We start from the raw sequence: 113385 nt of genomic DNA, 5'->3' as shown, positions 1-113385 counted from the left end.
CGACGACGTTCCAGTGGGCCTGCTTGCCCTGGACGTGCAGCTCGATCAGGTCGACGAGGACGATCTGGAGGCTGTCGAGCAGCTCCTTCGAGGCCTTGAAGCCCTTCTCGGCGTTCTGGCGGCGGCTGGTCTTGGCACCGGAGCCCGCGGGGGCTTCGACGTGGCGTTCGAGTGTGGTGGTCATGGACCGTTCCTTTCTCTTGCAGTGCCGGGGTGCGGATACCCGCTCCCAGTCTGGCTTCTTCGGCTGGGCACGCCCCGGATGCGCGAGGAGCGCACCCCGGGCGGCGCCCTGGTTCGGGGTCAGATCGTGGCGACCGATCCGGAGTCGACGCGGTAGTTGGAGCCGTTCACGAACGAGGCTCGGTCGGAGCAGAGGAACGCGATGACCGCCGCGACCTCCTCCGGCTCGCCGCGGCGCTTGAGCTCGAGGTACGGACGCTCCTCGTCGAGGAACGAGGAGATCGCCTCGTCGACCGAGCCGCCCCGCTGGTCGGCACGCTTGTGCATCATCGCGTCGGTCATCGGAGTGTGGATGAAGGCCGGCGAGACGGTGTTCACCAGGAGGCCCTCCTGCGCGTAGGAGCGCGAGAGGCCCTTGGCGAAGGAGAGGACGCCCGCCTTCGCGGCGCAGTAGGGCAGCTCATCGTCGTACGGCTGCACCGCGTCCTCCGAGGCGAGGAGCACGAGGCGGCCCCAGCCTCCCGAGCGGAGGTCGGGGAGGAACTCCCGCACCAGGCGCACAGGCCCGAGGAGATCGACCTCGAGCGTGCTGGTCCAGCCCTCGTCGTCGATCTCGTGGAACATCCCCTGAGCGCCGGTGACGCCGGAGCTCTGCACGAGGATGTCGATCTCGCCGACCGCCTCGGCGACCCGCGCGTGCAGGGCGGCGAGCTGCTCGACGCTGGTGACATCGGCGGCGAAGGCGTGCAGACGGCCCTGAGGGGCCTCCAGCCTTGCCGCGGCCTCGTCGAGCGACTGCTGCTCGCGGTCGGAGACGACGACCGTGACGCCCTCGGCGAGGAGAAGTTTCGCGGTGTTCCAGCCGATGCCCGAGTCTGCCCCGGTGACAAGGGCGGTGCGTCCGGCGAGTCCTAAATCCATGCGGTGGGATGTCCTAGCGGTGGGGCGTCCGGGTCGGGCGCGAGCGGGAGGGGTGGTTCTGGTCTACGCTCCCGCGCCCGGACCCTCAACGGGTTGCGCCGAACGGGCCGACGGGGTTACACCCGCTCGCCGGGGTCACCGCCGGCCGCCAGCCTTCTCGGGCGCCAGCTCCTCGATCGTGATCGCCGCAGTGATCAGAGCGAGGTGACTCAGCCCCTGGGGCAGATTGCCCCAGAACGCCAGGTCGTCGACCGCGATCATTTCGGACATGATGCCGACGTCGTTCGGCACGGTCGCGACGAGCTCGTCCATCAGCTCGACGGACTCGTCGTGCCGGCCGACGCAGGCGAGCGCGGCTGCGAGCCAGAACGAGCAGGCGACGAATGGATGCTCTTCGCCCTCCATCCCGGAGTAGCGGAACAGCAGTGGGCCGCGGCCGAGTTCACCGACAAGGGCGTCGATCGTCGAGATCATCCGCTCGCCCCGCTCGTACCCGCTCGGCGCGTGCAGGAGCACTGAGGCGTCCAGCTCCTCGCTGCCCGGGTACATCACGTACGAGCCGAGCTCCTCCGACCAGCAGTGCTCCTCGATCCACTCGCGGATGCGGTCGCGCTCGAAGCGCCAGCGGTCGGGGCTGCCGGCCACTTGGCCGAGCTCGGCGAGGTGCACCGCAGCGTCGAGCGCCTGCCAGCAGCCCATCTTCGAGGACGTGTAGTGCTGCTCCTCCTCCAGCTCCCACATGCCCGCGTCGCGGTTGCGCCAGAGATCGCAGGTGGTGTCGGCCACGTGGGCGAGGAGGCGGCCGGTCTCGATGTCGAGGACGTTGCCCTCGTCGACATAGATGCGACAGATGTCGAAGAGATCGCCGAAGACCCCCAGCTGCACCTGGCTCTGCGCGCCGTTGCCTGAGACGACCGGGCCGATCCCCGCGTAGCCGGGCACGTCGTACTCGACGAGCTCGGTCGGCATCGACCCGTCGAGCCCGTAGAAGATGTGGAGGTCGGGGCCGTGCTCCTTGATCGTGCGAAGGAGCCAGGACAGGGCCGCGTGGGTCTCCTCGCGGAGGCCGAAGCGCACCAGCGCGTGCACCGTGTAGGCGGCGTCGCGGACCCAGGCGAAGCGGTAGTCCCAGTTCTTGCCGCCGTTGGGCGACTCCGGGAGCGACGTGGTCGCGGCCGCCGCGATCGCGCCCGTGGGCGAGTAGATCAGCAGCTTCAGGGCGAGGGCGCTGCGCTGCACCGCCTCGGACCACGGGCCGTCGTAGGAGAACTCCTCCGACCAGTCCTGCCAGCTCCGGACGGTGCGGTCGATGCCGCGATCGACGTTCGCGGCGACGGGGAAGTGCAGAGGTTCGTCGTGGGTGGCCGAGACGACCAGGAGGTGGCGGACGGCATCGGCGCCCGACGTCACCAGGAAGGATCCGGTGAGCTCGTCCCCCGCACCCGAGGGGGCGTCGTCGCAGTCCGGGCCGTGCTCCTGGCCGGTCACGCCGATGGTGACGTCGCCGGCGCGGATGAGCGAGCGGCCGTCCGCGTTCTGGATCCACGGCGAGAAGCGGCCGAGGCCGGTACCGGGGCGCACCGCCCACCGCATCCGCACCTCTCCGTCGACGCCGTCGACGCGGCGGGCGAGCTCGGCCCACGGGAGGCGGCCGGCGATGCCGGTGACGAGCGCGTCGGTCACCCGCACTGTCCCGGACTCGGTCGTGAAGGTCGTCTCCAGCACGTTCGTGTCGCGGACGTAGGCGCGCGAGACCTCGGCGGGCTCGGCGGGGGCGAGCTCGACGCAGCCGCCGGACTCGGCGTCGAGCAGCGCGGCGAACGCGGGCGTCGACCCGAGGTCGGGCACCGGCATCCAGTCGACGCTGCCGTCCCTGGCGATCAGGGCGACGGTGCGGCCGTCTCCGATCGCGGCGTAGTCGCGCAGGGGCCTGGTCGATCGGGGTTCCGCCATGCGTTCACGGTAAACGGCCTGGGGAGGGTCGGCTCGGGCTTGCGGGCGGGGGCGCTTGCTTGTACCGGGCTGCCTCCGCCAGAGGGATCAGGTCGTGACGACGCCGCCGTACTCCTCCATGCGCTCGGTGAACTCGCCGCGGTCGCCCTCCTCCAGGAGGCCGTTCGCGTACCCCGCGAGGAACGCGCCCTGCGGCTCCGGCGAGAGCCCGACGCCCTCGAGCATCTCGGCCACCCGACCGCTCGTGTCGGCGTCGAGATCGACGAGTCCGAGCTCGACCGAGGGAACCTCGCGGGCCGACGAGCGCGCCGTGACGATCCAGAGCGCCGCCGAAGCCTCGTCGTCCGCGAGCTCGCCGTCGAGGACGTACCCGACCTCGGACCACTCCTCGGGGGTGTCCGCCACGTCGACCTCGTCGAACCCCAGAGGAGTCAGCGCCGCGGTGAAGCGGTCGACCGCCGCCTGCTTGTCGCCCTCGCTCGAGACGTCCGCCGCGGCGTACTCGGTCGACGAGATGTAGTCGTGGAGCAGCGATGGGCCGCCGTACGCGTTCTGCGCCCGCTCGTAGTACTCGTCGTCGGCCGATGTCCAGCCGTCGAGGACCGATGCCTCCACCGCGGCGACGGCCGTTTCGGTGCCGCGTCGCGCGTCCTCCGACGACGGCTGGCCGAGGATCTGAGCGGCGTCCCCGTCCTGGTACCCGGGGTAGTCGTAGAGCGGATCCAGCGGGTCTCCGCTGCCGAACGGGTCGTCCGTCGCATCGCCGAACGGCTCCCCGGGCGCGCTGGTCGGGGCCGTGTCCGAGGCGACGTCGAACGCCGTGCCCACGCCGAGCGCGAGGAAGGTGCCGAGCACGCCCGTGTAGGCCAGACCGACGGCGACGCTCGTGCCGACGGCGATCCAGCCGCCCGCTCCGAGCGGTCGGCGGGAGGGGACAGAGCCCTGCGTCGGTCCCGGGGCGGGCGGCGGCGTGGGGCTCATCGGGACCTGGCTCATCGCACTCCTCCGGTTTCCAATGGCAGCGCCAGTCTGACACCTCCGCGGCACAGCAGAGGCGGGATGCCGCCGCCCAGCGCCGCAGAGTGCGCGACCCGATCCGCTCGAGCACCGGGGCGCAGGGGACAATGGCCGGATGGACGATGTCGTACCCGCCTCCCCGCTTCCCTCCCTCGGCGAGATCGACGCGGGTCTGCGCGTGGTCGCCCTGCCGCTCCGCACCCGCTTCCGGGGCGTCGATCACCGCGAGATCGCGCTGGTGCGCGGTTCGGAGGGGTGGACCGAGTTCTCGCCCTTCCTCGAGTACGGCGCCGAGGAGTCGGCCGTGTGGCTGCGCGCCGCCCTCGACTACGGCTGGACCGAGCAGCCCGCTGCTCTGCGCGACCGGATCCCGGTCAACGCGACGGTGCCCGCCGTCTCCCCCGGCGAGGTCGCCGCGGTGCTTGCACACTACGACGGCTGCCGCACTGCCAAAGTGAAGGTCGCCGAACGCGGCCAGACACTCGCCGACGATGTTGCGCGGGTCGCCGAGGTGCGCCGCGTGCTCGGGCCGGAGGGCAGGATCCGCGTGGACGCGAACGGCGGCTGGAACCTCGACGAGGCCGAGCACGCCGTGCACGCCCTGGCCGACGTCGACCTCGAATACCTCGAGCAACCGTGCGCGAGCATCGACGAACTCACCGAGCTGCGGTACCGCGTGAGGTACATGGGCATCCCGATCGCGGCTGACGAGAGCGTCCGCAGAGCGGCGGATCCGCTCGCCGTCGCCCGAGCCGGAGCCGCCGATCTCCTCGTCGTGAAGGCGCAGCCCCTCGGCGGGGTCAGGCGCGCACTCGCTCTGGTCGCCGAGGCGGGCCTGCCGGCCGTCGTCTCGAGCGCCCTCGACAGCTCCGTCGGACTCGCGATGGGCGCCGCTCTCGCCGCCGCCCTCCCCGACCTGCCCTACGACTGCGGGCTGGGTACCGCCTCCCTCCTCGCCGTCGACGTGACGGAGCAGCCGCTGCGGCCGGTCGACGGCGCGATCCCTGTCACCCGCATCGAGGTGTCAGAAACCCTGCTCGACCGCCACGCGGTCTCGGCGGAGCGGCTCGCCTGGTGGCGGGGCCGCCTCCGCGAGACGTACGCGCTGCTCTGAGGCTCGGGCAGTCGATCACGGATCGACCGCCGCCGCTCTCGTCCGCCGCTCCCGGCGACGACGGGCAGAATGGAGCGTCGGCCGCCGGTGCCCGACGCGTCCCTCTCCCTCGAGCATCGGAGTCCCGTGACCGCATCGACCGTCCCCGTCTTCCTCGACTGCGACACCGGGATCGACGACTCGCTCGCCCTCGCGTACCTGCTCCGGTCGCCTCGTGCTCGGCTCGTCGGCGTCAGCACGGTGAGCGGCAACACCGATGCGCGCCAGGCCGCCGTCAACAGCCTCGGCCTGCTCGCTCTCGCCGGGCGCGAGGACGTGCCCGTCGCGGTGGGCGCGCACCACTTCCTCGAGGAGGACTACGCGGGCGGGTCGCCGCAGGTGCACGGCGACAACGGCATCGGAGGCGTGTCGCTGCCCGCCGGCGCCGAGCCGGTCGATGAGGACCCGGCCGATCTGCTCCTCCGCCTCGCCCGCGAGCACGGTGGCGAGCTGCGCCTGGTCGCGATCGGGCCGCTCACCAACCTGGCTCTCGCGCTGCGCCGGTACCCCGAGCTGCCGTCTCTGCTGCACTCGGTCACCGTGATGGGCGGAGCCGCACTCGTCCCCGGCAACATCACCGCCGTCGCGGAGGCGAACATCCGGCACGACCCGGCCGCGGCCGCCGAGGTCGTGGCGGCCGATTGGGATCTCACGCTGGTGCCCCTGGACGTGACGATGCGCCACCTGATGTCGGAGGAGCACCGCTCGGTGCTGCTCGCCTCGGCGGATCCCCTGGCTCGGACCGTCGGCGAGGTGCTCGATCACTATTTCGACTTCTCCATCGGCCACTTCGGCGAGCGCACTGCCGCGATGCACGATCCGATGGCCGCCGCGATCGCCGTCGGCGCCGTCGACCTCGTCTCGGCCCCGCGCGTGCACGTCGAGGTCGACACCACCGCCGGCCCCGGCCGCGGCCAGACCGTCGCCGACCTCCGCGGCATCTACCGCGACGTCCACCCGGACGGCGCCCGCACCCGCCTCGTCCTCTCCCTCGCCGCCCCCTTCGCCCCCCCACCTCATCGACGTCATCACCACCCCCTGACCCCGCCCGCCCCTGCGAGCAGCCCGACCCGCGGTCCCCGGCCCCCTCAACCGCAAAGCCCCCGCCCCCGTTTCCGCGACCGCGAAGCGGAGACCACCCCTGTCTCGGTCTCCGCAACCGCGAAGCGGAGCCCACCCCCTGTCTCGGTCTCCGCGACCGCGAAGCGGAGCCCACCCCCTCCGGCTTCCGTCGGGCTCGGCGGGGCCTGGTGGGGTCGATCGCAAGGCGGAGGCGTCGGTCGTAGCGACGCTACGTCCGTCGCCGACAACGCCGCGAGCGGCCCCACCAGGCCCCGCCGATCACATGCCGGTGTCTAGGCCGGAGTAGGCGTGGAGCCCCTTGAAGAACACATTGACCACGCCGAAGTTGAACATCACGGCCGCGAAGCCGACGATGGCGAGCCAGGCGGAGGGGGTACCGCGCCAGCCGCGGGTGGCGCGGGCGTGGATGTAGCCGGCGTAGATGGTCCAGATGATGAAGGTCCAGACCTCCTTCGTGTCCCAGCCCCAGTAGCGGCCCCAGGCCTTCTCGGCCCAGACCGCGCCTGCGATGAGGGTGAAGGTCCAGAGGATGAATCCGATGATGGTGACGCGGTAGGCGAGGTTCTCGAGGGTCAGCGAGCTCGGGAGTGTACGCAGGAATCGCAGGACGGAGCGGGGGCTGTCGCCGGCCGTCTCCCTCCGTGACTGGAGGAGCTGGGTGACGGAGAGCGCGAATCCGAGGGCGAAGAAGGCGGTGCCGAGGATCGCGACGAGCACGTGGATCACGAGCCAGTACGACTGGAGTGCCGGCGGGAGGGGGACGACGGCGACGTAGTAGTTGACAGTCGCGACGCCGAGCAGCACGAGGACGAGTCCGGTGATGAACGCGCCGAGGAAGCGGAGGTCCCAGCGCAGTTGGACGGCGAGGAACACGCCGATGATGATGAGCGTCCCGGTGATCGAGAACTCGTACATGTTGGCCCAGGGGACGCGGCCTGCGGCGACGCCGCGGAGGACGGTCGCGGCGAGGTGGAGCACGAAGCCGAGCAGGGTGAGCGAGAACCCGATGCGCATCGCCGTGGACCGGGCGGGGGCGCGGTAGACCTCGTCCTCGACGCGGGTGCCCAGGCGGGAGAGGGTGGCGGTGCGTCCCGATCCGGCGGAGGAGACGGTGGCCTTACCGCTGGCGGCGCGGTCGGCGGCGGCCGCGGAGGCGACGCGCTCCGCCTCCTGCACGACCTCGATCGACTCGCCGTCGGCCAGGGAGGCGCGGCGGGCGAGGTCGACCGCGAAGAAAATGAAGGCCAGCGCGTAGATGCCCATGGCGGAGGAGAGGCACAGCACCGAGTACTGCGAGAGGGTCGCGATCACCCCCTCAGGGTAATCGACCCTCGGCCCCGGCGCCCCTGCACGGATGCACAGACTCGGGCGCTGCCCAGCGGCCGCCTCAGGGGTCGAGCGGCGCGTGCCGGTCGGCGATCGCGCGGACGGCGCGCACCAGTTGCGGGTCCTCACCGCGGGCGAGGCCTGCGTACTCGAGCAGCAGACCGCCGTCGTCCCGGGTCGTCGCCTTCATCCAGACGCGGCGGCGCGGGACGAACAGCGAGGTGAGCAGGCCTGCCAGCACGAGGATCGCGAACAGCAGCACCCAGCTCTGGGTGGCGTCGTGGTGGATGTCGAACGAGGCGAAGCGCTTGACGCTGTCTGTTCCGACGCGGGTCTGGTCGGCTCCGACGTTGTCGAAGGTCACACTGCCGAGCCCGTTGGGCAGTTCGGCCGTGTCACCCGGCTTGAGGGTGAGCGGCGCGACTCCGGTGTCGCCGCCGGTGAGCCGGGTGAGCGAGTCGGTGTTGAGCACGTAGACGGAGGTGGGCACGCCACCGTCGAGTCCGAGGTCGCCCGCGAAGACGTTCAGCGAGAGCACGGGGTACTGAAGGTCGGGGAAGATCGAGGTCGAGGCCCCGGAGGGCAGCTGGTCCTGGGTCGGGTAGAAGAAGCCGGTGAGACCGAGCTGCTCCGAAAGTCCGTCCGGGATCTTGACGACGCCGACGGAGGTGAGGTTGGCGTCCTGGGGCAGGAACGGGATCGAGTCGGTGAAGATCTCGGTTCCGGAGGGATCGCGCACGGTGATCGTGGGGGCGTAGCCGTTGCCGAGCAGGTAGACGTTGGTGCCGCCGATCGAGAGCGGGTCGTTGACCTTGATGGTGCGGTCCTCGGAGGAGCCGCCGCGCTCGGTCGTGCTCACGTGCGCCGTGAAGTCGACGGGCTGGCCCAGCGCCGCCTGGTTCTCCTCCTCGTAGGTCACCTCGAGGTCGTCCAGCGTCAGCTGGTAGGGGTCGAGCTGGCTGCTGTCGAAGAAGCGGCCCGGGTTGAACGAGTCGTAGGCGGCGAGGTTGTTCGCGAAGCCCTGCGTGCCCTCGACGAGGACGCGCTGGCCGCTGTAGCCGAAGCCTCCGCCGACTCCGACCGCGACGAGGATGCCCACGAGCGCCGAGTGGAACACCAGGTTGCCCGTCTCGCGGAGGTAGCCGCGCTCGGCCGACACGCTCGACCAGCGTCCGCGGGGGTCGTCGTAGCGCTCGACGCGGTAGCCCGCGCGGCGCAGCACGGCGTGCGCGGAAGCGACGGCCTCCTCCTCCGAGGCGCCGTCGACCTCGCGGACCGTGTAGCCGGCGAGACGCTGGAGTCGCGCGGGGGTGCGCGGCGGGCGCGAGCGCATCGCCTGGAAGTGGTGCCGCGTGCGCGGGATGATGCAGCCGATCAGCGAGATGAACAGCAGCAGGTAGATGCTCGAGAACCAGGCAGAGGTGTACGTGTCGAACGCCTGGACCTTGTCGAGCAGCGGCGCCAGGTCAGGATTGTCGACGAAGTACTGCGTGACGCCGTTGGGGTCGGAGGAGCGCTGCGGCACCAGCGAGCCCGGCACCGCCGCGATGGCCAGCAGCAGCAGCAGGAACAGCGCCGTGCGCATGCTCGTGAGCTGGCGCCACATCCAGCGCAGCCAGCCGGCCACCCCGAGCGAGGGCTGGGTGACGGTGCCGTCCGAGTCGTAGTGGTCGGCCGGGCGGAAGGACGCGTCGGCCTTCTCCTGCGTCGCCTCATCGGGGCGGCGCGTGCTCTCGTCCGACTCAGATCGCCGGTTGGAAGCCATCGATCACCGCCGAGAGGGATCCGTAGACGAGGGTGTTCCAGACGCCGGTGACCATCAGGACTCCGATCAGGACGAGGGCGGCTCCGCCGGCGATGTTGACGATGCGGATGTGCCGCTTGACGAAGGCGAGCGTGCTGGTGACCCAGCTGAAGCCGAAGGCGACGAGCAGGAACGGCAGGCCGAGTCCGAGGCAGTAGACCAGGGCGAGCAGCGCGCCGCGCCAGGGCGACCCGACACCGTAGCTCAGCGCGAGGATCGAGCTGAGCGTGGGGCCGAGGCAGGGGGTCCAGCCGACTCCGAAGACGATGCCGAGCAGCGGGGCGCCGATCAGGCCAGTCGCGGGACGGACCCCCGGACGCAGGGTCCGCTGGAGGAACGAGAACTGACCGATGAAGACGAGCCCCATCGCGATGACCACGACGCCGAGCACCCGCGTGATGATGTCGGTGTACTGCCGCAACCAGAATCCGACGGTGCCGGCGGCCGCTCCGTAGAGCACGAACACGAGCGAGAAGCCGAGCACGAACAGCAGCACCCCGAGCACGACCCGGCGGCGGCTCCGGGCAGCGCGCTCGTCGGCATCGGTGAATCCGCCGACGTAGGCGAGGTAGCCGGGCACCAGCGGCAGCACGCAGGGAGACGCGAACGACACCAGCCCGGCCAGGAGCGCGATCGGGACGGCGAGGAGGAGCTGACCGCTGACGACGATGTCGCCCACGCCGCTACTCCGGCTCCGCGAGCGTGTCGCCGACGAGCGTCGACAGGATCGACGCCTCCTGCAACTGGCCGAGGATGCGCGAGGCGACGCGACCCTGCTTGTCGAGCACGAGCGTGGTGGGCACGGCGTTCGGCGGAACCGTGCCGGTGAAGGCGAGCTGCACCGAGGAGTCCGTGTCGACGATCGAGGGGTAGCCGATCCCGAAGGTCTCGGCGAAGGCCGCCGCGGTGGGCGCCTGGTCGCGCACATTGACGCCGACGAAGGAGACGCCCTGGTCCGCGTACTCGGTGTTGACCTTCTCGAGGTCGGCCGCCTCGGCGCGGCAGGGCGCGCAGCTCGCGTACCAGAAGTTGACGACGACGACCTGTCCGGCGAGGTCGGCGGAGTCGATGGCTGCGCCGGTCTCGTCGGTGCCGGAGAAGACGATCGGATCGTCGCGGTCGGCGCTCGCGATCTCGGTCACGGTCCCGTCGCCCGAGATGTAGCCCTTGTTGCTGCCGCTGCGGTACTGGTCGGCGAGCGGATCCTGCGTGCAGCCCGCGAGGGCGAGTGCGGCGACCAGGAGGAGCGCGCCCGCGGCGCGGAACCGGCGCATCAGACGGCTCCCACGTCGGTGGCGAGGCCCTGCAAGCCGGCGGCGGGGTCGGAGTAACCGACCTCGGCGAAGCCGTCGCCCCGGCGCTCGAGCGTGGTGATGCTCGAGAGGGCGCAGCGGCGCTTGCGCGGATCGTGGAACAGCCGCTCGCCGGCGAGGGCGCGGTGCACCGTCCAGATGGGGAGCTGGTGGCTGACGATCGCGACGTCACCCTCGACGGTGCTCTGCCAGGCCGACTCGATGGCCGCGTACATCCGGGCCGAGATGGAGAGGTAGGGCTCGCCCCAGCTGGGCTCGAAGGGGTTGCGGAGGGACGGCCAGTACTTGGGGTTCCGCAGGGCGGAGCTGCGGGCGGCGAGCGACTTTCCCTCGAAGCGGTTGCTGGGCTCGATCACCCGTTCGTCGCTGCGGATCTCGAGCTCGAACGCCTGCGAGATCGGCTGCGCCGACTCCTGAGCCCGCTGGAGCGGCGACGCGACCAGCGCGGTGACGTGCCGCGTGCGCTCGAGCAGGTCGTCGGCGGCGGAGCGAGCCATGCGGTGACCCAGGTCTGAGAGCCGGAAGTTCGGGAGTCGCCCGTAGAGGACCCGGTCGGGGTTGAACACCTCGCCGTGCCGCACGAGATGGATCTGATCGGCAACCACGAGCGTCAAGTGTACGGACCGCGGCGTGGGGGAACGCCGGGAAAGGGTCGCCTGAGCCGCACCTGAGCGGAGCCTCAGCGCCGGGCGGACACCGCCGCCGAGAGCCGACGCACCAGCGGGCCGGGCAGGTGGCGCACCACGGCCATCGGCACGCCGAACCGCCACGACGGCACCGAGACGACGGAGCCGCGCGCGACGTCGCGGAGGAACTCCTCCACCACCGCGTCCGCGTCGAGCCAGAGGAAGGAGGGGATGGAGGAGGTGTCCATCGCCGCCCGCTCGTGGAACTCGGTGCGCACCCAGCCGGCGCAGAGCGCGGCCGAGCGGACGCCGGTCCCCCGCAGCTCGACGGCCAGCGACTGCGCGAACGCGGTCTCCCACGCCTTCACGGCGGAGTAGGGGCCCAGGTGCACGAAGCCGGCGACGCTCGAGACGGTGAGGATCGCGCCGCGTCCCCGGGCGATCATCGCCTCCGCCGCCGCTCCCGAGAGCACGGCCACCGAGCGCACCATCACCTCGAGCGCCTCGTCCTGCGCTGCGATGTCGAGCTCGGAGAAGCTGCCGTCGATGCCGAATCCGGCGTTGTTGACGAGGACCCGGACGGGGCGGGCGGGGTCGGCGACCCTGTCGCGCACCCTGGCGACCTGCTCGCGATCGCTGAGGTCTGCCGCGAGCACCTCGACGTACGGGGCGCCGAGCGTGCGGAAGGTGCGCGCCGCCTCCTCGAGTCGCCCTTCGTCGCGCGCGACCAGCACGAGGCTCCAGCCCCGTCGGGCGAACGCGCCGGCGAACGCGGCGCCGATGCCCGACGACGCCCCGGTGATCAGTGCGGTGCTCACGGTGCTCCTCTGCGATGAACTCTCGAGCGCGCCCTTCGAGGGCGTCGCCGACAATTGTGCGCGACGGAGCTGGGGCGTCGACGGCGACGCGCTCCCGATCGAATTCTCCGCGCACGCGTCGAGGTGGTCCGTGCTCGGAAGGCGCTGCTCACGCCAGAGAGTTGCCGACGCAACTTCCGCGCAGGTCGAGCTGAAACGCGACCACGCGAGAATTGTCTCTCGCCGGTCTTCGGGGACGACTCAGCGAGTAGTGCCGTCAGGCGCGCGAGGTGAGCCGCGGTCAGAAGCTGCTGAACATCGTCAGGAACTGCGAGTAGGAGCCGCTCGCGACCGCGTCGCGGATCGGCTTCGCGTTCTCGACGACGAGCTCCTGCACCTCGGGGTGCTCGCGCAGCAGGGCAACCAGCTCGGTGAGGAAGTCGTTCACGGGCATCGCCATCGGGTTGTCCTGGTTGCTCAGGAGCGTTGTCGCGACGGCAGGCGGGACGATCTCGACGACCTGGACACCGGAGTTGGCGAGCTGCACGCGCAGGCCCTCGAGGAACGAGTGCACGGCGGCCTTGCTCGCGCTGTAGGTGGGGGTCGCCGGGAACGGGATGAACGCGAGCGCCGAGCTCGTGCTGAGGATCGCGGCGTTCTCCTGGGCCACCAGCTGGGGGAGGAACGCGTAGATCGTCCGGATCGTGCCGAGCAGGTTCGTAGTCACCTGCTCCTCGGCGATGCGGACGTCGTCGGGGTCGCGGACGTTCTCGAGCAGCTGGATGCCGGCGTTGGCGACGAGGAGGTTGAGGTCCGGGTGGCTGATCGCGAGGCGCTCCCGAGCCCGCGCTTCCGAGATCGTGCCGTCGAGCGGAGCGACCGGTGAGGCGAGCGCCGCACATCCTCGATCCGCTATGCCCTGCGGGCGGCAGCAGGCGACAGGCGACCGCACGGTACGGCCTCGATCCGGGCGCCGTCACGGTGCGGTGAGCTGCGACGCCGCGGGGTCAGAACCGGCGCGCAGCGACGTCCGCTCGGTGAGAGGCGGCGATGAGCTCTCGGAGGCGGTCAGCGGACACCGGCGCGCCCGGGTCGGCGAGATAGTCCTTCGTGAAGCCTTCGAGGTCGGCGGCGTAGATCGGCGTGTACGCACCGGATTCGGGCTCGGTGCGCCACGACTCCGCCAGCGTCCCCGCGACGACAGGCTCGAAGCCGAGGTCGTCGATGAGCGCTGAGACGGCGGTCGTGGCTTGCTCGTCGTCGCCGGACACGGCGAGGGCGGTGCGCGGGGTCGTGCCTGCGAGGGCGGGGATGTGGTGCCAGAGGATGTTGTTGAAGGCCTTCACGATGACGGCGCCGGGCAGCAGCTCCTGCTCGAGCTCGGCCGTCGTCAGCTCGAGGCTGTCGAGTCGGGCGATGCGCCCGTCGCGGTGGGGGTAGTAGTTGCCCGTCGAGAGCACGGTCTTGCCGGCGAAGGCACCCTCCGGCAACGCCTTGTACGCGCCGAGCGGCACGGCGAGGACCGGGATGTCGCCGAACTGCGCGGCCTCGAGCGCGTCGCCCGCGCGGGCCTGCGGGCCGAGTTCGGCGATGAGGTCGCGAAGGGATTCGGGCCCGCGAGAGTTCGCCATGAGCACCTCGTAGCCGGCGGTGATCGCCAGGCGCGCGATCCCGCTGCCGATGTCTCCGCTGCCGAGGATTCCGATGCGCTTCATGCCTGTCTCCTTGTGTCGTGGTCTTGCTTGGTCGTGCTGCTCGCCGGAGAGCAGAGGGGGTCAGCGGGGCTCGTCGCCGGCAGGTGCGGGTGCGGCCGCCGGGGCCTCCCAGCCGGTCCGGGTCAGCGCGGCGAGAGCCGCACCGGACGTGTCATCGGCGAGGGCGGCGCCGCGGACCCAGCTCGTCGCCAGCGCGGCGAGGAAGAGGTCTCGAGCTCGCACCTCGCCGCGCGCTCGGCCGTCGCGCTGCGCATCATCGAGGAATTCAGCTGTGGTGGTGATGAATCCCTGACAGGTGGTCGTCAGGGGCGACGAGGTCGTCGCCGTTGCGGCTCGAAGCGGCTCGGGCAGTCCCTCGAAAGCACTCGCCCAGTCGGCGATCGCTCGGAGCCAGCCGTCCAGCGCTTCCGCCGTATCGGCTGAGCCGGCACGGAGGGCGTCGCGCCGAGCGACGAGCTCGTCGTCGCGATCTGAGAGCAGTGCCGCCAGGAGTGCTTCGCGGTTCGGGAAGTGCCGGTAGAGCGTGCCGGCGCCGATGCCGGCGCGCTTCGCGATCGCGTCGAGCGAGCCGCGGACGCCGTGCTCGGAGAAGTGCTGCGCCGCGGTATCGAGGATCAGATCCCGGTTGCGCTGTGCGTCGGCGCGAGGCACGCGGCCGGTCGTGATCCTGCTGTCCTCCACGAGCGGCTCCTCTTCCTCTGCGGCGGAGAGTCTCTCCGTATCGGCTAAGAGGATACTCTCTCCGCTTGTCGAGGTGTCCAGTGCTCGCCGGCGCGACTGCTCCGCCGTTTCCCTGATGCTCCTCCGCGAAGGCGGGCTCAGCGGCCTCTCCGATCGCCGATCCTCGGACAACCCGTCTCTGCCTGGCGAGCGGGCCCCCCTCTACCGTCGCTCCTGCTGTCCGACACGGGACGGCTACGACGAAGGAGCTCGAACAGATGAATCTCACCGGCAACACGATCCTCATCACCGGTGGCACCTCCGGCATCGGCCTGGGCCTCGCCCTGCGCCTGCACGAAGCGGGCAACACGGTGATCATCGCGGGACGCCGAAGGGCGCTGCTGGACGCGATCACGACGGAGCATCCCGGCATCGAGTCGATCGAGCTCGACGTCGCCGACGCCGACTCGGTCACGCGGGCCCGCGAGCGCCTCGAGACCAGCCACCCCGGCCTGAACGTCCTCGTGAACAACGCGGGGATCATGCTCAAGGAGGATCTCCTCGATCCGTCCGACGTCCGGATCGCCGAGCAGCACGTCCAGACCAACCTCCTCGGACCGATCCGGACGGCCTACGCCTTCACGCCTCTCCTCGTCGGCAAGGAGGGAGCGACCATCGTGAACGTCTCCTCCTCGCTCGCGTTCGTGCCCTACCCGGCGACGCCGACGTACAGCGCGACGAAGGCGGCACTGCACGCCTTCACCGAGAGCCAGCGCATCCGCCTCGCCGAGTCCGCCATCCAGGTCGTCGAGATCGTGCCGCCGGGCGTTCGCACCGAGCTGCTCGGTCAGCAGGACGACGAGGACGCGATGCCTCTGGACGAGTTCCTCGACGAGGTCCTCGCCCTGCTGCGTGCGGACCCGGACGCCCACGAGATCGTCGTGGAGAGGGCTCGAGGGATCCGCGACGCACCCGCCAGCGGCTCCTACGGGGAGCTGCTGGCCCTGTTCGGCAGCCTCTGAGTCGCTCCGCCTCCCCATTGTGACGGCCACCTCCGGCTCGGCGACGGGTCGCCGAGGTGGTCGTCTCGCGAGCGGGGGATCACCGGTCCCTGGCTCCGGTCCGGCTCCTGGCTCATCATGGGCGGATGGACAGACGACTGCTCGCCGAATTCCTCCGCTCGCGCCGTGAGCTGCTGCGCCCGCGCGACGTCGGCCTGTCGGAGGGGCCGCGCAGGCGCGCCCCGGGGCTGCGCCGCGAGGAGGTCGCCCAGCTGGCTGGCATGTCCACCGACTACTACGCGCGCCTCGAGCAGCAGCGCGCTCCGACGCCGTCGACCCAGATCGCTGCCTCCCTCGCCCGGGCGCTCCGCCTGACCCTCGACGAGCGCGACCACCTGTTCGCCCTCATCGGGCACAACGCCCCGGGCAGGTCGGTCCACTCCGACCACGTGAGCCCGGCGCTGATGAGCGTGCTCGACGGGCTGGCTGACGTGCCGTGCCTCGTGCAGAACGACCTCCACGAGACCCTCGCGATGAACGCCCTCGCCATGGCGCTGATCGGCGACGAGACGAGGTTCACCGGTGCGGCCCGCAGCGGATTCCACCGCTGGTTCACCGATCCCGACGAGCGCCGCCTCTACCCCGACGACGCGCAGGAGGAGCACGGGCGGTTCCTCGTCGCCCGCCTGCGGATGGCCACCACCTCGGGCAGCGACACGGCCTGGGCCGCGCGGATCGCGGCCGAGCTCTCGCAGCGCAGCGCCGAGTTCGCCCGCCTCTGGCAGCTCCACGAGGTCGCGCGGCGGTACGACGACTGCAGGATCCTCGTCCACCCCGAGCTCGGGCCGATCGAGATCGACGCGCAGATGCTCTTCACCGAGGACCGCTCGCAGACCCTCCTCCTGCTCAACCCGGGAGGCAGCGGCGAGAGCCGCAGCAAGCTCGACCTGCTCAAGGTCATCGGCCGCCAGAGCCTCGGTCCCCGCGTCGCGGCGGACTGACCACCGGATCCACCAACGACACGACAAGGACGAGTCCATGCACATCCCCGCCAGCAGTGCCAGGGAGATCACCACCCCCGAGGGCACGATCCGCAAGTACCGCGTCCTCCCCGACGCGGGCGTCGCCCACCAGGTCATCACGACGAGCAGCCCGGCCACCGGGAGCCACCTGAACAAGGAGGTCCAGGAGATCTACTTCATCATCGAAGGGACCGCCGTGATCACCGTGGGCGAGGACAGCTTCGAAGTGGGCGAGAAGGACATCGTCGTGGTCGAGCCGATGGTCCCCCACTCCATCCGGACCGAGGGACTCACCTACCTCACCGTGACCCGTCCGGACTGGTTCTTCGAGCAGTACGAGCACGTGCAGGGCGACTGAGCACAGCGGGTCCCCGCCGCGAGGTCGCGTTCTCGAGTCTCCGCCGAGAGCGGGAGCTAGCCGGCGGGCGCTGACGGAGCCTCCGCGGCAGCGTCGAGGGCCGTGATGTACCTAGTGATGGCATCGCGGTTCTGGGAGAGGAAGTCGATCTTCTGCGACATCCGGTCCCGCTCCAGTGCCAGCAGGTCGCGAAGGCCAGGCTCGACGTTGCGGACGACGATGTCGTGCTCCTGATCCAGGCAGGGGAGGATGTCGGCGATGATGCGGGACGGGATGCCGAAGTCCACGAGGCCTCGGATTTTGCCGACCCGTTCGGCGAGATAGTCCGGGTAGTCGCGGTAACCGTTCTCGAGTCGTCGCGGGCTGATCAACCCTTGCTCTTCTTAGTAGCGGAGCATGCGCGGTGCCACGCCTGTTCTCTTGGAAAGTTCGCCGATTCGCAGGGTGCCTCCATCTGAGGTCGGGCCCTCACCTCGAGGCAAGAGATGGAGCCTGAAGGACTATTTCTCGAGTTTCGACTCCTACCGGGGAGCGCTCCGGTTCACCATGCCTGAGGGACGAAAGGAGCGGTTGCCCTCGCCCCGGATCGCACGCCAACCCTCGCGAGTAGACTCCCCTACCGTGACCGACGCGACCCGCCTCCCCCGAACCACCGTCAAGAAGCTCGCCGCCCTCGAAGACGGGCCGGTGCGCGTCTCCGGCTGGGTCGAGACCGTGCGCGATCAGAAGAAGGTGCAGTTCGTCGTCCTCCGCGACGAGTCGGGCGCCGTCCAGCTGGTGAACCCCGCCGTCCGCGAGGCCGTCGAGGGCGACGACGCATCGGAGGCGAAGCTCGCGATCACCGAGGCGATCTCCGGCCTCGCGCAGGGCTCCTTCATCACGGTCACCGGCGCGCTCAAGCACGACGAGCGCGTGAAGCTCGGCGGCATCGAGGTCAAACTCGAGACGCTCGAGATCGTGTCCGAGTCGATCCCCGAGGCGCCCATCGCGCCCGACTCCGGCATCGACAAGCGCATGGACTGGCGCTTCCTCGACCTGCGCCGCCCCGAGCAGAACCTGATCGCGCGCGTACAGACCACGTTCGAGCACGCCCTGCGCACCTACTGGGTCGAGAACGACTTCATCGAGATCCACACCCCGAAGCTGATGGCGAGCGCCTCGGAGTCGCGGGCCGAGCTCTTCGAAGTCGAGTACTTCGAGACCAAGGCCTACCTCGCGCAGAGCCCCCAGTTCTTCAAGCAGATGGCTCAGCCCGCCGGCTTCGGCAAGGTCTTCGAGGTCGGACCGGCGTTCCGCGCGGACCCGAGCTTCACCTCGCGGCACGCGACCGAGTTCACCAGCGTCGACGCCGAGGTGTCGTGGATCGACTCGCACGAGAACGTCATGGAGCTGCACGAGCAGCTCATCGTCGCGGGCCTCACCGCGGTCGTCGCGAAGCACGGCGCCGAGGTCAAGGCGCTCTTCGACATCGACCTCACCGTGCCGACCACGCCGTTCCCGCGCATCCCGCTGGCCGAGGCCAAGCGCATCGTCGCCGAGCGCGGCTACGAGGTGCCCCGCGCCGACGACGACATGGATCCCGAGGGCGAGCGCCGCATCGCGGCGTACGTCAAGGAGGAGTTCGGCCACGACTTCGTGTTCCTCACCGACTACGCCGCCAGCATCCGACCCTTCTACCACATGCGCCGCGAGGGCGACGGGACGATCACCAACAGCTACGACCTCATCTACAACGGTGTCGAGATCTCGACCGGAGCCCAGCGCGAGCACCGCGTCGACGTGCTCGTCGAGCAGGCCCGCGAGAAGGGCCTCGACCCCGAGGAGCTCGAGTTCTACCTCGACTTCTTCCGCTACGGAGTCCCGCCGCACGGCGGCTTCGGTATGGGCCTCTCGCGCGTGATCATGCTGATGCTGAACCAGGCGAACCTCCGCGAAGTGACCTACCTCTTCCGCGGTCCGACACGCCTCCTGCCCTAGGCGCGGCACACCGCCGCCGAGGGAACCCCGGACCGTCGAGACCGCCAGGAACACCTGGTTCCCTCGACGGGCTGGGGTTCCCGCGCGTCAGTGGCGGAGTCGCTCATACGGCACTCGACGACTGAGCCAGGCGAGCAGGCCGGCGGCGAGCGCCGCGAGCGCCGCCAGGACTGCGAGGAGCCAGACACCCGAACTCGCGGCGACGACCAGGAACGCGATCGCCGCGAGGCCCGACCCGATGGCGAAGTTCCAGCGGACGTCGGTCGACACTCCGCTCTCGGGTCTCGCCCACATCACGACGAGCGCGGTCGCGAGCGGGCCGAGGAAGAGCCCGAGCACGAACCAGCGCCAGCGCGAGCGGCCCTTCTGCTCGGCGAGGCCCGCGGTGACGATCGCGAGTGCGAACCAGATCCAGCTGGAATCCTGCAGAGGGGAAGTCATGCGCCGAGCCTAAGGCGCGGGCAGGATCACCAGGTCGAGGTAGTCCGCCAGGCATGCCACCATGTCCACCGCGTCGCGCTCGAGGAGCCACTGCAACTGGATCCCGTCCCAGAGCGCGATGATCGACGCTGCCACTCGATCCGGGTCGCAGCCCTCCCGCAGCAGCCCCGCCGCCGCCAGCTCTCGCAGCTCCGCCGCGTACTCGCTCCGGAGGCGCCGGAAGCGCGCGGCGAAGAAGTCGCGCCCCGGATGCTCCTGCGTCGTCGATTCGCCGCAGAGTACCGCGTAGAGCTCGATGACCCCGGGAGCCGTCTCGTTGTATCGGGTCTGTCGGAGGATGCCGGCGACCAGCCCCTCCTCCGGGTCGGGCGGCGAGGAGCCGTCTCCGGTGATCAGGTCGCGGTGCTCGAGCACAGCGAAGAGCAGATCGGTCTTCGACGGGAAGTAGTGGAGCAGGCTGGTCTGGCTGAGCCCGACGCGGTCGGCCACCTCCTGGAGCGAACCGCGGGCGTAGCCGCGGGCGGCGAAGACCTGGTGCGCGGCCTCGATGATCGCCCGTCGGCGCTCGGCCGACTTCGCGTAGGGGCCGCGCCGTCTCGTCGCCTCGGCCATCGACTCCTCCTCGTCCGAGAGCCCGCGCAGCGTCGCGCCGTGACCCTCGAACGGCCAGCGTAGCGGCGTCTACGGAGCAGTGCGGCCAATTTCGAGCAGCTACTCGAATTTGTGGTAGCGTCCCGGTCATTGCCGGGTGGAAGTCCCGGTCGTCCACCACGACGAAGTGAGGGAAGATGCATCCGTTCACCCGCAGACAGCTCATCGCCGCCGGTCTCGGCACCGCGGCACTCGGAGGGCTGACGGCCTGCGCCACGCCCGGCACGGTCTCGGTCAACACCGCGCCGACCATCCCGGCGGCCGACGGTCCGGTCCGCCTGCAGTACTGGGGGTGGCTTAAGGACCTCCAGAAGGTGTGCGACGTCTGGAACGCGTCGCACCCCGAGGTGCAGGTCGAGGCCGTCTGGATCCCCGGCGGCAACGTCGGCGGTTACCAGAAGCTGTACTCCGCCCTCGCGGCCGGCGGCGGCCCCGACATCGGCCAGGTCGAGATCCGCTCGCTCCCCGAGTTCATGCTCGTGAACGGGATCGTCGACCTCACCCGCTACGGCGTCGAGCAGTACCAGGACCTCTACGACCCCACCCTCTGGGGTCAGGTCAGCTACACCGGCGGCGTGTACGGGATCCCGCAGGACAGCGGCCCGATGGCGCTCTTCTACCAGCCGGAGGTGTTCGGCGCGGTCGGTGCGGAGCCTCCGACGACCTGGGACGACTGGGCCGCCGTCGCGGCCGAGCTGCGCGGGGCAGACTCGTACATCGACTGCTTCCCGCTCGCCGACGCCTCCGTCTTCGCCGCGTTCGCGACGCAGGCGGGCGCCCAGTGGCTGCGTCCGGAGGAGGACGGCTGGGTCATCGACATGACCGACGACGCCACCACGCAGGTCGCCGCCTTCTTCGACACGGCGATCGACAAGGACCTCGTGCAGACCGGCTACGGCGCCTACTCCCCCGCCTGGTTCGCGGCGGCGGCGAAGGGCGGCATCGCGTCCTGCGCGACCGGCAGCTGGGGTGACGCGCTGATCGAGGGCGTCAGCGGCGGCGCCGGCAAGTGGCGCGCCGCTCCGATGCCCGTCTGGGGCGACTCCGGCTTCGGCTCGAGCTTCCTCGGCGGGTCGACCGCGGCGATCTTCGCCAGCAGCAAGCACCCGAAGGAGGCGATGGAGTTCGCGGTCTGGATGACCACGACCCAGGAGGGCATCGACGCGATGATCGCGAACAGCGGCATCGGCTGGTCGCCCGCCGTTGACGAGATCGGCACCGCCCGCAAGGGACCGAGCGAGTTCTTCAGCGGCCAGAACTACAACGAGGACATCCTCGTTCCTGCCGCGAAGGAGCAGAACCCGGACTGGTCCTGGTGGCCCGTCACGCAGCAGTCCTTCAACATCCTGAGCGACGGCTTCCGCAAGAAGGCGTCGGGACTCTCGCTCGTCGACGCGGTCGCCGAGGCGGAGCAGCAGATCATCACGGTCTTCCAGAACAAGGGCCTCAGCATCAGGAAGGCCTCCGCATGACCACCACGACTTCTCCCGCCGCCGCCGCCGTCGCGGCCACCACCCGCACGCCCGGCTCCCCCCGCCGCAGCCGCGCGGTCGCCCGCGCCCCGTGGATCCTCCTCGGGCCCTTCCTCGCCCTGTTCGTGCTGACCTTCATCGTCCCGATCGTGGTCGCCGTCGGTTCCAGCTTCACGAGGGTGACCCGTTCGGGTCTCTTCGGCGAGGCAGGAGTGACGAGCGGGTTCGCGGGCTTCGACAACTACGCGCAGGCCCTCGCCGACGGCAACTTCATCGCCTCCATCGGACGGATGTTCCTCTTCGGCATCGTGCAGGTGCCGGTGATGATCGCGCTCTGCACGGTGCTCGCGCTGATGCTCGAATCGGCCTCGGCGAAGTTCCCCGGCTTCTTCCGTGCGGCCTACTTCCTCCCCTACGGAGTGCCGGGAGTGATCGCGACGATCCTGTGGTCGTTTCTGTACGTCCCCGGGCTCAGCCCGATCATCGACGCGGCGAACGTGGTGGGGCTCGAGCCCGACTTCCTCGGCGCGAACTCGGTGCTGTGGTCGATCGCGAACATTTCGCTCTGGAGCTACACCGGCTACAACATGCTGATCATCGTCGCCCAGCTGAAGGCGATCCCGGTCGAGCTCTACGAGGCCGCCAAGGTCGACGGCGCCACCACCTGGCGCGTCGCGCGCAGCATCCAGCTGCCGCTGATCCGTCCGGCGCTGGTGCTGACCACGATCTTCTCGATCATCGGCACGCTACAGCTCTTCGCCGAGGCCCAGGTGCTCAAGACCGTCGCTCCGGCCATCGACAGCCAGTACACGCCGAACCTCAGCGCCTACACCACCGCCTTCGCCTACAACGACTACAACGTCGCCGCCGCGCAGGCCGTCCTGATCGCGCTGGTCGCGTTCCTGCTCTCCTTCACGTTCCTCTCGATCTCGAACAGGAGGTCGTCATGAGCCGCACCGAGACCCAGCCGACCACGACCACCGGAGTCGTCACCGCCGACCGTCCTGCGAAGGCCGGCCGGGGGCCCGACCGCTCGGCCGGACGCAGCCGCGCCTCGACGATCATCGTCACCGCGGTCCTCGTGCTCGTCGCCGTCTACTTCCTCGTCCCCGTCTACTGGGTCGTCGTCGCGGCGACCAAGAGCACCGAGGACCTCTTCGCCACCAACGGCTTCTGGTTCGCCCCGACCTTCGCGCTCTGGGACAACCTGAACCAGGTGCTCACGTACGGCGACGGCATCTTCGTCCGCTGGTTCCTCAATTCCGTCCTCTACGCGGGAGTCGGCGCACTGCTCGCCACTTACCTCGCGGCGGCCGGAGGCTACGCGCTCGCGAAGTACGAGTTCCGCGGCAGCCGTCTGGTCTTCGGCACCATCCTCGCCGGAGTCCTCGTGCCCGGCACCGCGACCGCTCTCCCGCTGTTCCTGCTCTTCAGTCAGATGGGTATCGCGAACACCTACTGGAGCGTGCTGATCCCCTCGCTCGTCTCGCCGTTCGGACTGTTCCTCTGCCGCATCTACGCGCAGGCCACCGTCGACACGGCGATCATCGAGGCGGCGCGGATCGACGGCGCCGGCGAGCTGCGGATCTTCCACACCCTCGGGCTGCGCATCCTCACACCCGCGCTGGTGACTGTGTTCCTCTTCCAGCTGGTCGGGATCTGGAACAACTACTTCCTGCCGCTGGTCATGCTCTCGGACACGAACCTGTTCCCGATCACCCTCGGTCTCAACAACTGGCTCGGTCAGGTCGATCGCCTGCCCGAGTTCTACGAGCTGACGACCGGCGGCGTGCTGCTGTCGATCATCCCGCTCGCCATCGCCATGATCGTGCTGCAGCGCTTCTGGCGAGGTGGCCTGACGGAAGGTTCCGTGAAGTGACGACCACCCCGACGAGCGCCCACTACCTCACCGACACCGGTCCGGGCTCGGGCCGCCGACGCGCGGCCCGTTCCTGGCTGCACACCGACGCGCCGGCGCTCTCGCTCGACGGGGAGTGGCGCTTCCGCCTCCTGCCCGCTGCACCGGGAACGCCCGGTGGCGCCGACGCGCTGCCGGACGGCGAGGAGGTGGACGCCGTCGGGGCGGAGTCGTTCGACGACTCCGACTGGGATCTGCTGCGGGTGCCCTCGCACTGGGTGCTCGAGGGTGACGGCCGCTACGGCCGACCCGCGTACACGAACGTCCAGTACCCGTTCGCGACCGAGCCTCCGTTCGTGCCCGACGAGAATCCGACCGGCGACTACCGACGCACCATCGAGGTGCCGGAGTCGTGGGACCGGGCCGAGGCGGTGGTGCTGCGCTTCGACGGAGTGGAGTCGCGGTACCGCCTCTGGGTGAACGGCGTCGAGGTCGGCATCGGCTCCGGCAGCCGGCTCGCTCAGGAGTTCGACGTCACTGGCGTGGTCCGACCTGGCCGGAACCTCGTCGTCGTGCGGGTCCACCAGTGGTCGGCCGCGAGCTACGTCGAGGACCAGGACCAGTGGTGGCTGCCGGGGATCTTCCGATCGGTGCACCTGCTCGCGCGCCCCGTCGGCGGGATCGAGGACGTCTGGCTGCGCACCTCCTTCGCCGACGGCGCCGGCCGCATCGAGACCGAGGTGACGGCGGCAGCGGCCGCCTATCCGCTGACCCTCCGCGTGCCCGAGCTGGGCGTCGAGACGGTCTGGAGCTCGGCCGAGGAGGTCGCGCCGATCGAGCTGCCGGCCGTCGAGCCGTGGTCGGCGGAGGCGCCGCGTCTCTACGACGCGCAGCTCTCGTCCGCGAGCGAGACCGTCTCGCTCCGGCTCGGCTTCCGCACGATCGAGATCCGGGGCGACCGCTTCCTCGTGAACGGCGAGCGCGTCGTGTTCCACGGCGTGAACCGCCATGAGACGCATCCCGACCGCGGGCGGGCGTTCGACGAGGACTTCGCCCGCGAGGACCTCGCGATGATGAAGCGGTTCAACGTCACTGCGATCCGTACCAGCCACTACCCGCCGCATCCCCGCCTGCTCGACCTCGCCGACGAGCTCGGGTTCTGGGTGATCCTCGAGTGCGACCTCGAGACGCACGGCTTCGAGCGCTACGGCTGGGCGGGGAATCCGAGCGACGACCCTGCCTGGCGCGAGGCCTACCTCGACCGGATCGAACGGACCGTCGAGCGCGACAAGAACCACCCGAGCATCGTGCTCTGGTCGCTCGGCAACGAGTCCGGCACCGGCGCGAACCTCGCCGCGATGTCGGCGTGGGTGCACGGCCGCGACCCGGAGCGCCCGGTGCACTACGAGGGCGACTACTCCGGTGCCTACACGGACGTCTACTCGCGGATGTACTCCTCCGTCCCCGAGACGGAGCAGATCGGCCGCGACGACTCGCGGACCCCGCTGCTCGGCTGCTCCCCCGGCGAGTCCGCACGTCAGCGCGCCAAGCCGTTCCTGCTCTGCGAGTACGTGCACGCGATGGGCAACGGCCCCGGCGCGATCGACCAGTACGAGGACCTCGTCGAGCGCTATCCACGCCTGCACGGCGGCTTCGTCTGGGAGTGGCGCGACCACGGTCTCCGCGCCCGGACGTCCGAGGGCATCGAGTACTACGCCTACGGCGGGGACTTCGGCGAGGTGCTGCACGACGGCAACTTCGTGATGGACGGCATGGTGCTCTCGGACGGCACGCCCAGCCCGGGCCTGTTCGAGTGGAAGCAGATCGTCGCCCCGGTGCGCCTCACCGTGCGCGCCGACGGGGTCGTCATCGAGAACCGACGCCACGACGCCTCCACCGCCGACCTGCGCTTCACCTGGCGCGTCGAGCTGGACGGCCGGATCACGGACGAGGGCGTGCTCGAGGCCCCGACCGTCCCGGCGGGCGAGGCTGTGCACGTCGCGCTGCCCGGGTTCGTGCCGCCGACGGGAGGCGAGGGCTGGCTCACGGTCGATGCGGTGCTCGCCTCTGCGACGCCCTGGGCGGAGGAGGGCCACGTCCTCTCCACCGGCCAGCACCTCCTCTCCGCACCAGCCGCCGCCCCCGCCTGGACACGCGCCGTCCGCAGCGCCCCGCCCGCCGAGGACGGCGCGCTCGGACTCGCCCGCTTCCGTCACGGCCGACTCACGTCGATTGCCGGTCTCGCCGTCGACGGCCCGCGGGCCGAGCTCTGGCGCGCTCCGACCGACAACGACGAGGGCGACGGCTTCCCCGGCTACGTCTCGGGGGATCCCTTCGACGGGAACGGCACCGGGACGCCGGCCCCCTCCTCCTCCGCCCGCTGGCGCGAGGCCGGGCTCGACCGCCTCGTGGCGCGGGTGGAGGAGGTCGACAGCACGGCGGGCGTGCGCCGCCGCACCCGGGTCTCGGCCGCCGACCTCGACGCGGCCCTGCTGATGGAGGAGCACTGGAGCGTCGACGGGTCGAGCACCGTCCTCCGGGTCGACCTCGCTCCCACGCGAGGATGGGACCTCGTCTGGCCGAGGCTGGGCATCCGGTTCGACCTGCCCGCCTCGATCGACGGCGCGGAGTGGTTCGGCACCGGCCCGCGGGAGTCGTACCCCGACAGCCTCCGTGCCGCACGGGTCGGCCGGTTCTCGGCGGGGATCGACGAGCTCACCACGGCGTACGCGCGACCGCAGGAGAGCGGTCACCGCAGCGCCGTGCGCGAACTGACGCTCAGGGAGGCGGGAATCCCCCGCCTCCGCGTCGAGGCCGCGCGCGATCTGCACGGCCGCCTCCCCGGCTTCACCCTCGCGCGGCACACCCCGCAGGAGCTGGCGGCCGCCGGGCACCCGCACGAGCTCCCTGAGTCCTCCCGCGCGGTCCTGCTGATCGACGCGGCCCAGCACGGGCTCGGCTCGCGCGCCTGCGGGCCGGACGTCTGGCCCGACTTCCAGCTCCGGCCGGAGGCGCGGACGATCCTGCTCAGGTTCAGCGCGGTCGGCTGACGGAGGTCGCCCGGGAACGCTCGTGGGGCATCGCTCCCGCGGGCGTTCCGCGTCTCAGCGGGAGGCGTGGGCGCCGGTGCGCGGTTGCGGGCCGCCGAGGAGGGGCTCGGTGATCGCGCGGCGTCGGAGCAGGACGACCAGGACAACGGCGCAGGCGAGGAGCGAGCCGGCGACGGCGCCGCCTCCGATCATCAGAGCGGTGGTCGGAGTGATGCCGGCCGGCTCGGGAGCCGCCACGGTGGTCATGAACGCGGAACGGGCGGCACTGATGGCGGAGCCGCAGACCTGCGGCGCCTCCCAGGCCGCTGCCGTCGTCTCGTCGTCTCGGTACGAGACGGTCACCGCGGCAGTGCGGTGAGACTCCCGGCCGAAGGCGACCACGCAGTACACGGAGGAGTCGGGCTCTGCGACGATCGCGTCGCCCAGTGCCGGCGAGCCCCAGCCGATCGCATCGGCCTGCACGACCACGTCGCCGGCGGCGAGCGCGGCACGGTCGCCCGTGGTGCGGAAGGCGCCCACGGCGACCTCCTCGTCCGCGTCGAAGCCCCAGACGGCGCCCCGCGGCGCCTCGACCGTGCCGTCGCCGAGTTCGCGCGGCTCAAGGAGGAGACCGATGCCGGAGCTCGCGGCGAGGCGGAAGCCCACCTTGGTCGACACGCCTCGGTCGCCCGTGAGATCGACGGTGTATGCACCCGACCTCGTGATCATCGCGGTGGGTACGGCGGCCGAACCGCGACCCGCGATGCTCGGCTGCACCGGCAGTGGAGTCTTGGTGCCCGCGGGGTCGCGGAGCATAGCCGCGACGGTCTCGCCTGCCGAGAACCCGGTGTACGAGAAGCCGACGCCGTAGAAACGCGCGAGCTCGACCGTGAGCGAGTCCGGCTCCACCTCGGCCTGGCGGGTGAGGAAGACGGAGGCGGAGGCGGCGCCCGCCGCGATCGGCCGGGTGCCGACGGCCTGTGTGCTCCCAGTGGAGGTGGCGAGGGCGGTGCGTCCGGGCGCGGAGGCGAGGGGCGCCGAAACCCCGGCGTCTGAGGTGGAGGTGCTGCCCGCCGGGGCCGTGGAGGAGCCGCGCGAACCGCTGCCGTCCGCTGCGCCTGAACTCGTGCCGCCCGGCTGGCCTCCTCCGGGCGCGGGCAGGGTCGGCTGCTGCGGCTGCGCGGGCTGGGGCTGTCCGGGTGGCGGCTGCACCGGCTGGGCCGGCTGGGTCTGGGCCGGCTGGCTCTGGGTCGGCTGGGGCAGGGTCGGCTGGCCAGGCAGCACCGGCTGCGACGGCTCGAGCGGAGCGGGCTGCTCGGGCTCGGCCGGTTCACCCGGCAGGCTCGGCTCCACGGGACCGCCCGGGACGGGCTCCGGTCCGCCCGGCTCCTCAGGGACGCCGGGGTCACCGGGCACTCCCGGTTGCTGGGTCGAAGTCTGCGGCTCGAACGCCGCGGCCGACGTCGGGCCGGCGGACGCCGCAGCGGCTGCGCTCGGGAGGGCCAGACCGACCACGAGAGCCGCGAGTGCCGCGGACGGCACGGCGAGTCGACGGAATGACGGCATGGCGGACGGCTCCTTCCTCCGCGGGCGACGATCCGCGTCCGCGCACGGAGGAACGCACTCCCCCGGGGGAGAGCCTAGAGCGCAGAGACGAGCTATCACAGGCGACGTCCTCCCCCGTCAGAGGGTCGAGGAGACCGCGCATCACCGTGAACCGCGTCGGGCGGTGCCTCGCACGGCGAGCGGTCAGGCGCGCTCGAGCAGGGCGCGACGAAGGCGAGCCGCATCGACGCGCCAGTAGGTGTGGACGCGACCGTCGATCAGCACGACGGGGATCTCCTCCACGAAGCGCTCGTGCAGCTCCGGATCCTCGAGGATCGAGGCCTCGTTCAGCGTCACGCTGGGCGAGGCCGGCTCACCCTCGATCGCGGCGAGCACCCCGTCGATGACCGAACGCGCATCGTCGCAGAGGTGGCAGCCGGGCTTGCCCACCAGGGTCAGCTGCACGTCCACCATCCAGCCAGTGTAGGACGGGCGCGGAGGACGGGCAGCGGAAGTCGGCGCGATCGCTCCGAGACCTCCCCCTTCTCCCCCGCGGACGAGCTCCAGCACAGCCGAGCGCCAACCCGGCCGAGCGCCGACCCGGCCGAGCGCCAACGCAGACGAGCGCCCGACCCCGTGGGGGGCGGACGCTCGAGAGGGAAGAGGCGCGAGCCTACTTCTTGTTGCGACGCTGGTGACGAGTCTTGCGAAGCAGCTTGCGGTGCTTCTTCTTCGCCATACGCTTGCGACGCTTCTTGATGACAGAACCCACGAAGACCTCACAACGTTCAGGGGGTCGACCGCCCGACGGGCGGCCGCTTACGAAAAACTGGCTCCCGCGAGCTTACACGACCCGCACCCGCGCACGATTCGGGCCTCGGAGGCGGCACGAACGGCTCACTTGCGGATGCGCAGGGCCTCGGCCACCTTCGTCGCTCCTTCGCTCACGCCGCGCTGGATGTCCTGGACGACCGTGCTGACCTGGTGCGTTCGCTCCGCGAGAGCGCGTCCGAGCGACTCCGCCCGGGCCGCGGTCGGCGCATCGAGCAGCGCGCCGATCGCCGCCTCGTCCTCGGCGACGAAGGGCAGGAGCCAGTCCTCGACCTGCTCCAGCGGCGCGTACTCGAGGGTGTAGAAACGGTGCTGGCCGCTCTCGCGCACCGTCACGAGCCCCGCCTCCCTCAGCACCTTCAAGTGCTTCGACACCATCGGCTGGCTGAGCTCCAGGCGCGCCACGATGCTCGAGACGCTCATGCCGTCGGACTCGCCCTCCCGGCGCCGCTCCAGCAGCAGCGAGAGGATGTCGCGCCGCGTGCCGTCCGCGATCACTCCGAAGATGTCGGCCATGCGCCCAGGGTAGCCACGGCCCCGCTCGCACGAGGCGCCGCGGCGCGGACCAGCGCCGAGCGAGCCGGTAGCATGGCCGCGATCGAGTGGAGGATCCGCCGTGGTGGTTCGGCAGCAGTTCCGCAGCCCCGTGGGCGTCTCGCCCGTCTCGCCGTGGTCGGGCTTCGAACGGGCCCGCGACCTCATCGACGACTTCGCCGGGCGCTCCCCTTCGCGCTTCGCCATTCTCATCTTCTCGGCGCTCGTGCTCGTCTTCACCCTTCTGTTCTCGCTGCCGGTGTCGAGCACGAGCGGCACCGTCACACCGTTGCACGACGCCTTCTTCACCGCGATGTCGGTCATCTGCGTCACCGGCCTCGCCACTGTCGACATGGCGACCCACTGGTCCGCGTTCGGCCACAGCGTCATCTTCATCGGCGTCAACATCGGCGCGCTCGGCGTGCTCACCCTGGCCTCGATCATGGGTCTGGCCATCTCGCGCCGCCTGGGGCTGCGCGCCAAGCTGATGGTCGCGAGCGATTCGAACCCGCTGCGGATCCACTCCGGACCGGTCGCCGAAGGACAGGCCGTGCGCCTCGGCGAGATCGGTGGCCTGCTCGCAACGGTGGCGATCAGCGCCGCAGCGATCGAGATCATCGTCGCCCTGCTCCTCTTCCCCCGGATGCTGATCGACGGCGTCCCGATCGGCGAGGCGGTGTGGCACTCCTTCTACTACTCGGCGATGGCGTTCACGAACACGGGCTTCACCCCCAACGCGGCGGGCCTCACCCCGTTCGAGGACGACTACTGGTTCCTCGGCATCCTGATGGTCGGCGTCTTCCTCGGCTCGATCGGCTTCCCCGTGATCTACGCCTTCTCGCGCGGCTGGAGACGCCCGCGCAAGTGGTCCGTGCACGTCAAGCTGACGCTGGTCACCTCGGTGATTCTGCTGGTCGCCGGCGCCGTCCTCTATATCGTGCTCGAGTTCGACAACCCGAAGACCTTCGGCACCCTCGACGCCGGCGACACCGTCTTCCAGTCCTTCTTCCTGTCGACGATGACGCGCTCAGGCGGCTTCTCGACCATCTCCGTGCCCGACCTCAACGGGTCCAGCCTTCTGGTCACGGACATGCTGATGTTCATCGGCGGCGGCTCGGCCTCGACCGCCGGCGGGATCAAGGTGACGACGCTCGCGATCCTGTTCCTCGCCGCGTTCGCCGAGGCCCGCGGCAACAACGACATGGAGGCGTTCGGCCGGCGCATCCCGAACGACGTCCTGCGTCTCGCGGTCTCGGTGGTGCTGTGGGGAGCGACGACCGTGGCCCTCTCCTCCATCCTGATCCTGCATATCACCAAGGCCTCGCTCGACCACGTGCTCTTCGACGTGATCTCGGCCTTCGCCACGTCGGGGCTCTCGACCGGTCTGACCGCCGAGCTGCCCACCTCCGGCGTCTACGTCCTGGCGCTGACGATGTTCATGGGCCGCGTTGGTACCGTGACTCTCGCCGCTGCGCTCGCCGCCAGCCAGCGGAGGCAGTTGTTCAGACGACCGGAAGAGAGGCCCATCGTTGGTTGACCGCATCAGGTACGACGCCCCGGTGCTGGTGATCGGCCTCGGGCGTTTCGGGGCCGCCACGGCCGGCCAGCTCGACCGTCTCGACCGAGAGGTGCTCGCCGTCGACGCCGACGCCGGGCTCGTGCAGAAGTGGTCGGAGCGGGTCACCCACGCCGTCCAGGCCGACGCGCGCTCGCTCGACGCCCTGGCTCAGATCGGTGCGCAGGACTTCCAGGTCGCCGTCGTCGCGGTCGGCTCGTCGATCGAGGCGTCGGTGCTGATCACGGCGAACCTGGTCGACCTCAAGATCCCGCAGATCTGGGCGAAGGCGATCTCGCGCTCGCACGGCAAGATCCTCGAGCGGATCGGCGCGAACCATGTGATCTACCCCGAGGCGGAGGCGGGCGAGCGTGTGGCGCACCTCGTCTCGGGTCGGATGCTCGACTTCATCGAGTTCGACGACGACTTCGTGCTCGCCAAGATGTACCCACCCAAGCCGATCCGCGGCCTGACCCTCACCGAGTCGGGGGTGCGCCGCAAGCATCGCGTGACCGTGGTGGGTGTCAAGAGCCCGGGCAAGCCGTTCACCTACGCGACCGAGCAGACCGTGGTCTCGAACCACGACCTGATCGTCGTGAGCGGCACCCCGAGCGATATCGAGCGCTTCGCTGCCCTCGGCTCCTGACGGCGGGCGTCAGGAGGCGGCGAGCTCGCGGGCGCGGGCCAGCGCCGCATCGGTGGCGCGCGTGAAGAGCGCCTCGAGGTCCGCCTCCTGCAGCACAGCGATCGCGCGCTCGGTGGTCCCCTTCGGGCTCGTGACCCGGCGGCGCAGCTCGGCCGGATCCTCCCCGGAGTGTGCGAGCAGCTCGGCGGCACCGCGGACGGTGCCGACCACCATGGTCGACGCCTGCTCGGGCGTGAAGCCCTTCGCCACGGCGGTGGCGATCAGCTCCTCGATCAGCAGGAACACGTAGGCCGGGCCCGAGCCCGAGATCGTCGAGAGCGCGTCGAGCTGCGCCTCCGGGACCTCGACCACCTCGCCGACGGTCTCGAAGAGCCGGCGCACGAGCGCGAGGTCCTCGTCGCTCGAGCGGGTTCCGGCGCTGAGGCCTGTGACAGCGCGGCCGACGACGGCCGGGGTGTTGGGCATCGAGCGCAGCACGGCGACCGACGGGGGCAGGTGTCGCTCGAAGGTCTCGACCGTCACCCCCGCCGCCACGCTCACGACGATCGTCCCCGGAGCGAGCGATTCCGCGATCTCGTCGAGCAGGTCGGCGACCATGTGCGGCTTCACCGCCACAAGCACGACCGCAGCGCCCTCGACCGCGCGACGGTTCGCCTCCGGATCGTCGGCGACGGCAAACGCCGTCACCACCGGGTGGCCGTCCCAGGCGGCGGCGTTGGCGGGGTCGCGGTTGGTCACGCGTACCCCGCCCTCGACGCGGACGCCGGGGGCCAGGAGCCCGGTGAGGATCGCGCCTCCCATCGAGCCGAGGCCGAGAACGGCGATGGACGGGAGCAGCACGGGTGCATCGGTCACGCGCTCATCCTACGAAGCAGCCGCCGAGCAAGGGCTCGGCGAGCCGTCCCCCGACTCATAGGATGGCCCGACCATCCAGCGGCGAGCCCGAGGAGACCACGTGAGCGCATCCGGAGGCGTCCCCGGGATCACGCACGACTCCGGCGTCGCCCGGACCCACCCCGGAGGCGCGGTCCCCACCGCGCACTCGCCCGCCGAGAGCGCCTGAGATGCGGACGGCGCTGGCGATCGTGAACGAGCGCGGTGCCGGGCTCGGAGCCCTCGAGCCGATCCTGCGCGACCAGGGGTTCAGGGTCGACGCGGTCGCCGGCACCGACCTCGGCTCGATCGACATCCTCGACCCCGACCTCGTCGTCACGCTGGGCTCGAGCGCGGGGGTCTCCGAGACCTACCGGCACCCCTTCATCAGCCCCGAGATCGCGCTGCTCCAGGACAGGCTGTACCACCGCCGTCCCACCCTCGGCGTCTGCTTCGGGGCGCAGCTGATCGCGACCGCCCTCGGCGAGACGGTACGGCCCCAGGCGATGCGCGAGGTGGGCTTCCGTTCCGCTTCCCTCACCGAGGAGGGAGAGCGATCGCCTCTGCGGCACCTCGCCGGGGTCGCGGTGATGGAGTGGCACGGCGACACCTTCGACCTGCCGCGCGGCGCCGTGCTACTCGCCTCGTCCGGGACCTCGGAGGTGGAGGCGTTCGCGGTCGGCGGCTGGCTGCTGGGGGTGCAGTTCCATCCCGAGCTGACGAGCACGATGGCGGCGCAGTGGCTGGAGGGCGACGCGGAGTACGCGGGAGCGGCCGGCTACGACTCCGCCGTTCTGCGCCAGGACGTGGCCGCCGGCCGCTTCGAGCGGATGCACGCCGCGACCAGGCTCGCGCTGTCCGAGTGGCTCGACGCGCTGGAGTGAGGCGCGCGGCTCAGCGGCGCTCGGCGAAGAAGTCGAGCAGGAGCCGCGAGCTCTCCTCCGCCCGCACTCCCGGGTAGACCTCGACCAGGTGGTTGTGACGCCGGTCGCGAAGGAGGTCGTGCACCGAGCCGGAGGCACCCGCCTTCTCGTCCCACGCCCCGAACACGACGCGCTCGACCCGCGCCGCGAGGATCGCTCCCGCGCAGAGCACGCAGGGCTCGAGGGTGACGATGAGGGTGCAGCCGTCGAGGTGCCAGTCGCCCCGGGCCGCGGCCGCAGCGCGCAGAGCCACCACCTCGGCATGCGCTGTCGGATCGGTGCGCAGCTCACGCTCGTTGCGCCCGTGCGCGAGGACCGTGCCGTCGGCGTCGACGACCACCGCCCCCACCGGGACGTCCCCCCAGCCGGCGGCCCGTCGCGCCTCCGCGAGCGCGAGCCCCATCCACTCCTCGGAACCGCGGGGGGCACGGAGGTCGCTGTCACGCATCGCACCCCTCCTCGCGGGCCACCGACCGCGTCCCGGCCAGCAAGTAGATTGAGCTTATGCGCGTCCACGTAGCCGACCACCCGCTAATCACGCACAAGCTCACCGTGCTGCGAGACAAGCGCACACCGTCGCCGACCTTCCGGCAGCTCGCCGAAGAGCTGATGACCCTGCTCGCCTACGAGGCGACCCGCGGTGTCCGCACCCGCACGGTGACGATCGAGACGCCGGTCACGCGGACCACCGGGCTCGCACTGAGCGACCCGCAGCCTCTCGTCGTGCCGATCCTCCGCGCCGGGCTGGGGATGCTCGAGGGAATGGTCAAGCTCATCCCCACAGCCGAGGTCGGCTTCCTCGGCATGGCGCGCAACGAGGAGACGCTCGAACCCACCACCTATGCCGAGCGCCTCCCCGAGGACCTCTCGAACCGCCAGTGCTTCGTCCTCGATCCGATGCTGGCCACCGGCGGCTCGCTGATCGCGGCGATCCAGTTCCTCTTCGACCGTGGAGCGGTCGACGTCACCGCGGTCTGCCTGCTGGCCGCCCCCGAGGGCCTCGCCGCCGTCGAGAAGGCGTTCGGCGACCGGGACGTAACGATCGTCCTCGGCTCGCTCGACGAGAGGCTCAACGAGCTCGGCTACATCGTGCCGGGCCTCGGCGATGCGGGGGACCGTCTCTACGGTCTCGCCGGCTGAGCACCTCGCGGCCCGTCTCTCCGGCCGTCCTCGCGCGGGCGAGACGCGAGCACGTCCCTTCTCTGTCAGGGGAACCGTGCGCACAGGGAGGCGCGACGACGAGGATCGTGCACGACCGCGAGGAGTCTCGCAGCGGTCCTGGCGCCGGCGAGTGGCGCGCTGAAGGACCGTTCGATCACCCGCTGCGGAGCGGGAACCCGGCTTTCAGGCAGCCCGAGGATGCGATCCCGGCGGAGACGCAGGGAACGTCGCCGACGACCGCACCCCATTCGGACTGATATGCCTTTGTCCCGGGTTCCACTCGCCTTGCCCACCGTCTGCGGAGAAGGCGGCCGAGCCCTCCTCTCGGGCCTCGACACGGGAGCCGCAGACGCCCCCGCAGGACGTCCCCGATCGGCCTCGCTGCGCTGCCGAGGCCCGGAAAAGTATTGACTCGCGGCCCTCGACTCCGCTTTACTTGCCACCATGACTGACACCCTGCACGCCCTGACCTCCCTCGAGGCCTTCGGGAATGCCGGCATGATGGTGGCCGCCGGCCGCGTCATGTGCTGTCGAATGTGTGCATGAGGAACTGACCTCGCCGGATCCCCGCACAGCCTCCGCCCGTCGATCCTCCTGATCGAGCCGATCTCCTCGATCGGTGGGCGTCCGAGGCGCGGACGATCCCCTGGATGCCCCGCATCCGTCCCTGCCGGGACCGCAGTCCGCGGACCGGCTCGATTGTGCACACCCGGATCCGCTCCCCCGGACACTCGTCCCGGATCCGACCAGCCCCAAGGATTCGTCATGACCCTCCTCCACTCCCGCTCCGTCTCCGCCACCGCCACCGACGCCCCCCGGCTCCAGCCGGTCGGTGACGCCGCCCCCGCCGCCCCCCGCCTCCGCGCCGTGCCCCAGGGCACCGAGGCCCGCGGCTTCGCCCTCTACGTCGGCATCGACGAGGCCAAGGCCCGCGCTGCCGGAGTCGACCTCGGCCGCCTGGTCGACGAGCTCAAGCGCGTCACCGCACAGCTCGCCCCCGACGCCGAGACGTACGCCTCCGTCGCCCTCGCCCCTCAGGGCGCCGGCGGCCGTGACGTCGACGTGGTCCGACTCGCCCTGCAAGACCCGGCCGCAGTCGCCAAGCGCCGCGCCGAGTCCGAGCCCGACCTCGACCGCGCGCCGGGCGGCGTCGTCATCGACATCTCTCGCAAGCGCGTCGTCCTCGAGGACGAGACGACCGCGCTCACCTACAAAGAGTTCGAGCTCCTGCAGTACCTCGTCCTGCGCGAGGGACGCACCATCGAGCGCGCCGAGCTGATCGCCTCACTCTGGGGCGCCGCCGACGAGGACGCCCCGAACGAGCGCACCATCGACGTCCACGTGCGCCGCCTCAGGGCCAAGCTCGGTCGCTACGAGGAGATCGTCCGCACGGTCCGCGGGGTCGGCTACCGCTTCGACCGGCACGCCGACGTCGCCATCCGCTACGCGTCGACGCCGAGCCCTGACCTGTTCTGAGCCGCGGCACCTCCGGGCGCTCGCGCGACGGGCGCTCGGCCCGGCCCGTCGACGAAGACCCTGAGGAGCCTCAGGCAGATCCCAGGAAGACAACGGTTGCGTCGTTACCCGTCCGTTATATAGTTCAAGAGCGTCAGTCGTTTGCTGTGGCGACGAAGCGCAAGAAGTGATTGCAGGACACTCTTGGTGCAAGGGAATGAAGGCCGGGCCGCTCGCCTCAGCGGCCCGGCCTTCTGTCGTTCCGGAGCATCCGACCGGGCCGCCCGCCGCAGGCCGACGGCCCGGCGTAGGCTCTACGGCGTCTGGGCGCCAGGAGGCGGATCCCCGGGTGCAGCGGAGGAGGACGTCGTGGGATCGAGAGAGGCCGTGACCGCGTGGGAGTCGCTCTTCCGTGCTCAGGTGCACGTGATGCGGGCGCTGAGCAGCGAGTTCCCCTCGAAGGAGATCTCGCTCAACGAGTACGACGTCCTCTTCAACCTCACCCGACAGCCCGAGCGGCGCGCACGGCTGCGCGACCTCAACAAGCACGTCCTGCTCTCGCAGCCCAGCGTCAGCCGCCTGATCGACCGCCTCGCCGCGCGGGGTCACGTCGAGAAGAGCGAGGATCCCGCGGACGCGCGCGGCACGATCATCGCGATCACCGACGAGGGCTACGCCCTGTTCCGCCGCGTCGCCCTCCTCCACATGCAGACGATCTCCGAGCAGGTGGGCGGAGCCCTCGACGAGGACGAGCTGCGGCAGCTGACCGCGCTGTGCGACAAGCTGCGCGACGGCATCGCCGCCTCCTGATGCACGACGGCGCCTCCGCTACCATGCACCGCGCGGGCGGGCCAGCTCTTCGCCCCGGCCCACGACTCGCGGATCATGAGGAGGACCATGAGTGACACCTCCCCCACCCTCGTCTGGCTCCGTGACGACCTGCGACTCGCCGACAACCCGGCACTGCGCGCGGCGATCGACCGCGGCGGCCCTGTGGCCGTCTGCTACGTGCTGGACGAGGAGTCGGCGGGGATCCGGGCGCTGGGCGGCGCCTCCCGCTGGTGGCTCCACGGCAGCCTCACGGCGCTGGCATCCGACCTCGCGGAGTTGGGCGCCCGCCTGATCCTGCGCCGCGGGCCGGCCGAGGCGGTCGTGCTGCAGCTCGCCGACGAGATCGGCGCAGGAGCCGTGCACTGGAACCGCCGCTACGGGAGGGCCGAGCGCACGGTCGACGCCGCCCTCAAGGAGGCGCTGCGCGACGGCGGACGCGAGGCAGAGAGCCACCAGGGCTCCCTGCTGTTCGAGCCGTGGACCGTGCAGACCGGAGCGGGCGGCCCGTACTCGGTCTACACGCCGTTCGCTCGCGCCTGCCGCGCTCGTGCGACTCCGCGAGCGCCGCTGCCCCGACCCCGCTCGCTCGACGGCCACTCCGGCGGCACCGCCTCCGACGATCTCGACGACTGGGAGCTTCTGCCGACGCACCCGGACTGGGCGGGCGGCTTGCGTGAGCGCTGGACGCCGGGAGAGAGGGCGGCATCGGCGAGGCTGCGGGCGTTCCTCGCGGAGCAGCTCGACGACTACGCCGACGGGCGCGACCGGCCGGCGCAGGACGCCACCTCGAACCTCTCCCCGCACCTGCGCTGGGGCGAGATCAGCCCGTTCCAGGTCTGGCACGCGCTCGAGGAGGCGCACGCGAAAGGTGAGCACCGCGGCGAGGGCAGCGAGCGGTTCGTGTCGGAGGTGCTCTGGCGCGAGTTCTGCTACCACCTGCTCTTCCACTGGCCCGATCTGGCGACCGCGAACTTCGACACGCGCTTCGACTCCTTCCCCTGGGGGCGTCCCGGCCAGGCGGCCGTCGACGACTGGCACCAGGGGCGCACCGGGTATCCGCTGGTCGACGCCGGGATGCGCGAGCTCTGGCGCACCGGCTACATGCACAACCGGGTGCGGATGGTCACGGCCTCGTTCCTGATCAAGAACCTGCTCGTGGACTGGCGGGTGGGCGAGGCCTGGTTCTGGGACACGCTGGTCGACGCCGATCCGGCGAGCAACGCGGCGAACTGGCAGTGGGTGGCGGGCTCGGGAGCCGACGCCTCGCCGTTCTTCCGGGTGTTCAATCCGGTCACGCAGTCGAAGAAGTTCGATCCGGACGGCGGCTACATCCGGTTGAACGTGCCGGAACTCGCAGAGGTCGAGGGCACAGCGGTGCACGAGCCCTGGACCCTCGCGGACACGCTGACCGGCGGCGGCTATCCGACGCCGATCCTCGACCTGAAGCAGACACGGGCACACGCCCTCGACGCCTTCGCACAGATCAAAAGCGCCCCCCGCGACATCACGCCGCGCAGCGACGACTAGGGGGAGACCTCCGGGCCGGTGGAGAACGCGGTGTCGGCGAGCGCACCCTCCGCCCGGCCCGTCGCCCGCGGATCACGGGCCGGAATGCCGACGAGCACAGCGCCATCAGGGGCGTCCTCGACCACCACGGCGTTCGCCCCGACTCTCACGTCGGAGCCGAGGACCACGGGCCCGAGGACGACGGCGCCCGCGCCGACCACCACCCGATCGCCGAGAGTCGGGTGCCTCCGCTCACGCCGCACCGACGTCCCGCCCAGCGTGACCCCGTGGTAGAGCACGCAGTCGTCGCCGATGCGCGCGGTCTCGCCGATCACGACTCCCATGCCGTGGTCGATGAAGAGGCGGCGGCCGATCGTTGCGCCCGGGTGGATCTCGACTCCCGTCGCCGCGCGCGCCGCCTGACTGAGCAGCCGCGCGGGGAGCCGCAGCCCGCGCCGCCACCAGGCGTGGGCGACCCGGTGCACCCAGACCGCGTGCACACCCGGGTAGGCGAGCACCACCTCGACCGCACCGCGCGCGGCGGGATCCCGCTCACGAACGGTGCGGACGTCCTCCCGCAGCCGACCGAGCACACCCGGCTGGCGACCGCCGACCGGGCTGCGGCGCCTCGGACCGCGTCCGAGCCGGGGCAGCCCGGGCACTCCCGGGCGGTTCAGCTGCGGAGGTCCTCGTAGAGGACGGTCGAGATGTACCGCTCGCCGAAGTCGCAGACGATCGCGACGATGGTCTTGCCGGCGTTCTCCGGACGCTGGGCGACCTCGAGAGCGGCCCACATGATGGAGCCGGAGGAGATGCCGCCGAGGATCCCCTCCTGCGCGGCGAGGTCACGGGCGACGCGGACGGAGTCGTCGAGGGTCACGTCGATGATCTCGTCATAGACCTCGCGGTCGAGGATCGCGGGCACGAAGTTGGCGCCGATGCCCTGGATCTTGTGCGGACCTGCCGTGCCCTGGGTGAGCAGCGGCGAGTCGATCGGCTCGACGCCGATGATCTGCACGCCGGGCTTGCGCTCCTTGAGCACCTGACCGACGCCGGTGATGGTGCCGCCGGTGCCGATCCCCGCGACGAAGACGTCGACCTCGCCGTCGGTGTCCTCCCAGACCTCCTGGGCGGTGGTGCGACGGTGCACCTCGGGGTTGGCGGCGTTCTCGAACTGGCGGGCGAGGATCGCACCGGGAGTCTCGTCGACGATCGAGCGCGCCCTGTCGACGGCTCCGCGCATCCCCTCGCCGCCCGGAGTCAGGACGATCTCGGCTCCGTAGGCGCGCAGGAGGACCCGACGCTCGACCGACATGGTCTCGGGCATCGTGAGGATCACCCTGTAGCCGCGCGCGGCCCCCACCATCGCGAGCGCGATTCCGGTGTTGCCGCTGGTTCCCTCGACGATCGTGCCGCCCGGGGGCAGCTCGCCCGAGGCCTCCGCGGCGTCGACGATCGCGACGCCGATGCGGTCCTTCACGCTGTTGGCCGGGTTGTAGAACTCGAGCTTGGCGAGGACAGTCGCCCGATCGGCTCCAGCCAGTCGGTTGATGCGGACGAGAGGAGTGTTGCCGACGAGCTGGGTCACGTCGTCGTGAATGCGTGCCATGGTGTGCGCTTTCTGCCGGGGCCGACCGCTCCGGGGCCCCGGAGCGGTGGAGGGAACGGTGCGGTGGAGCGGGTGCTGCAACGCCCCGTGCAGGAGGCGCACAGACCACGATACGGACGCATCGATCCGACGGCAGCCCGGCGCACGCGCCTCGGCGACGTATCGCCCGCCAGCTCGCATCTCCTCCCAGAGGAGGACGCCCTGCGGGCACGTGTGTCACGTACCATCAAGCCGGGGGATCGCGCGAATGCTCGCGGCGCTCTCGCCACCCTCCCTCAGCACCTCCGCGGCGGTCGCGCCGCGTCGAAAGGACGACCGCTCCATGGCACTCCCCACTGCATCCCGCCGCTCGGTCCGGCCGCTCGGGATGTCACTGCGGGCCGTCATGGGGTTCATCGGGATGAGTGCCGTGGCGGGCGTCCTGATCACGGTGGGGGTCACTCCGGCCCTCGCTCTCACGGGCTTGGCGACGAGCAACACGATCGGTATGTTCCAGAATCTGCCGGGCTACCTCGACGTGGGCCAGCTGATGCAGCGCACCAACATCTACGCGAGCAACGGCACCACGCTGCTCGCCTCCGTCTACGACCAGAACCGCGTCGAGGTCGGCTGGGACGACGTCGCGCAGTCCGCCAAGGACGCCGCGGTCGCCGGCGAAGACCCCCGCTTCTACGAGCACGGCGGCATCGACCTCCAGGGCACCCTCCGTGCGATCGCCGTCACACTGACGGGCGAAGACCTGCAGGGCGGCTCCTCCATCACGCAGCAGTACGTCAAGAACGTCCTCGTGCAGAAGGCCGAGTCGATCACCGACGAAGCCGAGCGCACCAAGGCCTACGACGAGGCGACCGCGCCGACCCCGGAGCGCAAGCTCAAGGAGATGCGCCTCGCGATCGGGCTCGAGAAGGAGGCGACGAAGGACGACATCCTCCTCGGCTACCTCAACATCGCGCTCTTCGGCGGCACCGTCTACGGCATCGAAGCCGCAGCGAACTACTACTACGGGATCCCCGCCAGCCAGCTCTCCACGTCACAGGCCGCCTCGCTCCTGGCGATCGTGAACAACCCGGCCAAGTTCCGCTTCGACAACCCGGGCGACCCCGACAACGGAGCCGCCAACGGCTACGCCGCCACCAAGGAGCGCCGCGACTACATCCTCTCCGAGGAGCTCAAGCACGGGCGCATCGACCAGGCCACTCACGACGCCGCGGTCGCCGAGCCGATCACCCCGACGATCACCGAGCCGTCGACCGGCTGCTCGACCGCCGGTGACGCCGCCTACTTCTGCGACTACGTGCTCAATGTGCTGCGCACCGACGATGCCTTCGGCGCGACCGACGACGAGCGCTTCCAGCGCATCCGCCAGGGCGGCTTCGACGTGGTCACCACCCTCGATCTCGACATCCAGCAGGTCTCGCAGGCCTCGTTGAACGCCTACATCCCCCCGGTCGACCCGCGCTTCGAGGTCGGTGCCACCGCCGCCTCCGTCGAGGCGAAGACCGGCCGGGTGCTCTCGATGGTGCAGAACACCAAGTACAGCCAGGACGAGCAGTTCCTCGCCGCGAACCCGGGGTACAGCGCGATCAACCTCAACGTCGACCTGAACATGGGCGGCGGCTCCGGAGTGCAGACCGGCTCGACCTACAAGGTGTTCACCCTGGCGCAGTGGCTGATGGCGGGTCACACCATCAACGAGTCGTTCCCGTCGCCGACGTCGGGGTTCGCGTCGTACCCGCAGAAATGCAGCGTCGCTGACGATGGCGTCTACCCCACCAGATTCGCCCCGCGGAACGATGTGGCCTCCGAGGACGCCGCCTCGATGAACGCCCTCCAGTCGACGACCAACTCGATCAACACCGGCTTCATGGGGATGGCGCAGAAGCTGGACGTCTGCGACATCCGCACGACGGCGGAGTCGTTCGGCATCCACCGGGCGGACGGGAAGGAGCTCGACAGCCGGCCGGCCGCGGTCCTCGGCACCAACGGCATCGCTCCCCTGACGATCGCCAACGCGTACGCCGGCATCGCGAACGATGGGACGACGTGCGCGCCCGTCGTCATCGACCGGATCACCGACAGCACCGGCGCGTCCGTCGCGGTTCCGCCGGCTTCGTGCCGTGCCTCGGTCACCCCCGAGGTGGCGCACGGGATGCAGTACGCGATGCAGCGCGTGATGACCTCGGGAACGGCAACCGCCTCCAATCCTCGCGACGGCATCGAGCACATCGGCAAGACCGGCACCACGGATGAGGCGGCCGACGTGTGGACAGCCGGCGCCAGCAAAGCGACCTCGTTGGCCGTCTGGGTGGGCAGCATCAACGGCTTCTCGGACAACTCGAAGCAGAACCTGCGCTTCACCACACTGACGGGCGAGCGCGGCTCGATCCGGGCGGCGGACGCCCGTCACGCGATCTGGAGGCCGATCATGACGGCACTCGACCAGAAGTACGGCGGCGACGACTTCATCGACCCGCCCGCCACGATGCTCGCCTCCTCGCCGCGCAGCGGGACCCTCGTCGAGGTCCCGGACGTCTCGGGCAGGACTGTCGCCGACGCGACGTCCGCTCTGACCGCGGCCGGCTTCTCGGTCGGCCTCACCGAGGCGGTCGGCTCGGCGTCGATCCCCGAGGGCTCGGTGGTCTCGACGACGCCCTCCGCCGAGAAGACGGCCCTCAAGGGCGCGATCATCCCCCTGCAGGTGAGCAACGGCACGGCGCCGATCAATCCGCACGACGTCTCGGACATCAACGGCGACCTGATCGAGGGCTGACGCCCGGACGCCGAGGCAGTCGGGATGCCGTCGCGGTTCACTCGTCGCGAACGGCTCCGGACGGCGAGGCGGCACGGCCGCGCCCCGAGGAATCGACGGCGCGGACCAGCGGGAGTGACCGTGGGCTGCGACACGGCGCGCGCGCCTCGGCACCGATGTCTCAGGCCTCGCCTAGGGTGCTGGTGCAGCGAGAGGATCCATCCTGAAGCGACCGAACGTCCCCGTCTTCCAGCCCCGTCGAACCGTCCACGGGGCTGTCGGCGCGCTGGTCGGATTCGTGATCGTCAGCGTCATCGCGGGTCTGCTCGCCTCCCTGGTCGTGGCGCCGGCGGCAGCCCTGACCGGAGCGGCGACGTCCGGCACGATCTCGGCGTTCCAGTCGCTGCCGAGCTACCTCGAGGTGGGGCAGCTGATGCAGAAGAGCGACGTCTATGCGGGTGACCCCGAGGATCCGACGCTGCTCGCCTCCTTCTACGACCAGAACAGGATCGAGGTGCCGGCCGATCGGATCGCCGACGCCGTGAAGGACGCGCTCGTCGCGAGCGAGGACCCGCGCTTCTACGACCACGGAGGCATCGACCTGCAGGGCACGCTGCGTGCGATCGCGAGCACCTACCTCCTCGACGGCGACACGCAGGGCGGATCCTCGATCACGCAGCAGTACGTGAAGAACGTGCTCGTGCAGAAGGCCGAGTCGATCACCGATCAGGCCGAGCGCGACCGGGCCTACGCGGAGGCGACGGCGACGACCGCCGAGCGCAAGCTCAAGGAGATGCGCCTCGCGATCGGGCTCGAGAAGGTGTCGACGAAGGACGACATCCTCCTCGGCTACCTCAACATCGCGCTCTTCGGCGGCACCGTCTACGGCATCGAAGCCGCAGCCGAGTACTACTACGGCATCCCGGCGGCCAACCTGTCGGTCGATCAGTCGGCCGCCCTCCTGGCGATCGTCAACAATCCCGAGAAGTTCCGCTTCGACCGGCCGGACGACGTCGAGAACGGCGAGGCCAACGGCTACGCGCAGACGCGGGAGCGGCGCGACTACATCCTCGACCGCATGCTCGAGGCCGGGACGCTCGACCAGGCGGCGCACGACTCAGCGACCGCCGAGGCGATCACGCCCGAGATCACTCCTCCCTCCACCGGCTGCCAGACTGCGGGGAGCGCCGCCTACTTCTGCGACTACGTGATGCACGAGCTCCGCGACGACCCCGCGCTCGGCGCAACCGACGATGAGCGCTACGCCGCCATCAAGCGGGGCGGGATCACGGTGTACACGACCATCGACCTCGATCTGCAGGAGACGGCGCAGGAGCTGATGGACCAGCAGGTGCCCTCCTCCGACCCGCGGTTCGATGTGGGAGCGACCGCGGTCGCTGTGCAGAACGGGACGGGGAAGATCCTGACGATGGTCCAGAACAAGACCTACAGCCAGGATCCTGACGTGATCGCGAGTGGACCGGAGTACTCGGCGATCAACCTCAACGTCGACGCCTCCGCCGGCGGGGGCAACGGGTTCCAGACCGGTTCGGCCTACAAGGTCTTCACGCTCGCCGAGTGGCTCGACCGCGGGCACACCCTGCTCGAGCAGTTCGATTCGAAGCCGAAGAACTGGACGGGCTTCGCCGACAGCTGCGAGGGCACCTGGAACTACGACTCCTACAACCCCAAGAACGCGGGCGACGGCGGGTACTCCGACACACAGACGGCGCTCTACTCCACCGTGTACTCGCTCAACACGGGCTTCACGGGGATGTCGCACCTGCTCGACCAGTGCGAGATCCGCAAGCAGGCCGAAGCGTTCGGCGTGCACCGGGCCGATGGGAAGGCGCTGGTGCAGTCGCCCGGCGCCGTGCTCGGGACCAACGAGATAGCCCCGCTGACGATGGCGTCGGCCTACGCCGGCATCGCCGACGACGGCACCACGTGCACACCCGTGGCGATCACCGCGATCGTCGGAGCGGACGGGCGCGAGATCGAGCCGGTCGCATCGACATGCACCAGGGCGGTGTCGACCAAGGTCGCCGCGGCCATGCAGTACGCGATGCTCAAAGTGACGGCCGAGGGCACGGGCACCGAGGACGACCCGAAGAACGGGATCCAGCACATCACCAAGACCGGTACGACCGACAACTCCGCCGACACGTGGGCGCTGGGGGCCTCGTCCGAGACCGCTCTCGCCGTGTGGGTAGGCAGCATCTCGGCGCGCGAGGACGGCTCGCGGATCAACCTCGACACGGTCGACTTCGACAGCGGCTGGGCACCCGGGGCGCGTCATCGCATCTGGAAGCCGCTGATGACGGCGATCGACTCCCGGTACGGCGGCTCGGACTTCCCGCCGGCGGATCCGTCGACGATCGCGGCACCGCAGGTCACGGTTCCCGATCTCGGCGGGCGCAGCGGCGATGCAGCGTCGCAGGCGCTGACCGCGGCAGGCCTCACTCCGGGACCGACCTCGCAAGTCGACTCGACGCAGCCCGTCGCCACCGTCGCGGGTACCTCTCCGGCCGCGGGGACGCAGGTCGACCGGGGGTCGGTGGTCGGCGTGCAGCTGAGCACCGGGACGGCCCCGCAGGCCCCCGCTCCGGCCGGCTGACGCCGACGACGGCGGGCGGTTCCTGACGACCGATCGGCCAGGGGCTGACCGGCGGGGAGAAGGCCGAACCCGACGATCCCGTCGACCGCGAGCAGGCGGCTGCGGATCATGGGCCGCTCGCCCGCGGGCGCCTCTGTGGTCGCTCCCGCATCAGTCGACCAGATCGACGGTGAGGTGCCTGTGCGTCCCGTCCTCGAACAGAGAGCGGTGGGTGGCGGCGGCGGCTCCGTCACGATGCACCGCGTCAGGTCAGCGGACCACCGAGGACACCGCGTCGGGACACATCCGTGCGAGTTGCACTGTCGGATATAGACGTGACAATCCGGCCTTCTCCGTCATACCGGAAAGCGATGACCATATTCACTAGATGGACTAGCCGTCAGACGTTCTAGGATAAAAGTTGCCCTGACCGACTCTTTGAGGGGTGAGAATCGCCCGCTTCTCTCGCAGAATCGGGGGCGCGTGAAGAGGATTTGACACGAGCGAGGGCTTCTCAGTACTCTCAGCAAAGAAGCAGAATAACTGCACTCGAGAGGGAACATGTGAACACATTCGACACGACTGGACTCCATCCGGAATCGGAGAGTCCTCTCGACCCTCTGACGGCACTCTCTCGAAGAGGACTTCTCGCCAGTGCCGCTGGAATGGCCGCCTTCCTGGCCCTTTCTCCGGCATTCTTCGACGCCGAGAGCGCGCACGCCGCGACCTATGTGCAGTACCGCCACCCCTTCACCAATCCCAACGTCGCCGACGGCTGGGGGGCCACGGCGGGACGTGCGCGTCCCCACCGCGGACTCGACTATCCGCAGGCCGGCGGGACTGCCATTCCGGCAGCCGCGGACGGCGTTGTCGTCGTCAACCTCCGTAACAGCGACCTCGGATACGTCGTCGTTCTGCGGCACGCCGACGGATACCACTCGGCGTACTGCCACATGAACGCGGCCTCGCCCCTCCCGATCGGTCGCTCGGTGGCTCGCGGAGAGCGGGTGGGATCGGTCGGCAACACAGGGAACGCATCACGGGGAAACCACCTGCATCTCACCATCTCGCTCTCGGAATCCGGGTACTCCTACGGCGTCACCGTCGATCCGTACCGTTTCATCAATGACCGACTCAAGCCCGCCCCCGCACCCGCGGAACCTACCATCCAGGAGGATGACATGCAGATGATAGTGGTTTATGCCGATGCCGCTACGGGATCCGAATACGGAAGCACCGGAGTGATCACTTCGCGCCGTGGATTCGTGCAGACCAGCAGCAAGCTCGGCTCACGCGAGGAGCTCGACGCGTGGACCTCTATCGCCAACGCGCTCGGATATCAGATCTCGGAGCGCCACGTCGACACGAACGGCTTCATCCTGGCAAGCCGCTTCTAACCATCCAGCGCTTCTCACGAGCGAATCGTGCCGAATCGACGCGGGAAGAGTTGTGAACGGGCGCCCGGGATCAGGGGAGCCCGGCGTCTTCCGTGAGGCGCCTCGCCCGCCCCGGAACCGCCACCAGGAGCACGGCCGCGACCACCACCACAACTCCCGCGACGGCCCCCGCGGTCAGGCGTTCCCCCAGCACCGCCACACCCAGGAGTGTCGCGATCGCCGGCTCGAGAAGGGTCAGCGTCGAGACGGTCGCCGCGGACAGCATCCGCAGGCCGCGCGCGAAGAAGGTGTAGGCGATGGCGACCGTGACGACTCCGAGCCACAGCACGGCCGGGACCGAGCCGGCGAGCACGGATGCGTCACCGAGCAGCAGGAACGGGAGAGCGAGCAGCGCGGCGGCTCCGAACTGGGCACCCATTGCTGCGACGGGGCTCAGCCCGCGCTGGAGCAGCAGCACCCCGCACACGGCGTAGACGGCGAAGGACGCACCCGCGCCCGCCGAGGCGGCGAGGCCGAGGGGCGAGGCTCCGGTGTCGGCGCCGCCTCCGCTGAGCAGCACCACGCCGCCCGCGGCGAGAGCCGTCGAAACGAACCAGCGCGGGCTGGGCGCGGCTCGCAGCACCAGCCACTCCAGCAGGCCCGTGAAGGCGGGGGCCGAGCCGAGGGCCACGATCGTGCCGACCGCGACCCCGTTCTGCGCGGTTCCGGTGAAGAAGGCGGGCTGGTAGGCGGCGACTCCGACAGCGCCGAACAGCACGAGCACCAGCACCGGCAGGGTCGGACGAACGGGCGCGCGCCGGCGCACCGCGCGCGCTCCGAGCAGCGCGGCCAGCAGCGCACCGCCGAGCACGATGCGCGCGGATCCGAGCAGAAGCGGATCCACACTCGCGGCGCCCAGGGACTGCGCCGTGCCGGTGGTGCCGAAGCAGAGGGCCGCGACCAGGATCGCGCCGACCGCCCCCGTCCGCGCCGCAGCCATTCCGCCCCGATCCCGGCGCCCGCCTGACCGCCGGCTCCCAGTGTCGCAGGCGTAGGCGCGTGCTCTTCCGCCTCCCGCACGAGGGGCCCAGGATGGAGGGACAGACCTAGCGGAGGAGCACGACGTGGGCATCGCGGAACCGTTCGATCTCGAGGACCACCGCCGCAGCGCGCACCGCGCCCTGGGCGAGTACTTCTCGGTGCGCGAGTTCGAGGAGGCGCCACTGGACCGCGAGGCCATCGTCGCCACCGCCTATCTCCGTGCTGTCGAACACGCGACGGTCGCGCGGATGCTCCCCCTCGGGCTGGCGCACCCGGACGAGCGCGTGCGCGGCCTGGCCGAGGTGTGGGCGGCCGAGCGGCAGGGCATCGCGGACGCTCTCGGCGAGGTGCTGGCGGCCTCGCCGCAGATCCGCGGCATCGACCACCGGCCGCCCGAGCCGGCCGTCGTCGCGCATCCGCTGCGCGACCGCGCGTGCCTCCTCCTCGCCGGACCCCTCGCACTCGCACTCGCGGTCGACGCGCGGGTGGCGGTACACGCCTACCGTCGGCTCGCCCGGGTCTCGCTGCACCCCGAGATGGAGCGCCTCGCCGAGACCATCACGGGGATCCTCGAGCGCCAGGCCGACTTCTTCACGGTGCAGGCCGCCGCACGCGTGGGCCGTCCCCTGCGTCGGCGCGTGGTCGCCGCCGGTCTGCTGGCGGTGCTGCGCCTCCCGATCGGCGAGGCCGAGCTGCCGGAGGAGCTGGCCCACGAGGGGCGCGAGCTGGTGTTCGGCCGCGACGACGGTGGACTCGACGGGATCGACGCGGGAATCGTCGCCACGTTCGCGCTGCCCTGCACCGCGGCCCGCCGGCTGGTGCACCCCTACCGGCCGACGTCGATCCGCGCCGCGCACCGACTCGGACGCCTGGCCGCCGACACCCGCGCGGCGGTCGAGACGCTGCTGGATCAGGTGCGCGAGGAGACACAGCGAGGAGCGACGGCTCCGTGGTGAGCACCATCAGCGTGCAGAAGGCGACCGCCTCGGAGAGCGCACCGATGTCGCCCATCGCCAGGGGGAACACCTGGAGAACCAGCGCCGGACAGGCGAGGACGTGGACCGGGCCCGACACGGCCGCCCGTCAGGCGCGGCACGGCGGGCCGCACGCGGCGCTCAGCCCAGCAGCTCGCGCACGTCCTCCGCGGTGATGCCGCCGGTGGCCGCCGCTCCGTCGTCCGACATGACCGCCGCGAAGAGAGCCGCCTTCGCCTCCTTCAGGGCCATGACCTTCTCTTCGATGGTGTCCTTCGCGACGAGACGGTAGACCATGACCGAGCGGGTCTGGCCGATGCGGTGGGCGCGATCGACGGCCTGCGACTCGGTCGCCGGATTCCACCACGGGTCGAGCAGGATGCAGTAGTCGGCCTCGGTGAGATTGAGGCCGAAGCCGCCCGCCTTGAGCGAGATCAGGAAGACGCCGGCATCGCCCGAGCGGAACCGGTCGATGACCTCGTCGCGCTTCTTCGTCGCTCCGTCGAGATACGCGTACTCGATCCCGGCCGCATCGAGGCGGGAGCGCACCCGCCCCAGGAACCGCGTGAACTGGCTGAACACCAGGACGCGGTGGCCCTCGCTGAGAGCGTCACCGAGGAGCTCGTCGAGCAGGTCGAGCTTCGTCGACGGGACCTTCTCGTGCGCCTCATCGACCAGCGCGGCATCGAGCGCGACCTGGCGCAGCACGGTCAGCGCGCGGAAGATCGCGAAGCGGTTCTTCTCGAAGTCGCCGATCAGACCCAGCACCCGCTGCCGCTCCCGCGCCAGATAGGTGTCGTAGACCTTGCGCTGCCGGGGGCCCAGCTCCACCTCGAGGGTCTGCTCCTGCTTGGGCGGCAGCTCCTTGGCCACCAGCTCCTTGGTGCGCCGCAGCATCAACGGTCGGATGCGGCGCCGCAGCTGCGAGAGCTTCTCGGTGTCGGCCTCGCGCTCGATCGGCTTCTGATAGAACTCGACGAAGCCGGCGGGCGAGGGGAAGAGTCCGGGAGCGACGATCGAGAGGAGTGACCACAGCTCCATCACGTTGTTCTCCATCGGCGTTCCCGTGATGGCGAGCTTGAACGGCACGTCGAGGCGGCGCGCGAGCTGGTGGGTGGCCGACTGGCGGTTCTTCACGAACTGCGCCTCGTCGAGGAGGAGTCCCGACCACTGGATGCCCGCGTACGACTCGTAGTCGAGGCGGAACAGGGCGTAGGAGGTGACGACCAGCTCGGCCTCGCCGATGACGCCGGTGAGCGCCCGGCGCTTCTTCTTGGAGGTCTCGTCGATCCCGACGACCCGGAGGCCCGGGGCGAAGCGCTCGGCCTCGCCGACCCAGTTGGGCACGACGCTGGTCGGCGCGACCACGAGGAACGGGCGCGGCGAGGTACCCGCCTCCTCCGCCGCGGCACGCTGCTGCTGCATCACGCGCGCGACGAGCGCGAGCGACTGCACGGTCTTGCCCAGACCCATGTCGTCGGCGAGCACGCCGCCGAGCTGGTTGTCGTAGAGGAACGAGAGCCAGTCATAGCCGAGCTGCTGGTAGGGCCGCAGCTCGACCGCGAAGCCCTCGGGCAGGGTCCGCGACTCCAGAGCGCCCGTGGCCGTGAATCCGGAGAGGCCCTCGACGGAGCGGCGCCAGGCCGCTGCCTGCGCCTCGACCACGCCCAACTCGACCAGCTCGTCCCAGAGGGACGACTGGAAGCGGCTGATCCGCAGCGTCTCGCTCGGGTCGTCCGAGAGCTCGCGCGCCTCGGCGATCAGCTCGCGGAGGCGGCCGAAGCGCTCGTCGTCGAGCGCGAAGTAGACGCCGCTGGGCAGCACCATGTACTCGTCGCCGCGAGCCAGCGCGAGGAAGATCTCGGCGAGCGGCACCGCCTCCTCGTTGACCGTGACGGAGATCTCGAGGTTGAACCAGTCGCGGCTGTCGGGCTGGGCGACGGTCTGCACGGCGACGATCGGCGCGGTCTCGGCCTCGCGGTACTCGACGCGCTCGCCGATCTCCTCGATCTCGACGGTGCCGAGTTCGCGGAGGCGCTCGGCCTCGCCGGTGAGGAAGCCGACCGTCTGCATGCCGCGCAGGTCGAACGTCGGCCGCAGTCGCCGGCTCGACGGCGAGACGAGGGCGGGAGCCGACTCGGGGTCGAGGCCGGCTCCGACGAGGGAGTCGAGGATCCGCTGCTCGGCGTCGAGGTCGCGGTAGCCCGCATCCTCGCCGGGTCGCAACGGGAGGCGCTGGGCATCCGTGCCGCGCGCGCCCTCGACTCCGTAGCGCCACCACCACGAGCCGCGCAGGCCGGCGCCCTCGGTGTGCTCGAGGGTCAGGCCGAGCCGAGGCTCGGGAACGGCCGGTGCTTCGAAGGAGCCGTCGCGCGAGACGATGTCGAACAGGCGGTGCAGGCGCTGGTAGTGCTCGGTGAGGAACGCCGACTCCTCCTGGGCGGGGATGCGGATGGCCTCGCGGCTCCAGAGGAAGGTGCGCGCCGAGGACAGCAGTGGGGCGGCGAACGGGATGAGGGTGACGGGTCGGGCGCGGAACTCGTCGCCGCCCTCCCAGGTGTAGAGGCCTACGGCCGGATCGCCGATGAAGCCGAACTCCTCGGGTGCCGGATGATCACCGATCGCGACCAGCGACCGCAGCTCGAGGCCCGCGGCCGTTCGCGTGACGTCGATGGAGGCGGTGGCCGTGGTGTCGAGGATCTTCAGCGGCGACTGCTCGCGGTCGCCCATCACGAGGCCGATGCCCGCGCGGACCGCGCCGTGCAGCGCCGCCCAGATCGCCTCGCTCCGGCACTGGTCGAGGTAGAGCCAGGTGTCGGGCGAGTAATAGCTCGACGCGCTGTGACCCGAGAGGATGCCCTGCATCTCGCGGATCACGTCGATCTGACGCTCGTCGTAGTCGTGGCTGTAGTGCAGGTAGCCCAGGTCGCGCCAGCTGGCGCCGGTGCGCACCCAGCGGTCGCGGTCGCCCATCCGCACCGGTCGGACCCCCAGGCGCGGGCGCGGCTCGGGCGGCGGACGGTAGGAGTTATAGCGGCCGGGGGCGCGGCGGACCGGCTCGCCGGGGAGCAGCTCGAACTGCAGGCCGAGCGGGATCCCCGCGTGCGAGCGCTCGGCGCCCGCCAGCAGCGGAGCGAGGGCACTGCGCCACTCCGGAACCGCGTCGACGGCGGACTCGCCGGGGAAGGGACCGGCCAGCGTGCCCTCGCGCTCGCGGCGCAGGGCCTCGACGAGCACGGCCGCCACGTGCTTGCACTCGTGCTTGACGGGACAGCTGCAGGCTCCGCCGAGCAGGCTCCAGTGCTCGCCCTCGTCGCGCAGCTGCACGCTCACCGCGTAGGGCGAGCGACCGGATCCGCGGACCTGGCCGAAGAGACGGGTGCGGCCGCCGAACCACTGCAGCTCGCGCACCCGACCCTCGTCGGCGTAGGCGGTGCCCTTCTCGAAGGCGGCGGCGCCGACCAGCGCCCGGATGTCCTGCTCGGAGAAGGGCTCGTGGCCGATGGCCGCCGGCCCGGGTGCAGCCGACGGCAGCACCTCACCGGGTGGACTCTGGCGGGCCATGGACCTCACGCTCTCCGCACTCCGAAGGAGCGCATCCGTCTATTCAACCCGATCGCCGGGGCACTGCGAGCCGCACGGCCGGATCCGTGGAGGACTCCCGGCCCTGTCTACGATGGAGGGATGCCCCGCCTGTCCGTCGTCTCGGCGCACACCTCGCCCCTCGAGCAGCCCTCGACCGGCGAGGCGGGCGGGATGAACGTGTACCTCGCGGCAGTGCTGCCCGAGCTGGCGGCGCTCGGCTGGGAGATCGAGGTGCTGACGCGCGGCGAGGGCGAGCGGAGGCTCGCGCCGGGCGTGCGGGTGGTCGGCGTGCCCGTGGACGCGGGCGACAAGTACGCGCTCGCCTCGGCCGCTCCCCTGTTCGCGCGGGCGGCCGCCGGAGCCGACGTGGTGCACTCGCACTACTGGGTGTCGGGGCTCGCCGGGATGCTCACCGGCCTGCCGCACGTGCACTCGATGCACTCGAGCTCGCTCGCCAAGAACGCCCGACTCGCTCCGGGCGACTCCCCCGAGCCCGCCGAGCGGATCGATGCGGAGCGCGCGGTGCTCGCCGCGGCCGACGCGATCGTGGTGGCGGGCGCCTCCGAGCGCGAGGACGTGGTCGGCGGCTACGGTGCGGATCCGACGCGCGTGGCGGTCGTGCCGCCGGGCGTCGAGGCGCGCTTCCGACCGTCTGGCGAGCGCTCGGGCGTCGTGCTCATCGGCCGAGTACAACCGCTCAAGGGCCAGCTGCTCGCGGTGCGGGCGCTGGCCGCGATGCCGGAGGAAGCCCGGCCGGTGCTGCGACTGGTGGGCGGGGCGGCGCCCGGCCGGGAGGCGTACCTCGACGAGGTGCGGGGAGCCGCGGCCGCGCTCGGCGACCGGGTCCTGATCGACGGGCCGGCCGACCGCGACCTCGTGGCGCAGCGCCTCCGGAGCGCCAGGCTGGCGCTGGTGCCGTCGGCCGCCGAGACGTTCGGGCTGATCGCGCTGGAGGCCGCGGCCAGTGGCACGCCCGTGCTCGCGCGGCGGACGACCGGGCTGAGAGACGCGGTGCGCGACGGCATGAGCGGGATGCTGATCGACTCCGACTCGCCGGTGGCGTGGGCCGACGCGATGCTCGGTCTGCTGGGGGCACCCGGGGAGCTGGCCCGGCTCGGCCGCGGCGGCGTGGAGTGGGCGGCGTCCCACTCCTGGCCCGCCGCCGCCGCCCTCCTCGACGGCCTCTACCGGCGGCTGCTGGCGCGCTGAGGGAGCCCCGGCGGGAAGGGATGGGGTGCGTCAGTCCGCGATGGCCGGGGTGCCGGGGTCGAGGCGGGCGCCGCGAGTGGAGCGGTACCAGGGGGCGAGGCTGTCGGGCGAGACGGCGACCATGGCGGCTCCCGTGAATCCGGCGTCGTTGCCGAAGCGGGCGGGGACGATCTCGGTGCCGATGTCGAGGAAGCCGGCGAACTCGTCGAACACGTGCGCGGCCGCGCCTCCGATCACGAAGAGCTGCGGGGACAGCAGCATCTCGAGGTGCCGGTAATAGACGCTCAACCGCCCCGCCCACTCCTCGAGAGAGATACCCTCGCGGCGCACCGCGGAGAAGCCGACGCGCGGCTCGAAGTCGGGCCCGTCGATGTGGACGTGGCCCAGCTCGGAATTGGGGATGACGACGCCCTCGTGCACGAGCGCCGTCCCGATGCCGGTGCCCAGGGTGGTCAGCAGGAGCAGGCCCTCGCGCTCGCGCATCGCGCCGAACTCTCGCTCGGCGACCCCGGCCGCGTCGGCGTCGTTGACGACCACGACGTCGACGCCGGTCGCGTCCGAGAGCAGCGCCTGGGCGTCGAGGCCGACCCAGCGCGGCGACACGTGCGTGGTCTGGCGCACGACGCCTCCGCGGACGATCCCCGGGAAGCCGACGCCGACCGGGGTGCCGGCGATCGGCGAGACGTCGCGGACGATGCCCGCGATCGCGGCGGCGAAGTCCTCGGGCTCCTTGCCGAGCGGGTTCGCGACCGCGAAACGGCGGGCGGCGCGCTCACCGGTCGTGACGTCGACGAGCGAGGCCTTGATCGAGGTTCCGCCGATGTCAACGCCGACCGCGAAGCGCGGGAGGAGGCCGTCGTGGGGCTGGGTCACGGATGCTCCGTCTGCAGTGGTGGCGAGTCGGCGACTCGGGCTCGCGGGAACGCGGGAACGCGGTCGGCTCGTCGGATCCCGAGGATCCCGACGAGCCGAGAGCGATTCTACGAGCCGGAGGTGCGGGTGGGCTCCGAGGCGGCGGACAGCGGGCTCAGAACGTAGTCGATCACCGGCTCGTACAGGTGCACGGCGAGGCCGTCGTCGATCGGGACGACGACCTCGATCGAGCCCTGCGATTCTGCGACGAAGACGGCCGGATCGTTGCAGTCGGCGATCGCGAGGACCGGGAGGCCGCGACGGCCGGCCGCTCCCGCCCAGCCGTGGTCGGCGATCACGAGGTCGGGGCGGACGCCGAGCTCGTCGAGCCCGTCGAGAAGCGCCTCCATCGGCTCGGACGAGTGGGTGTGCAGGAGGCTCCCGCCGCGGTAGACGCAGGCCACGCCTCCGGTGGACCACAGGGCCTGATGCTCGTCGGCGAGCGGCACGCGGATGCCGTCGGGCGAGGCGAACGGGAGCGCGTTGAGGTCGAGCACGCGGGCCCCCGCCTCCGTCGCCGCCGCGGCGAATCGGCGGTAGACGTCCATCAGGGTCGCGGGGTGGGCGGTCGCGAACAGCAGGAGCGCACCGTCATGCACGGCTGAGGCGAGGCGATCGCGGTAGCGGGCGAGCCGCTCGACGGTCAGGCGCGCGTCGATGCGGTCCTGGCCGCTCTCGAACGAGGCGTCGGTGCTGATCCCGACGCGCTCCCCCATCAGGGCGAGCAGGCTCTCGAGCGTCCAGTGCTCGGCCACGTCCACCCCGTAGAGGTGCGCGGGCTCGCGGGCGGCCAGGCGGCGCAGGTTGCCGAGGTTGCTCGCGCGGTCGGTGAGGACCGCACCGGTGAGCAGGGTCGAGTCGAGCACGGCCTGGAGCTCGGAGTCGGACAGCGACATGCGGGACCTTTCGCGGGGGAGGCTCCCAGGGTATCGAGCAGCGACGACCCTTGACACGCGACAGTCGCCGATATATCGTTAATACATCGCCGACAGGTCGTCAGCACTGGCTCGCGGCCGGCGACCGGATCCGATCGAAGGGATCCTCGACGACACCTCCACGAACACCCCGACCGACAGAGAGCAGCACCCCATGAACCCCAAGACCTTTTTCTCCGACGACCGCCGCGACTCCTGCGACGGCGCGCACACCTCCCGGCACGAGCACCCCGGCCACGGCCAGCGACGCGGACCCGGCGGCCACGGCCGCGGGTTCGGTCCCGGCTTCGGCTTCGGGCCCGGCTTCGGGCCCGGCTTCGGCCCCGGCTTCGGCGGCCCCTTCGGCCGCGGCGGCGGACGCGCACGACGCGGCGATGTCCGCGCGGCGCTCCTCTCGCTCCTCGCCGAGACCTCCTCCAACGGCTACGGCCTGATCAAGGCCATCGCCGAGAAGACGAACGGGTCGTGGCGCCCCAGCCCCGGCTCCGTCTACCCCACCCTCCAGCAGCTCGTCGACGAGGGCCTCATCACGGCCGTCGGCGAGGGCCGCGGCACCGAGTACCAGCTCACCGACGAGGGCGGCACGTACGTGCGCGAGCACTCCGACGAGCTGACCGCAGCGTGGGAGGCGACTCCTGGCGCCAGCGACGCCGACCGCGCGTTCGTCGAGAACGTCGGCACGCTGATGGGAGTCGTGCAGCAGTTCCGCGGGGCGACGGATGCGCAGCGTGCGGCCGCCTCCGCGAAGCTCGACGAGACGCGGCGCGCGCTGTACCTCATCCTCGCCGACTAGCACCCGCCCGCGACGCGCGGGGACGGACGGGCTCCACCGGGGAGCCCGTCCGTCCCGTCGTCTCCGGAGACGTGTGGGCCAGCCCGCGACACGGTGCGCATTCGACCGGGGACGCCCCGGCCATCGGCGCCGCAAGGCGGCGCCCCCTCAGTCGGCGGCGGCGAGCCGGCGCAGCCCCTCATCGAGCGTCACGCCCGGTGCCCAGTGCAGCTCGGCGCGGGTGCGGCGCTGATCGAACCAGTGCGCGGTCGAGAGCTGCTCGGCGAGGAAACGCGTCATCGGAGGCTCATCGGCCCCCGGCCGCACGGCCCAGACCCGCTCGACCAGCGAGCCGGCGGCTCGGGCGACGGAGGCGGGCACCGACCAGCGCGGCGGCTCGACTCCCGAGGCGCGGCAGATGCCGGCGAGCAGCTCGGCGACGGGACGCGGCTCGCCGTTGGTGACGACGTAGGAGCGGCCATGCACCGCCTCCGCCCGCCCGAGAGCCGCGACGATCGCCGAGGCGGCGTTGTCGATGTAGGTGGAGTCGATCAGAGCCTGCCCGTGCCCGAGCAGCGGGAGCCGCCCGGCACGGGCTCGCTCGACGATCCGCGCGACGAGCTGCGTGTCTCCCGGGCCCCAGACGAGGTGCGGCCTGACCGCGACGACAGCGAACCCCGGCGCGTCGGCCGCGAGGGCCAGCAGTTCGGCCCGCGCCTTGGTGCGCGCGTAGTCGCCGCGGGCGCGGACGGGGTCGGCGGGCTCGGCGTCGTCGCCCATGATCGACGACCCGGCGTGCGCGACCGAGGGGGACGAGATCTGCACGAAGCGGCGCACGCCGGCGCGGGAGGCGGCAGCGAGGAGCCGGCGCGTGCCGTCGACGTTGACCCGGTCGAAGTCGCCCGGATCGCCCGCGAGTGAGACCTTCGCGGCGAGATGCACGACCGCCGCGGAGTCGGCGACCGCCTCCTCCACCGCGCGCGGGTCGGTCAGCGAGCCGCGCGCCTCCTCGACGCCGGCCACCCCGGACGGACGGCGCTGGAAGGTGCGGACCTCGTGACCCTGCGCGACCAGTCCGGCCGCGACGGCCCCGCCGAGCAGCCCGCTCGCCCCGGTGACCAGGACCTTCACGGCGCCACCATGCGCCCGCCGGCGAGCACACCCTCGGCCCAGCGCGAGAGCGCGGCCCGGTCGATCTTGGAGTTGTGCCGGATGTCGGTCGGCAGCGTCGGCACGATCAGCACAGCGGCGACGGAGGCGCCGACGGCGGCCCGCACCTCCTCGGCGAGCTGCGGCCCGGCCAGAGCCACCCGGCGCACGCCCGAGCGCAGCTCGACCACGGCGACCAGCTGCGAGACTCCGCGGGGACCGGCTCCGACCACGGCGGCGCGCGCGACGGAGGCGACGCCGGCCTCGATCCGCTGCTCAGGACCGACCGGCGTGACCACGCCCTCGGGAGTGACGATCACGTGCGGGAGGCGCCCCTCGACCCAGAGCCGGCCAGCGGAGTCGACGCGCCCGACATCGCCAGTGCGGTGCCAGCGCTCGCCCGCGACCGCCCCGGTGCGCGCCGCGCGATCGGTCAGCCAGAGCCGCTCGTAGTGGTCCTCGACGTGCCCGGCCGAGACGACGATCTCACCCGTGACGTCCTCGACATCGAGAGGCTCGTCGTCCGCGTGCCCGTCGTCGTCGAGCGGCGCGATGCGCAGGCGCACCCCCGCGGCTGGCGCTCCGACGCAGACGCCGCCGCGCGGGTCCGGATCGGACGCGGCGTCGAGGATCCCCTCGAGCGACGCGTCGGTCAGCAGCAGCGCCTCGGTCATGCCGTAGGGAGTGTGCGCGGAGGCGTTCGGCATCAGCGACTGTGCCTCGCCGAGCAGCCCGGCCGAGACGGGGGCGCCCGCCGAGAGGAAGGTGCGGACTCCGGCGAGGGCGCGGTGGTCGTCGGCGCTCAGCGCGCCGGCCGTCGCGACCACGTTGGTCAGGGCGGCGGGCGAGAGGAAGAGCACGGTCGCCTCGACCCGAGCGGCCGCCGCCGCGACAGCCGCGGCGGTGAGGGTGCGCGGCGCGGTCACCTCCATCTCGGGAGTCGCGGATCGGGTGCCCAGCGCAGGCCCGAGCAGCGCGAACGGCGCGAAGCCTGCGACGAGCCCGGTCCCCGGACCGACGCCGTACTGGCGGGCGAGCGCGTCACGGACTCCGGCGAGCTGCCGGTGCGTGTAGACCACGCCCTTCGCCGGGCCTGTGGATCCAGAGGTGAACAGGATCGCGGCTTCGGAGTCGGGCGCAGGCGGATCGCCGAGCGCCTCCGGGTCGGTGGCGAGCTCGGCGCGGCCGAGCTCCATCAGCTGGGCGAGCGAGGCGTCGACGCCGAGGGCCGAGACAGCACTGCGGGGCAGGGTCTGCGTCGAGATGCGTCCGCCGGGCCAGCGCAGGGCGCGGGCGACGCTCAGGCCCGGCAGCGCGCCGACCACGAGGTCCGGCCAGGCGCCGCGGACCGCACGGGTGAGTCCGCGCAGGCCGAGGCCCGCGTCGGCGACGACGACGACCGCTCCGATGCGCAGGCACGCGTAGAGCAGCGCGGTGAGGTCGGCGCCGGGAGGCACCAGCAGCGAGACCCGATCGCCGGGCCCGATGCCCGAGGCGCGGAGGCCGGCGGCCAGCTCGCGGACCCGCCGCGAGAGCAGGCGCCACGAGACGGAGCGCGGCCCGCCGCCTCCGGGAGGCGCCATCTCGACCAGGGCGAGGGAGTCGTCCTCGGCGTGGCGATCGAGGTGCGCCCACAGCGGCTCGACGGGTGCGGAGGGGCGGCGGACGTCCGGAGCGGGATCACCGGCGAAGGGCTCGCCGTCGGCCGAGAGGTCACCCAGCCAGGTGAGCACCGCTGCGGAGTAGTCGACGTCCTCGGCGAGCAGATGGCCCGCTCCCTCGAAGCGGTGCACCTGCGCGTGCGGGAGGCGGTCGACCAGATCGTCGAGGTAGCGGTCGGAGAAGATCGGGTCGAGTGGACCCCAGAGCATCAGTGCGGGAGTGGCCAGGGCGCGCACGCCCTCGGCGATCCGGTGGAGCTCGTCCTCGCTCGGGTGCGCGGAGTCGACCGGGATGTCGGCGACGAAGCCGCCCACTCCCCCGCGACGCGCGGACGACAGGTAGGGGGCCCGGTACCCCTCCTTCACCGCGGAGGGGAGCGCCGGACGGCCCAGCGCGAGCGTCGCCTCGAGGAAGGCGGGGGTGCTGACGGTGGAGGCGCCCAGCACGCCCGAGGCGAGCGCGAGCCGCAGCGGCGCCGGGATCGGCGCGTCGGCACGCTGGTGCACCGCGGTGTTGAGGAGCATCGTGCCGCGCAGCTGCTCGGGGTGGTCGACCGCCCAGCCCAGCGAGACGACTCCGCCCCAGTCGTGGCCGAGGGTGACGACATCGGTCAGTCCGAGCACGTCGGTGAGATTCGACAGCTCGCGGACGCGGTCGGCGAGCGGATGCAGCGCGCCGGTGCGCTCCGAGAAGCCCATCTCGAGCTGGTCCACCGCGACCACGCGCCAGGCGGGGCCGCCGAGGCGGGCCGCCTCCAGCGTGGCGGCCGCGAGGCGGCGCCAGAGGTAGGACCAGGTGGGGTTGCCGTGCACGCACAGGATCGTGCCGACCGGCTCGACGGCCAGCGCCTCGCCCGTGTCGAGGAGGTGCCAGCGGCGCGGCACGCCCTCGGCGTCGGGAGCGTCGACGAGGCGCGACCAGGCGGGATCGATCCCGTCGAGCCCGGCCGGGGGAAGCCGGGCCGCGGCGGTGGCGCTGAGCGCCCCGCGGATCCGCACCGCCGGGTGGGGGCCGAACTCTTCGGTCACCAGGCGATCTCGAGCATCGCGGTGTTGATGCCCGAGCCCACTCCGATGAGCAGCACGCGGTTGCCGGGCTGCAGGGTCTCGGCCTCCTGGGCCAGGGTGATCGGGATCGATGCCGGGCCGACGTTGCCGAGCGTCGGGTAGGTCGTGGGGACACGGCTGCGATCGAGGCCGACCGCCTTCACCAGGGCGTTGGTGTGCACATCCGACACCTGGTGCGTGATGTAGCGGTCCATGCCGCCCCAGTTCCAGTCGCGGGTGGCCTCCTTCCAGGCGGAGAGCACGAGGTCCATCCCGCCCTTGAGCAGGGCCTTGGCGTCGGTGAACATGCCGTCGACGCTGCCCACGCAGAGCTCGTTGAACTGCGTGGCCGCGCGGGTGATGCCCCCGAGGATCCGGTGGCCCCTGGGGTGCTCGTCGGCGGGGCCGAGGATCGCGGCGGCCGCCCCCGAGCCGAGGGTGAGGCTCGCGAACTCACTCATGAAGTCCTTGCGGTTCACGCCCTCGCGGCTGAGGCGATCGATGGTGTTGACCTGGATCTCGTCGGCGTCCTCGCCGTCGATGATCATGGCGTAGCGGATCTGACCAGAGTCGATGAGCTGCGCGGCGAGGGTCATGCCGTTCACGAACCCGAGGCAGGCGTTGGCGATGTCGAAGTTGATGGCCGACGAGGGCAGTCCCAGACCGTGGTGCAGGCGCACGGCGACCGACGGCTCGAGATGCTTGCGCGTGACCGAGGTGTTGATGATGAGCCCGATCTGATCGGGGCGGATGCCCGCCTCATCCAGAGCCCGCTTGCCCGCGTCGATCGCTGCCGCGTCGAAACCCTGCTCGGCGCTCCAGTTGCGGCGCTCGTGCACCCCGGCGACGCGCTGGAGCAGGCCCGTGGGGAGTCGGAGGCGTTTCAGCGCCGGAGCCAGGCGCGCATCGATCTCGGCCGAGGTGGTCACTCGCGGAGCCATCGTGGTCGCGACGGACAGCAATGCGACGTTGCGGTGCGTGGTCGTTGCGTTTCCGTCCAACGGAACTCCCTGTCGAGTTGTCGATCCTGGCATGTGCCTCCGCGATTTTACGCTGTCGTTCGGTCAGCGCTTCCTGAACGGGCACTGGATACCGCCGGAAAGCGGCCTCGGGGCACGCGCGTCGCCTTCCGGCCTGCACTGGCGGGGATCGGGGGCGGTCAGTCATATCGGGAGCGTGCTGTCAACCCACCGTCCGCCGAGAGGCTGGGGCACCAGGGCGGAGGGCCGACGGCGCCGAACCACGGGAGCTAGGTCCCCATCGCCCAGGGTTCGCGGTCGCCGCGGAGCCGTGCGGCGAGCGCCATCGCCTGCTCGTCCGTCAGCGTCGCGACGTAGTCGACCACTCCGCGGCCCCGCCCGAGCCGCTGGAGCACGGCGGGGTCGGACGTCGGACGGCCGCGCTCGTCGGTCGGCAGCCAGTCGGGGTGGTCGGCGCGCAGACGGAAGTAGCCGTCGGCCGCGAGTTCGATCAGGTCGAGCAGCTTCTGCGGTGCACGCGAGCCGTCGCGCGGATCAGCGAGCCAGGCGTCGAGGTGGGTCACCAGCGTCTCGAGCACCTGGGACTGCCCGCGCTGGTAGGTGGCGAAGTCGGGGCGGTCGATCACGAAACGCGTGTGCACGAACTTCAGCACCGCCACGTCGTGCCAGGCGTCTGGGAGGAGCGAGAGATGACCCGAGCGGACGTTCGGCTCGGCCAGCACCACGACCGAGCGCTGGAGCCGGCCGATCCAGGAGGAGACGAACGCCTCGATCGCGCGCTCCGTGCGGGTCGAGCCGTCGAACGGCACGGCCAGCAGACCCTCGACCAGCTCGGTCGAGACCCGCTCGACGGAGGCGCGGAAGTGCTCATCGCTCGCGATCCACGGGTCGCGCGCAACGAGCCTGCGCCGCAGCATCTCGAGCGAGTGCCCCGGCGCCCTGGCCCAGAGTTCCGCGGCGTCGAGAGCGGCGAGTGCGTTCTGCTCACGGAGGAACGCGCGGAACTCGACCGCCACCGCCGCCTGCTGCAGGACTCCCGCGCGGTAGAAGTCGTCGAGGTCGTGCAGCGAGTAGGCGATGTCGTCGGCGACGTCCATCACCGAGCACTCGAGGGTCTGCTGCCAGGGGGCGATCGCGGCGAAGCCGGAGCGCGCGTCGAGCAGGTCGTCGAGGTCGAGTGTGTAGGCCGAGAACTTCGGCGGTGCGGTCTCCCACTGGCTGGCGGTGGAGCCGCGCGGCAGCTCGGTGGGGTCGGCCGAGTCGATGCCGGGTCGGCAGACGGTCCGCCCCCAGGGGTACTTGAGCACGGCGGCGCGGGAGGCGGCGGTGAGGTTGAGCCCCACCTCGACCGTCTCGCAGACGTCGAGCTCCGAGAGGATCCGGAACGACTGCGCGTTCCCCTCGAAGCCCTCGGCGAGCCCGAGACGCTCGCGGGCGAGGCGGTCGAGCGCCTGCTCGCCGAGATGCCCGAACGGAGGATGACCCAGGTCGTGCGCGCTCGCGGCCGCCTGCACCACCACGGGGTCGCAGCCGCCGAGCCGCTCGACGAGTTCGCGCTGGGCCCGGTCGGTGGTGGTGAGCTGCATGGCGATCGCGCGGGCCACGGCTGTCACCTTGATCGAGTGCGTGAGCCGGTTGTGCACAACCTGGCCGACGCCGGAGGGCGAGATGACCTGCGTGACGGCGGAGAGACGGGCGAAGTAGGGCGAGAACCGGATCCGCTCGAGGTCGACCCGGTACTCGGGGAACTCCTCGCCGGTGGCGAAGCGGTCGAGCGGCTCGGGGATGCGCCGGTCGCGTCGATGATCGTGGGCCGGCAGCGCTCGGGGGGATGCCGCTGTGCCCGGGAGTTCCGCCTCGCTCATGGCCCCACCCTAATCAGGCGGTCGGCCCGCCCCGGACATCCCTGAGGCCGCGATCGCGGACGTCGGCCGGCTCCTCGCGAGGGCCGACGGCGATCAGCACCGCCGCAGCGACCACTGCCCCGAGAACGTAGACCGCGATGTCGAGCCACGAGAAGGTGGTGCCGACGATCAACCGCAGCGGTGCCCACAGCTCGACCAGGCGCGACGCGACTCCGATCGCCTGGAGCTGCTCCATCGCGATGGACCAGGCCAGCGCGATCCCCGCCGCGGTCACCGCGGGCACGCGGGGCAGCAGGACGGCGGTGAGCAGCGCGACGAGCACCACGTAGAGCACTCCTCCGGCGACATCGGCGAGCAGCCCGGTCAGCAGGAAGCGCAGGGCCAGGCCCAAACCCAGGGTGGTGAGGGCGGCGAGAGCGAAGCGGAGGCGGGCCCTCATCGCGTGCGCTCGTCGAGGGCGCGCTGGAGCCGGTCCAGGGCGAGGAGGAAGGTCCGGTCGTCGGCGACCCGCCAGCCGAGCGGCGCCGGAGAGGCGACGACGAGGGGGACGAGCACGGTGTGGGGGCGTCGGCGGGCGGCGATCGCCTCCGCCGACGCGCGGAGGACCCCGGGGCCGGCCGGGGAACGCGGTGCGAGCACGGCCAGCACGACGGCGCGGACGCGGCGGGAGCCCGCGGGTGAGGTGCCCACTCCGACCGACGCGATCCGCTCCCACTCGGCGATGCGGAGCGCGTCGGCCCGCTCGGCCGCCAGCTCGACTCCGTCGCGGCCGATCGCGAGCACGGCCGCCACCTCGCCCGCGGCAGTGGCGGCGGGAGCCGCGATCCGCCGCAATGCACGGTCGAGCTCGCGGGTGCGCAGCACGGCGAAGCCGTCGGTCACCTCGGCGAGCGCGGCGAGCCGGCGCTGCCGCTGGGGCGCGGCCTGCTGCACCCGGGGGCGGAGGGAGGCGGGGAGGGTCCTGGCGTGCAGCGGTGCGGTGAGGAGCGCGGTGGGCTCGAACCGCGAGCGAGGCGGCAGCGGGACGGACGGCGCGGCGTGGGCCGAGGGGGCGCCCCAGGGCGGCGTCGGTGCGGGGTCCATCCGGCTCCTCCTGTTCCTCGCGCGGCGAGGCCGGCCGCCCTGCGATTCTCGTCCCTGCTCCTCCGGCCTTGCCGGGAGCGGCGGGACCCGTCTACGATGGAGTACCCCCGGGGGGTATATCTGTCCCGGCTGCGCGACACAGGAGGACCCATGGGCACCAGGATCGATCTCGGCCTGACCGCGAGCGGCTCGAACGGAGGCTGCGGCAGCGGCGCGTGCGCGTGCGGCGGCCACGAGAGCACCCGCCACGAGAGTCGTGGGCCGATCGCCGCCGCGACCGTGCAGAGCATCGGAGTCGCCGGCATGACCTGCGAGCACTGCGTCCGCAGCGTCACGGAGGAGCTGGCCGCCTACCCCGAGGTCACCGGCGTCGACGTCTCCCTCGTGCCCGACGGCGTCTCGACCGTGACCGTCGGATCCACCCGACCGCTCGGCCGCGAAGAGATCGCCGCGGCCGTCGCCGACGCGGGCTACCGACTCGCCCCTCTCGACTGACGTGGCCGACTCCGCCGGCACACCGCTCGAGCTCGCCATCGGAGGCATGACCTGCGCCTCCTGCGTCGCCCGCGTCGAGCGCCGCCTCGACGCGCTGCCCGGCGTGAGCGCCACCGTCAACCTCGCCCTCGAGCGTGCGACGCTGACGCTCCCGCCCGGCACCACGCCCGCCGACGCGATCGCCGCCGTCGAGGCGGCCGGGTACACGGCCACGCTGCCCTCGCCTCCCGAGGGCGCGGACGACGGCGACAGCGACGGCACTCCCACCGACGCCGGCGACGACCTCCAGCGCCGCGCTCTGCGCACCCGCCTGCGCGTCTCCGCCCTGCTCGCCGTGCCGGTGGTGGTGCTCTCGATGGTGCCGCCCCTACAGTTCGCGAACTGGCAGTGGCTCGCCCTCGCTCTGGCCTCGCCGGTGGCCGTGTGGGGGGCGCTACCGTTCCACCGCACCGCGTGGCGGGCGCTGTGCCACGGCGCGATGAGCATGGACACCCTGATCAGCCTCGGCGTCAGCGCCGCGTTCCTCTGTTCGGTGTACGCGCTGTTCCTCGGCGACGCCGGCCGACCAGGGATGCAGATGCCGTTCGAACTGCTCGGCAGTCGCTCGGGCCACGACGAGATCTACCTCGAGGTCGCCGCAGCGGTACCGGTGCTGGTGCTCGCGGGTCGGTACATCGAGGCGCGCTCGAAGCGCGACGCGGGTGCTGCGCTGCGGGCGCTGCTCCGGCTCGGGGCGAAGGACGCTGTCCGGGTCACGCCGGAGGGCGCGGAGGAGCGGGTGCCCGCGAGCGCGCTGGCCGTCGGCGACCGCCTCCGCGTGCGACCCGGCGAGACCGTGGCCGCCGACGGCACCGTGCTCGAAGGCTCCAGCGCCGTCGACGCGAGCATGCTGACCGGAGAGAGCGTGCCGGTCGAGGTCGGGCCGGGCTCGGCCGTAACGGGCGGAGTCCTCAACGCGCACGGCGTGCTGATCGTCCGCGTCGACCGGGTCGGCTCCGAGACGACCCTCGCCCGGATGGGCCGCCTGGTCTCGGACGCCCAGGCGGGCAAGGCCCGGGTGCAGCGCCTCGCCGACCGCGTCTCGGCCGTCTTCGTGCCCGTCGTGGTGGTGCTGGCCCTCGCGACCCTCGCCGGCTGGCTGCTCGCCGGAGCCGACCTCGCGGCCGCGGTCTCGCCGGCCGTGGCGGTTCTGGTCGTCGCCTGCCCGTGCGCGCTGGGGCTCGCGACTCCGACCGCCGTGCTCGTGGGCACGGGACGCGGCTCGCAGCTGGGGATCCTCCTGCGCGGACCCGAGGTGCTCGAGGCGAGTCGCAGCATCGACACGGTCGTGCTCGACAAGACCGGCACGCTGACCACCGGCGCCTTCCAGGTCGTCGAGTCCAGCGACGACGAGAGCCTGCGGATGCTCGCGGCCGTCGAGCGCGGGTCCGAGCATCCACTCGCCGCCGCGATCGTGGCCGGGGCCCGTGGTCTCGACGTCCCGGAGGCGAGCGGGTTCCGCTCCAGCACCGGCTTCGGCGTGCGCGCCCGCGTCGAGGGGCGCCTCGTCGTCGCCGGCCGGCTGCGCTGGCTGGAGGAGCAGTGGGGCTACGCGCCGGGAGCCCTGGCCGAGCGGGCCGAGCGGGCCACCGCCGAGGGCGGCACTGTCGTCGGCGTCGGCTGGGACGGCGAGCTGCGCGGCTTCGCCGTGCTGCGCGACGAGCCTCGGCCGGAGGCGGCGCGCGCGGTCCGCGCTCTCCGCGAGCGCGGGCTCCGGGTGCTCATGCTCACGGGAGACAACCCGCGGGCGGCGGGCGCCGTCGCCTCCGCGGTCGGGATCGACGAGGTGATCTCGGAGGTCCTCCCCGAGGAGAAGCTCGCGGTCGTCGAGCGGCTGCGAGCCGAGGGCCGCCGAGTGGCCTTCGTCGGCGACGGCGTGAACGACGCGGCCGCCCTCGCCGCCGCCGAGGTCGGCATCGCGATGGGCGCCGGGTCCGACGCCGCGATCGAGGCCGGCGACATCACACTCGTGGGCGACGACCTCGGCCGCGTGCCCGACGCGCTGCGCCTGGGGCGGCGGACCCTCGGCGTGATCCGAGGCAACCTCTTCTGGGCCTTCGCCTACAACGTCGCCGCGATCCCGCTCGCGATGGCGGGCCTGCTCGGGCCGCTGGTCGCAGGAGCCGCGATGGCCTTCTCGAGCGTGTTCGTCGTCCTCAACAGCCTGCGGCTGCGCTCCTTCCGCTGAGGGAACCCGGAGCGTTACGGGCTCCCCTCGACGGCGCTCGTGCCGGCCCGCTCGAATCGCGACGGCGAGCGCATGACCCTCGTCCTCGCCTCTGCGGTCGAGGAGGTCGGACGGCGGCCCGGCCTCAGTCCGGTTCGGTCGCGCGTCGCAGCCGGTGCCGCCGGACCGCGGCACGGTTCGCACACCGGACGGAGCAGTACCGCTGTCGGCCGTTCCGGGTCACGTCGACGATGACGTTCGTGCAGTGGTCGCCCGGCGCTCGACCGGCTTCGCAGCGGAGCAGCCGGCTCATCCCCCGGGTCGTCAGGTGCAGTGCCGTGCCGACGGCGATGACGGCGTGGAGGACGTGCGCCAGAGACTGGTCCTGGTCGCGGTAGTGCAGGTGCCAGCCCTCGTCGTCGTGGTCGGTCAGGCGCGGATACGCCGCGATCGCCGCCATCTGCTCGTTCAGGGACGATGCACGGGCACTCGGAGTCGGCGCATCGACCACCTCGAGCCATTCGTCGATCACGCCGCGGGTCCGCTCGTGATCGTCCGGTCCGACCTCGAACTCCATCGTCATGCCGAACACCCGAGTCCGCGCCTCGATCCCCTCTCGAGCGGAGGGCCAGTCGTTGGCGAGGGAGGCGGCGAGCAGCACCGCGTACTCTCCGTAAGGGTTGAGCTGCATAAGACCATGACAGCACAGTGGGGGTCATGCTCACGTCCCCGCAGTTCCCCCGTCCCGGCGAGTCGTCACTGGACGCCCTCGTACCGCACGAACACGGCTGGACGACCGAATCCGCCCACAGAACCCGCGAGGGAGTCGTCGTGTACGTCCGGTGCGCCGACTGCGGATCGCGTCGTGTCGACCTGCGGGCGGACGGCGCCACTCCCCCGTCAGCGCTCAGCAGCGTCGTGCCGTCGTCCGCCTGAGCGGCGACAGCTCGGGTCGCCACCCCGCCTCCTCCTGTGCCCACCCGAGCGCACACCCGGCGTCGGTCGAGGCGGAGCGGTACCTCACTGCGCCAGCCGCAGCGGCTCCCGGATGTCGGTGGCGAGCAGGTCCGGGGCCTCGTCCGAGAGGACCCCGGACCGTCGAGGGAACCAGGCAGCCCCGGTTCCTCGACGACTCGGGTTCCCGCGGGAGCGGGAGCACGCTCAGAGCACCACCACGATCTTCCCGGTGGTGTGACCGCCCTCCGCGTGTGCGTGGGCGTCGCGCGCCTGGTCGAGGCGGTAGGTCTGCTCGACACTGAGGGCGAACCCGGGCAGGGCGAGCGCCTCGGCGAAGCCGTCCCGGGGATCGGTCGTGCGGCCGGCCCCTGTCGACACGCGAGCGCCCTGCTGCACGGCGCTGAAGTCCGAGATCGAGATCACGGTGGAGGCGTCTGCGGTCAGCTCGACGAGATCGCCGATGACCCCGGCGCCCGAGAGGTCCAGAGCCCCGGCGACCCCCTCGGGGGCGACCGCGCGGACCCGCTCGACCAGCCCTGCACCGTAGGTCACGGGAGTCGCGCCGAGGCCGCTGAGGTAGGCGTGGTTCGCAGCGCTGGCGGAGCCGATGATGCGCAGCCCCCGGGCGACGGCGAGCTGGATCAGTGCTGAGCCGACGCCTCCCGAGGCGCCGCTGGCGACGATGGTACCGCTCGTGACTCCCAGCTCGCTCAGGAGGCGGTGCGCGGTCTCGACGGCCACGCCCCAGCCTCCGGCGGCGACGAGATCGGCGCCCTTGGGGAGCCGTGCCCACTGACTGAGGACAGCCCGCTCCGCGAGCGTGTTGCGACCGGTGCCGAAGACGAGGTCGCCGACCGCGACGTCGACGACTCCCTCGCCCAGCTCGACGACCGTGCCGGCCGCATCCACCCCCGTTCCTGTGGGCGCGGCGAGGACCGGTGTCGGCGCGAGCGACCCCGAGCGCAGCTTGGTGTCGAGCCGGTTGATCCCGGCAGAGGCGACGTCGATGACGATCTCGCCGGGGCCGGGATGCGGGGGCGCGACCTCGACGAGGTCGAGGACGTCGGGGGTTCCGTAGGACGAGTACTGGACGGCTCTCATGGTGTCTCCTCTGGATGTCTTCTGGATCAACGGGTCCGCGGATCAGGACGCGGGCGAATAGTCGACGGCGTCGAGCCAGGCGGGCAGGCCGAGGGCGCCGGGCGAGAGGCGGCGGGTCGCGTCGACGTCAGCCTGGTACGCGGGCGTCTCGACGAACCAGCGGAACATCGACTGCATGTCCTCCTGACCGTCCAGGGCCGCGAGCGGGAGGGCCTCGTAGCGAGCGGGTCGACCGGTCCGCTCGGCGAAGGCTGCGGCGATCTCACTGCCGGTCAGCTCGTCGCCCGCGATTTCGATCTCGGCCGGGACCGACGCCGGGTCGAGCAGCGCCGAGGCCGCGACGATGCCGATGTCGCGCACCGCGATCAGCTGCAGCGACACGTCATCGGCGAGCGGGAGGCGCAGGACGAGGGTGCCGTCCTCCTCCGACGGAGCGAAGAAGAAGAAGTTCTCGAAGAAGAAGACGGGGCGGATCACCGTGGTCGGCACGTCGAGGGAGGCGAGGTGCAGCTCGACGAGGCGCTTGGACTCGAAGTGCGGCACCCCGGAGTCGCGATCGGCACCGCCAACCGAGTTGAAGACGACGCGCGGCACCCCGGCCACCGCGGCGGCGTCGGCGAGCGCGATGCCCTGGCGGGTCTCGCCCTCGGTGTCCGCGTCCTGCATGCCGCCGGGAGGGGTCGTCATGAACCAGAAAGCGTCGACTCCGGTGAGCGCGGAGACGAGCGAGGCCGGGTCGTCGATGTCGACGCGAGCGAGCTCTACTCCGCGGTCGGCGAGTGCTCGAGCCTTCTCGGAGCCGGTGTCGCGCACCAGGGCGCGGACGTGGGCGCCGCGGGCCAGGAGAGCGTCGGTCACGGCCCCGCCCTGGGCGCCGGTGGCGGCGAAGACGGCGATCGGCGAGGTGGATTCTGTGGTCATGATGGACTCCTTCGTAGTCGGTCGAGAGAGAAAACCTTAGCCGGCTAGTGATTATTCCTTGGAGATGAGACGATGTCCGGTCACAAGGCCCCCGAGCCCCGGATCGAGCCGATCAGCACGCTGATCCCGACGGTCGCGAAGGCGCACCGCAAGCTCGCAGGATCGCTCCTGCACGACCTCGGTCTCGCGCCCGGTCAAGAGCTCGCGCTCATGCTGCTGTGGGAGGAGTCACCCCGCTCACAGGCCGATCTGACGCGCCTGCTGATGGTGGAGTCCCCGACGACGGCGAAGATGCTCGCCCGTCTGGAGCGCGCCGGGGTCATCACCCGCGAGCGCTCGGCGACCGACCGCCGCGTCGTCCTCGTCTCACTGACGGCCGAGGGGCGCTCGCTCGAGGAGCCGGTCACCGCGGTCTGGCGCGACCTCGAGCAGCGCACCACCGCCGACCTCACGCCCGCTGAGCAGGATCAACTGCGCGCACTGCTCGGCCGCGTGGCCGGCACGCTCACGGAGGACTGACCGCAGCCTCGCCCGGCGCAGGGCAACGTGGTTGGCTGGGGCGATGCGAACCCAGACCCAACAGGGCGTCCCCCTCCTCCTCGTTGACGACGACGGGCCCGCGCTCTCGACGCCAGAGGACGCGCTCGCGCTCGTCGCCCGGACCTACGACGGCGACGTCGGGACGATCGTCGTCCCGGTCGGCCGCCTCGACCCCGAGTTCTTCCGCCTCCGCTCCGGCATCGCCGGCGAATTCGTGCAGAAGCTCGTCAACTACGGCAAGCGCCTCGTGATCGTGGGCGACGTGACCGAGCAGGTGTCGGCGTCGAGCGCGCTGCACGATTTCGTGGTCGAGTCGAACCGCGGCGACCACCTCTGGTTCGCGGCCACCCTCGACGCGCTCGACGCGCGCCTCGACGAGTCGGCCACCGCCACCGATCCCGGCTCCGACGGCGGGGTGGAGCCGACCCCCGGCCCCGCGCGCTGATGCCGCTGCTGCTGCCGGGGCCCGACGGAGCACCACCGCGGCTCGACGGGCCGGTCCGCCTCCTCCTGCTCGCAGACACCCATCTGCCGACCCGCGCGAAGGACCTCCCGGAGGCGGTCTGGCGCGCCGTCGACGAGGCCGATCTGGTCGTGCACGCGGGCGACTGGGTCGACGAGGCGGCGCTCGACGCGCTGGAGGCGCGCGCCGCGCGGCTCCTCGCCGTGTGGGGCAACAACGATCCGGAGCCGGTGCGCGCGCGGTTGCCGGAGGTCGCACGGGCGCTGATCGCCGGCCTCGACATGCGCGTCGTGCACGAGACGGGCGGGGCGGCGGGTCGGGAGGCGCGCGCCGACGCCACCTTCCCCGGGGCCGACGTACTCGTCTTCGGGCACAGCCACATTCCGTGGGACACGGTCTCGCCCGCCGGCCTGCGCCTGCTGAACCCGGGCTCGCCGACCGATCGGCGGCGCCAGCCGACCTGCACCGTCTTCACTGCTCTGGCGGCCGACGGACAGCTCAGCGACGTGCGGGCGACGCACCTCGCGCCGAGGGCAGGAACCATTCCGGGTGGTGGCGCAAGGGGGTCACAGGGGAGTGACGTCGGCTTAGGCTCTCCGAGATGAGCAGCTCACACGACCACCCCGACTCCGCGCACCTGCGCCCGGAGGGTCTCGACGACGCCTCCGTGGCGGCGCTCGGGAAGCTCTCGGAGGCACTCGAGACGGTCGAGCACGCTCGAGGTCTGCTCTACGGCTTCCACCGCCTCACCGGTGCCGCCGATCTCGCCCTCGGCGAGGCCGTCGAGGCACTGCGGGAGGCGGGCCACTCCGAGATCGCCGAACGGATCGACACCGAACTCGTCGGCCGGAACGTGATCGAGGGCCGGTGGACCTTCCAGATCGTCGAGGACTACGACGACTCCTACTACAGCGTCTTCCGCGAGCAGGAGCGCGCCGCCCGCGAGGCCCTCGCCGGCGGCCGGCGCCACCTGTTCGAGTCCGAGCTGAAGGAGGACCGACGCACGGCCGGCCGCCGTCACCACGAGTCGCGGCCGGAGCCGTCGTGAACGCGGTCGTCCGGATGCACGCGTCGTCACTCCGGGTCAAGGCGGTCACGCCGGGCCGCAGTGGCCGTGGGGCGCCTCCGGAGCCGGAGGCGACGATCCGCCGCACGACGCTGAGCATCGACGGACGCCAGTTCCTGTTGGCCGTGTCCCTCGACACGGACGAGCTCGAGAAGCGCCTGGTCGAGGCCGTGCGCAACCGCGGCGACATGGTGAGCTTCACCGTCGCGGGCGAACGCGAGGTCTGCGTACTGGTCTCACCCGGCGTCGCCGTCATCCTCGAGCACGAGGACGTCCCGGCGGAGGATCCGAACGCCGAGGACGCGCCGATCCTGTACGACGACGTCGAGTACCTGACGTAGTCCGCGCGCCCCCGAGGTCGGGAGCGCCGATGCCTCCGGTGAGCAGGCCGCACGGACGTCTCGATCTCGGCGACGCGCATCCGCAGCTCAGACCGCTCCGGTGCTCGCCCAGAGGTGGAACGCCGCATGCGCCCGGTGCGGACGCCAGGCCTGCGAGGCTGCCTCCGCCTCCGCGGTGCTCACACGGCCGAGCGCCCTGCGCAGCACCAGGTCGCCGGCCGGGAAGGCGTCCGGATCGCCGAGCAGCCGCAGGGCGAGGTAGTCGGCCGTCCACGGTCCGATCCCGGGGAGGGCGAGGAGGAGGCGCCGCTGCTCGCGCAGATCGCCTGCGCCGTCGAGCACGAGCCCGTCGGCGACGGCACGGGCGAGGGCACGCACCGTCCGAGCTCGGGCGCTGGTGACGCCGATGGCCGAGCGCAGCTCCTCGAGTTCCGGCGCGAGCAGGGCCGCAGGAGTCGGGAAGGCCAGCAGTCCGCGCGCGCCGCGGGTGCCGAACGCGGCAACCGTCCGAGCACCGAAGGTGCGTGCCGCAGCGACGGAGACCTGCTGCCCGAGGACCGCCATCACGGCGGCTTCGAACGCCTCCGGGTACTGCGTCGCACGGAGCCCGGGCCGCTCGGCGACCGAGCGCGCGAGCAGCGGGTCGCGCGAGAGCTGCCGGCCGATCGCGACCACGTCAGAGTCGAGGTCGAACCAGGCGCGGACGATCGCCGCCGCGGGCTCGATCACGACGGTCTCCGCCTCGAACCGGACGCCCGTCTCGGTGATGGCGAGCGCCACTGGGTGCAGGGCACCCGCGACCGTGAGCAGGCGCTCCAGGCTCCGGCCGTCGTCACCGACACGCTCCACTCCGGGGAGGGCGTGGTTGCGCACGAGGCTCGCGGCGCCGGCCGCGTCGAAGGGTCCGTCGGCCCGGAGATCGAGGGAGGAGAGACCCGCGCTCGCGCGGGGTTCGGAGTTCGGCTCGGCGCTCGGATTCGGCTGGGCGCTCGGATTCGGCTGGGCGCTCGGATTCGGCTGGGCGCTCAGGGGAGCAGCACCACCTTGCCGCCCGCGCGGCCCGACTCGACGAGGGCGAGTGCCGCCGCCGCCTCCCGCAGCGGGAAGGAAGGACCGAGCACCACCTCCAGCTCTCCGCGGCCCGCCAGCTCGAGCAGCCCAGGTCGAGCCGCGTCGCGCAGGGCGGTACCCGGGTCGGCACCCGCGCCGCCGCCGAGCAGCAACACACCCTCAAGGCGGGCCGCGTGCTCGAAGCCGGCGACCGTCGCGACGCGAGACCGCTCGGCGACCAGCGCGACGGAGACGTCCAGCGCCTCCGCAGTGCCCGCCGTGTCGAGCGCCGCGTCCACGCCCTCGGGTGCCGCCTCCCGAACCCGGCCCTCGAGCCCCGGCCCGTAGCGGAGCGGCTCGGCGCCGAGTCGGCGGACGACGGCCTCGCCGCGCTCGCTCGTCGTACCGAGAACGCGCGCACCCCGCGAGCGCGCGAGCTGCACTGCGAGCGTGCCCACGGCTCCGCTCGCCCCGTGCACGAGCACTGTCTCACCGGAGGCGACCCGCGTCGCCTCGACGAGGTGCGCCGCGGTGGTGCCCGCGAGCAGCAGCCCTGCCGCCGCCTCCCAGCCGAGCCCGGACGGCTTGGGCAGCACAGCGCTCGCAGGTGCGACGAGTTCGGCCGCGTAGCCGCCGGAGACCCGGAACGCGACCACCTCGTCGCCCACCCGCAGCGGGCCGAGCGGCCCCTCCGCTCCCTCGCCCACCGCCGTCACGACTCCCGAGACCTCGCTGCCCGGACGCACCGGCAGCCTGCCCCGGCCGAACACTCCGCGGAGCGTCTTCGCGTCAGCCGGATTCACGCCCGCCGCCCGCACCGCGATCCGCACCCGCCCGGCCCCCGGCTCCCCCGGATCGACCTCGACGGCGCGCAGCGCCTCCGGCCCGTCGAACCCCTCGGCCTGCATCGCCACGACCATGTGCCCCGCCTCCCGTTCCCGGCGCCGACGCGCCCGAGCGCGACGCTAGCAGGCACGGGTCACGGCTGTGGGCAGCGCCGCTCGATGGCGCAGTCCCGTTGCCGCTTGATGTCGTCATCCGGTGACGAGGATGCTGGCGGCGGCTTCGATGACGTCGTCGGTGATGGTCTCGAGCTGGTTGATCTTCAGCACGCGCTGGATCTGCGGGAAGAGCCGTTCGAGGAGGCGGAAGTTACCGCGGGTGATGCGTTGGATCGCGGCGATGGCTTGGGCGTCGGTGAAGTCGTCGGGGTTCAGGGTGTGGCCGAGGCGTTTCCAGTGGCGGTCGAGGACGAAGAGGAGCTCGTCTTGGCCGAGGGTGCGGTAGCGGCGGGCGAAGCCGAGGCGGCTGTAGAGCTGGGGGTAGTGGCGGAATCGCTGGTCGATGCCGGGCATGCCAATGAGGATGATCGCGAGGTGCTCGCGGTCGCGCCGATCGCCCAGGAGCTCGAGCGCGGTGGGTGTGAGGCGTTCGGCTTCGTCGATGATCAGCAGCTCGACCCACCGGCGTGAATCGCCACCGGTGCCGGTGATCTTCCCGATCGTGCGCTGGTGGTCCTCGATCCTGATGCTGTGGAGTTGCCCGTTCAGCGGCGGCCTTCTGTGATCGCTCCGTGGCGCGTCGGGACCGATGGTCCGCGCCCTTTAGCCCTTCTCCGCGCCTTCGGTGGTGTTCATGATCCGCTTCTGGAAGACGAAGAACAGGACTGCGACCGGGATCGACATCAGCACGGCGGCAGCTAGCTGGAGTGGGTACTGGTTCCCGGCACCCAGCTGCCCCGAGACAAGGGAGGCAACGCCTGTGGTGAGCGTATTGAGGTCCGGACTCTGCCGCGAGACGACGAAGTGCGAAAACTCGTTCCACGACCCCTGGAAGGAGAGGATCAGCAGCGTGATGACCGCCGGTCGGGCCATGGGCAGCACGATCGACCAGAAGGTGCGGAAGATGCCGGCACCATCGATGCGCGCCGCTTCCTCGATGGAGGCGGGGATCGAGTCGAAGAACTGCTTCATGATGAAGATCCCGGCGGCGTCCGCGAGGAGCGGGATGATCATCCCGGCGTAGCTGTCGTAGAGGCCTAGCTGCTTGAGGATCAGGAAGCGCGGGATTAGCAGCACCACGGCGGGCACGCTCATCACGCCGATGAAGCCGGCGAAGAGCAGGTTCCGGCCGCGGAAGCGCAGACGCGAGAGCGCGTATCCGGCGAGGGAGTCGAAGAACACCCGGCCGAAGGTGACGCAGAGGGTGATGATCGTCGAGTTGAGCGCCCACCGCGGAAGCGGGACGTCGGTGAACAGCCGCTCGTACGCGGCGAAAGACCACGTGGCGGGCAGCAGCGAGAGCGGGTTCCCGGTGGCGTCGGCGTCGGTCTTCATCGAGGACGCGATCGAGATGAGGAACGGGTAGATGTAGACCAGCGCGAGCAGGATCAACATCAGGTAGCCGGCGGCGACGGAGGCCCGGGTGCGGGCCGAGAGGACGCGCTTGCGGTGCGGGAGCGGCGCCGGCTCGGGCTCGGGTGCCGTGCGGGGTGCGGTGTCGATCAGGGTGCTCATCGCACACCTCCGGTGGTGAGGGTCGTCGCGGCATCGGCGCGGGCTGCTCGGCGGGAGCGCCGGCCCTTCGACTCGCCCTTCTCGCGGAGGAGCGCGCGCTGGAGCAGTGTGAGGACCACGATGATGAAGAAGAGGATGAAGGCGATGGCCGCACCCTGGCCCCACTGGAGTCCGCGGAACGAGGACTCGTAGGCGAGGTAGGCGGGCGTGAGGAGCGTCTTGCCGGGGGCGCCTCCTCCCGTGAGGTAGATCTGGTCGAACACCTGCCAGGTGCCGATCAGGCCAAGCGTGAGCACGGTGAACAGCGTGGGTCTGAGCATCGGGAGGGTGACGGAGAAGAACTTCCGGAAGACCCCCGCTCCGTCCATCAGCGCGGCCTCCTCGATCTCGCCTCCGACGTTCTGCAGTGCGGCGAGGAAGAGGAGCATGAAGGTGCCGGAGGTAGTGAAGATCGCCATGACGATCAGCACGCACATCGCCACCGAGGGGCCGGAGACCCAGTCCCACCAGGTGAGCCCGAGGGGAGCGGCGCCGGTGAGCCATCCCGGGGCGGAGTCGACTCCGACGAGTCCGAGGAGGTTGTGGAGGATCCCGGAGGAGTCGGCCATCCAGGTGGGGCCGGAGGCCCCAAACCAACCGAGGACCGCGTTGACGACGCCGGAGGCGCTGAAAAGGAACAGGAAGATCACCGTGATCGCGATCGAGGAGGTGACGGAGGGGAAGTAGAAGGCGGTGCGGAAGAAGCCGCGGCCGCGCAAGATCCGTCGGTTGACCTGCACGGCCAGGAACAGGGCCAGCGCGGTTTGCAGGGGGACGACGAGGAGGACGTAGTAGAGGTTGTTGCGGATGGCGGTGCCGAAGTCCTTCTGCGCCAGGCCCGGCTCGGTGAGGACAGCCTGGTAATTATCGGAGCCCACGAACTGAGCGGTGCCACCGATGGGTGAGCCGAGACCGTTCCAGTTGCTCAGGCTCACCCAGAGGGCGAGCACGATCGGGAGGACGAGGAAGACGCCGACGAGGAGGATCGCGGGGAGGGTGAACAGCCAGCCGTAGCGGGCCTCAGAGCCGCGGATCCCGGGGCCGGGGGCACCGGTTCCGGAGGTTCCGCGGCCGGTGCGGCGAGGGGTGCTCGGTGCGGGGCGACCCGCTGCGGCTGGACTGCTCATGGGGTGTCTCCTGGCTTACTTCGCGTTGGCGGTGTCGAGAGCGTCCTGGAGGTTGGTCTGGAAGGTCTCCAGGATCGCCTCGGGGTCGGCGGTGGCGATGCCTTCGAGCGACGCGTTGAAGTCGGTGATCACGGTCGCTGCGCCGGCGAAGGCGACGGGGCTGACGGCGTAGTCGTTGCCCGCGACGAAGGCGGCGTTCTCGGGGTACTTCGTCGCGTACTCAGCGGCGCCGGTCTCGGTCGAGGGGATGACGCCGAATGCGTCGGAGAATGCGAGCTGCTGCTCATCGCTGGTGAGGTAGGAGACGAGGGACTCGGCGGACTCGGCGGTGTCGCTGCCGGCGGGGATGCCCCAGCAGTTGCTGAAGGTGAAGGTCGACTTGCCACCCGGGCCGGCGGGCAGCTCAGCGATGGTGTACTTCACGTCCGGGTAGTCGGCCTTCAGGGCGCCGTTGATCCACGGACCCTCGATGACCATCGCGGCGGCGCCCTTGCCGAACGCCTCGCCCGACCAGCCGGAGTCGATGTCGGCGGGGAACCTCAGCACGCCGTCGGAGAGCAGCTTCTGGACCTCTTGCAGGCCGGCGACGTTCTCGGGGGTGTTCGCGGTGGCGGTGGTGCCGTCCTCGGAGATGAGGGAGCCGCCGGCCTGGTTCATGAAGGTGCCGATGCGCGCGTACTCGGGTCCGAAGGAGAGGCCGGCGACGGTGTCGGTGGTGAGCTTCTGCGCCGCGGACTCGAGGGAGTCCCAGTCGGTGGGGATGTCGGCGTCGGTCAGCCCGGCGGCCGCCCAGAGATCGGTGTTGATGACGAGCCCCAGCGTCGAGAAGTCCTTGGGCTCGCAGTAAAACTGATCGTCGTAGCTGAAGGCGTCCTTGAGGGCCGGGTAGAACGCGTCGGCGTTCTCGGCGTCCTGAGCGTAGGGCTCGAGGTAGCGGTTGCTCGCGTACGTCTGGAACTGGTCCCAGCTCATGTAGAAGAGGTCCGGCGGGTTGTCGCCGGAGAATCCCTGGCCGAGCTGCTGCGTGAGGTCGCTGGCGATGACGGTGTCGACCGTCGTGCCGTTCTCCGTCGCCCAGGCGTCGTTGGCGGCCGTGACCGCCGCGCCCTCGGCGTCGCTCGAGGAGGCGATGAGGACGGTGAGGCCGTCAGAGGAGCCGCTGGCACCGTCGCTGGAGGAGTCGGAGGAGCAGGCCGTCAGGGTGACGAGCATGCCTGTGGCGACGAGTGCGGCACTCCAACGTGCCGTACGGGTGATGTTCATGGCTGACCTTTCATCGATGGGGAGGGGCCGGTAGTAGACCGGGGTGTCAGGGGGAAGGAAGAGTGGTGGGAGTGGCCGAGCCGGGTTCGATGTGCAGCGGGGACCGTGTGATGAGCTGAGGGGCGATCAGACGGTGCGCTTCCCCGGCGGTGAGGTCGTGAGGGATCACGGTCGCGCCGGACGGTCCCAGGAGCAGTTCGAGGGCACCTGCGGCGACTTCGTCCATGTTCTGCTCGACGCTGGACAGGCCCAGGGCAGCGGCGACCGGGGTGTTGTCGAAGCCGGTGATCGCGACGTCGGCGCGGCCGAGTGCAGTGGCGGCCATGAAAGCGCCCAGCGCGGCGGAATCGGAGACGCACACGATGCCCTGGAGGTCGGGGTGCACGGCCAGAAGCTCCGACGTCGCTCGGCGTGCATCGTTGATGTCGATGGTTGCTGTCACCGACAGCGCCTCAAGAGCGTCGGAGTCCAGGTCGGAGTGCTCCGTCATGCTCGCCCACCATCCGGTGCGGCGGTCATCGCCGGTGCCCTGATCGCTCGGCCAGCCGAGGAAGGCGATCCGCTGCAGACCCTCGCCGAGCAGCTGATCGGTCGCGGCACGGACACCGGCGGCGCCGTCGACATCCACCCACAGGTGCTGCGGGCTGTTGACATCGTCCGCTCCCCAGGGTCGGCCGAAGGCGACGAAGGGAACAGCGTTCTCGATCAGCCAACGACTTCTCTCGTCGCCGGCGTAGGTGGCGGTCAGGATGATCGCGTCGACGTCGGCGCCGTCCCGCAGCCGCGCGAGCTCCGCGATCTCCTCTGCCGGCGATGCCGCCGTGTACAGAAGGACGCGAAGGCCGCGCTGTGCGGCGAGTTCCGTGACCGCGTGCAGGAAGCGATCCAAGAGAGTCCCCGAGATGCCGTCGAGGACGGGCTCCAAGCGCACTCCGATCGTGCCCGAGCGCCGAGTGCGCAGGCGACGAGCCGACGCGTCCGGACGGTAGCCGAGTTCCTGGATCGCTCCGATGACGCGCTCTCGTGTAGCGGGCCGGACGATGTCCGGGGAGTTGAGAACGTTGGAGACCGTCTGTCGAGACACGCCGGCAAGAGCTGCGACGTCGGAGACGGTGGGAAGACCGGCCACGAGAGCCTCCTCGAGTTCCAGAGTGGAGCCGAGAAGAATTCGCTCGGCGATGAACGCTTGATTAGAACGATCAAGCCAAGTGGTGGACGGGGCACTTTGGTGAAGTGATCCGATCCACCTTTGCGGTTTGGATCGATCAAATGTTATGTTACCTGTCGAGCGGCGGGTGTCAACTGTCGCGGTCGAGACAGTTCTCGCCACCCCCGTCATCCATCTGCACGGCTCGCCGCGCCCACGATTCACTGAGGAGTCGACTGTGAACGACACCGTTTCCGTCTTGATGACCGATCCCGCCGACGTCTCGCGGGGAGAGACGCTGCAGCCTCTGCTGCACGCGGAGTCGATGCTGCTGTGCGCGCCGGTGCAGATCTGGTCGAGTGCCGACGGGCAGGTGGGCAGCGCTCCCATTCACGGCCTCTACAGCGGAGACACTCGCATCGTGTCCTCGCTGGAAGCGACGGTCGGCGGCCGCAGCGGAGAACACGTCGCCGCGTTCCGCGACTCCGCGTCGACCGAGACCTACGTGTCGCTGCTGCGCCACCTCGACGACGAGGTCGCGGATCCCCGAATGCGGCTTGTGCGCCGCCGAGACGTCGATGGGACCTCGCTGCGCGAGACCTTCACGGTGGAGTCCGCGCGCGGTGAAGCTGTCGACACGATCGTGGAAGTGCGTCTGCGCGCGGACTTCTCTGTCATGCACATCGTCAAGGCCGGCCTCGTCGAGGACATCGATATCGAGGCGGTACGCGGGACCGGATCCGTCACCTGGCGTACGGCAAGTACCGACGCGCGCGTGGACGCGATCGGAGCGGACATGAGCATCGACGGAGCCGAGCTGGTTCTGACGTGGCCGATCACCATTCCCGCACATGACTCGATCCGGCTCGACTGGGGCATCACTGTCGAGGACCGCGAGTCCGTCGTCGCAGCGGCTCCCGGAACACCCCAGTGGCAGGACGTCTCGGTCACCAGCGGCGACTTCCGCCTCGCGCGATGGGTGCACACGGCACTCGAGGACCTGACCGGCCTGCGCATGGTCACCACAGCGCGCCCCGACGACGTCTTCCTCGCTGCTGGGGCACCGTGGTTCTTCACCCTTTTCGGGCGCGACTCCCTCTGGGCCGCGCGCATGCTCCTTCCCCTCGGCACCGACCTCGCAGCCTCCACACTGCGGGTCCTCGCTGGGCTTCAAGGCACCGAGACCGACGCGGAGACCGCCGAGCAGCCCGGCAAGATCATGCACGAGCTGCGCCCCCAGGTGCTCACCATCCCCGGCGAGGACGTCTCGCTACCGCCGCTCTACTACGGCACCGTCGACGCGACTCCGCTGTGGATCACGCTCCTGCACGAAGCGTGGAAGTGGGGCCTGCCCGACGCAGAAGTCGAAGCACTCCTGCCCCACCTCGACGCCGCACTCGCGTGGCTCCGCGATCATGCCGACAGCGATGGCGACGGGTTCCTCGAGTACATCGACACCACCGGCCATGGCCTCGCGAACCAAGGGTGGAAGGACTCCGGCGACTCGATCCAGTGGCAGGACGGGACTCTCGCCGAAGGCCCGATCGCCCTCTGTGAGGTGCAGGCGTACGCGTACGAGGCGGCCCTCGCCGCCGCCGAGCTCCTTGAGCACTTCGGACGCCCCGGTAGCGAGTGGACCGACTACGCAGCCGCCATGAAGGCGCGCTTCGCGGACGCGTTCTGGATCGAGGACGGCAACGGCGGGTATCCCGCGATCGCGCTCGACGCACACAAGCGTCCCGTCAACACCGTCACCAGCAACATTGGCCACCTTCTCGGCACCGGCATCCTCACCACCGAGCAGAGCGCGCGCGTCGCACAGCTGCTCGTCTCGTCAGAGATGAACTCCGGCTTCGGGCTCCGTACGCTCTCCACCGACGCCGACGGATATTGGCCACTCTCTTACCACGGCGGCTCCGTCTGGACTCACGACACCGCGATCGCCATCACCGGCCTCGCCCGTGAAGGGTTCGACGGAGAGGCTGCCACCCTCGCGCAGGGGCTTCTCGCTGCCGCCGAAAGCTTCGACTACCGAGTCCCCGAGCTGCACTCCGGAGACTCCGCGTACTCCTTCAAGGCAGCAGTGCCCTACCCGGCCGCCTGCCGACCGCAAGCGTGGTCAGCCGCGGCATCTGTCGCCGTACTCGCCGTCGCAGCCGGCCTCACCCCCGTCGGCCTGCCTGCCAGAGCCAACCCCGGCATCGCGGGAACGATCTCGTTGAACTAGTCCTGGTCCGACCTGTGCCGCCGAGCGCAGCCTTCGAATGCGCGATGCCTTCATAGTTCCGTCCATCTCAGGAATCTGTGCCTTTCTGGGGCAGTGGTCCGTGTCGGCGGGGATCCCGGCGGGGGTGACCTGCCAGGTGGCGAGGAGGCGGATCGCGTCCTCGTGCGGGGTCCCGGGAGCGGGCTCGTAGACGAGCAACGTCTGGCCCTCATCGGGGCCCAGGGTCCATGACCGCATACTTCAACCGCAGGCCGCCGACGACAAATTCGGCTGGACTGGCCGGGGGTCAAAGCGTCTGGCCAGAAACCCAGACCGGTTCAGAAATGAGTTGTGAACCGGTCCGGACGTCCGGAAGCGTGGGGCGGTGATTCCGCGGGAGGATTCAGGGGCGGACGAGCACCTTGAGTGCCTCACGGTCAGCCATCGCCTGGTAGCCGGCGGGCACGCCATCGAGGTCGACGGTACGGTCGAAGACCTTGCCAGGCTCGATTCTGCCGTCGAGGACGAGGGGCAGCAACTCGTCGATGTAGGCACGGGCAGGCGCGACGCCACCGGTCAGGGTGACGTTGGCCATGAAGGGCCCGAAGCCGAAGGGGACATCCTCGAACTGTGGTGCGCCGACGCGGCTGATGACGCCGCCGGCGCGGACGATCGCGAACGCGGTCTCGAGGGCGGGCTTCAGCCCGACCGCCTCCAGGACGACATGGACGCCGTCACCGCCGGTGAGATCCCTCACAGCGGCGATGGCGTCGTCGCCGCGCTCGGCGACGACGTCGGTGGCGCCGAACTCGCGGCCGAGATCGGTGCGGGACTGGTGGCGGCCGAGGAGGATGATCCGCTCGACGCCGAGCAACTTCGCCGACAGGACGGCGGAGAGGCCCACGGCCCCGTCACCGATCACGGCGACGGTCTTGCCTGCACTGACGCCACCCATCTTGGCGGCGTGGTAGCCGGTCGACATCACGTCGGACAGGCTCAGCAGCGACGGGACGAATGTCTCGTCGAAGCCGGCGGGGACGGTGACGAGGGTGCCGGTGGCCTGGGGCACGCGGACCTTCTCGCCCTGGCCGCCGTCGACGCCGTCGGAGCCCCAGTGGGCGCCGTGACGGCAGGAGGTCTGCAGGCCTTCCTGGCAGAAGTCGCAGGTGCCGTCGGAAGCGACGAACGGGGCGATGACGAAGTCGCCAACGGCGACGCCGGTGACGTCCGCGCCGATCTCCTCGACGACGCCCACGAACTCGTGTCCCATGCGGGCGGGCTCGCCGTCGTGCTCCTTGGAGGCGTAGGGCCACAGGTCGCTGCCGCAGATGCAGCCGGCGACGATCTTCACGATCGCGTCGGTGGGTTCGAGGATCTTGGGGTCGGGGACGGTTTCGATGCGCACGTCTCCGGCGCCGTACATGAGTGCTGCTCGCATGACTTCTCCTTCAGGTGATGGAACGGGGAGGCGTCCGGTTCTCGGAGTCGTGGACTTCGGGAGCGGAGCGTCTGTGGGGCTTGCTTCGGTTGTGAGGCTTCAGGCCTCGGGGATGTCGCGGCTGTAGGCCTCGAGGGTCACGGCTTCTGGTGCCGGACCGCCGCGTGTGCCGGTGTCGAGGTCGTTGATGGCGGAGAGCTGCTCGGTGGTGAGTTCGAAGTCGAAGACGTCGAAGTTCTCGGCGATGCGGGTCGGCTTGGTCGATTTGGGGATGACCGACCGGCCTGCCTGGATGCCCCAGCGGAGCATGACCTGCGCCGGGGACTTGCTGTGCGCCTCCGCGATCCGGAGGATGGTGGAGTCTTCGAGCGCGCTCTTGTCTGAGTCGCGGTAGTGGGTGATGCCGCCGATCGGTGACCATGCCTGCGTCAGGATGCCGTGTTCGGTGCCGTATGCCTGTAGCTCCTTCTGCTGGAAGTACGGGTGCAGCTCGATCTGGTTGACGGCCGGCACGATGCTGGTCTGCTCCAGCAGCGCGGTGAGGTGCTCGGGCATGAAGTTGCTGACCCCGATCGACCGCACCCGGCCGTCTGCGAGGAGGCTCTCGAGGGCCTTGTAGGCCTCGATGGTGAGGTCGAACCGACTCGGCAGGGCCTGATGCAGGATGAGCAGATCGATGTGGTCGAGACCGAGCTTGGCCGCGCTCTTCTCAAAGGCGTGCAGGGTGGCATCGAAGCCGTAGTCACTGATCCACACCTTCGTTTCGACGAAGACGTCAGCACGGTCGACACCGGAGGAGCGGATGCCTTCGCCGACTTCCTTCTCGTTGCCGTAGGCGGCGGCGGTGTCGATGTGGCGGTATCCGCTCTGGAGCGCTGAAGTGACGGCGGCGGTGGTCTCAGCGGGGGGAGTCTGGAAGACACCCAGGCCGATGGCCGGAAGCTCGACGCCGTTGTTGAGAGTGAGGAGGGGGGATGCGGTCATGAGGACTCTTCTTTCTCCGAGTGTGAGACGGGAGTGCTTAGCTCTTCAGCGCTGCGGCGGATTGCGTGGCCTTCTTTGCGGTGAGGGCTAGGACGATGCACGGTACGGCGGCGGCGGCGGCGAGGATCAGGCCGATTCCCGGTACCCCCTGCTCGGCGAAGCTTGAGGCGAGGGCGACGCCTCCGAGGCCGGAGCCGATCGCGATGCCGACGTTAAAGAACGAGTTGCTCAGGGCGATGGGGAGCACTCCGTCGGGACCTGCGGTGCGCAGGGCTTCGGAGACGAGGATGGGGGTTCCGGCGAAGCCGAAGAGGCCCATCAAGGTGAAGAACACGGTGGCGATGGCGGGGTTTCCGCCCCCGACCAGGAGCACGGCCATCGTCACGATCAGGCCACTCACCGTGACACCGATGACGGTGTACGGGTGTCGGTCACCGAACCGGCCGCCGAGGGTGGTGCCGGCGAGGGCTCCGATTCCGTAAGCGATCATGATGATGGGGACGATTGCTTGGGCGATGCCGGCGCGCTCAGTGAGTTGCGGGGCGATGTAGCTGTAGACGCCGATGAAGGATGCCTGAATGAGGGCGGTCGCTGCGTAGATGGTCCACAGGCGGGCGCTGCGGAGTCGGCGGAACTCGGCGCGGAGGTTCGCTCCGGGTTCGGCGTTCTCAGCTCTCGGAAGTACCTTCCAGAGCAGAACGGCGCAGCCTGCAGCGAGGATGGCGAGTACCCAGAAGGGACCCTGCCAGCCGAGCACCTGGCCGGCGGCCGTGCCGATGGGGACGCCGAGAACGGTCGCGAGAGTGACACCGCCGACCATGATTCCCATGGCCTTCGCTCCGGCCTCGGGTCCGGCCGCAGCGGCTGCGACGACTGCGCCGATCGCCCAGAACGTGCCGGTAGCGATGGCGGCGACGAAGCGGGCAACGAGCACGACCGCGAACACGTCCGTGGAGGCCGCGACGACGTGCGCGACGGCGAACAGCAGCAGGGCCGCGATGAGCGTCGCCTTCCGGGGAAGGCGGAGGGTCGCAACGGCCATGACGGGTGTTCCGATCACCATTCCGAGCGCGAAGACGGTGATGAGGAGACCGGCTTGAGCGATCGAGACGTCTAGCGATGCGGCGACCTGAGGTAGCAAGCCGGCAACGATCAACTCGGTGGTGCCCATCACGAAGGCGACGACGCCGAGCATCCAGACGACCATGGGCAGGCGCTGCCGCTCTGGGGTGTGGACGCCATTCTGGTCTGCCGCGACGGGCGGCAGCTTTTGGGTAGTGGGCATGACGAAGTGAGTCCTTTCGAGGACGAAGAAAGAAGCTGGTTAGAGCCGAAGCTGGGTGTCAGTGGCCGCGGTAACGGTCGTCAGTGATTTGTCGTAGCCAGCAGGGGCTGTTCGAGGGCGCGCTGGCGCACACCGAGCCCGGTGAGTGACCTGATCACGCTGTTGTTGAGAGTGATCGTCTTAGTCGGGTGGTGTTGCTTGTCAGCGGCGGACGTCTTGGAGGGTTCGGCGAAGGAGTTGGTGCACTTCATCCGAGGTCAGGGCCCTGACCGGGAGTGATGAGAGAGTTTCCTTCGGTTTGAGGCCGTCGAGGAAGATCGTGAGGTAACGGCGGTACAGCTCGGCCGCTGGTGAATCAGAGTCGGGGCCGTGTTGTCGGGTGGTCGCTGCGATCGAGACAAGTCCGATCTGGACGAACACCAGATCGGTGCCTGTGACGTCAGGGCGAACGACCCCATGTTCGATCGCCCGGTCCATCAGAGCATCCACGAGGGGAGCAAGACGGTCGCGCTGTGTGTCGAGCTGAGCTGGGGTCCGCTCTTGTGCAGCCATGATCTGACCGAGCGCGCGGTCACGCACCTGGATCTCCAACGCCGATTCGAGGTAGTCCACGACGCTCTGCCACGGATCAGGATTCGCCAACGACGTGCGAAGGATCTCTTCGATGTCGTCGACCTGCTGGACCATCACCGCTTCGAGCAGTTCTTGCTTGTTGGCGAACCGGCGGTAGGCCGTCCCCACACCGACTCCGGCATGGCGGGCGACATCGTGAAGCGTGGCGCCGGTTCCATGCTCGGCGAACACCTCCCGAGCTGCTGCGAGCAACCTCATTCGGTTGTCCTCAGCATCTCGCCGGAGGCCCGGTGTGTCGTCCATGGCTTCAAAGTAGCACAAGCGGACACCGAGTGTCCACTTGGGTGGTGCCTCGTATGAAGATGTCGTTCGTCGGCATGGCGGCGTTGGCGCAGGTGGAGCTCGAGATGACGCGGGAGTCGATCACCGGTTCGGTGTCGAAGCATCGCGCGGCAGGGATGGATTCGTCGGCCTGAGTCGGGCCTCCACCAGCAGCTGGGTCGAACATGCAGCCCGACCGATGGGTATCGGCGAGCCGGCCGCGCACGTCGCGCGACATGCCCGTGACGAGGGCGACGCTCTACCTCCGCCGTCGGGACGTTCAGAGCCTCAAGGCGGCGGCCGCGCACAACGCGTGTTCCCCCGCCTAGCCAAAGTCCGCGTTCGCGGTTCCCACATGTGTAGAAGGGTCTGAGTCGTAGCCCCCACTGCAACACAGCGCCTCTCGGCTCAGCGGGTAAGGAGGCATGGCGTCATGATGCGGTGTCGGAACGGCGTCATCTAGCGCCGCTGTTCACGGGTCACGGCCTCCCGGCGCGCGTTCACCGTGCATCCGCTGCACCTCGCACGGGCACGGCCCGAGAACGCCCGTTCCCGCACCACCTACCATGGAGGGATGTCCCCGAGCATCCTCGACGAGAGCCCTCCCCGCGAGGCGATCCTCGCGGCTGCCGACCGCCTCTACTACGAGCGTGGCATCCAGTCGGTCGGCATGGACGAGCTGCGGACCGCGGCAGGAGTCTCGCTCAAGCGTCTCTACGCCGAGTTCCCGAGCAAGGAGGCGGTGATCGTCGCGGTCCTGCACGGCCGCCACGAGCAGTGGACCATCGGAGTCAGCGCGCGGGTCGCCGCCGCCGACGGGCCGCGTGGCAAGCTGCTCGCCATCTACGATTTCCTCTTCGACTGGTTCTCGGAGGACTCGTTCCGCGGCTGCGGCTTCATCAACGCCTTCGGGGAGCTCGGCTCGTCGCACCCCGCCGTCGCCCTGCTGGCCCGTGAGCACAAGGACTCGTTCCAGCGCTTCCTGGCCCACCTCGCGGGGGAGGCAGGAGGCGGCGCCGAACTCGCCGCGCAGCTCGCGATCCTGGCGGAGGGCGCCCAGACCACCGCGGCCATCGCCGGCAGCCCGGAGGCGGCTCTGCACGCGCGTCGCGCGGCCGAGGTCCTCATCGACGCCGAGACGCGCGCCTTCGCCGCCTGAACGGGCCCGGTCGCCGCACCCGGACGCGGTGACCGCAGCCTCCCCCTACCGCGCTCATACCTCGCCGCCCCCGGGCGGCCCGACCACCAGCAGAGCCACGAAGACGACCGCGACCGCCGCGAGCACGAGCGCGGCAGCGAGCACCGGTCGCCCGAGCGCCCAGCGGAGGAGGCGGCTCGTCGGGCGCCCGTCGCGCGGGTCGGCGGTGGCCTCGCGCCGCCACCCGCCCTCGAGCAGCCCGTTCCGCTCGAACCCCCGCTCGAGCGGAACGGTCGCGTACGGCACGACAGCGCTGACGACCGCGAGCGCGGTCGCACCTGCCGACCAGCGCTGGTTGACCGCGAGGACCAGAGCGGCGGCACCGTAGGCGAGGAACGCAAACCCGTGGATCGGCCCGGCGACGCTGACCGGCCAGTCGCCGACTCCGACCACGTACTTGAGCAGCATGCCCACGATGAGGAGCGTCCATGTCACCGCCTCCACGATCGACAGCAGGCGGAAGAGGCGTCGCGGGGTCATGGGATCGGCTCCGGTCGGGGCCGCGGCGGCGCGGCGCGGTGTCGTTCGAGGGTTGCCAGGAGCCTACGGGAGGCGTGTGAGGAGGAGCCTGGGCGTCGGAGGGTCGTCGGAGGCGCGTCAGCGCGAAGCAGACGAGCAGCGGGTCGCGCGCGAGCGCACGAGCACGTTCTCGGGCTTCACATCGCGCTACAGCAGGCCGTGGGCGTGCAGGTGTACGAACCGCTGCACACCCGGGCGACCGCACGCGGCTCCGCGCCAGAGAGCACGTTCCCGGGCTTCACCTCGCGGTGCAGGATGCTGTGGGCGTGCAGGTGCGCGAGCGCGTCGGCTCCTCCCGACCTGCCGGCTCGTCTCACTGGCGGGCCTCCTTCGTGGCGGAGCGGAAGCGCCGCGGACACGCGTCGACGCCGAGCGTGGCTTCGCTAGATCATCGTGCTATACGTCTGTCTAGACTGTTCCGCATGGATGAGGCGACGCCGACGCGACACGGGGCTGCCCCGCACTCGGGCGAGGCGTCCGAGCCGGGAGCCGTCGAGGTCCTCGCTGCGATGCGCTCGTTCCGCACGGCCGAGGCGGCGATGCGCCGCCGGACCCGAGGCTCCATGGGCATGGGCGAGAACGATCTGCTGGCCGTCCAGTTCTTGATGCGCCGCCAGCAGAAGGGCAGGCATGTCAGCCCGAAGGATCTGGCGGCGTATCTCGGCATCTCCTCCGCCTCGACGACAGTGCTCATCGACCGGCTCGCGAAGAGCGGCCACGTCGTGCGCGAGCCGCACCCGAGCGACCGCCGCGCCATCCGCATCGTCGCGACCCCCACCTCCCACCGCGAGGTCCGCGAGACCCTCGACGAGATGCACCGCCGGATGCTCGAGGCCGCCGAGGCTCTGAGCCCGGCCGAGACGGGCGTCGTCGTGCGTTTCCTCGAGACGTTGCGCGGAATCGTCGAGCGTCCGGCCGACGCCGATCCGCTCCTCGTCCCCGCGGTGTCGCAGGACGAGTTCGCGTCAGCGGACGACGCGCCCGAGCAGCGCCGCGCTTGAGTCGCTCCCGTCGCTCCCACCCTGAGCGTCCACTCAGAGCAGTTCGGCCGCACGGAGTCCGAGGCTGAGAACGGGCGTGATCTCGAGGCCTCGTCCGAGGCTGATGGACAGAAAACGCAGTCCCAGACCTCAGTAGCTAGCTCAACTAGTGGCCAGTCTTTCTAGCGATATAGGGTCGGCTCCGTCAGCCACTCGCTCGTCAGATCGGAGAAGACCATGGGCACCATCCTGTACGGCACGCCTCCTGCCGCCATCGAGGTCGAGGACCGCGCCCTCGCCCATCTCCAGATCGTCGTCATCAACAAGTTCCGCCGCGACGAGCGCTTCCTTCTCACGCTCGATGCCAGCCCCCAGGCCGGGACCGGGCGCCGTGGCATCTGGATGCACCCCACCATCCCGATCCAGTTCGAGTTCAAGGGCAGCCGCCAGCCCACGATCAACCCCGAGTGGGTCGAAGCGCTGATGGAGCGGGCGAACAGCGGTGCGGGCCTGCGCATCGTGGCCGAACCGACCACGACCGCCGCCGTCCCACTCCGCCGAGCGGAGCCCGCGGCCTGACGTCCCCCGACCGAGTAGGCACTCGATCGGCCTCTGCCGCAGCAGCACGACCCGACCCGCCTCCCACCTGGGAGGCGGGTTCTGTCGTTTCCGAACGTTCTCAGACGCCGATAAGCGCGTTCGCAAGTGGTTGACATTCCGTGCGATCGTCAGGAAGACAGCTCTACACTGCCAGTGCGGCGCGAGGTCGTTTCGGCGGGCTCGACCTCTGCGTCGCGTGCATGACCGGACGCCGGTCGCTCGGGCCCCCCTCCTGAGCGATCGGCGGACGGCCGCGCGGAGCACCCGCGCCCTCGCGAGGTCCGCCAGCTCCAGGAGTCGGCGTCATGACCAGCGGCACGAGAATCCCCACGACCGTCGCCGTGCCCGTCCGGCCCGGCGACGTCTTCTACGCCGTCGTCGGACACGAACCCGAACAGTGGCGCGTCGTCGCCGTGCTCGGCATCCGCGTCCTCGCAGAGAGGATCGCCAGCGGCGACCGTCGCAGCTTCACGCTCCGCTTCGTCCGGCACCAGCTGTCCCCGGAGGCCCTGATGCCGGTGCAGCAGGAGGGCCCGGCTGTGGCGTAGCGCGGCTACGGGATCAAACGCTCCTGCCGGTAGCGGTCGAAGAGCGCCGTGAACGAGTCGACGGTGCGGTGGTAGGTCGTGAATCCGGCCAGCCGCGACTTGCCGATGTCGGTGACGACCTCGATCCGGCGCCCGAGATCGGCATCGGTGTGCCACCAGGAGGCGACCCTCGCGAGGTCCGGCTCGGCGAGGTCGTGCTCACGGACCAGACGATCCCACGTCTCGCCCGCCCCGGCCATCTGCTGCTCGAGCGGCTGCGGCTCCTCCCCCGGACCCACCGGCTCGACACCGAAGTACTCCGCGATCCGCGACCACATCCAGCGCCAGCGGAACACGTCGCCGTTGACGACGTTGAACGCCTCGTCGCGCCCGGCCTCCGACGTCGAGGCCCAGACCATCTGCTCGGCCAGGACCGTCGCATCGGTCATGTCGGTCAGGCCGTTCCACTGCGTGCGCGACCCGGGGAACACGAACGGGGTGCCCTGCGCGCGGTGGATCGAGGCGGCGACCGCAAGGGTGAGCCCCATGTTCATCGCATTGCCCACTGCGTACCCGATCACCGTGTGGGAGCGGTGGACCGACCAGCCGAAGCCCGCGCGCTCGGCCGCCGCGAACAGCTCGTCCTCCTGCGCGTAGTAGAAGTTCGGAGCATCGAGGCGCTCCTCCTCCTCGTGGAACGGAGTGTCGGGCATCGCGCCCTGACCGTAGGCCTCGAACGGACCGAGGTAGTGCTTCAGCCCGGTCACCAGGGCCACGTGCTCGACCGGAGCGTGCGCAAGGGCGGCGAGCAGGTCGCGCACCATGCCGCCGTTCACGGCGATGTTCTCCTCCTCCGTCGCCTGCCGCGACCAGGCGGTGAAGAAGACGTGCGTCGGGCGCTGGTCGGCGAGGACCCGCGCGAGGTCGTCGGCCGAGAGGAGGTCGGCGGCGAGCGGAGTGACACCGGGTCGCTCGGCGAGAGGACGCCGCGACAGAGCGCTGACCGCCCAGCCCCGCTCGGTGAGCAGGTCGACGAGGGCGGACCCGCCGATGCCGGTCGCTCCGACGACGAGGGCACGGCGGGAGTCGGACGGGTGGACGTGTGCGGAAGAAGCCATCCCCAGAGCCAACGCTGCTCGGGGCGGAGCATTCCCGCGTCCGGCCGCGCGGCGGAGGCTCCTCGATGTCACGGAGGGACACAGACCGCGCGAGGCCGGGGCGTCGCGAATACCGTCGTGGCGTGCGGCCCGGCCGGGCGCAGCGCGAGAGGAGCCGATCATGACCGTGACCCGAGCAGAGCCCGCTGTCGAAGCGGCTCCCGAGTACGAGGAGCTGGCGGCGAGGTTCCGCCCGCTGTTCGCCGAGATCGCCGCCGGCTCTGCCGGGCGGGAGCGCAACCGCGAACTGCCGGTCGAGCAGATCCGGGCGCTGGCCGCTGCGGGGTTCGGCGCGGTGCGCGTGCCGGTGGAAGCGGGCGGCGCCGGGGCGACCCTCCCGCAGCTCTTCCGGCTGCTGACCGAGCTGGCCGCCGCCGACTCCAACATTCCGCAGGCGCTGCGCGGACACTTCGCGCTGGTCGAGGACCGGCTGCTGGCGACCGACGGGACCCGCGAGCGCTGGCTCCGCCGCTTCGCCGACGGACAGCTCGGCGGGAACGCGTGGACCGAGATCGGCACGGTCGCGATCGGCGAGGTGCAGACGAAGCTGGTCCCGGTCGACGGCGACCCGACTCGCTTCACGGTCACGGGAGCCAAGTACTACTCGACGGGCAGCATCTTCGCCGACTGGATCGACACCTTCGCGCAGCGCACCGACACCGGTCAGACGGTCATCGCGATCGTCGACGCACACCAGGGCGGGGTCGAGCACGCCGACGACTGGGACGGATTCGGGCAGCGCACGACCGGCTCGGGCACCACCACCTTCACGGAGGCGGTCGTCGCCGCGGAGGACGTCATCGACTTCGCCACGCGGTTCCGCTACCAGACCGCTTTCTACCAGGCCGTGCTGCTCGCGGTCCTCGCCGGATCGATCGCGGGGGCCGAGCGTGAGATCGCCGCGGAGGTACGGGATCGCAGGCGGATCTTCTCGCACGGCAACGCCGACTCCTTCGCGGCGGATCCGCAGATTCTGCAAGTGGTGGGGCAGGTCTCGGCGGCGGCGTACGCGGGGTCGGCGATCGTCGAGCGGGCGGCGCAGGCGCTGCAGCGCGCGCACGACGCGGCCCTCGGCGACGACTCCGCGGAGGACGAGCGCCTGAACGACCTGGCAGAGCTGGAGTCGGCGCAGGCGCAGATCGTGCTGACACAGCTCGCGACCCGCGCAACCTCCGACATCTTCGACGCGCTGGGCGCCTCCGGAGTCAGCACCCGCAAGAACCTCGACCGGCACTGGCGCAACGCCCGCACGGCCGCGAGCCACAACCCCTGGGTGTTCAAGGCGCGGATCGTGGGCGACCACGCCGTCACCGGCGCGGTGCCGCCACGGGTCTGGTCGATCGGCGCCGGACCGAGCACGGCCTCCTCCCACTGACTGACGGCCACCTGGCGAGAGGACACGGAACGGGGCCCGCTCGGCCGCCCGCTGCCCTCACGCGCCGCTCCCGGCCGGGGAGAGCGCGGGACGTCACGACAGAAGAGGGAGGAGGCGGGCAGGAGGCGGCGCACGGGGTAGCGTCGTCGGGTGCGATTTCCGTGGCGGTCCCGAGACCGCGAGACGCTGCCGCGCGACGTCCTCGTGCTGGGAGTCGTCGCGTTCTTCGTGATGCTGGGCTTCGGCGTCGTCGTGCCGGTGCTGCCCACCTACGTCCGCAGCTTCGGAGTCGACTACACGGCGGTCGGCGCGGTGGTGTCGGCGTTCGCGCTGATGCGGCTGATCGCGAATCCTTTCGTCGGGCCGGTGGTCGACCGGTTCGGCGAGCGGCTGGTGCTCGCGACCGGCATCGGCATCGTCGCGCTCTCGAGCGCGCTGGTCGGGCTCGCCGCCGACTACCCGCAACTGCTCGTGCTGCGCGGGGCGGGCGGAGTCGGTTCCGCGATGTTCTCGGTCGCGGCGATGACGCTCCTCCTGCGCACGGCCAGCCCGGAGCGGAGGGGCCGCTCGATCGGCTTCTACCAGGGCGGGTTCCTGCTCGGCGGCATGGCCGGGCCTGCGGTGGGCGGCGTGCTGACGGCGATCTCGCTGACCGCGCCCTTCTTCTTCTACGCGGGCACGCTCGCGATCGCCGGGCTCGTCGGTCTCGTGCTGCTGCGGCGTCCCGAGCGCGACGCCGTACCCGCAGTCCGCGGTGCCGTGCGCCCGCTGCGCGAGGTCGCCCGTGACCGCCGCTACCAGAGCGCCGTGCTCGCCAACTTCGCTCTCGGCTGGTCGGCGATGGGCGTCCGGGCGACACTCGTTCCCGTGCTCGTCGTCGAGGGGTTGGGCGGGGAGCCCGCCTGGACGGGCATCGCGTTCGCGATCGCCGCGGTCGTGCAGACGATTGCCCTCGCTCCGGCCGGCCGCTTCGTGGACACGGTGGGGCGGCGGCCGGCGCTGATCGGCGGCTTCGCGGTCGCGGCGGTGGCGATGCTCGCGATGCCGTTCGTCTCGGAGCTGTGGCTGCTCGTCGTGCTGCTCTGCGTCTACGGAGCGGCGGCCGCCTTCATGGGCACGGCGCCCGGCGCACTGGTCGGCGATGCGGCGGGCGAGCGCGGCGGCAAGCCGGTATCGGTGTTCCAGGCCGCGTCCGACCTCGGCGGCGTGATCGGGCCACTGCTCGCGGGCGCACTCGCCGACGCCGCCTCGCCTGCGGCGGCGTTCGCCTCCGCCTTCGTGCTGCTGGGCGCGAGCGCGCTGCTCGGTCTGCGGATCCCGCGGGCGCGCGAGGTGTGAGGGGTGGCCGGGACGTCGGCGGACGTGAGAGGGCGACTTCTGCCAGCCTCCCTCGGTCAGCACGCGCGTTCGTCCTGGACGCTCATGACGCTTCTCGGCCGACAGCGGGAGAAGCGATGTCGAGGCGGACCGCTCCCGTCCACCGACCGTTCACCTCCTGTCAGGATGCGGCGGAGGCCCCGGCGCTGCCAGGCTGGGCGGATGACTCCGCAGCCCTCCCGCCTCCGACCCTTCGGCCCGTCGGGTGCCAGCGTCACCCGGCTCACCCTCGGCACCTCGTGGCGGCCCGAGCGCGTCGCCGACCTCGACCGGGTGCCGGCGCTCGAGCGCGTCCTCGACTCCGACCCCGGCTCCCGCCCCGTCTCGGTGATCGACACCTCGAACGAGTACACGCAGGGTCACAGCGAGCGCCTGATCGGCGAGGCGCTCGAAGCGCGCGGCGGAGTCCCCGAGGGCATCACCGTCGTCACCAAGCTCGACCGCGACCCGACGACCGGCAGCTACTCGGCGGAGCGGATGCGGCGCAGCCTCGACGAGAGTCGCGAGCGGCTCGGGATGGACGTCCTCCCGCTGCTCTACCTGCACGACCCCGAGCGGATCTCGTACGACGAGGCCTTCGCCGAGGACGGCCCCGTCCGCGCGCTCGTGGCGATGAAGGAGGCGGGCGTCGCGCTCTCGATCGGCATCTCGGGCGGGCCGGCACCGATGCTGCGCCACTACGTCGACACGGGGCTGTTCGACGCCGTGATCACCCACAACCGCTTCACCCTGGTCGACCGCTCGTCCGAGGAGCTGATCGACGCCTCCGTCGACCGCGGCGTGATCGTGGTCAACGCGGCGGTCTACGGCGGAGGCGCGCTCGCGCGCTGGCCCGAGCCGGTCGCCTCCTACGCGTACCAGCCCGCGCCCCGCGAGATCGTCGACGCCGTCGCCGCGATGGGAGCGGCCTGCGACCGGGCGGGCGTCTCGCTCGCCGCCGCCGCGCTGCAGTTCTCGACCCGCGACCCGCGCGTGACGACGACGGTCGTCGGCGCCACCTCCTCCGAGCACTACGACTCGTTCGTGGCCGACGACGCGCTCGAGATCCCCGATGCGCTGTTCGAGGAGCTGGAGTCGCTCGCTCCGCCGAGCACCGTCTGGCAGGACGCGCCCGGATCGACCTGGCCACGCTGACCCGGGCATACCCGGGCCCCGGGCCCGGTTGCAGCACGTGCCCCCCCTCCGCGAGATGCCACGTGCGTACGCCTTCCCCGGCGCGTCGCGTACCTAAGTGGCATCTCGCAGCGGCGCGGGTGCACTGGGGGCAGCAGGACAGGAGAGACCATGACTGATAGCGCACTGTTCCAGGCGCTGACGCTCCGCTCGAGGACGGCACGCAACCGCCTGTGGGCGGCTCCGATGTGCCAGTACTCGGTGGAGGCGCAGGACGGCGTGCCCACGCCCTGGCACCTCGTACACCTCGGCTCCCTCGCGCGCGGCGGAGTCGGTGTCGTCATCGCGGAGGCCACCGCGGTCGTCCCGGAGGGGCGGATCAGCCCGTGGGACACCGGACTCTGGAACGACGAGCAGCGCGACGCGTGGGCGCCGGTCGTCGACTTCGTGCACGGGCAGGGCGCACTCGCGGGAGTGCAGCTCGCTCACGCCGGCCGCAAGGCCTCGACCTACCGCGAATGGAGCGGACGCGGCTCCGTGCCGCCGGAGGACGGCGGCTGGCCGACCGTCGCCCCGTCGGCCGTGGCCTTCGAGGGCTACGCCGAGCCGCGGGAGCTCGCCGCAGAGGATCTGCCCGGCCTCGTCGAGGCTTTCCGCTCCTCCGCCCGCCGCGCCGTGGACGCGGGCTTCGACGTGATCGAGCTGCACGCCGCGCACGGGTATCTGCTGCACCAGTTCCTCTCGCCGCTCTCGAACCGGCGCGACGACTCCTACGGCGGCCCGCTCGAGAACCGGGCGCGCCTGCTGCTCGAGGTCGTCCGCGCGATCCGCGCCGAGATCGGCGACCTCGTGCTGCTCGTGCGCTTCTCGGCGACGGACTGGGCCGAGGGCGGCTGGACGCTGGAGGAGACGATCACCGTCTCGGAGTGGGCGCGCGCCGAGGGCGTCGACCTCTTCGACGTGTCCACCGGCGGCCTCGTGCACGCGAGCATCCCGGTGGCCCCGCTCTACCAGGTGCCGTTCGCCCGCGACCTGCGGAGGGCGACGGGTGCGCTGGTCGGAGCCGTGGGACTGATCACCACGGCGGAGCAAGCGGAGGGCGTGGTCGCGAACGGCGACGCCGATGTGGTGCTGCTGGCGCGCGAGCTGCTGCGCGACCCGAACGCTCCGGTGCGGATGGCGCGCGAACTCGGCGCGCCGCTCCCGGTGCCGCCGCAGTACACCCGCGCCTGGGGCTGAGCCTCCACAGCGAGAGACCACTTGTGCGCAGGCCTCACGGCGTCTCGCGCGCACAAGTGGCATCTCGCTGAGGCAGAGCGGTCAGCTCTCGGAGGGCTCCTCGGGAGCGTCCTCCTCGGGGTTGAAGTGGGAGTCGCCCGAGACGCCCACCGCCAGCCCATCCTCGGAGTCGGGGATGGTGGCGTCGCCGCCGAGGCCGCCGGGCTTCTTCGCGCCCTCCGAGTCGGAGTCGGCGGGGATGCTGTCCGTCATGAGCTCAGGCCTCGACGTCGCCGCGCCAGGAGCCGTCCGGGGTGCCCTGCTTCTCGATGTACTCCTTGAAGTTGTCCAGGTCCTTTTTCACCGCGTGGCTGCCGGCTCCGACGAGCGAGCCGAGCGTCTCGAGGAAGCCCTTGGGCTCCCAGTCGAGCTGCACGGTGACGCGGGTCTCGGAGGCGGACAGCTTGTGGAAGGTGACGACACCGGCGTGGTCGGTCTCGCCTCCGGTGCTGTTCCAGGCGACGCGCTCGTCGGGGTGCTGCTCGGTGATGTTGGCCTCGAACTCGCGCTCGACCGGGCCGACCTTCACCTTCCACACGGTGAGGGTGTCGGTGACCTGCTGGATCGACTCGACCTCGTCGAGGAAGCGCGGGAACTCCTCGAACTGGGTCCACTGGTTGTAGGCGACGGACACGGGGACGTTGACGTCGACGGTCTCGATGATCTGCGGCACGGTGGTGCTCCTTGCTGTCTCACTCGGTGTGCGGCGTTCCGCTGCTGCGGTCGTCGTGCTCGACGTTAGGCGGGAGCCGCCTGGGAGCGCACCGGGTTGCGGCCTCCCCCAAAAGTGGTAGGCGCAGTGATGCTCGGGAGGCGCCGCGGGCCTGCCGCGTCCCGAGAGCAGGCCGCGTCCGGGCGGTCAGTGCTCCTGCGGGTCGCCGCCGAGCCGGCCGATCGCCGGGAGAGGCCCGCCGTCGGGCACGGGGCTCCTCGGCGGGGAAGAGAGGCGGGGGTCGAGGTTCAGGGTAGCGAGGGCCTGGCCCGTCGAGGGCGGCCGTCCTACGATCGGGCCATGGAGGGCACCGGTCGGCTCGACGAGGCGCAGTCCGCCGTGCGCCTGTACCAGTGGGCGGCGCGGATCCGCGGGTCGTTCGGCGATCTGCCCCTCTGGGCGGTGTCCGGCTGGAGCGGGCCGAGGCTGCTCGGAGAGTGGGTGTTCGCGGGCGGGCCGAGGGGCCTGTCGTTCCTCGCGGGTGCGGCCCTGCCGGGCGCGGCGCTGCCCTCGGTGCAGACGCGCACGACGCTCGGCGACCCGCGTCACGACGTGGCGCTGCTGTGCTGCCGGGAGGAGGCTCCGGTCTCGTTCATGCAGCCGGAGGCGCTACCCGCGCCGACCCGCATCGCCGAGATCCCGGTCGACGGCGCCCCGGAGCCGTTCGAGGTGTGGGAGGGCGCCGGTGCCGTGCGCGCCGCCGCCTCGGTGCGGGGGCACGTGCTCACCGTCGAGTGCCGCGGGGTCGACCTCGATGCGCTCGCGTTCGACGAGGTGGACGACATCGAGCCGTTCGTCGCCGGCTGGCTGGAACTCGTCGGAGTCTCCTCCCCCTGACGGTCGGAGTCGGCGCGGCGCCCGCGTCGTGGCGGCGCCCTGGGCGGAATCACAGCTCAACGCGCCGGTGAAAGGCGGGCACCTCTCACGAACAGGAGGGAACATGAGGCACATGCCAGCTCCCCTCGCGGGTCCCGACCGGTTCGCCGCGGTCGCTGCCGCGGTCGCCGATCCCGTGCGCCGCTACCTCTGGCGGCGCACCGACTCCGCCACCGCTGACGACGCGCTCACCGCGACGCTCTCGACGCTCCGGCGCCGCAGCGACGACCTGCCCGAGGACGACCCTGTCCCGTGGGCGACCGGCGTGGCCCGCCTCGAGTTGCAGAACGCTCGGCGGATGCAGCGTCGCCAGGTGATGCTGGCGCAGCGGATCGCCGTCGTCGATCCTCCGCAGGTGCAGATCGACGACGCCGAAGGCGCGTCCACTGCCGACGAGCGGACACGCCTCGTGCTCGCGCGCCTGCGGGACTCGGACGCCGAGCTGCTGCACCTCTGGGCATGGGAGGAATTCGACGTCCGCGGCATCGCGGTGGTCCTCGGCGTCCCGGCCGACACCGTCTCGATCCGCCTGCACCGTGCGCGGCGCAGCTTCGCAGAGCTCTATGACTCCCTCGATCCGCACCCGCCCGAAGCGACGGGCCAGATGACCGGAACCGACGACGAGGACGCCCGCCGCCTCCTGAGAGCCGTCGATCCTGCGCGCAGCCTCCCTCCGCTCAGCCGCGACGAGCTCGCGGAGCACATCGCGATCGCGACCGGCGCGCGCACGACGCGCCCCCGCCGCCGCTCCCCCTGGCTGATCGTCGGCGTCGGGGCGCTCAGCGCGGCAGCCGCCGCCTCGCTCCTGCTGCCCTTCGCGCTCGGAGTGGGCGGGGGCAGCACCTCGACGCTCACGCTGCCGAGCACGGGCGGGCCCTCGGCGATGTGCTCGCCGGTGACGGCCGCCGCGCTCGCCCCGGCTCAGCTCGCGTTCCGCGCGGAGGTGCGCTCGATCGACAGGCGCACGGTCACGCTGCGCGTGCTCGAGCGCTTCGCGGGCGAGGTCGGCGACTCCGTGACGGTCGGCCAGGGCCGGGAGTCGGCCGTCGACGGCGCTCCGATCGCGTTTGAGACGGGCGTCGACTACCTGATCGCAGCCGACGGCGACACGATCCTGACCTGCGGGCTCAGCGGGCAGAGCTCCCCCGAGCTCGCCGCCCTCTACCGGGAGGCGTTCGCGCGGCAGTAGCGCGGACCACAGCCTGGCCCCGGACGCGGTTGTGGCGATCGCGACGCTGGTCGAGCCTCCGGACCCGCTGCCTCGATCGCCCGGGGCGCGCGCCGCGCCGCCAGGACCGCCACCCCTCGCCGACGGCTTGCCCCGGGGACGATCGGGAGACAGTATTGAAAGTCGATACGAAACGCATGTCTTTCGATACTTTGGAGCTCGCTATGCCACGAAACGTCCTCCGCGCCCTGCGCACTCTGCTCATCGTCCTCCTCCTCGGCTGCGTCCTCATCCAGGCCGGCGTCGGACCGATGGCGGCGAAGGTGCTGGAGGGCGGCCCGATGGACGCGGTGCTCGTGGCCGTCGCGATCGCGGGCGTCCTCTGTGTGGAGGCGGTGATCGTCGCGGTCTGGCGCCTGCTGACCCTCGCCTACGACGACGTGCTGTTCTCGGGCGACCGCCGCTCCGACATCTGGGTCGACGTCGCGATCGGCGCCTTCGCGTTCGGCGCCGTGTTCGCGGTGCTCGGCGCCGTCGCCTCGGCCGTCGTCGTCTCCGTCCCCCTCCTGGTGGTCGTCCTCCTGCTCGTGGCCGCCGCCTCCGGTGCCCTCGCGCTGCTCGTGGTGGTCATGCGGCGGCTCCTGCACCTCGCCGTCGCACAGCGCAGTGAACTCTCCGAGGTCGTCTGATGGCGATCGTCCTGCACCTCGACGTCGAACTCGCCAAGCGAAAGATGTCGGTCACCGACCTCGCGGCGGCGATCGGCATCACCACGGCGAACGTCTCGATCCTGAAGAACGGCCGCGCCAAGGCCGTGCGCTTCTCGACCCTCGATGCGATCTGCGAGGTCCTCGGCTGCCAGCCGGGCGACATCCTGAGCCGCGTGCCGGAGGAGGCCTCCTCGGCAGACCCGCGCCCGGTCGATCGCGTTCGCCACTCCGGATGACCGTCGGAGGAACGGCCTAGCCGCGCGGATCCCGGGACGTTCCGACGGATCCGTCCGGAGTGGTCGAGGCGGTCACACCTCAGCGGCGGCGGGGCGCGCGAGGCGGGGCGCCCAGGCCACCTCCCTCGCGGCGCAGGCCGGCGCGAGCCCCGCACGCCGGACCTCGGCCGAGAGCAGCCCTCGTCCACGACGGTGGAGTCCGAGTACTCCCAGCCGAGGTTCTCCGCACGAGTGGTGACGACTAGTGGCGGAACATCCGCGCCGTCGTCTCGAAGAGGCCTTTCACCGGCCGCTGCTGCTCGCCCTGCTGGGCGCCGAGGACGATGATGACGCCGGTGAGCAGCGGGATCGCCCACTGAGTGATCTTCTGCACCCGCAGGGCCGTGGTCAGCTCCTGCGAGTTCTGCGGGGACGCCTCGGTCACGCCGGGCGCGCCCTCGTCGGCGCGCTTGGCCTGCGTCGCTCCGGCGACCGCGGCGACCACCGAGGCGGTGCCGGCCAGGCCGGTGACGATGGTCTTCACGACAGTGTTAGTGCGGCTCTCGCGCTGGTTGGTGAGACGCGTCTTGTTCGCGAGGATCAGACCGATGCCGCCGACGCCGTGCGCGGTGATCGCGGCCAACTGCACCGGGGTCCAGCGTGCCCATCCGTTCGAGGAGAGGCGGAGACGCTCCGCCGGGTCTGCCGAGGTGGACGCGGCGCCGTTCAACCCGACAGCGCCCATCAGCGAGCCGCCGAACCAGGCGGCGGCTCCGAGGTCGTGGAGACTGCGGACGAGAGTGTTGCGGGAGGGCATGAAGACCTTTTCTCTGCCGGCGGCGAGTGCCGGCGCTGGTCGGCTGGTACGGACTCCTCCGACGCTACGCGCGCCGTCGGAGCACGCACGGGGCTTGACCTCTCCCTGTTCGGTCACGCTGCGACGGTGACGATCGATGCCCGCGCGGGGGCCCACTGACGCGCCGCCCACCCACGGCGAGAAGCTGACGACCTGCGACGCCGTCACCATGACCCCGAAGGAGCTGGAGCACCGGCTCGACACCGGCGAGTCGAAGGCGGGTGGGGCGGCAGAAGCCGGAGGGCGGCGGCGAGTCGGTCGGCCACGAGAGCGGAGACCGCATCGTCGCGCGCGTGGGCAGGAGGGAGGCCGGCTCGGCGACGACGATGACGCGCGCAGGACGACGGTCTCGGGCTGCGTTCACCGATGGGCGATGCAACGCCACTCGCGCGATGTGGCGGCGACACGGTGGCGGCATTCGGTGATCGACGTGGACACGATCCGACGTGACGAAGGGGCGCGACCAACGTCCGTCTCCCGCGTCGGCCCCGGCATGACCGACCAGGGCCGTTACTCGACACCGTTGCGGCGGTCACCGTCGATCGCCGCCGCGCTGTCGCACTGTCGCACTGTCGCCTACGACCGGCACGCCGAGCAGGCATCCGGCGGCGTCTGAGCCCCCAGGTGGGGCGGTCGAGCGCCGAGAGAGCCGAGAGAGCCACTCACATCTGCGGCAGGAAGACACGCGAGATAGCCAGCAGATTGCCTCAGTCACCGACGGACAACACCGACGCCGACCGGGCGATGAGGACGCGGTCTTCGTCCTGACCTGCTTGACTGCCCGCATGGATATCCTCACCGGAGCGCCCGTCCCGCTCAGCGGGCCGGCCGCCTCCGAGCTCGCCAGTGTCGCGGTGGTGATCGGAGGGCGGCAGGCGACGCCAGGCGAGGTCGAGGCGAGGTCGCCCCACCCCGAACCCGGCCAGGTGAACGTCGGCGAGCGGGTGCGCGATGTCGCAGCGCTGCCCGTCCGCCGCCGGGCGGCGAGGGCAGCCCCGTGACCCGCGACGTCGTCGTCGTCGGAGCCGGCCTGGTCGGAGCGGCGACGGCGCGCGCCCTCACCGAACGCGGCGATCGCGTGGTGCTGCTCGAGCAGTTCGAGCGGGGACACGACCGCGGCTCCTCGCACGGCGCGACGCGCATCTTCCGCCGCGGCTACGTCGAGGACGACTACCGCGCCCTCACCGGACTCGCTGGGCGGGCCTGGGCACGGCTCGAGGCCGAGACGGGGAGGCGACTGCTGAGCCCGGTGGGTGCGCTCGACCACGGCGACGCCTCCGTTCTGCGCGGCATCGAGGCGGCCCTGCTCCGCGACGGGATTCCAGTGGTGCGGCTCGCCGCCGCCGAGGCTCAGCGCCGCTGGCCCGGGCTGCGGTTCGAGACGGACGTGCTGCTGCACGCGGAGGGCGGTCGCCTGGACGCGGCGGCGGCGATCGACGCCATGCTCGACTCCGCTCTCGGGCGCGGCGCGCACCTCCGGACAGGGACACGGGTGCTCGGCCTCGAGGAGCGGGCGACTGGGGTCCGCGTGCTCACCGACGACGGCGATCTGACGGCCGATGCGGTGGTGGTCGCCGGTGGATCCTGGACGCCCGAGCTCGTTCGCGGCCTGGTCGCGGACGCTGGTCGGCGCCTCCCTCCCGTGCGGATCACCCAGGAGCAGCCCGCCCACTTCACGACGGTGCTCCCCCTCGACCCGTGGCCGAGCTTCGCGCACCACCGGGCCGGGCTGCCGGTGGTCTACGGGCTGTCGACGCCGGGAGTCGGCGTGAAGGTCGGCGAGCACGGCACCGGGCCGGTCGTCGATCCCGATCTGCGCAGCTTCGTCGCGGAGCCGGAAGCGCTCGCCCGCCTCGCCGCCTACGTCGCGGAATGGGTCCCCGGGGTCGACGCCGCGACTGCGGATCCGATCAGCTGCCTGTACGACAGCACGCCCACGGAGGACTTCGTGCTCGACCGGGTCGGGCGGATCACTCTCGCGACCGGATTCTCGGGGCACGGATTCAAGTTCGGGCCGGTCCTCGGCGAGTTGCTGGCCGATCTCGTCGACGGCGCGGAGGCGCACGAGCGGTTCCGGCTGCGGTGCGCCTGACGGTTCCGCGACCGGCAGCGGACCGGTCGGCGGCGCCGCCGATCCGGTCGCGCCCGGGTTCGTGTGCGCGCTGGGTGGCGCGGCGCAAGCACGCTGATCCGCCCTCCTGGTCTCGAGCACAGGAATCGGTGGTGCTTCGTGCAGCGAACTCCGAGAGGATCGCCGCAGTCCCGCTCCCGCATCACGTCACCGAGGACGGTCCCGGTCATGATCCTGTCCCGCACCCACGCCAACCGCTGGGTCGCCCGCGCGAGGCGCAACGGTGCCGTGCTGGGGGTCATCACCCTTGTCCCTGACCTCCCGCGCCCGACCTATCGGACCGTCCGCCTCGATGCCGCGACTGGCGAGCGCGTGCTCCTGCGTGACACGGAGGCCCTCGAGGACGCGTTCGCTGTGCTGCTCGCCGGGTTGGAGCGGGCGCGTTTCGCGACTGCCGACGGGCCGGAGGACCGCGCCGAGCGGGGTGAGACGGACGAGCGTGAGTGTGCGGATCCGGCGGAGCACGCCGCTTGAGCGCGCGAACGGCCTGGTCCCGCGTCGACGCCCCGTCGGGCGGGTCTCTCCTCAGCTCGCCGGTGTGGTGAGAGCGACGCTGGCGAGGTACTCCTCCGACGCGACCTCTGTTCGGAACTCGACGATTTCGACCGAGTGCGCCTTGAGCTGCTCCAGAACCTCCTCGGGTGTGACGAAGAAGAACTCTCGGCGCAGATTGACGCGGTTGACGCGGCGGGATGCGAACGTCTGGTGGAGCATGGTCTCGATCCCGACCGCGTCGTCCGCGAAGAACAGCGCATGGACATCGAAGCGGAAGGGCACAGAGGCGCCGCCGAGTTCGTACACCCGGTCCATGGGTTCGAGGCGGCGCGTCATCCCGATCTTGACGATGCCACCGCCGAAGGCTCCTCTGTTCGAGATGACGTAGACGTAGCCGGCGCGGACGTTGGCGGCGCGGTGGTCCACGTCCGTGAGCGCTCGATCGACGTCCTCGATCCTCGCCCGGAGGCGCTCGGCTCCGGCGGTGTCGCCGTTGGCTTCGAGGGCCGAGAGGGTTGCGATGTAGTGGGCACGTTCCTTGTCGAGGCGCTCGTGTTCCCTGGCGAGTTCCTGTTCCGCTTTCCGTTGCTCCCTGAGCTCATCGCGTCGAGCACGCTCGAGTTCTCTCTCCCGTTGCAGAGCCTGGAGGTGGTCGTTGGCGAGCTGGATCTCCGTCAGGCGCATCCAGTGGTACTCCGGATCGATGGTGAGGGAGACCATCGATCCTTGGCGCTCGATCGTCTCGGCGGCCCTGCTCAGTCGCGCCTGGGCGGTGGCGAGATTGCCGGCACGCACCGTCTTCACGCAATTCTCCGCTTCTGCGTTGTAGGCGCGCAGGAGGAGCTTGGTCATATCACGCAGGAACGTGCGACCCTGGGTCTGCGAGTTGTTGAACGTGAAGGTGGCGGCCGAGTGTGCCGCCCTCTTCTCCCGTACGGCGGTCTTGATCTCGGATCGGAGTGCTTCCAAGCGGGTCGCGAGGTCCGCTGAGGATTCCGCTGGATGCTCGTAGTCGTACAGACCGAGTTCCTGGATCTCGAGAGAACCGCGGACACCGATGATCTCCTCCTGCAGTGCCGAGAGGTCTGATCGCCGCGCAGCGATATCTGCTTCGAGCGCCGCGAGCACGGCGCCGGAGGTGGCGAGGCGCGCAGTGGTCTCGGCGATGCGCTGCGCGGCGGCCGCCTCGCTCGCGGAGTGCTGAGCGGCGATCTCCGACGCCCGGCGTTCCTTCTCCGCGTCGAGCTCGATCAGCTCGAGCAGCCCGTACTTCTCGATCGACGCCTCCAGTTCGGCGACGCGGGCGGCCAGGTCCCTGGCGAACCTGCGGGCCCCGAAGAACGGGACGGTCACGGACGCCGACCCGGTGAGCGGCGGCTCCTCGGCTGGTCTGGTCAATTCGTCGAGCACGTCCGGTTCCTGGCTCAGGATCTCCGCTTCCTGAGACGCGGACGCCGCGGAGAGGGATCGAGACTGTGTGGGCACTTCCTGATCCGAATGGAGTACGGGCCGGGTCGGCGCCTCCTCCTCCACGGGGAGCGGCAGGTGCATTGGCGCACTCCATTCGGATCGGGACCGCACCGAGGCGGGCGAGTTCCTCTCCGAACGGGATGTGGACTCGGGACCCGATCGCCTCTCCGCACTTGCCTGCGCCTGAACATCGGCTTGTGCTTGCGCCTCCGCCTCCGCTTCTGCCGCCCGCCTTTCGCGTCGTGACATCGGCTGGGCCGCGAGGGGGGCTGCATTCTCTGAGCTGTTTCCCGCCTGCGGGACGGGATGCGTATGCTCCGTCCACACCTTCCCGTCCCAGTAGCGGAGAAGTGAGGGGACGGTCGGATCCGGATACCACGCGGCGGGAGCGCTCATTCCGAGAGGCTATGGCCCGGGGAGTCTTCTCGGAAGGCATTCCCCTCCCCCGGTCCCAGAAACGATCGCGGCTGAGAGCTATCCATCACATCCCTCAGCGACACCGGCGTCAGCCGGGCGGATGCCGGCGATCGGCGGATTCTACCCATCGAGAGGCGGCGGCCGGCGCCTCCGTCGACGCGAGGTCCCGCGGGCCGATCATCCGACGGAGCCAGTCCGCTCGTCGCGATCGCAGGAGCGCCCGATGCCAGCGCCGATCGGTGCGGGCGAGGAGCTCGGGGGCGACAGGTCGGAGCGCATCGCCGACGCGCTCCTCGATGAGGAGGACGCCGGGTGGACAGCGGTGAAGCCTCCGCGGGGGTTCGCGTTCCGGATGCCCGTGACCTGCACGGGTGCGCAGCTGCTGCTCCAGCTGCTCGGGGTCGCTCGCCCACCAGGTGCTGACCCCTCTCCGTCCGTCGGGAAGGGGGAAGCGCTCGGTGACACGGAGCGGGAGGTCGGCGTGAGTCATGCTGTGCTGCTTTCGGAGGAGATCGGGGGTCCCGGGCGGCGCTGCGACCGCCCGGGACCCGGAGTCGTTACTTCGCGCTCGTCGCGCGGAGTGCGCGACGACGGACGGCCGTCAGAACGCCCCCGCAGAGCAGGAGCAGACCCCCGCCCAGTGCGAGCGGACCGGCGACAGCTCCCGTCGAGGCGAGCACCGTGGGGACCATTCCGACGGGCGGCACCGTGACGAGGGCGCAACTGGAGGAGGCGTCGTCGTCGCAGGCGTGCGCCACCGAGGTCGGCGTGAAGCCCTCGGGCACGCCATCGATCCGCGCGCGGTTCGGGATCGTCCACGCGTCCACGCCTTCGGCGACCTGCCCGGTGACGGTGAACGTTGTCGAGGCACCCGGTGCCAGTGACAGTCCTTCGACGGAGAGGTCGGCCGACTCAGGGCCGCCGTCCTGCGAGATCGACACGCCGCTCAGGTGCTCGAGCTCGGGGACGTCGGTGAGGGTGAACCCTTCGGCCGGGCGGGTCCCCTCGTTGGTCACCACGATCCGGAAGCCGGCGCGCTGCCCGTGCTCGACGGTCTCGTCGATGGCCGTCTTGTCGATCGAGAGTCTCCCCTCGACGGGAGGCACCGGGATTTCGGCGCAGGAGAACGCGGCATCGTCGACGCAGGCGTTGTCTACCGTCGGCGGGTCGAAGCCCTCCGGCTGCTGAGTGATCGTCGCCCTGTTGGGTAGCGTCCAGGCGTCGACGCCCTCGGCCACTCGCCCGCTCACGTGCAGCGAGACCTGCCCGCCGGCCGGGATGTCGAGACCGGTGACGGGCTGCGCGGCCGGCTGGACGCCTCCGGAACCGGTGTCGATGGTCGGCTCGATCAGGTGATCGAGCGTGGGCACATCGGTGACGGTGACGTCGGTCGCGTCGACCGAGCCGGTGTTCGCCACGACGATGTCGAAGCCGGCAGTGCCGCCGTGCTCCGCGCTGGGCTGCGAGGGTGTCTTGCTCAGGCGGAGCGCGCCGTCGCCGACGGTGTGTGGAACGGTCGCGCAGGGATTGGCGTCGGTGCCCGTTCCGGACTCGGAGGGTGTGAACGGTGCTCCGGCGAGGCACGCCGTGTTGCTGAGCGCGTCGTCGCCCGCCCCGGTGACGACCACGTCGAAGGTCAGTTCGGCCGTCGTCCCGACGGGGAGCGTTCCCGCCGTCCAGCTGATCCGACCGGTGCTGGGGTCGACCGTCGCCGAGCCGTGCGAGGTGTGGATCGTCGTGGCGTCGAGGTCGGCGTCGTCGAGGACGCCCTCGTCGAGGTAGTCGACGACGGATGCATCGGCGTAGTCGCCGGACCCGTCGGAGGTGAGCGTCACCCGGTACGGGACCCTCGCCCCGGGCAGGAGCGGGGTGCCGGGATCGACGGTGGACGTCTTGGCGATCGTCACGTGCGGGGTGAGCGGCGCGAGGGTGGCGACGGCTTCAGCTCCATCCGAGCCGGAGGTCCAGTCGTCGATCGCGCGCAGGTCCCCGTAGGAGCCGTGCACCGAGTCGTTCTCATTCGGCGCGCGACCCTCGCCGGAGTCGTCACCCTCCCAGCGGTGGACTCCCCCCGTCGAGTCGCTGCCTCCCTCACCCGAGGTGGCAGCGGCGGTGCTCGAGTAGCGCTTCGCACCCGGATCCTGGAGGAGCGAATCGTCCCAGTGGATCGAGGACGGGCTGCTGTCGCCACCCGTCGACCGGACGATCGAGACTCCGCCCGCGGAGGACTCCGCATCGACCCGCGTGAAGTGGAACTCGTTCGTCCTCCCGACGGCAGCGCGGAACGTCACGTCGGGATCGGTGATGTCGACGGCTCCACCCTGCGCGTCGAGGCCGTCCCAGTCGACCGAGAACGGTCCGGTCTTCCCGGCGATCTTGGAGAGGTGGACGTCACGGGCACCGTCGTAGGCGCCGTCCCCGTCGACATCCACATCGACGACGACCGTGCCCGGCTGCGTACCGAGCGTGCCGGTCAACGAACCTGCGTTCGACCCCGCCGACGCCCTCCGGAAAGCGAGCCCCTCGATGGTCGGAGCGCGGTAGTCGGGGGCGATCGACTCGGGCAGATCCGGCGACGGCGGATCGAGGAAGAGCTTGTAGGTCTGCAAGCCGTCGATCCCCGAGCGGCCTGACGCCTGTACGTACTGCGAGCCCACTCCGCCTGCCTCGGACGACTGCGGCATGGGCACCGAGAGGTAGGAGGGGTCGGAGGAGCCGACCCGCACGTTCCCCTTGTTGGTGGCCTGCAGCGTCGACGCGACTCCGTCGTACCCGCGGAGGCCAAGTTCGTACCGCGCGCCCGTCTCGGTGATGGCGTGGAGCGTGAACGAGGAACGCCGCTCCTCCGGAGAGGAGTACGACTCGCGCGCTCCGGACTGGATCGCGTAGGAGTTCGACCACACACGACCCGCGAGCCCGGTGCCGCCCGCGTCAGCGACTCCGACGCTCCACAGCAGATTGACCGGAGCGGTCACATCGTCGTCGGCGACATCGATCCGGTAGACCCCCGTTTCGGGAGCGACGAAGGAGCCTCCTGCAGAGACCGACGGCGGCGCGCCCCGTGGGAAGACCTGCTCGTCGAGGACGGAGCCGTCGGGAGCGGTCACCTTGGCCGATCCTCCGCCGCTCTCGCCCTCGCCTGCGCCGGAGCCGGCCTTGAGCGGATGCAGGTCCACACGGAGCGTCTCGCCCGCACGGACCCACGCCGAAATCGTCGTGATTCCCGCGTTCGTCGCACCGCCGTGCAGCAGAGTGTTCTCGATCGTCGTATGCGGGGCGTCGGCGGCGACTGCAGGAGGCGGCGCCAATCCTCCACCTAGCAGGCCGCCGACGAGCACGCAGCCCGCCGTCGTCCCGACAAGTGCTCGCGCGGTTCGCGCTCGTGGTCGTCCGCGCTCGTCCCGCCCCGACTGTTCCGTTCGACTCATCCGATGTCCTCTCCTCAGCCGTCCGAACGCAACGCGTCGGCGGCGACTCTTCAGCCCCACGAAAAAAGAATATTGCTCAGGTCGATGTGACCGTCTCGCGGACGGCGTCATCTGGGGAGAACGGCGCGAGATGGCGTTTGGGGAGGAGGACAGCCAGGCGTGCCGGCGGTCCGGCGGCTCCTTTTCGCGAGCGGCAGGACGACTTTCCGCTCGCCGAGAGCGTCCACGCTCATCGACCGCCGCAGCACCAGATCCGCCGAGAAGCCCGAGCATCTCGCCGAGGCGGACCGCTCTGGCCTCTCTCCCCCGGTCGGCGGCCCCCTCCTCGACGACTCACGGCTGCGTCGCCCGGATCCGAGATGTTCGTCACACCGCGCGCAGATCAGGGGGTTCCGCTTCCGTTCCGCGGAACCACTGGAGGAGCGGCTCGGTCACGAGGTCAGCAGGACGTCCGTATCCGGTGAGTCGGGGGGCCGCCATCACCGTTGCGCCCCTGCTGCCACCACATCTCATTGCGGCGGAGGAGTCGATCGCCAACATGCGAAGGACCGCCGCCTCCCGCCGCGGGCACCACCGCCTGACACGGCACCTGGGGCGCCTGAACGCAGCAACCACGCCCGCGACCAGGGAGGCACCCCTGAAGCGCGCGAGAAGGAGAAACCCCAGATGAGCCCTAGGAAAAACGAGAACGGCCCGCCGAAGCGGGCCGTTCTGCTCTGTCTCAACCAGAGTGCGCCCGGAGGGATTCGAACCCCCAACCTTCTGATCCGTAGTCAGAGCCGGGGCGTCCACGGTCGTCCGCCGAGGCCGCTGGAGCCCGCGGCTTGCGTCCCCCGAGGCCGCCGAGACGACCACGCATGTGGACACGTTGCTGTCAGCGTTGCTGTCCGTGGTGGGGTGGTGCTCCGATGACCACCGCCGACTGGCACGACCTGTTCGTCCCGACGCTCATGCCCGATGCGCCGGCCGGTCACGTGCGCATGCGTGCCGATGTGCTCCCGCCCCAGGTCTTCGGGTCCAACGTCCGCAAGATCGCACGGGAGTCGGAGTGGGATCGGATCCGCCTGGGCGTCTCGGCCCGCGCCGGGAAGCTGTGCCAGATCTGCGGTGGCGAGTCGTACGGCCCGTATCGCAAAGTCCAGCATCCCGACTGCCACGAGATCTGGCGCTTCGAGGAGCGTAGCGACGGCCTGACTCAGGTCCTTGCTGGCCTCATCGCTCTGTGCAAGACGTGCCACAACACGCAGCACATCGGCCGGGCCCCGGACCTTGACCAGGTGATGGAGGTCCTGATGGGGCTCAACGGCTGGACAAGAGAGGAAGCGCGCGCCTACGTGCAGCGAGCCTTCGCACGCCTCAAGCTGCTCCGCGATGTCGAGATCCACCTCGACCTGTCACTGCTCGTGGGGCAGATCGTCGTGCCGAGCGCGCCTGACTTGCTCTTCACCTCAGCGGGCCGTGAAGCCCTAGGCCCCTCGTGGAAGCCTTCGGGACCTGCGACCAGGAGGTGCGCCTCGACGTAGCGCCGTCCCCCGGACCAGCAACGTGCCTCGCGATGGCGTCGGCACGCGGACCCGCCCCTCACACGTGGAGAGGCGGATCTTGCTGGTTAAGAGGGACCGGCATCATCGCGGCGGCCCGCCGAGGAGCGCCCGGACCGCAGCGGAGCGAGGACCGGACGCACCGCAGGTGGGGCACGCCGGGCGAAGCCCGGCGCTTGAACGAGTAAAGAAAGTTCTCACGGCATGGTTGGCACGGGGGGCACCCACGTCGGATACAGTTGGAGTGTTAACTACGGCACGAGGAGACACCGATGGCCCGTTCTGATCTCCTACTCGATCTCATCGAAGCCGAACAGCGCGGTGATAAGTCTCGCTTCCGAGGTCTCGTCGAGACCATCATTGCCGAGGAGCGGGCGAATCAGCATCATCTTCTAGCGGATCGCCTTGCAGAGTTAATCACTACGCATGGGCATAGTGGCACCCCTCAGCGCGACAGCTACAGCTCCGCCGTCTCGGACCTGGTCCACGAGGTTATACCCCGCAAGCGAATTGACGACCTTAGACTCGCGCCGCTCGTACAGCAGAGCGTCCGCGAGTTGATCGAGGAGCACCACCGCGGAGATCTTCTGCGAAGCTACGGCATCGAACCCAGGAATCGCGTACTCTTCGAAGGCCCCCCCGGCAACGGAAAGACGTCTTTAGCTGAGGCCCTTGCCACGGAGTTAATGCTCCCGTTCTACACGGTTAGGTACGAGGGTGTTGTATCGAGCTTTCTTGGAGAAACCACGGCTCGATTGGACCAGGTGTTTGATTTCGCGCGGACGCGTCGCTGCGTCCTGTTCTTCGACGAGCTTGACACACTAGCGAAAGAAAGAGCAGACGCCCACGAAACGGGCGAAATTAAGCGCGTAGTTTCCACCCTGCTAATGCAGATAGACAGACTGCCGGCTCACGTCATCCTGGTTGGCGCAACCAATCACAGCGAACTGCTTGATAGGGCAGCGTGGCGACGTTTTCAATTACGCATAACACTTGAGAGCCCGTCTCGCACCAATATGACCGCTTATCTTGAGGGTCTCGTCAAGCAACTCGGGGGTCATTTAGGTTTCACCCCCCGCACCTTGGCTGACAAGCTAGCCGGCGCGAGCTATGCCGAGGTCGAAGAATTTGCAAAAGATATTCGCCGCAGAGTGATTTTGACAGGCCCTGGCGCCGATACGCCGACCATAGTGCGAGAACGAATCGCTATGTGGCGTAGCCAGGCATCGTCGTGAGCGACCCTCGCCCGTACTTAGCATTCCCTGCGGCAGCCACTGTGAGGCAGCCTAGCGGGACTGGCTTTCCCGGCCCCAAAGTAGTTGGACCACCGCCGGCAGAGCAGGCAGCACGCATCGGCCCTAAGCTCGATCGACTTCATAGCGCTCTAGAGGCGCGTCGGGTCAATGTGCACGAAGCAGCCGACGAGGGTGACCCCTCGCTCATTGTCGTCTTTGACCTCGCCGGAACAGTAGAGGATTTCCGCAAAGCGGCGGCAAAAGTGCCGGGCTTCGACTACCTGCTGGAAGTTGACGAGGAAAAGAGTCAACCGGATTCCCTTTTTCATCTAGAGGAACATTCCGTAGCAGTCAACAAGCCCGTGCCTCGCACACTTCACGTTGTCATGTCCGACGCAGCCGCCGCACGTCAACTCGTGTCTCTTTTCAAGCAGTGGGAAGAAAATCCACGCGTGACACTAAGGACGGGCTTCAATCCCCTTAAGCAAGTTTTCGCGCAACTACGAAATGTTCGACCTTGGAGTATTCAGGATAGAGTTCGAGAGACAGGCCTCCTGGAGGAGTGGAGCGAAGATCTCGAAGCAGCGGGCCCGTACAGAAGCAGTAAGCGCGTAGAGATTGAGTTATGGTTTCGAAGCGACGCGGACCTGCGAATAAGGGCAGAAGGTCACGTACGAAGAGTAGTTAGTGCAAGCGGTGGTCAGGTAGTCTCTTCAACAATAATTGCGGAGGCAAGCTACCATGCCCTCCTTGCCGACATTCCCATACAAGCCGTGGAGTCCGTCGTCAAAGATGGGGCGGAGTCTTTGGCCGTCTTGACGACCGATGCCGTTATGTTCGTGAGCCCATATCGGCCCATGTCCTTTGAAACAACCAGCGCATTTGAGCCACAAGAACTCCCCACCCCCACGGAAGCTGATACGTCGCCCCCTCGAGTTGCCCTACTCGATGGGTTGCCGATAGCCAATCACCCCCACCTTGCGGGCAAAGTCATAGTCGACGACCCCGATGACTTAGCGCAAGAGTATCCCATTTCGGCCCGCGCACATGGCACGGCGATGGCTTCTTTGATCATTAGAGGCGACCTCAGGGACGGATCGCAGCCCATCGCTGGTCGCATCTATGTTCGCCCCATACTTACGCCCCACGAATTCGGTGATCGAGAGGTTGCCAAGAGTGACCTGCTATTTCCCGACCTCCTCCATCGATCGATCAAACGGATAGTTGACGGTGACGACGGCTCCCCCGCCGCCGCACCAAGCGTGAGAGTTATCAATCTATCGATAGGTGACGATACTAAAGTATTCGTAAACCGCATGAGTCCGGCAGCGAGAGTCATCGACTGGCTGTCGGTGAACTACAACGTACTCATCATTGTAAGTGCCGGAAATCACGTAAGACTTCCTATTGAAATACCGGCGAGTGCCACCAGCAGTGCGGAGACTCTCCACTCCGCCGCGCGACAGGCGACTTACGCATCCGCGCGACACCGTGGCATGTTGTCTCCAGCCGAGTCTATTAACGCGATCTCGGTCGGCGCCCTCCATCAAGACAGCTCAGGAGCGCAAGCACCTGACACCGTTTTGGATGCCACGGCAGAGGGCGCACCCGCGCTGTACAGCGCCGTCGGGCTCGGTTTCCGTGGATCCGTGAAACCAGACCTATACATGTCTGCTGGGAGGGCGTTCTACTCCCGCCCGCCCCAGGATGGCAATTCTGTTCGCATCAAGCCAGGCCAGCCTGGAAACGAAGGACCCGGACACCTAGTGGCTGGCCCTCCGCACTCGGGACTGAAAACGGGCGTGGCGTACACTCATGGCTCGAGTAATGCTGCCGCACTGGCGACTCGCACCGCAGCTTCTATTTTTTCAACTCTAGAGGATCCTTCTCAAGTTGGAGACCCTTTTCCCTGGCCCGACGCCCAATATCACCCCGTTTTAGTCAAGGCCCTATTGGTGCATTCGGCACGATGGGGGATCAATAAAGACAGACTGATCGCAGAGCTTGGACCCTTGCATGAAACTCTTCGGGCTCGAAGAAACCTCACTAAACTTCTTGGCTATGGCAGCGTAGATTCGAATCGCGCAATGTCTGCCCTTACAAATCGTGCACTTATCGTGGGCGCTGGGACCCTTCGGGCCGGGGATCGGCAGCGCTTTGAGTTTCCCCTGCCGGCCGACCTTCGATCTTCTACGGCTTGGCGCC

The 113385-nt window shown here is 70.6% G+C and carries 105 protein-coding genes, 1 tRNA gene and 2 pseudogenes (2 of these 108 only partly in view); 51 read left to right on the top strand and 57 right to left on the bottom strand.

What is annotated here, in order from left to right; all coding sequences use genetic code 11:
- From GSU10_RS02915 to GSU10_RS02900, 4 genes are all read right to left on the bottom strand, one after another.
- A protein-coding gene (locus GSU10_RS02915; RefSeq protein WP_068209922.1) for a Dps family protein crosses the window boundary here: on the bottom strand, positions 1-184 show its start. Its footprint begins 362 nt before the window's first position; 184 of the gene's 546 nt are visible here — the first part of the coding sequence; its start codon is at positions 182-184; its stop codon lies beyond the left edge, outside the window.
- 119 nt (positions 185-303) lie between these two features.
- Positions 304-1104, bottom strand: coding sequence for an SDR family NAD(P)-dependent oxidoreductase (locus tag GSU10_RS02910; protein ID WP_068209920.1), 801 nt, complete (start codon positions 1102-1104; stop codon positions 304-306).
- A gap of 135 nt (positions 1105-1239) precedes the next feature.
- Positions 1240-3057 carry a glycoside hydrolase family 15 protein gene (locus GSU10_RS02905; protein WP_068209917.1) on the bottom strand — a complete coding sequence of 606 codons (1818 nt, stop codon included), beginning with the start codon at positions 3055-3057 and terminating at the stop codon, positions 1240-1242.
- Between the two features lie 87 nt (positions 3058-3144).
- Complete coding sequence (locus tag GSU10_RS02900; protein ID WP_068209914.1) at positions 3145-4053, bottom strand: hypothetical protein; 909 nt, start codon at positions 4051-4053, stop codon at positions 3145-3147.
- Positions 4054-4189: 136 nt separating this feature from the next.
- On the opposite strand from GSU10_RS02900, the gene GSU10_RS02895 reads away from it, so the two are divergent.
- Both GSU10_RS02895 and GSU10_RS02890 read left to right on the top strand, forming a co-directional pair.
- Positions 4190-5188, top strand: a complete 999-nt coding sequence (locus tag GSU10_RS02895) for an o-succinylbenzoate synthase (RefSeq protein WP_068209912.1) — start codon at positions 4190-4192, stop codon at positions 5186-5188.
- 126 nt (positions 5189-5314) lie between these two features.
- Positions 5315-6586, top strand: a complete 1272-nt coding sequence (locus GSU10_RS02890) for a nucleoside hydrolase (RefSeq protein WP_241972901.1) — start codon at positions 5315-5317, stop codon at positions 6584-6586.
- Here the strand turns inward: GSU10_RS02890 and ccsB are convergent.
- The 9 genes from ccsB to GSU10_RS02845 form a co-directional block, all read right to left on the bottom strand.
- Complete coding sequence (gene ccsB / locus GSU10_RS02885) at positions 6569-7573, bottom strand: c-type cytochrome biogenesis protein CcsB (protein ID WP_068211789.1); 1005 nt, start codon at positions 7571-7573, stop codon at positions 6569-6571. The genes GSU10_RS02890 and ccsB overlap by 18 nt on opposite strands.
- Positions 7574-7697: 124 nt before the next feature.
- Entirely contained in the window at positions 7698-9401 is a 1704-nt protein-coding gene (resB, locus tag GSU10_RS02880) for a cytochrome c biogenesis protein ResB (protein ID WP_082845182.1), read from the bottom strand.
- Entirely contained in the window at positions 9379-10119 is a 741-nt protein-coding gene (locus tag GSU10_RS02875) for a cytochrome c biogenesis CcdA family protein (RefSeq protein WP_068211777.1), read from the bottom strand. Before GSU10_RS02875 ends, resB begins: the two co-directional genes overlap by 23 nt.
- Before the next feature lie 4 nt (positions 10120-10123).
- Complete coding sequence (locus tag GSU10_RS02870) at positions 10124-10714, bottom strand: TlpA family protein disulfide reductase (protein ID WP_068211778.1); 591 nt, start codon at positions 10712-10714, stop codon at positions 10124-10126.
- Positions 10714-11358, bottom strand: a complete 645-nt coding sequence (locus GSU10_RS02865) for a histidine phosphatase family protein (protein WP_068211779.1) — start codon at positions 11356-11358, stop codon at positions 10714-10716. The genes GSU10_RS02870 and GSU10_RS02865 overlap by 1 nt, the downstream gene beginning before the upstream one ends.
- A gap of 74 nt (positions 11359-11432) precedes the next feature.
- Positions 11433-12197 carry an SDR family NAD(P)-dependent oxidoreductase gene (locus GSU10_RS02860; RefSeq protein ID WP_132504776.1) on the bottom strand — a complete coding sequence of 255 codons (765 nt, stop codon included), beginning with the start codon at positions 12195-12197 and terminating at the stop codon, positions 11433-11435.
- A 280-nt stretch (positions 12198-12477) separates the two neighbouring features.
- Positions 12478-13128, bottom strand: a complete 651-nt coding sequence (locus GSU10_RS02855) for an SDR family NAD(P)-dependent oxidoreductase (RefSeq protein ID WP_068211780.1) — start codon at positions 13126-13128, stop codon at positions 12478-12480.
- A gap of 55 nt (positions 13129-13183) precedes the next feature.
- The gene (locus GSU10_RS02850) at positions 13184-13891 is read right to left on the bottom strand and encodes an NADPH-dependent F420 reductase (protein WP_068211781.1); all 708 of its coding nucleotides are present in this window, start codon (positions 13889-13891) and stop codon (positions 13184-13186) included.
- Positions 13892-13951: 60 nt separating this feature from the next.
- A complete protein-coding gene (locus GSU10_RS02845) occupies positions 13952-14572 on the bottom strand; it encodes a TetR/AcrR family transcriptional regulator (RefSeq protein WP_068211782.1) in 621 nt (206 codons plus the stop codon).
- Positions 14573-14829: 257 nt separating this feature from the next.
- On the opposite strand from GSU10_RS02845, the gene GSU10_RS02840 reads away from it, so the two are divergent.
- From GSU10_RS02840 to GSU10_RS02830, 3 genes are all read left to right on the top strand, one after another.
- Positions 14830-15573, top strand: a complete 744-nt coding sequence (locus tag GSU10_RS02840; protein ID WP_068211783.1) for an SDR family oxidoreductase — start codon at positions 14830-14832, stop codon at positions 15571-15573.
- Between the two features lie 125 nt (positions 15574-15698).
- Positions 15699-16553 carry a helix-turn-helix transcriptional regulator gene (locus GSU10_RS02835; protein ID WP_068211784.1) on the top strand — a complete coding sequence of 285 codons (855 nt, stop codon included), beginning with the start codon at positions 15699-15701 and terminating at the stop codon, positions 16551-16553.
- Between the two features lie 37 nt (positions 16554-16590).
- Positions 16591-16932 carry a cupin domain-containing protein gene (locus tag GSU10_RS02830; RefSeq protein ID WP_068211785.1) on the top strand — a complete coding sequence of 114 codons (342 nt, stop codon included), beginning with the start codon at positions 16591-16593 and terminating at the stop codon, positions 16930-16932.
- 56 nt (positions 16933-16988) lie between these two features.
- Here the strand turns inward: GSU10_RS02830 and GSU10_RS02825 are convergent, their stop codons facing one another.
- Positions 16989-17303: a MerR family transcriptional regulator gene (locus GSU10_RS02825; RefSeq protein WP_236713630.1), complete on the bottom strand. Its 315-nt coding sequence runs from the start codon at positions 17301-17303 to the stop codon at positions 16989-16991.
- Positions 17304-17517: 214 nt separating this feature from the next.
- Here GSU10_RS02825 and aspS point away from each other — a divergent pair, with 214 nt between their 5' ends.
- Entirely contained in the window at positions 17518-18909 is a 1392-nt protein-coding gene (gene aspS / locus GSU10_RS02820; protein ID WP_413784034.1) for an aspartate--tRNA(Asn) ligase, read from the top strand.
- Between the two features lie 87 nt (positions 18910-18996).
- On the opposite strand, the gene GSU10_RS02815 is transcribed toward aspS, so the two are convergent.
- Both GSU10_RS02815 and GSU10_RS02810 read right to left on the bottom strand, forming a co-directional pair.
- Complete coding sequence (locus tag GSU10_RS02815; RefSeq protein ID WP_082845184.1) at positions 18997-19350, bottom strand: hypothetical protein; 354 nt, start codon at positions 19348-19350, stop codon at positions 18997-18999.
- Between the two features lie 9 nt (positions 19351-19359).
- Positions 19360-19962 carry a TetR/AcrR family transcriptional regulator gene (locus tag GSU10_RS02810; protein WP_068211787.1) on the bottom strand — a complete coding sequence of 201 codons (603 nt, stop codon included), beginning with the start codon at positions 19960-19962 and terminating at the stop codon, positions 19360-19362.
- A 176-nt stretch (positions 19963-20138) separates the two neighbouring features.
- Here GSU10_RS02810 and GSU10_RS02805 point away from each other — a divergent pair, with 176 nt between their 5' ends.
- The 4 genes from GSU10_RS02805 to GSU10_RS02790 are packed head-to-tail and all read left to right on the top strand — an operon-like array spanning position 20139 to position 26381.
- The gene (locus GSU10_RS02805) at positions 20139-21473 is read left to right on the top strand and encodes an ABC transporter substrate-binding protein (RefSeq protein ID WP_068211788.1); all 1335 of its coding nucleotides are present in this window, start codon (positions 20139-20141) and stop codon (positions 21471-21473) included.
- Positions 21470-22423, top strand: coding sequence for a carbohydrate ABC transporter permease (locus GSU10_RS02800; RefSeq protein WP_132504778.1), 954 nt, complete (start codon positions 21470-21472; stop codon positions 22421-22423). The genes GSU10_RS02805 and GSU10_RS02800 overlap by 4 nt, the downstream gene beginning before the upstream one ends.
- Positions 22420-23352, top strand: a complete 933-nt coding sequence (locus tag GSU10_RS02795) for a carbohydrate ABC transporter permease (RefSeq protein ID WP_068212952.1) — start codon at positions 22420-22422, stop codon at positions 23350-23352. Before GSU10_RS02800 ends, GSU10_RS02795 begins: the two co-directional genes overlap by 4 nt.
- Positions 23349-26381 (top strand): glycoside hydrolase family 2 TIM barrel-domain containing protein, encoded by a 3033-nt coding sequence (locus GSU10_RS02790; protein ID WP_132504780.1) that lies wholly within the window; start codon positions 23349-23351, stop codon positions 26379-26381. Before GSU10_RS02795 ends, GSU10_RS02790 begins: the two co-directional genes overlap by 4 nt.
- Positions 26382-26435: 54 nt before the next feature.
- On the opposite strand, the gene GSU10_RS02785 is transcribed toward GSU10_RS02790, so the two are convergent.
- From GSU10_RS02785 to GSU10_RS02770, 4 genes are all read right to left on the bottom strand, one after another.
- On the bottom strand, positions 26436-27926 hold the full coding sequence (locus tag GSU10_RS02785) for a hypothetical protein (protein WP_132504782.1): 1491 nt from the start codon (positions 27924-27926) through the stop codon (positions 26436-26438).
- Between the two features lie 183 nt (positions 27927-28109).
- A complete protein-coding gene (locus GSU10_RS02780) occupies positions 28110-28379 on the bottom strand; it encodes a glutaredoxin family protein (RefSeq protein ID WP_068212725.1) in 270 nt (89 codons plus the stop codon).
- 199 nt (positions 28380-28578) lie between these two features.
- Positions 28579-28677 (bottom strand): 30S ribosomal protein bS22, encoded by a 99-nt coding sequence (locus GSU10_RS02775; RefSeq protein WP_003792170.1) that lies wholly within the window; start codon positions 28675-28677, stop codon positions 28579-28581.
- A gap of 125 nt (positions 28678-28802) precedes the next feature.
- Complete coding sequence (locus tag GSU10_RS02770; RefSeq protein WP_068212722.1) at positions 28803-29252, bottom strand: ArsR/SmtB family transcription factor; 450 nt, start codon at positions 29250-29252, stop codon at positions 28803-28805.
- A 184-nt stretch (positions 29253-29436) separates the two neighbouring features.
- On the opposite strand from GSU10_RS02770, the gene GSU10_RS02765 reads away from it, so the two are divergent.
- Both GSU10_RS02765 and GSU10_RS02760 read left to right on the top strand, forming a co-directional pair.
- Entirely contained in the window at positions 29437-30807 is a 1371-nt protein-coding gene (locus GSU10_RS02765; RefSeq protein WP_236713686.1) for a TrkH family potassium uptake protein, read from the top strand.
- Positions 30800-31471, top strand: coding sequence for a potassium channel family protein (locus GSU10_RS02760; protein ID WP_055790397.1), 672 nt, complete (start codon positions 30800-30802; stop codon positions 31469-31471). The genes GSU10_RS02765 and GSU10_RS02760 overlap by 8 nt, the downstream gene beginning before the upstream one ends.
- A gap of 9 nt (positions 31472-31480) precedes the next feature.
- Here GSU10_RS02760 and proC read toward each other — a convergent pair whose 3' ends face one another.
- Positions 31481-32326: a pyrroline-5-carboxylate reductase gene (gene proC, locus GSU10_RS02755; RefSeq protein ID WP_082845262.1), complete on the bottom strand. Its 846-nt coding sequence runs from the start codon at positions 32324-32326 to the stop codon at positions 31481-31483.
- Between the two features lie 209 nt (positions 32327-32535).
- Here proC and GSU10_RS02750 point away from each other — a divergent pair, with 209 nt between their 5' ends.
- Positions 32536-33228, top strand: coding sequence for a glutamine amidotransferase-related protein (locus GSU10_RS02750; protein ID WP_068212719.1), 693 nt, complete (start codon positions 32536-32538; stop codon positions 33226-33228).
- 10 nt (positions 33229-33238) lie between these two features.
- On the opposite strand, the gene GSU10_RS02745 is transcribed toward GSU10_RS02750, so the two are convergent.
- A complete protein-coding gene (locus GSU10_RS02745; protein WP_068212716.1) occupies positions 33239-33715 on the bottom strand; it encodes a nucleoside deaminase in 477 nt (158 codons plus the stop codon).
- A 56-nt stretch (positions 33716-33771) separates the two neighbouring features.
- Between GSU10_RS02745 and upp the strand changes: the two genes are divergently transcribed.
- The 4 genes from upp (at position 33772) to GSU10_RS02725 (ending at position 38241) form a co-directional block, all read left to right on the top strand.
- Complete coding sequence (gene upp, locus GSU10_RS02740) at positions 33772-34407, top strand: uracil phosphoribosyltransferase (protein WP_068212713.1); 636 nt, start codon at positions 33772-33774, stop codon at positions 34405-34407.
- A gap of 786 nt (positions 34408-35193) precedes the next feature.
- Positions 35194-35904: a winged helix-turn-helix domain-containing protein gene (locus GSU10_RS02735; protein ID WP_132504784.1), complete on the top strand. Its 711-nt coding sequence runs from the start codon at positions 35194-35196 to the stop codon at positions 35902-35904.
- 348 nt (positions 35905-36252) lie between these two features.
- A complete protein-coding gene (locus GSU10_RS02730) occupies positions 36253-36693 on the top strand; it encodes a MarR family winged helix-turn-helix transcriptional regulator (protein ID WP_422395423.1) in 441 nt (146 codons plus the stop codon).
- A gap of 87 nt (positions 36694-36780) precedes the next feature.
- A complete protein-coding gene (locus GSU10_RS02725) occupies positions 36781-38241 on the top strand; it encodes a cryptochrome/photolyase family protein (protein ID WP_068212079.1) in 1461 nt (486 codons plus the stop codon).
- Here GSU10_RS02725 and epsC read toward each other — a convergent pair.
- Positions 38238-38813, bottom strand: coding sequence for a serine O-acetyltransferase EpsC (gene epsC / locus GSU10_RS02720; RefSeq protein ID WP_068212081.1), 576 nt, complete (start codon positions 38811-38813; stop codon positions 38238-38240). The two genes, GSU10_RS02725 and epsC, sit on opposite strands and share 4 nt — an antisense overlap.
- Positions 38814-38893: 80 nt before the next feature.
- The gene (gene cysK, locus GSU10_RS02715) at positions 38894-39829 is read right to left on the bottom strand and encodes a cysteine synthase A (protein WP_068212078.1); all 936 of its coding nucleotides are present in this window, start codon (positions 39827-39829) and stop codon (positions 38894-38896) included.
- Positions 39830-40151: 322 nt separating this feature from the next.
- On the opposite strand from cysK, the gene GSU10_RS02710 reads away from it, so the two are divergent.
- The 3 genes from GSU10_RS02710 to GSU10_RS02700 all read left to right on the top strand — a co-directional run bounded on the left by GSU10_RS02710 (position 40152) and on the right by GSU10_RS02700 (position 46571).
- A complete protein-coding gene (locus GSU10_RS02710; protein WP_158286093.1) occupies positions 40152-42599 on the top strand; it encodes a penicillin-binding protein in 2448 nt (815 codons plus the stop codon).
- Between the two features lie 277 nt (positions 42600-42876).
- Positions 42877-45195, top strand: coding sequence for a penicillin-binding protein (locus GSU10_RS02705; protein WP_132504788.1), 2319 nt, complete (start codon positions 42877-42879; stop codon positions 45193-45195).
- Between the two features lie 644 nt (positions 45196-45839).
- Positions 45840-46571: a M23 family metallopeptidase gene (locus tag GSU10_RS02700; RefSeq protein ID WP_068212071.1), complete on the top strand. Its 732-nt coding sequence runs from the start codon at positions 45840-45842 to the stop codon at positions 46569-46571.
- A gap of 70 nt (positions 46572-46641) precedes the next feature.
- Here the strand turns inward: GSU10_RS02700 and GSU10_RS02695 are convergent, their stop codons facing one another.
- Complete coding sequence (locus GSU10_RS02695) at positions 46642-47550, bottom strand: EamA family transporter (RefSeq protein WP_068212069.1); 909 nt, start codon at positions 47548-47550, stop codon at positions 46642-46644.
- 124 nt (positions 47551-47674) lie between these two features.
- On the opposite strand from GSU10_RS02695, the gene GSU10_RS02690 reads away from it, so the two are divergent.
- On the top strand, positions 47675-48547 hold the full coding sequence (locus GSU10_RS02690) for a hypothetical protein (RefSeq protein WP_132504790.1): 873 nt from the start codon (positions 47675-47677) through the stop codon (positions 48545-48547).
- A 159-nt stretch (positions 48548-48706) separates the two neighbouring features.
- On the opposite strand, the gene GSU10_RS02685 is transcribed toward GSU10_RS02690, so the two are convergent.
- Positions 48707-52129: a DEAD/DEAH box helicase gene (locus tag GSU10_RS02685; protein WP_132504792.1), complete on the bottom strand. Its 3423-nt coding sequence runs from the start codon at positions 52127-52129 to the stop codon at positions 48707-48709.
- 120 nt (positions 52130-52249) lie between these two features.
- On the opposite strand from GSU10_RS02685, the gene GSU10_RS02680 reads away from it, so the two are divergent.
- A complete protein-coding gene (locus tag GSU10_RS02680) occupies positions 52250-53359 on the top strand; it encodes a glycosyltransferase (protein ID WP_158286094.1) in 1110 nt (369 codons plus the stop codon).
- Positions 53360-53389: 30 nt separating this feature from the next.
- Here GSU10_RS02680 and GSU10_RS02675 read toward each other — a convergent pair whose 3' ends face one another.
- Both GSU10_RS02675 and GSU10_RS02670 read right to left on the bottom strand, forming a co-directional pair.
- Positions 53390-54232, bottom strand: a complete 843-nt coding sequence (locus GSU10_RS02675) for an ROK family protein (protein ID WP_132504794.1) — start codon at positions 54230-54232, stop codon at positions 53390-53392.
- 107 nt (positions 54233-54339) lie between these two features.
- Positions 54340-55167, bottom strand: a complete 828-nt coding sequence (locus GSU10_RS02670) for a phosphatase (protein WP_068213217.1) — start codon at positions 55165-55167, stop codon at positions 54340-54342.
- A 193-nt stretch (positions 55168-55360) separates the two neighbouring features.
- Here GSU10_RS02670 and GSU10_RS02665 point away from each other — a divergent pair, with 193 nt between their 5' ends.
- Entirely contained in the window at positions 55361-55999 is a 639-nt protein-coding gene (locus GSU10_RS02665; RefSeq protein WP_068213221.1) for a PadR family transcriptional regulator, read from the top strand.
- Between the two features lie 147 nt (positions 56000-56146).
- Here the strand turns inward: GSU10_RS02665 and GSU10_RS02660 are convergent, their stop codons facing one another.
- From GSU10_RS02660 to GSU10_RS02635, 6 genes are all read right to left on the bottom strand, one after another.
- Positions 56147-57109: an NAD-dependent epimerase/dehydratase family protein gene (locus GSU10_RS02660; protein ID WP_132504796.1), complete on the bottom strand. Its 963-nt coding sequence runs from the start codon at positions 57107-57109 to the stop codon at positions 56147-56149.
- The gene (locus GSU10_RS02655; protein ID WP_241972902.1) at positions 57106-59817 is read right to left on the bottom strand and encodes an alpha/beta fold hydrolase; all 2712 of its coding nucleotides are present in this window, start codon (positions 59815-59817) and stop codon (positions 57106-57108) included. The genes GSU10_RS02660 and GSU10_RS02655 overlap by 4 nt, the downstream gene beginning before the upstream one ends.
- Entirely contained in the window at positions 59814-60836 is a 1023-nt protein-coding gene (locus GSU10_RS02650; protein WP_422395424.1) for a 3-oxoacyl-ACP synthase III, read from the bottom strand. Before GSU10_RS02650 ends, GSU10_RS02655 begins: the two co-directional genes overlap by 4 nt.
- A 248-nt stretch (positions 60837-61084) precedes the next feature.
- Positions 61085-62680 carry a deoxyguanosinetriphosphate triphosphohydrolase family protein gene (locus tag GSU10_RS02645; RefSeq protein WP_082845304.1) on the bottom strand — a complete coding sequence of 532 codons (1596 nt, stop codon included), beginning with the start codon at positions 62678-62680 and terminating at the stop codon, positions 61085-61087.
- 13 nt (positions 62681-62693) lie between these two features.
- Positions 62694-63119 (bottom strand): DUF2809 domain-containing protein, encoded by a 426-nt coding sequence (locus GSU10_RS02640; RefSeq protein ID WP_068213368.1) that lies wholly within the window; start codon positions 63117-63119, stop codon positions 62694-62696.
- Positions 63116-63763, bottom strand: a complete 648-nt coding sequence (locus tag GSU10_RS02635) for a hypothetical protein (protein WP_132504800.1) — start codon at positions 63761-63763, stop codon at positions 63116-63118. The genes GSU10_RS02640 and GSU10_RS02635 overlap by 4 nt, the downstream gene beginning before the upstream one ends.
- A gap of 150 nt (positions 63764-63913) precedes the next feature.
- Here GSU10_RS02635 and GSU10_RS02630 point away from each other — a divergent pair, with 150 nt between their 5' ends.
- The gene (locus GSU10_RS02630; protein WP_068213814.1) at positions 63914-64258 is read left to right on the top strand and encodes a heavy-metal-associated domain-containing protein; all 345 of its coding nucleotides are present in this window, start codon (positions 63914-63916) and stop codon (positions 64256-64258) included.
- A gap of 46 nt (positions 64259-64304) precedes the next feature.
- A complete protein-coding gene (locus GSU10_RS02625) occupies positions 64305-66485 on the top strand; it encodes a heavy metal translocating P-type ATPase (RefSeq protein ID WP_132504850.1) in 2181 nt (726 codons plus the stop codon).
- 124 nt (positions 66486-66609) lie between these two features.
- Here GSU10_RS02625 and GSU10_RS02620 read toward each other — a convergent pair whose 3' ends face one another.
- The 3 genes from GSU10_RS02620 to GSU10_RS02610 form a co-directional block, all read right to left on the bottom strand.
- On the bottom strand, positions 66610-67155 hold the full coding sequence (locus GSU10_RS02620; RefSeq protein ID WP_068213194.1) for a CGNR zinc finger domain-containing protein: 546 nt from the start codon (positions 67153-67155) through the stop codon (positions 66610-66612).
- Between the two features lie 470 nt (positions 67156-67625).
- Positions 67626-68522: an NADP-dependent oxidoreductase gene (locus GSU10_RS02615; protein WP_068213200.1), complete on the bottom strand. Its 897-nt coding sequence runs from the start codon at positions 68520-68522 to the stop codon at positions 67626-67628.
- Between the two features lie 42 nt (positions 68523-68564).
- A complete protein-coding gene (locus GSU10_RS02610) occupies positions 68565-69443 on the bottom strand; it encodes an NmrA/HSCARG family protein (RefSeq protein WP_068213203.1) in 879 nt (292 codons plus the stop codon).
- 72 nt (positions 69444-69515) lie between these two features.
- Here GSU10_RS02610 and GSU10_RS02605 point away from each other — a divergent pair, with 72 nt between their 5' ends.
- From GSU10_RS02605 to GSU10_RS02585, 5 genes are read left to right on the top strand one after another with little or no spacing between them, the layout of a single operon-like run.
- Positions 69516-69962, top strand: a complete 447-nt coding sequence (locus GSU10_RS02605) for a MarR family winged helix-turn-helix transcriptional regulator (protein WP_068213205.1) — start codon at positions 69516-69518, stop codon at positions 69960-69962.
- A 43-nt stretch (positions 69963-70005) separates the two neighbouring features.
- A complete protein-coding gene (locus GSU10_RS02600) occupies positions 70006-70428 on the top strand; it encodes a DUF4180 domain-containing protein (protein ID WP_068213208.1) in 423 nt (140 codons plus the stop codon).
- A complete protein-coding gene (locus GSU10_RS02595; RefSeq protein ID WP_132504802.1) occupies positions 70428-71051 on the top strand; it encodes a metallophosphoesterase family protein in 624 nt (207 codons plus the stop codon). Before GSU10_RS02600 ends, GSU10_RS02595 begins: the two co-directional genes overlap by 1 nt.
- Positions 71048-71494: a hypothetical protein gene (locus GSU10_RS02590; RefSeq protein ID WP_068213562.1), complete on the top strand. Its 447-nt coding sequence runs from the start codon at positions 71048-71050 to the stop codon at positions 71492-71494. Before GSU10_RS02595 ends, GSU10_RS02590 begins: the two co-directional genes overlap by 4 nt.
- Positions 71491-71853 (top strand): hypothetical protein, encoded by a 363-nt coding sequence (locus GSU10_RS02585; protein ID WP_068213571.1) that lies wholly within the window; start codon positions 71491-71493, stop codon positions 71851-71853. Before GSU10_RS02590 ends, GSU10_RS02585 begins: the two co-directional genes overlap by 4 nt.
- 87 nt (positions 71854-71940) lie before the next feature.
- On the opposite strand, the gene GSU10_RS02580 is transcribed toward GSU10_RS02585, so the two are convergent.
- From GSU10_RS02580 to GSU10_RS02550, 7 genes and pseudogenes are all read right to left on the bottom strand, one after another.
- Positions 71941-72726 carry a DNA-3-methyladenine glycosylase family protein gene (locus tag GSU10_RS02580; RefSeq protein ID WP_068213573.1) on the bottom strand — a complete coding sequence of 262 codons (786 nt, stop codon included), beginning with the start codon at positions 72724-72726 and terminating at the stop codon, positions 71941-71943.
- Between the two features lie 152 nt (positions 72727-72878).
- Positions 72879-73823 (bottom strand): quinone oxidoreductase family protein, encoded by a 945-nt coding sequence (locus tag GSU10_RS02575; protein ID WP_241972903.1) that lies wholly within the window; start codon positions 73821-73823, stop codon positions 72879-72881.
- A 114-nt stretch (positions 73824-73937) separates the two neighbouring features.
- Positions 73938-74432: pseudogene (locus GSU10_RS02570) on the bottom strand (AAA family ATPase); the annotation flags it as partial.
- 75 nt (positions 74433-74507) lie between these two features.
- On the bottom strand, positions 74508-75419 hold the full coding sequence (locus GSU10_RS02565; RefSeq protein ID WP_068209537.1) for a carbohydrate ABC transporter permease: 912 nt from the start codon (positions 75417-75419) through the stop codon (positions 74508-74510).
- Entirely contained in the window at positions 75416-76585 is a 1170-nt protein-coding gene (locus tag GSU10_RS02560) for a carbohydrate ABC transporter permease (protein WP_068209540.1), read from the bottom strand. Before GSU10_RS02560 ends, GSU10_RS02565 begins: the two co-directional genes overlap by 4 nt.
- A 15-nt stretch (positions 76586-76600) precedes the next feature.
- Positions 76601-77848 carry a sugar ABC transporter substrate-binding protein gene (locus GSU10_RS02555; RefSeq protein WP_068209543.1) on the bottom strand — a complete coding sequence of 416 codons (1248 nt, stop codon included), beginning with the start codon at positions 77846-77848 and terminating at the stop codon, positions 76601-76603.
- Between the two features lie 46 nt (positions 77849-77894).
- Positions 77895-78977: a LacI family DNA-binding transcriptional regulator gene (locus GSU10_RS02550; RefSeq protein ID WP_068209546.1), complete on the bottom strand. Its 1083-nt coding sequence runs from the start codon at positions 78975-78977 to the stop codon at positions 77895-77897.
- A gap of 256 nt (positions 78978-79233) precedes the next feature.
- Between GSU10_RS02550 and GSU10_RS02545 the strand changes: the two genes are divergently transcribed.
- On the top strand, positions 79234-81222 hold the full coding sequence (locus GSU10_RS02545; RefSeq protein ID WP_338419328.1) for a glycogen debranching N-terminal domain-containing protein: 1989 nt from the start codon (positions 79234-79236) through the stop codon (positions 81220-81222).
- Positions 81223-81604: 382 nt separating this feature from the next.
- Here GSU10_RS02545 and GSU10_RS02540 read toward each other — a convergent pair whose 3' ends face one another.
- The 4 genes from GSU10_RS02540 to GSU10_RS02525 form a co-directional block, all read right to left on the bottom strand.
- Complete coding sequence (locus GSU10_RS02540; RefSeq protein WP_068209555.1) at positions 81605-82639, bottom strand: zinc-binding dehydrogenase; 1035 nt, start codon at positions 82637-82639, stop codon at positions 81605-81607.
- Between the two features lie 99 nt (positions 82640-82738).
- Entirely contained in the window at positions 82739-83623 is an 885-nt protein-coding gene (locus GSU10_RS02535; protein ID WP_068209558.1) for an aldo/keto reductase, read from the bottom strand.
- Positions 83624-83660: 37 nt separating this feature from the next.
- The gene (locus tag GSU10_RS02530) at positions 83661-84908 is read right to left on the bottom strand and encodes an MFS transporter (RefSeq protein WP_082845045.1); all 1248 of its coding nucleotides are present in this window, start codon (positions 84906-84908) and stop codon (positions 83661-83663) included.
- A gap of 201 nt (positions 84909-85109) precedes the next feature.
- On the bottom strand, positions 85110-85784 hold the full coding sequence (locus GSU10_RS02525; RefSeq protein WP_068209564.1) for a TetR/AcrR family transcriptional regulator: 675 nt from the start codon (positions 85782-85784) through the stop codon (positions 85110-85112).
- Positions 85785-86376: 592 nt separating this feature from the next.
- On the opposite strand from GSU10_RS02525, the gene GSU10_RS02515 reads away from it, so the two are divergent.
- A complete protein-coding gene (locus GSU10_RS02515; RefSeq protein WP_068209567.1) occupies positions 86377-86961 on the top strand; it encodes a TetR/AcrR family transcriptional regulator in 585 nt (194 codons plus the stop codon).
- Between the two features lie 54 nt (positions 86962-87015).
- Here the strand turns inward: GSU10_RS02515 and GSU10_RS02510 are convergent, their stop codons facing one another.
- Positions 87016-87480, bottom strand: coding sequence for a DUF3817 domain-containing protein (locus GSU10_RS02510; RefSeq protein WP_132504804.1), 465 nt, complete (start codon positions 87478-87480; stop codon positions 87016-87018).
- A 461-nt stretch (positions 87481-87941) separates the two neighbouring features.
- On the opposite strand from GSU10_RS02510, the gene GSU10_RS15585 reads away from it, so the two are divergent.
- The 3 genes from GSU10_RS15585 (at position 87942) to GSU10_RS02495 (ending at position 89647) form a co-directional block, all read left to right on the top strand.
- Positions 87942-88520 (top strand): MarR family winged helix-turn-helix transcriptional regulator, encoded by a 579-nt coding sequence (locus GSU10_RS15585; RefSeq protein WP_068209570.1) that lies wholly within the window; start codon positions 87942-87944, stop codon positions 88518-88520.
- A 216-nt stretch (positions 88521-88736) separates the two neighbouring features.
- The gene (locus GSU10_RS02500) at positions 88737-89078 is read left to right on the top strand and encodes a DUF7882 family protein (RefSeq protein WP_068209573.1); all 342 of its coding nucleotides are present in this window, start codon (positions 88737-88739) and stop codon (positions 89076-89078) included.
- Positions 89079-89404: 326 nt separating this feature from the next.
- On the top strand, positions 89405-89647 hold the full coding sequence (locus GSU10_RS02495) for a hypothetical protein (protein ID WP_068209576.1): 243 nt from the start codon (positions 89405-89407) through the stop codon (positions 89645-89647).
- A 5-nt stretch (positions 89648-89652) separates the two neighbouring features.
- Here GSU10_RS02495 and GSU10_RS02490 read toward each other — a convergent pair whose 3' ends face one another.
- A complete protein-coding gene (locus GSU10_RS02490) occupies positions 89653-90744 on the bottom strand; it encodes an SDR family oxidoreductase (protein WP_068209579.1) in 1092 nt (363 codons plus the stop codon).
- Between the two features lie 160 nt (positions 90745-90904).
- Here GSU10_RS02490 and GSU10_RS02485 point away from each other — a divergent pair, with 160 nt between their 5' ends.
- The 4 genes from GSU10_RS02485 to GSU10_RS02470 all read left to right on the top strand — a co-directional run bounded on the left by GSU10_RS02485 (position 90905) and on the right by GSU10_RS02470 (position 95887).
- Positions 90905-92158: an acyl-CoA dehydrogenase family protein gene (locus tag GSU10_RS02485; protein WP_068209582.1), complete on the top strand. Its 1254-nt coding sequence runs from the start codon at positions 90905-90907 to the stop codon at positions 92156-92158.
- Positions 92159-92308: 150 nt separating this feature from the next.
- On the top strand, positions 92309-93496 hold the full coding sequence (locus GSU10_RS02480) for an MFS transporter (protein WP_068209585.1): 1188 nt from the start codon (positions 92309-92311) through the stop codon (positions 93494-93496).
- A gap of 201 nt (positions 93497-93697) precedes the next feature.
- Positions 93698-94669 carry an aldo/keto reductase gene (locus GSU10_RS02475; RefSeq protein WP_068209588.1) on the top strand — a complete coding sequence of 324 codons (972 nt, stop codon included), beginning with the start codon at positions 93698-93700 and terminating at the stop codon, positions 94667-94669.
- Between the two features lie 150 nt (positions 94670-94819).
- The gene (locus GSU10_RS02470; RefSeq protein WP_068209591.1) at positions 94820-95887 is read left to right on the top strand and encodes an NADH:flavin oxidoreductase/NADH oxidase; all 1068 of its coding nucleotides are present in this window, start codon (positions 94820-94822) and stop codon (positions 95885-95887) included.
- A gap of 81 nt (positions 95888-95968) precedes the next feature.
- Here the strand turns inward: GSU10_RS02470 and GSU10_RS15255 are convergent, their stop codons facing one another.
- The gene (locus GSU10_RS15255; protein WP_166971883.1) at positions 95969-96139 is read right to left on the bottom strand and encodes a hypothetical protein; all 171 of its coding nucleotides are present in this window, start codon (positions 96137-96139) and stop codon (positions 95969-95971) included.
- 4 nt (positions 96140-96143) lie between these two features.
- Positions 96144-96599, bottom strand: coding sequence for an SRPBCC family protein (locus GSU10_RS02465; protein WP_068209594.1), 456 nt, complete (start codon positions 96597-96599; stop codon positions 96144-96146).
- Positions 96600-96938: 339 nt separating this feature from the next.
- On the opposite strand from GSU10_RS02465, the gene GSU10_RS02460 reads away from it, so the two are divergent.
- The 4 genes from GSU10_RS02460 to GSU10_RS02445 all read left to right on the top strand — a co-directional run bounded on the left by GSU10_RS02460 (position 96939) and on the right by GSU10_RS02445 (position 99628).
- Positions 96939-97475, top strand: coding sequence for a hypothetical protein (locus GSU10_RS02460; RefSeq protein ID WP_068209597.1), 537 nt, complete (start codon positions 96939-96941; stop codon positions 97473-97475).
- A 112-nt stretch (positions 97476-97587) separates the two neighbouring features.
- A complete protein-coding gene (locus GSU10_RS02455) occupies positions 97588-98703 on the top strand; it encodes a sigma-70 family RNA polymerase sigma factor (protein WP_132504806.1) in 1116 nt (371 codons plus the stop codon).
- Positions 98704-98906: 203 nt separating this feature from the next.
- Positions 98907-99371 (top strand): DUF2975 domain-containing protein, encoded by a 465-nt coding sequence (locus tag GSU10_RS02450; protein WP_068208042.1) that lies wholly within the window; start codon positions 98907-98909, stop codon positions 99369-99371.
- Positions 99371-99628: a helix-turn-helix domain-containing protein gene (locus GSU10_RS02445; RefSeq protein WP_068208045.1), complete on the top strand. Its 258-nt coding sequence runs from the start codon at positions 99371-99373 to the stop codon at positions 99626-99628. Before GSU10_RS02450 ends, GSU10_RS02445 begins: the two co-directional genes overlap by 1 nt.
- 241 nt (positions 99629-99869) lie before the next feature.
- Here the strand turns inward: GSU10_RS02445 and GSU10_RS02440 are convergent, their stop codons facing one another.
- A complete protein-coding gene (locus GSU10_RS02440; protein WP_068208140.1) occupies positions 99870-100424 on the bottom strand; it encodes a hypothetical protein in 555 nt (184 codons plus the stop codon).
- 136 nt (positions 100425-100560) lie between these two features.
- Between GSU10_RS02440 and GSU10_RS15685 the strand changes: the two are divergent.
- The 5 genes and pseudogenes from GSU10_RS15685 to GSU10_RS15250 all read left to right on the top strand — a co-directional run.
- Positions 100561-100824, top strand: a pseudogene (locus tag GSU10_RS15685) (hypothetical protein); the annotation flags it as partial.
- Positions 100825-100884: 60 nt separating this feature from the next.
- Positions 100885-101079 carry a hypothetical protein gene (locus GSU10_RS15415; RefSeq protein ID WP_241972904.1) on the top strand — a complete coding sequence of 65 codons (195 nt, stop codon included), beginning with the start codon at positions 100885-100887 and terminating at the stop codon, positions 101077-101079.
- A 169-nt stretch (positions 101080-101248) separates the two neighbouring features.
- The gene (locus GSU10_RS02430) at positions 101249-101464 is read left to right on the top strand and encodes a hypothetical protein (protein WP_068208051.1); all 216 of its coding nucleotides are present in this window, start codon (positions 101249-101251) and stop codon (positions 101462-101464) included.
- Positions 101461-102555: an FAD-dependent oxidoreductase gene (locus GSU10_RS02425; RefSeq protein WP_068208054.1), complete on the top strand. Its 1095-nt coding sequence runs from the start codon at positions 101461-101463 to the stop codon at positions 102553-102555. The genes GSU10_RS02430 and GSU10_RS02425 overlap by 4 nt, the downstream gene beginning before the upstream one ends.
- Positions 102556-102762: 207 nt before the next feature.
- Positions 102763-103068 (top strand): hypothetical protein, encoded by a 306-nt coding sequence (locus tag GSU10_RS15250; RefSeq protein WP_068208056.1) that lies wholly within the window; start codon positions 102763-102765, stop codon positions 103066-103068.
- A gap of 51 nt (positions 103069-103119) precedes the next feature.
- Here the strand turns inward: GSU10_RS15250 and GSU10_RS02415 are convergent, their stop codons facing one another.
- From GSU10_RS02415 to GSU10_RS02400, 4 genes are all read right to left on the bottom strand, one after another.
- Entirely contained in the window at positions 103120-104955 is a 1836-nt protein-coding gene (locus GSU10_RS02415) for an SNIPE associated domain-containing protein (protein WP_082844945.1), read from the bottom strand.
- Between the two features lie 109 nt (positions 104956-105064).
- Positions 105065-105466, bottom strand: coding sequence for a hypothetical protein (locus tag GSU10_RS02410; RefSeq protein WP_132504810.1), 402 nt, complete (start codon positions 105464-105466; stop codon positions 105065-105067).
- A 67-nt stretch (positions 105467-105533) separates the two neighbouring features.
- Positions 105534-108284: a DUF7927 domain-containing protein gene (locus tag GSU10_RS02405; RefSeq protein ID WP_068208062.1), complete on the bottom strand. Its 2751-nt coding sequence runs from the start codon at positions 108282-108284 to the stop codon at positions 105534-105536.
- Between the two features lie 851 nt (positions 108285-109135).
- A tRNA-Arg gene (locus GSU10_RS02400) sits at positions 109136-109225 on the bottom strand.
- An 87-nt stretch (positions 109226-109312) separates the two neighbouring features.
- On the opposite strand from GSU10_RS02400, the gene GSU10_RS02395 reads away from it, so the two are divergent.
- The 3 genes from GSU10_RS02395 to GSU10_RS02385 all read left to right on the top strand — a co-directional run.
- The gene (locus tag GSU10_RS02395) at positions 109313-109927 is read left to right on the top strand and encodes an HNH endonuclease family protein (RefSeq protein ID WP_068208064.1); all 615 of its coding nucleotides are present in this window, start codon (positions 109313-109315) and stop codon (positions 109925-109927) included.
- A 290-nt stretch (positions 109928-110217) separates the two neighbouring features.
- The gene (locus tag GSU10_RS02390; protein ID WP_082844947.1) at positions 110218-111180 is read left to right on the top strand and encodes an AAA family ATPase; all 963 of its coding nucleotides are present in this window, start codon (positions 110218-110220) and stop codon (positions 111178-111180) included.
- A 170-nt stretch (positions 111181-111350) separates the two neighbouring features.
- Positions 111351-113385 carry the 5' portion of a S8 family peptidase gene (locus tag GSU10_RS02385; protein ID WP_132504812.1) on the top strand. Its footprint extends 386 nt past the window's final position, so 2035 of the gene's 2421 nt are visible here — the first part of the coding sequence; its start codon is at positions 111351-111353; its stop codon lies beyond the right edge, outside the window.

It is taken from the genome of Rathayibacter tanaceti, assembly GCF_009834165.1.
GTDB classification, from domain to species: domain Bacteria; phylum Actinomycetota; class Actinomycetes; order Actinomycetales; family Microbacteriaceae; genus Rathayibacter; species Rathayibacter tanaceti.
The sequence above is the reverse complement of the archived record's forward strand: the minus strand, read 5'-3'. Positions and strand labels throughout refer to the sequence as shown.

What these genes read in the sequence shown, in the direction of transcription:
- GSU10_RS02910 (WP_068209920.1), bottom strand. Translation starts at nt 1,104, where the DNA reads ATGGATTTAGGACTCGCCGGACGCACCGCCCTTGTCACCGGGGCAGAC.
- GSU10_RS02905 (WP_068209917.1), bottom strand. Translation starts at nt 3,057, where the DNA reads ATGGCGGAACCCCGATCGACCAGGCCCCTGCGCGACTACGCCGCGATC.
- GSU10_RS02900 (WP_068209914.1), bottom strand. Translation starts at nt 4,053, where the DNA reads ATGAGCCAGGTCCCGATGAGCCCCACGCCGCCGCCCGCCCCGGGACCG.
- GSU10_RS02895 (WP_068209912.1), top strand. Translation starts at nt 4,190, where the DNA reads ATGGACGATGTCGTACCCGCCTCCCCGCTTCCCTCCCTCGGCGAGATC.
- ccsB (WP_068211789.1), bottom strand. Translation starts at nt 7,573, where the DNA reads ATGGGCATCTACGCGCTGGCCTTCATTTTCTTCGCGGTCGACCTCGCC.
- resB (WP_082845182.1), bottom strand. Translation starts at nt 9,401, where the DNA reads ATGGCTTCCAACCGGCGATCTGAGTCGGACGAGAGCACGCGCCGCCCC.
- GSU10_RS02870 (WP_068211778.1), bottom strand. Translation starts at nt 10,714, where the DNA reads ATGCGCCGGTTCCGCGCCGCGGGCGCGCTCCTCCTGGTCGCCGCACTC.
- GSU10_RS02850 (WP_068211781.1), bottom strand. Translation starts at nt 13,891, where the DNA reads ATGAAGCGCATCGGAATCCTCGGCAGCGGAGACATCGGCAGCGGGATC.
- GSU10_RS02840 (WP_068211783.1), top strand. Translation starts at nt 14,830, where the DNA reads ATGAATCTCACCGGCAACACGATCCTCATCACCGGTGGCACCTCCGGC.
- GSU10_RS02835 (WP_068211784.1), top strand. Translation starts at nt 15,699, where the DNA reads ATGGACAGACGACTGCTCGCCGAATTCCTCCGCTCGCGCCGTGAGCTG.
- GSU10_RS02830 (WP_068211785.1), top strand. Translation starts at nt 16,591, where the DNA reads ATGCACATCCCCGCCAGCAGTGCCAGGGAGATCACCACCCCCGAGGGC.
- GSU10_RS02815 (WP_082845184.1), bottom strand. Translation starts at nt 19,350, where the DNA reads ATGACTTCCCCTCTGCAGGATTCCAGCTGGATCTGGTTCGCACTCGCG.
- GSU10_RS02810 (WP_068211787.1), bottom strand. Translation starts at nt 19,962, where the DNA reads ATGGCCGAGGCGACGAGACGGCGCGGCCCCTACGCGAAGTCGGCCGAG.
- GSU10_RS02805 (WP_068211788.1), top strand. Translation starts at nt 20,139, where the DNA reads ATGCATCCGTTCACCCGCAGACAGCTCATCGCCGCCGGTCTCGGCACC.
- GSU10_RS02800 (WP_132504778.1), top strand. Translation starts at nt 21,470, where the DNA reads ATGACCACCACGACTTCTCCCGCCGCCGCCGCCGTCGCGGCCACCACC.
- GSU10_RS02795 (WP_068212952.1), top strand. Translation starts at nt 22,420, where the DNA reads ATGAGCCGCACCGAGACCCAGCCGACCACGACCACCGGAGTCGTCACC.
- GSU10_RS02785 (WP_132504782.1), bottom strand. Translation starts at nt 27,926, where the DNA reads ATGCCGTCATTCCGTCGACTCGCCGTGCCGTCCGCGGCACTCGCGGCT.
- GSU10_RS02780 (WP_068212725.1), bottom strand. Translation starts at nt 28,379, where the DNA reads ATGGTGGACGTGCAGCTGACCCTGGTGGGCAAGCCCGGCTGCCACCTC.
- GSU10_RS02770 (WP_068212722.1), bottom strand. Translation starts at nt 29,252, where the DNA reads ATGGCCGACATCTTCGGAGTGATCGCGGACGGCACGCGGCGCGACATC.
- GSU10_RS02750 (WP_068212719.1), top strand. Translation starts at nt 32,536, where the DNA reads ATGCGGACGGCGCTGGCGATCGTGAACGAGCGCGGTGCCGGGCTCGGA.
- GSU10_RS02745 (WP_068212716.1), bottom strand. Translation starts at nt 33,715, where the DNA reads ATGCGTGACAGCGACCTCCGTGCCCCCCGCGGTTCCGAGGAGTGGATG.
- upp (WP_068212713.1), top strand. Translation starts at nt 33,772, where the DNA reads ATGCGCGTCCACGTAGCCGACCACCCGCTAATCACGCACAAGCTCACC.
- GSU10_RS02735 (WP_132504784.1), top strand. Translation starts at nt 35,194, where the DNA reads ATGACCCTCCTCCACTCCCGCTCCGTCTCCGCCACCGCCACCGACGCC.
- GSU10_RS02725 (WP_068212079.1), top strand. Translation starts at nt 36,781, where the DNA reads ATGAGTGACACCTCCCCCACCCTCGTCTGGCTCCGTGACGACCTGCGA.
- cysK (WP_068212078.1), bottom strand. Translation starts at nt 39,829, where the DNA reads ATGGCACGCATTCACGACGACGTGACCCAGCTCGTCGGCAACACTCCT.
- GSU10_RS02710 (WP_158286093.1), top strand. Translation starts at nt 40,152, where the DNA reads ATGGCACTCCCCACTGCATCCCGCCGCTCGGTCCGGCCGCTCGGGATG.
- GSU10_RS02700 (WP_068212071.1), top strand. Translation starts at nt 45,840, where the DNA reads ATGGCCGCCTTCCTGGCCCTTTCTCCGGCATTCTTCGACGCCGAGAGC.
- GSU10_RS02695 (WP_068212069.1), bottom strand. Translation starts at nt 47,550, where the DNA reads ATGGCTGCGGCGCGGACGGGGGCGGTCGGCGCGATCCTGGTCGCGGCC.
- GSU10_RS02685 (WP_132504792.1), bottom strand. Translation starts at nt 52,129, where the DNA reads ATGGCCCGCCAGAGTCCACCCGGTGAGGTGCTGCCGTCGGCTGCACCC.
- GSU10_RS02680 (WP_158286094.1), top strand. Translation starts at nt 52,250, where the DNA reads ATGCCCCGCCTGTCCGTCGTCTCGGCGCACACCTCGCCCCTCGAGCAG.
- GSU10_RS02670 (WP_068213217.1), bottom strand. Translation starts at nt 55,167, where the DNA reads ATGTCGCTGTCCGACTCCGAGCTCCAGGCCGTGCTCGACTCGACCCTG.
- GSU10_RS02665 (WP_068213221.1), top strand. Translation starts at nt 55,361, where the DNA reads ATGAACCCCAAGACCTTTTTCTCCGACGACCGCCGCGACTCCTGCGAC.
- GSU10_RS02645 (WP_082845304.1), bottom strand. Translation starts at nt 62,680, where the DNA reads ATGAGCGAGGCGGAACTCCCGGGCACAGCGGCATCCCCCCGAGCGCTG.
- GSU10_RS02640 (WP_068213368.1), bottom strand. Translation starts at nt 63,119, where the DNA reads ATGAGGGCCCGCCTCCGCTTCGCTCTCGCCGCCCTCACCACCCTGGGT.
- GSU10_RS02635 (WP_132504800.1), bottom strand. Translation starts at nt 63,763, where the DNA reads ATGGACCCCGCACCGACGCCGCCCTGGGGCGCCCCCTCGGCCCACGCC.
- GSU10_RS02630 (WP_068213814.1), top strand. Translation starts at nt 63,914, where the DNA reads ATGGGCACCAGGATCGATCTCGGCCTGACCGCGAGCGGCTCGAACGGA.
- GSU10_RS02625 (WP_132504850.1), top strand. Translation starts at nt 64,305, where the DNA reads ATGACCTGCGCCTCCTGCGTCGCCCGCGTCGAGCGCCGCCTCGACGCG.
- GSU10_RS02620 (WP_068213194.1), bottom strand. Translation starts at nt 67,155, where the DNA reads ATGCAGCTCAACCCTTACGGAGAGTACGCGGTGCTGCTCGCCGCCTCC.
- GSU10_RS02615 (WP_068213200.1), bottom strand. Translation starts at nt 68,522, where the DNA reads ATGAGAGCCGTCCAGTACTCGTCCTACGGAACCCCCGACGTCCTCGAC.
- GSU10_RS02610 (WP_068213203.1), bottom strand. Translation starts at nt 69,443, where the DNA reads ATGACCACAGAATCCACCTCGCCGATCGCCGTCTTCGCCGCCACCGGC.
- GSU10_RS02605 (WP_068213205.1), top strand. Translation starts at nt 69,516, where the DNA reads ATGTCCGGTCACAAGGCCCCCGAGCCCCGGATCGAGCCGATCAGCACG.
- GSU10_RS02600 (WP_068213208.1), top strand. Translation starts at nt 70,006, where the DNA reads ATGCGAACCCAGACCCAACAGGGCGTCCCCCTCCTCCTCGTTGACGAC.
- GSU10_RS02595 (WP_132504802.1), top strand. Translation starts at nt 70,428, where the DNA reads ATGCCGCTGCTGCTGCCGGGGCCCGACGGAGCACCACCGCGGCTCGAC.
- GSU10_RS02590 (WP_068213562.1), top strand. Translation starts at nt 71,048, where the DNA reads ATGAGCAGCTCACACGACCACCCCGACTCCGCGCACCTGCGCCCGGAG.
- GSU10_RS02575 (WP_241972903.1), bottom strand. Translation starts at nt 73,823, where the DNA reads ATGGTCGTGGCGATGCAGGCCGAGGGGTTCGACGGGCCGGAGGCGCTG.
- GSU10_RS02565 (WP_068209537.1), bottom strand. Translation starts at nt 75,419, where the DNA reads ATGAGCACCCTGATCGACACCGCACCCCGCACGGCACCCGAGCCCGAG.
- GSU10_RS02560 (WP_068209540.1), bottom strand. Translation starts at nt 76,585, where the DNA reads ATGAGCAGTCCAGCCGCAGCGGGTCGCCCCGCACCGAGCACCCCTCGC.
- GSU10_RS02555 (WP_068209543.1), bottom strand. Translation starts at nt 77,848, where the DNA reads ATGAACATCACCCGTACGGCACGTTGGAGTGCCGCACTCGTCGCCACA.
- GSU10_RS02540 (WP_068209555.1), bottom strand. Translation starts at nt 82,639, where the DNA reads ATGCGAGCAGCACTCATGTACGGCGCCGGAGACGTGCGCATCGAAACC.
- GSU10_RS02535 (WP_068209558.1), bottom strand. Translation starts at nt 83,623, where the DNA reads ATGACCGCATCCCCCCTCCTCACTCTCAACAACGGCGTCGAGCTTCCG.
- GSU10_RS02530 (WP_082845045.1), bottom strand. Translation starts at nt 84,908, where the DNA reads ATGCCCACTACCCAAAAGCTGCCGCCCGTCGCGGCAGACCAGAATGGC.
- GSU10_RS02525 (WP_068209564.1), bottom strand. Translation starts at nt 85,784, where the DNA reads ATGGACGACACACCGGGCCTCCGGCGAGATGCTGAGGACAACCGAATG.
- GSU10_RS02515 (WP_068209567.1), top strand. Translation starts at nt 86,377, where the DNA reads ATGTCCCCGAGCATCCTCGACGAGAGCCCTCCCCGCGAGGCGATCCTC.
- GSU10_RS02510 (WP_132504804.1), bottom strand. Translation starts at nt 87,480, where the DNA reads ATGACCCCGCGACGCCTCTTCCGCCTGCTGTCGATCGTGGAGGCGGTG.
- GSU10_RS15585 (WP_068209570.1), top strand. Translation starts at nt 87,942, where the DNA reads ATGGATGAGGCGACGCCGACGCGACACGGGGCTGCCCCGCACTCGGGC.
- GSU10_RS02500 (WP_068209573.1), top strand. Translation starts at nt 88,737, where the DNA reads ATGGGCACCATCCTGTACGGCACGCCTCCTGCCGCCATCGAGGTCGAG.
- GSU10_RS02495 (WP_068209576.1), top strand. Translation starts at nt 89,405, where the DNA reads ATGACCAGCGGCACGAGAATCCCCACGACCGTCGCCGTGCCCGTCCGG.
- GSU10_RS02490 (WP_068209579.1), bottom strand. Translation starts at nt 90,744, where the DNA reads ATGGCTTCTTCCGCACACGTCCACCCGTCCGACTCCCGCCGTGCCCTC.
- GSU10_RS02485 (WP_068209582.1), top strand. Translation starts at nt 90,905, where the DNA reads ATGACCGTGACCCGAGCAGAGCCCGCTGTCGAAGCGGCTCCCGAGTAC.
- GSU10_RS02475 (WP_068209588.1), top strand. Translation starts at nt 93,698, where the DNA reads ATGACTCCGCAGCCCTCCCGCCTCCGACCCTTCGGCCCGTCGGGTGCC.
- GSU10_RS02470 (WP_068209591.1), top strand. Translation starts at nt 94,820, where the DNA reads ATGACTGATAGCGCACTGTTCCAGGCGCTGACGCTCCGCTCGAGGACG.
- GSU10_RS15255 (WP_166971883.1), bottom strand. Translation starts at nt 96,139, where the DNA reads ATGACGGACAGCATCCCCGCCGACTCCGACTCGGAGGGCGCGAAGAAG.
- GSU10_RS02460 (WP_068209597.1), top strand. Translation starts at nt 96,939, where the DNA reads ATGGAGGGCACCGGTCGGCTCGACGAGGCGCAGTCCGCCGTGCGCCTG.
- GSU10_RS02455 (WP_132504806.1), top strand. Translation starts at nt 97,588, where the DNA reads ATGCCAGCTCCCCTCGCGGGTCCCGACCGGTTCGCCGCGGTCGCTGCC.
- GSU10_RS02450 (WP_068208042.1), top strand. Translation starts at nt 98,907, where the DNA reads ATGCCACGAAACGTCCTCCGCGCCCTGCGCACTCTGCTCATCGTCCTC.
- GSU10_RS02445 (WP_068208045.1), top strand. Translation starts at nt 99,371, where the DNA reads ATGGCGATCGTCCTGCACCTCGACGTCGAACTCGCCAAGCGAAAGATG.
- GSU10_RS02440 (WP_068208140.1), bottom strand. Translation starts at nt 100,424, where the DNA reads ATGCCCTCCCGCAACACTCTCGTCCGCAGTCTCCACGACCTCGGAGCC.
- GSU10_RS02430 (WP_068208051.1), top strand. Translation starts at nt 101,249, where the DNA reads ATGGATATCCTCACCGGAGCGCCCGTCCCGCTCAGCGGGCCGGCCGCC.
- GSU10_RS15250 (WP_068208056.1), top strand. Translation starts at nt 102,763, where the DNA reads ATGATCCTGTCCCGCACCCACGCCAACCGCTGGGTCGCCCGCGCGAGG.
- GSU10_RS02415 (WP_082844945.1), bottom strand. Translation starts at nt 104,955, where the DNA reads ATGAGCGCTCCCGCCGCGTGGTATCCGGATCCGACCGTCCCCTCACTT.
- GSU10_RS02410 (WP_132504810.1), bottom strand. Translation starts at nt 105,466, where the DNA reads ATGACTCACGCCGACCTCCCGCTCCGTGTCACCGAGCGCTTCCCCCTT.
- GSU10_RS02395 (WP_068208064.1), top strand. Translation starts at nt 109,313, where the DNA reads ATGACCACCGCCGACTGGCACGACCTGTTCGTCCCGACGCTCATGCCC.
- GSU10_RS02390 (WP_082844947.1), top strand. Translation starts at nt 110,218, where the DNA reads ATGGCCCGTTCTGATCTCCTACTCGATCTCATCGAAGCCGAACAGCGC.